The sequence below is a fragment of the Lentzea albida genome, assembly GCF_900111005.1.
GTDB classification, from domain to species: Bacteria; Actinomycetota; Actinomycetes; order Mycobacteriales; family Pseudonocardiaceae; genus Lentzea; species Lentzea albida.
Window position 1 is genome coordinate 1 of the sequence record NZ_FOFV01000018.1, and the last position, 115343, is coordinate 115343.

General features: G+C 68.4%; 105 protein-coding genes and 1 tRNA gene (1 of these 106 running past the window's edge). 43 read left to right on the forward strand and 63 right to left on the reverse strand.

What is annotated here, in order from left to right:
- On the reverse strand, nt 1-1517 hold a 1517-nt coding region (locus tag BMY74_RS34260; protein WP_089922872.1), incomplete at its 3' end, for a WXG100-like domain-containing protein.
- 195 nt (nt 1518-1712) lie between these two features.
- Nucleotides 1713-3950, reverse strand: a complete 2238-nt coding sequence (locus BMY74_RS34265; RefSeq protein ID WP_177230064.1) for an ATP-binding protein — start codon at nt 3948-3950, stop codon at nt 1713-1715.
- 211 nt (nt 3951-4161) lie between these two features.
- Here BMY74_RS34265 and BMY74_RS34270 point away from each other — a divergent pair, with 211 nt between their 5' ends.
- From BMY74_RS34270 to BMY74_RS34290, 5 genes are all read left to right on the forward strand, one after another.
- Nucleotides 4162-4878, forward strand: a complete 717-nt coding sequence (locus tag BMY74_RS34270; protein WP_177230065.1) for a DUF2625 family protein — start codon at nt 4162-4164, stop codon at nt 4876-4878.
- Between the two features lie 120 nt (nt 4879-4998).
- Entirely contained in the window at nt 4999-6999 is a 2001-nt protein-coding gene (locus BMY74_RS34275; RefSeq protein ID WP_089922879.1) for a helix-turn-helix domain-containing protein, read from the forward strand.
- 64 nt (nt 7000-7063) lie between these two features.
- Nucleotides 7064-9322, forward strand: a complete 2259-nt coding sequence (locus tag BMY74_RS34280) for an ATP-binding protein (protein WP_089922882.1) — start codon at nt 7064-7066, stop codon at nt 9320-9322.
- Nucleotides 9319-9708, forward strand: a complete 390-nt coding sequence (locus BMY74_RS45830; RefSeq protein ID WP_281245026.1) for a tyrosine-type recombinase/integrase — start codon at nt 9319-9321, stop codon at nt 9706-9708. The genes BMY74_RS34280 and BMY74_RS45830 overlap by 4 nt, the downstream gene beginning before the upstream one ends.
- 399 nt (nt 9709-10107) lie before the next feature.
- Nucleotides 10108-11142: a helix-turn-helix domain-containing protein gene (locus BMY74_RS34290; RefSeq protein ID WP_143091806.1), complete on the forward strand. Its 1035-nt coding sequence runs from the start codon at nt 10108-10110 to the stop codon at nt 11140-11142.
- Between the two features lie 430 nt (nt 11143-11572).
- On the opposite strand, the gene BMY74_RS34295 is transcribed toward BMY74_RS34290, so the two are convergent.
- Together BMY74_RS34295 and BMY74_RS34300 are read right to left on the reverse strand one after the other, a co-directional pair.
- Nucleotides 11573-14173, reverse strand: coding sequence for a phospholipase D-like domain-containing protein (locus BMY74_RS34295; RefSeq protein ID WP_089922890.1), 2601 nt, complete (start codon nt 14171-14173; stop codon nt 11573-11575).
- The gene (locus BMY74_RS34300) at nt 14170-15579 is read right to left on the reverse strand and encodes a hypothetical protein (RefSeq protein WP_143091807.1); all 1410 of its coding nucleotides are present in this window, start codon (nt 15577-15579) and stop codon (nt 14170-14172) included. The genes BMY74_RS34295 and BMY74_RS34300 overlap by 4 nt, the downstream gene beginning before the upstream one ends.
- A 300-nt stretch (nt 15580-15879) precedes the next feature.
- Between BMY74_RS34300 and BMY74_RS44415 the strand changes: the two genes are divergently transcribed.
- Both BMY74_RS44415 and BMY74_RS34305 read left to right on the forward strand, forming a co-directional pair.
- Nucleotides 15880-16089 (forward strand): hypothetical protein, encoded by a 210-nt coding sequence (locus tag BMY74_RS44415; RefSeq protein ID WP_143091808.1) that lies wholly within the window; start codon nt 15880-15882, stop codon nt 16087-16089.
- A gap of 265 nt (nt 16090-16354) precedes the next feature.
- Nucleotides 16355-16984: a hypothetical protein gene (locus BMY74_RS34305; RefSeq protein WP_143091809.1), complete on the forward strand. Its 630-nt coding sequence runs from the start codon at nt 16355-16357 to the stop codon at nt 16982-16984.
- Here BMY74_RS34305 and BMY74_RS34310 read toward each other — a convergent pair.
- From BMY74_RS34310 to BMY74_RS34325, 4 genes are all read right to left on the reverse strand, one after another.
- Nucleotides 16975-18249, reverse strand: a complete 1275-nt coding sequence (locus BMY74_RS34310) for a hypothetical protein (protein ID WP_143091810.1) — start codon at nt 18247-18249, stop codon at nt 16975-16977. The two genes, BMY74_RS34305 and BMY74_RS34310, sit on opposite strands and share 10 nt — an antisense overlap.
- The gene (locus BMY74_RS34315) at nt 18155-19249 is read right to left on the reverse strand and encodes a helix-turn-helix domain-containing protein (protein ID WP_089922898.1); all 1095 of its coding nucleotides are present in this window, start codon (nt 19247-19249) and stop codon (nt 18155-18157) included. The genes BMY74_RS34310 and BMY74_RS34315 overlap by 95 nt, the downstream gene beginning before the upstream one ends.
- A gap of 191 nt (nt 19250-19440) precedes the next feature.
- Entirely contained in the window at nt 19441-21210 is a 1770-nt protein-coding gene (locus tag BMY74_RS34320; RefSeq protein WP_089922900.1) for an ATP-dependent helicase, read from the reverse strand.
- A complete protein-coding gene (locus tag BMY74_RS34325; protein ID WP_281245022.1) occupies nt 21207-22913 on the reverse strand; it encodes an ATP-dependent nuclease in 1707 nt (568 codons plus the stop codon). Before BMY74_RS34325 ends, BMY74_RS34320 begins: the two co-directional genes overlap by 4 nt.
- 378 nt (nt 22914-23291) lie before the next feature.
- Between BMY74_RS34325 and BMY74_RS44420 the strand changes: the two genes are divergently transcribed.
- The 3 genes from BMY74_RS44420 to BMY74_RS34335 all read left to right on the forward strand — a co-directional run bounded on the left by BMY74_RS44420 (nt 23292) and on the right by BMY74_RS34335 (nt 27115).
- Entirely contained in the window at nt 23292-23720 is a 429-nt protein-coding gene (locus BMY74_RS44420; RefSeq protein WP_143091811.1) for a hypothetical protein, read from the forward strand.
- Between the two features lie 345 nt (nt 23721-24065).
- Nucleotides 24066-24893, forward strand: coding sequence for a hypothetical protein (locus tag BMY74_RS34330; RefSeq protein WP_089922902.1), 828 nt, complete (start codon nt 24066-24068; stop codon nt 24891-24893).
- Nucleotides 24890-27115 (forward strand): UvrD-helicase domain-containing protein, encoded by a 2226-nt coding sequence (locus BMY74_RS34335; RefSeq protein ID WP_143091812.1) that lies wholly within the window; start codon nt 24890-24892, stop codon nt 27113-27115. Before BMY74_RS34330 ends, BMY74_RS34335 begins: the two co-directional genes overlap by 4 nt.
- Nucleotides 27116-27209: 94 nt before the next feature.
- Here the strand turns inward: BMY74_RS34335 and BMY74_RS34340 are convergent, their stop codons facing one another.
- On the reverse strand, nt 27210-29039 hold the full coding sequence (locus BMY74_RS34340; protein WP_245786508.1) for a recombinase family protein: 1830 nt from the start codon (nt 29037-29039) through the stop codon (nt 27210-27212).
- Between the two features lie 556 nt (nt 29040-29595).
- Nucleotides 29596-30054: a hypothetical protein gene (locus BMY74_RS34350; protein ID WP_218159839.1), complete on the reverse strand. Its 459-nt coding sequence runs from the start codon at nt 30052-30054 to the stop codon at nt 29596-29598.
- A 117-nt stretch (nt 30055-30171) separates the two neighbouring features.
- Here BMY74_RS34350 and BMY74_RS34355 point away from each other — a divergent pair, with 117 nt between their 5' ends.
- The 3 genes from BMY74_RS34355 to BMY74_RS34365 are packed head-to-tail and all read left to right on the forward strand — an operon-like array spanning nt 30172 to nt 35214.
- On the forward strand, nt 30172-30834 hold the full coding sequence (locus BMY74_RS34355; protein ID WP_089922910.1) for a DNA methyltransferase family protein: 663 nt from the start codon (nt 30172-30174) through the stop codon (nt 30832-30834).
- Nucleotides 30827-34162: a DEAD/DEAH box helicase gene (locus BMY74_RS34360; RefSeq protein WP_089922911.1), complete on the forward strand. Its 3336-nt coding sequence runs from the start codon at nt 30827-30829 to the stop codon at nt 34160-34162. The genes BMY74_RS34355 and BMY74_RS34360 overlap by 8 nt, the downstream gene beginning before the upstream one ends.
- The gene (locus BMY74_RS34365; RefSeq protein WP_089922914.1) at nt 34159-35214 is read left to right on the forward strand and encodes an Eco57I restriction-modification methylase domain-containing protein; all 1056 of its coding nucleotides are present in this window, start codon (nt 34159-34161) and stop codon (nt 35212-35214) included. The genes BMY74_RS34360 and BMY74_RS34365 overlap by 4 nt, the downstream gene beginning before the upstream one ends.
- Nucleotides 35215-36067: 853 nt before the next feature.
- Here BMY74_RS34365 and BMY74_RS34370 read toward each other — a convergent pair.
- From BMY74_RS34370 to cmk, 7 genes are all read right to left on the reverse strand, one after another.
- A complete protein-coding gene (locus BMY74_RS34370) occupies nt 36068-36499 on the reverse strand; it encodes a hypothetical protein (RefSeq protein WP_143091813.1) in 432 nt (143 codons plus the stop codon).
- 510 nt (nt 36500-37009) lie between these two features.
- Nucleotides 37010-37083 (reverse strand) — tRNA-Pro (locus tag BMY74_RS34375).
- A gap of 173 nt (nt 37084-37256) precedes the next feature.
- Nucleotides 37257-38165 (reverse strand): sensor histidine kinase, encoded by a 909-nt coding sequence (locus BMY74_RS34380; RefSeq protein ID WP_245786509.1) that lies wholly within the window; start codon nt 38163-38165, stop codon nt 37257-37259.
- Between the two features lie 200 nt (nt 38166-38365).
- Complete coding sequence (locus BMY74_RS34385; protein ID WP_245786510.1) at nt 38366-38998, reverse strand: response regulator; 633 nt, start codon at nt 38996-38998, stop codon at nt 38366-38368.
- 84 nt (nt 38999-39082) lie between these two features.
- Nucleotides 39083-40504 carry a ribosome biogenesis GTPase Der gene (gene der / locus BMY74_RS34390; RefSeq protein ID WP_089922922.1) on the reverse strand — a complete coding sequence of 474 codons (1422 nt, stop codon included), beginning with the start codon at nt 40502-40504 and terminating at the stop codon, nt 39083-39085.
- Nucleotides 40501-41133, reverse strand: a complete 633-nt coding sequence (locus BMY74_RS34395; protein WP_089922924.1) for a lysophospholipid acyltransferase family protein — start codon at nt 41131-41133, stop codon at nt 40501-40503. Before BMY74_RS34395 ends, der begins: the two co-directional genes overlap by 4 nt.
- A complete protein-coding gene (gene cmk / locus BMY74_RS34400) occupies nt 41130-41816 on the reverse strand; it encodes a (d)CMP kinase (protein ID WP_245786531.1) in 687 nt (228 codons plus the stop codon). The genes BMY74_RS34395 and cmk overlap by 4 nt, the downstream gene beginning before the upstream one ends.
- Nucleotides 41817-41881: 65 nt before the next feature.
- On the opposite strand from cmk, the gene BMY74_RS34405 reads away from it, so the two are divergent.
- Entirely contained in the window at nt 41882-43963 is a 2082-nt protein-coding gene (locus BMY74_RS34405; RefSeq protein WP_143091814.1) for a hypothetical protein, read from the forward strand.
- Between the two features lie 86 nt (nt 43964-44049).
- Nucleotides 44050-44490 (forward strand): pyridoxamine 5'-phosphate oxidase family protein, encoded by a 441-nt coding sequence (locus BMY74_RS34410; RefSeq protein WP_245786511.1) that lies wholly within the window; start codon nt 44050-44052, stop codon nt 44488-44490.
- On the opposite strand, the gene BMY74_RS34415 is transcribed toward BMY74_RS34410, so the two are convergent.
- Entirely contained in the window at nt 44480-45517 is a 1038-nt protein-coding gene (locus BMY74_RS34415) for a hypothetical protein (RefSeq protein ID WP_089922932.1), read from the reverse strand. The two genes, BMY74_RS34410 and BMY74_RS34415, sit on opposite strands and share 11 nt — an antisense overlap.
- Nucleotides 45518-45605: 88 nt before the next feature.
- Here BMY74_RS34415 and BMY74_RS34420 point away from each other — a divergent pair, with 88 nt between their 5' ends.
- On the forward strand, nt 45606-46343 hold the full coding sequence (locus tag BMY74_RS34420; protein ID WP_089922934.1) for a homocysteine S-methyltransferase family protein: 738 nt from the start codon (nt 45606-45608) through the stop codon (nt 46341-46343).
- Here the strand turns inward: BMY74_RS34420 and aroH are convergent.
- The 5 genes from aroH to BMY74_RS34445 all read right to left on the reverse strand — a co-directional run bounded on the left by aroH (nt 46333) and on the right by BMY74_RS34445 (nt 49912).
- A complete protein-coding gene (gene aroH / locus BMY74_RS34425; protein WP_089922935.1) occupies nt 46333-46695 on the reverse strand; it encodes a chorismate mutase in 363 nt (120 codons plus the stop codon). The genes BMY74_RS34420 and aroH overlap by 11 nt on opposite strands.
- Nucleotides 46696-46726: 31 nt before the next feature.
- Nucleotides 46727-47056 (reverse strand): STAS domain-containing protein, encoded by a 330-nt coding sequence (locus BMY74_RS45410; RefSeq protein ID WP_177230066.1) that lies wholly within the window; start codon nt 47054-47056, stop codon nt 46727-46729.
- A 10-nt stretch (nt 47057-47066) separates the two neighbouring features.
- Nucleotides 47067-47807: an ATP-binding protein gene (locus BMY74_RS34435; RefSeq protein ID WP_089922939.1), complete on the reverse strand. Its 741-nt coding sequence runs from the start codon at nt 47805-47807 to the stop codon at nt 47067-47069.
- Nucleotides 47804-48748, reverse strand: a complete 945-nt coding sequence (locus BMY74_RS34440) for an NsdA family TPR-like regulatory protein (protein ID WP_089922941.1) — start codon at nt 48746-48748, stop codon at nt 47804-47806. The genes BMY74_RS34435 and BMY74_RS34440 overlap by 4 nt, the downstream gene beginning before the upstream one ends.
- 63 nt (nt 48749-48811) lie before the next feature.
- A complete protein-coding gene (locus BMY74_RS34445) occupies nt 48812-49912 on the reverse strand; it encodes a DUF1015 family protein (RefSeq protein ID WP_089922943.1) in 1101 nt (366 codons plus the stop codon).
- Nucleotides 49913-49930: 18 nt separating this feature from the next.
- Here BMY74_RS34445 and BMY74_RS34450 point away from each other — a divergent pair, with 18 nt between their 5' ends.
- From BMY74_RS34450 to BMY74_RS34470, 5 genes are all read left to right on the forward strand, one after another.
- Nucleotides 49931-50404 carry a cation:proton antiporter regulatory subunit gene (locus BMY74_RS34450; protein WP_089923279.1) on the forward strand — a complete coding sequence of 158 codons (474 nt, stop codon included), beginning with the start codon at nt 49931-49933 and terminating at the stop codon, nt 50402-50404.
- 26 nt (nt 50405-50430) lie between these two features.
- The gene (locus tag BMY74_RS34455; RefSeq protein ID WP_425434885.1) at nt 50431-51582 is read left to right on the forward strand and encodes a cation:proton antiporter; all 1152 of its coding nucleotides are present in this window, start codon (nt 50431-50433) and stop codon (nt 51580-51582) included.
- 63 nt (nt 51583-51645) lie between these two features.
- Nucleotides 51646-52809 carry a S8 family peptidase gene (locus BMY74_RS34460; RefSeq protein ID WP_089922947.1) on the forward strand — a complete coding sequence of 388 codons (1164 nt, stop codon included), beginning with the start codon at nt 51646-51648 and terminating at the stop codon, nt 52807-52809.
- Nucleotides 52806-53027, forward strand: coding sequence for a hypothetical protein (locus BMY74_RS34465; RefSeq protein WP_089922949.1), 222 nt, complete (start codon nt 52806-52808; stop codon nt 53025-53027). The genes BMY74_RS34460 and BMY74_RS34465 overlap by 4 nt, the downstream gene beginning before the upstream one ends.
- A 93-nt stretch (nt 53028-53120) precedes the next feature.
- Nucleotides 53121-53573: a DUF6319 family protein gene (locus tag BMY74_RS34470; RefSeq protein WP_245786512.1), complete on the forward strand. Its 453-nt coding sequence runs from the start codon at nt 53121-53123 to the stop codon at nt 53571-53573.
- Nucleotides 53574-53664: 91 nt separating this feature from the next.
- On the opposite strand, the gene BMY74_RS34475 is transcribed toward BMY74_RS34470, so the two are convergent.
- Both BMY74_RS34475 and BMY74_RS34480 read right to left on the reverse strand, forming a co-directional pair.
- Nucleotides 53665-54636 carry a quinone oxidoreductase family protein gene (locus tag BMY74_RS34475; protein WP_089922953.1) on the reverse strand — a complete coding sequence of 324 codons (972 nt, stop codon included), beginning with the start codon at nt 54634-54636 and terminating at the stop codon, nt 53665-53667.
- Between the two features lie 2 nt (nt 54637-54638).
- A complete protein-coding gene (locus BMY74_RS34480) occupies nt 54639-55439 on the reverse strand; it encodes an SDR family NAD(P)-dependent oxidoreductase (RefSeq protein ID WP_089922955.1) in 801 nt (266 codons plus the stop codon).
- 128 nt (nt 55440-55567) lie between these two features.
- On the opposite strand from BMY74_RS34480, the gene BMY74_RS34485 reads away from it, so the two are divergent.
- Entirely contained in the window at nt 55568-56320 is a 753-nt protein-coding gene (locus BMY74_RS34485; RefSeq protein WP_089922957.1) for an SDR family oxidoreductase, read from the forward strand.
- A 5-nt stretch (nt 56321-56325) separates the two neighbouring features.
- Nucleotides 56326-56778: a MaoC family dehydratase gene (locus tag BMY74_RS34490; RefSeq protein ID WP_177230067.1), complete on the forward strand. Its 453-nt coding sequence runs from the start codon at nt 56326-56328 to the stop codon at nt 56776-56778.
- Here BMY74_RS34490 and BMY74_RS34495 read toward each other — a convergent pair whose 3' ends face one another.
- Entirely contained in the window at nt 56779-57345 is a 567-nt protein-coding gene (locus BMY74_RS34495; RefSeq protein ID WP_245786513.1) for a TetR/AcrR family transcriptional regulator, read from the reverse strand.
- A gap of 38 nt (nt 57346-57383) precedes the next feature.
- Here BMY74_RS34495 and BMY74_RS34500 point away from each other — a divergent pair, with 38 nt between their 5' ends.
- A complete protein-coding gene (locus BMY74_RS34500) occupies nt 57384-58439 on the forward strand; it encodes a DUF2855 family protein (RefSeq protein WP_089922964.1) in 1056 nt (351 codons plus the stop codon).
- Here BMY74_RS34500 and BMY74_RS34505 read toward each other — a convergent pair.
- Nucleotides 58429-58611, reverse strand: a complete 183-nt coding sequence (locus BMY74_RS34505) for a DUF397 domain-containing protein (RefSeq protein WP_143091815.1) — start codon at nt 58609-58611, stop codon at nt 58429-58431. The genes BMY74_RS34500 and BMY74_RS34505 overlap by 11 nt on opposite strands.
- 8 nt (nt 58612-58619) lie before the next feature.
- Nucleotides 58620-59402: a helix-turn-helix domain-containing protein gene (locus tag BMY74_RS34510; protein ID WP_177230068.1), complete on the reverse strand. Its 783-nt coding sequence runs from the start codon at nt 59400-59402 to the stop codon at nt 58620-58622.
- Nucleotides 59403-59499: 97 nt separating this feature from the next.
- On the opposite strand from BMY74_RS34510, the gene BMY74_RS34515 reads away from it, so the two are divergent.
- On the forward strand, nt 59500-59757 hold the full coding sequence (locus BMY74_RS34515; RefSeq protein WP_089922971.1) for a hypothetical protein: 258 nt from the start codon (nt 59500-59502) through the stop codon (nt 59755-59757).
- 2 nt (nt 59758-59759) lie between these two features.
- On the opposite strand, the gene BMY74_RS34520 is transcribed toward BMY74_RS34515, so the two are convergent.
- The 7 genes from BMY74_RS34520 to BMY74_RS34545 are packed head-to-tail and all read right to left on the reverse strand — an operon-like array spanning nt 59760 to nt 66674.
- A complete protein-coding gene (locus BMY74_RS34520) occupies nt 59760-60302 on the reverse strand; it encodes a 3'-5' exonuclease (protein WP_245786514.1) in 543 nt (180 codons plus the stop codon).
- Between the two features lie 23 nt (nt 60303-60325).
- A complete protein-coding gene (locus BMY74_RS46385; RefSeq protein WP_245786515.1) occupies nt 60326-61030 on the reverse strand; it encodes a hypothetical protein in 705 nt (234 codons plus the stop codon).
- On the reverse strand, nt 61017-62435 hold the full coding sequence (locus BMY74_RS34525; protein ID WP_089922976.1) for a vWA domain-containing protein: 1419 nt from the start codon (nt 62433-62435) through the stop codon (nt 61017-61019). The genes BMY74_RS46385 and BMY74_RS34525 overlap by 14 nt, the downstream gene beginning before the upstream one ends.
- Nucleotides 62432-63547, reverse strand: a complete 1116-nt coding sequence (locus tag BMY74_RS34530) for a hypothetical protein (RefSeq protein ID WP_089922978.1) — start codon at nt 63545-63547, stop codon at nt 62432-62434. The genes BMY74_RS34525 and BMY74_RS34530 overlap by 4 nt, the downstream gene beginning before the upstream one ends.
- Nucleotides 63548-63561: 14 nt before the next feature.
- Nucleotides 63562-64320: an SDR family NAD(P)-dependent oxidoreductase gene (locus tag BMY74_RS34535; RefSeq protein WP_089922980.1), complete on the reverse strand. Its 759-nt coding sequence runs from the start codon at nt 64318-64320 to the stop codon at nt 63562-63564.
- Nucleotides 64320-65516 (reverse strand): acetyl-CoA C-acetyltransferase, encoded by a 1197-nt coding sequence (locus tag BMY74_RS34540; RefSeq protein ID WP_089922984.1) that lies wholly within the window; start codon nt 65514-65516, stop codon nt 64320-64322. The genes BMY74_RS34535 and BMY74_RS34540 overlap by 1 nt, the downstream gene beginning before the upstream one ends.
- Nucleotides 65517-65528: 12 nt before the next feature.
- A complete protein-coding gene (locus BMY74_RS34545; RefSeq protein WP_089923283.1) occupies nt 65529-66674 on the reverse strand; it encodes an acyl-CoA dehydrogenase family protein in 1146 nt (381 codons plus the stop codon).
- A 93-nt stretch (nt 66675-66767) separates the two neighbouring features.
- On the opposite strand from BMY74_RS34545, the gene BMY74_RS34550 reads away from it, so the two are divergent.
- Entirely contained in the window at nt 66768-67391 is a 624-nt protein-coding gene (locus tag BMY74_RS34550; RefSeq protein WP_089922986.1) for a TetR/AcrR family transcriptional regulator, read from the forward strand.
- On the opposite strand, the gene BMY74_RS34555 is transcribed toward BMY74_RS34550, so the two are convergent.
- Both BMY74_RS34555 and BMY74_RS34560 read right to left on the reverse strand, forming a co-directional pair.
- On the reverse strand, nt 67384-67656 hold the full coding sequence (locus BMY74_RS34555; protein WP_089922988.1) for a GlsB/YeaQ/YmgE family stress response membrane protein: 273 nt from the start codon (nt 67654-67656) through the stop codon (nt 67384-67386). The genes BMY74_RS34550 and BMY74_RS34555 overlap by 8 nt on opposite strands.
- Before the next feature lie 96 nt (nt 67657-67752).
- Nucleotides 67753-68532: a sporulation protein gene (locus BMY74_RS34560; protein WP_089922990.1), complete on the reverse strand. Its 780-nt coding sequence runs from the start codon at nt 68530-68532 to the stop codon at nt 67753-67755.
- A 181-nt stretch (nt 68533-68713) separates the two neighbouring features.
- Between BMY74_RS34560 and BMY74_RS34565 the strand changes: the two genes are divergently transcribed.
- The 3 genes from BMY74_RS34565 (at nt 68714) to secA2 (ending at nt 75331) form a co-directional block, all read left to right on the forward strand.
- Nucleotides 68714-71638: a carboxyl transferase domain-containing protein gene (locus tag BMY74_RS34565; protein ID WP_089922993.1), complete on the forward strand. Its 2925-nt coding sequence runs from the start codon at nt 68714-68716 to the stop codon at nt 71636-71638.
- A gap of 10 nt (nt 71639-71648) precedes the next feature.
- Entirely contained in the window at nt 71649-72950 is a 1302-nt protein-coding gene (locus BMY74_RS34570) for an MFS transporter (RefSeq protein ID WP_245786516.1), read from the forward strand.
- Nucleotides 72951-73045: 95 nt separating this feature from the next.
- Complete coding sequence (secA2, locus tag BMY74_RS34575) at nt 73046-75331, forward strand: accessory Sec system translocase SecA2 (protein ID WP_218159840.1); 2286 nt, start codon at nt 73046-73048, stop codon at nt 75329-75331.
- A gap of 3 nt (nt 75332-75334) precedes the next feature.
- On the opposite strand, the gene BMY74_RS34580 is transcribed toward secA2, so the two are convergent.
- From BMY74_RS34580 to BMY74_RS34595, 4 genes are read right to left on the reverse strand one after another with little or no spacing between them, the layout of a single operon-like run.
- Nucleotides 75335-75607: a hypothetical protein gene (locus BMY74_RS34580; RefSeq protein ID WP_245786532.1), complete on the reverse strand. Its 273-nt coding sequence runs from the start codon at nt 75605-75607 to the stop codon at nt 75335-75337.
- A 43-nt stretch (nt 75608-75650) separates the two neighbouring features.
- Complete coding sequence (locus tag BMY74_RS34585) at nt 75651-76763, reverse strand: aromatic ring-hydroxylating oxygenase subunit alpha (RefSeq protein ID WP_089922999.1); 1113 nt, start codon at nt 76761-76763, stop codon at nt 75651-75653.
- Nucleotides 76760-77857, reverse strand: coding sequence for an N-methyl-L-tryptophan oxidase (gene solA / locus BMY74_RS34590; RefSeq protein WP_089923004.1), 1098 nt, complete (start codon nt 77855-77857; stop codon nt 76760-76762). Before solA ends, BMY74_RS34585 begins: the two co-directional genes overlap by 4 nt.
- Entirely contained in the window at nt 77854-80220 is a 2367-nt protein-coding gene (locus BMY74_RS34595; protein ID WP_089923006.1) for a GcvT family protein, read from the reverse strand. Before BMY74_RS34595 ends, solA begins: the two co-directional genes overlap by 4 nt.
- A gap of 138 nt (nt 80221-80358) precedes the next feature.
- Between BMY74_RS34595 and BMY74_RS34600 the strand changes: the two genes are divergently transcribed.
- A complete protein-coding gene (locus BMY74_RS34600; protein ID WP_089923008.1) occupies nt 80359-81183 on the forward strand; it encodes a hypothetical protein in 825 nt (274 codons plus the stop codon).
- Here BMY74_RS34600 and BMY74_RS34605 read toward each other — a convergent pair.
- On the reverse strand, nt 81168-81938 hold the full coding sequence (locus tag BMY74_RS34605) for an IclR family transcriptional regulator (protein WP_177230069.1): 771 nt from the start codon (nt 81936-81938) through the stop codon (nt 81168-81170). The genes BMY74_RS34600 and BMY74_RS34605 overlap by 16 nt on opposite strands.
- A gap of 119 nt (nt 81939-82057) precedes the next feature.
- Here BMY74_RS34605 and BMY74_RS34610 point away from each other — a divergent pair, with 119 nt between their 5' ends.
- From BMY74_RS34610 to BMY74_RS34630, 5 genes are all read left to right on the forward strand, one after another.
- Entirely contained in the window at nt 82058-82378 is a 321-nt protein-coding gene (locus BMY74_RS34610) for a bifunctional 3-phenylpropionate/cinnamic acid dioxygenase ferredoxin subunit (protein WP_089923010.1), read from the forward strand.
- Nucleotides 82375-83478 (forward strand): NAD(P)/FAD-dependent oxidoreductase, encoded by a 1104-nt coding sequence (locus BMY74_RS34615; protein ID WP_089923013.1) that lies wholly within the window; start codon nt 82375-82377, stop codon nt 83476-83478. Before BMY74_RS34610 ends, BMY74_RS34615 begins: the two co-directional genes overlap by 4 nt.
- A gap of 81 nt (nt 83479-83559) precedes the next feature.
- Nucleotides 83560-84999: an aldehyde dehydrogenase family protein gene (locus tag BMY74_RS34620; RefSeq protein WP_089923014.1), complete on the forward strand. Its 1440-nt coding sequence runs from the start codon at nt 83560-83562 to the stop codon at nt 84997-84999.
- Nucleotides 84996-86465 carry a GMC family oxidoreductase gene (locus BMY74_RS34625; RefSeq protein WP_245786517.1) on the forward strand — a complete coding sequence of 490 codons (1470 nt, stop codon included), beginning with the start codon at nt 84996-84998 and terminating at the stop codon, nt 86463-86465. Before BMY74_RS34620 ends, BMY74_RS34625 begins: the two co-directional genes overlap by 4 nt.
- Nucleotides 86465-87940, forward strand: coding sequence for an APC family permease (locus tag BMY74_RS34630; RefSeq protein WP_089923016.1), 1476 nt, complete (start codon nt 86465-86467; stop codon nt 87938-87940). Before BMY74_RS34625 ends, BMY74_RS34630 begins: the two co-directional genes overlap by 1 nt.
- Here BMY74_RS34630 and BMY74_RS34635 read toward each other — a convergent pair.
- The 11 genes from BMY74_RS34635 to BMY74_RS34685 form a co-directional block, all read right to left on the reverse strand.
- Nucleotides 87917-89467, reverse strand: a complete 1551-nt coding sequence (locus BMY74_RS34635) for a helix-turn-helix domain-containing protein (protein WP_245786518.1) — start codon at nt 89465-89467, stop codon at nt 87917-87919. The two genes, BMY74_RS34630 and BMY74_RS34635, sit on opposite strands and share 24 nt — an antisense overlap.
- Nucleotides 89464-90756 carry an MFS transporter gene (locus tag BMY74_RS34640; RefSeq protein ID WP_089923019.1) on the reverse strand — a complete coding sequence of 431 codons (1293 nt, stop codon included), beginning with the start codon at nt 90754-90756 and terminating at the stop codon, nt 89464-89466. The genes BMY74_RS34635 and BMY74_RS34640 overlap by 4 nt, the downstream gene beginning before the upstream one ends.
- Before the next feature lie 10 nt (nt 90757-90766).
- Entirely contained in the window at nt 90767-91498 is a 732-nt protein-coding gene (locus BMY74_RS34645) for an SDR family oxidoreductase (protein ID WP_089923022.1), read from the reverse strand.
- 293 nt (nt 91499-91791) lie between these two features.
- Complete coding sequence (locus tag BMY74_RS34650; RefSeq protein ID WP_089923023.1) at nt 91792-92811, reverse strand: LCP family protein; 1020 nt, start codon at nt 92809-92811, stop codon at nt 91792-91794.
- 76 nt (nt 92812-92887) lie between these two features.
- A complete protein-coding gene (locus BMY74_RS34655) occupies nt 92888-93274 on the reverse strand; it encodes a DUF3037 domain-containing protein (protein WP_089923025.1) in 387 nt (128 codons plus the stop codon).
- Nucleotides 93258-94016 (reverse strand): HipA family kinase, encoded by a 759-nt coding sequence (locus BMY74_RS34660; RefSeq protein WP_245786519.1) that lies wholly within the window; start codon nt 94014-94016, stop codon nt 93258-93260. Before BMY74_RS34660 ends, BMY74_RS34655 begins: the two co-directional genes overlap by 17 nt.
- 31 nt (nt 94017-94047) lie before the next feature.
- Nucleotides 94048-94503 (reverse strand): SRPBCC family protein, encoded by a 456-nt coding sequence (locus tag BMY74_RS34665; protein ID WP_089923028.1) that lies wholly within the window; start codon nt 94501-94503, stop codon nt 94048-94050.
- The gene (locus BMY74_RS34670; RefSeq protein ID WP_089923030.1) at nt 94500-94802 is read right to left on the reverse strand and encodes an ArsR/SmtB family transcription factor; all 303 of its coding nucleotides are present in this window, start codon (nt 94800-94802) and stop codon (nt 94500-94502) included. Before BMY74_RS34670 ends, BMY74_RS34665 begins: the two co-directional genes overlap by 4 nt.
- Nucleotides 94803-94819: 17 nt before the next feature.
- The gene (locus tag BMY74_RS34675) at nt 94820-95551 is read right to left on the reverse strand and encodes an SGNH/GDSL hydrolase family protein (protein WP_089923295.1); all 732 of its coding nucleotides are present in this window, start codon (nt 95549-95551) and stop codon (nt 94820-94822) included.
- A gap of 49 nt (nt 95552-95600) precedes the next feature.
- A complete protein-coding gene (locus BMY74_RS34680) occupies nt 95601-96656 on the reverse strand; it encodes a lactonase family protein (RefSeq protein WP_245786520.1) in 1056 nt (351 codons plus the stop codon).
- 150 nt (nt 96657-96806) lie between these two features.
- The gene (locus BMY74_RS34685) at nt 96807-97637 is read right to left on the reverse strand and encodes a PPK2 family polyphosphate kinase (protein WP_089923300.1); all 831 of its coding nucleotides are present in this window, start codon (nt 97635-97637) and stop codon (nt 96807-96809) included.
- Nucleotides 97638-97777: 140 nt separating this feature from the next.
- Between BMY74_RS34685 and rocD the strand changes: the two genes are divergently transcribed.
- From rocD to BMY74_RS34700, 3 genes are all read left to right on the forward strand, one after another.
- Nucleotides 97778-99007, forward strand: coding sequence for an ornithine--oxo-acid transaminase (gene rocD, locus BMY74_RS34690; protein ID WP_089923032.1), 1230 nt, complete (start codon nt 97778-97780; stop codon nt 99005-99007).
- 79 nt (nt 99008-99086) lie between these two features.
- Nucleotides 99087-100472, forward strand: a complete 1386-nt coding sequence (locus BMY74_RS34695) for a DUF2252 domain-containing protein (RefSeq protein ID WP_089923035.1) — start codon at nt 99087-99089, stop codon at nt 100470-100472.
- A 239-nt stretch (nt 100473-100711) separates the two neighbouring features.
- Nucleotides 100712-101116 carry a GNAT family N-acetyltransferase gene (locus BMY74_RS34700; RefSeq protein ID WP_089923037.1) on the forward strand — a complete coding sequence of 135 codons (405 nt, stop codon included), beginning with the start codon at nt 100712-100714 and terminating at the stop codon, nt 101114-101116.
- Nucleotides 101117-101122: 6 nt separating this feature from the next.
- Here the strand turns inward: BMY74_RS34700 and BMY74_RS34705 are convergent, their stop codons facing one another.
- The 3 genes from BMY74_RS34705 to zapE all read right to left on the reverse strand — a co-directional run bounded on the left by BMY74_RS34705 (nt 101123) and on the right by zapE (nt 104121).
- Nucleotides 101123-102718 (reverse strand): ABC-F family ATP-binding cassette domain-containing protein, encoded by a 1596-nt coding sequence (locus tag BMY74_RS34705; protein ID WP_089923040.1) that lies wholly within the window; start codon nt 102716-102718, stop codon nt 101123-101125.
- Nucleotides 102719-102764: 46 nt separating this feature from the next.
- Nucleotides 102765-103010 (reverse strand): DUF3040 domain-containing protein, encoded by a 246-nt coding sequence (locus tag BMY74_RS34710; RefSeq protein WP_177230072.1) that lies wholly within the window; start codon nt 103008-103010, stop codon nt 102765-102767.
- A 121-nt stretch (nt 103011-103131) separates the two neighbouring features.
- Nucleotides 103132-104121, reverse strand: a complete 990-nt coding sequence (gene zapE, locus BMY74_RS34715; RefSeq protein WP_089923044.1) for a cell division protein ZapE — start codon at nt 104119-104121, stop codon at nt 103132-103134.
- 67 nt (nt 104122-104188) lie between these two features.
- Here zapE and BMY74_RS34720 point away from each other — a divergent pair, with 67 nt between their 5' ends.
- Both BMY74_RS34720 and BMY74_RS34725 read left to right on the forward strand, forming a co-directional pair.
- A complete protein-coding gene (locus BMY74_RS34720) occupies nt 104189-104842 on the forward strand; it encodes a dihydrofolate reductase family protein (protein ID WP_245786521.1) in 654 nt (217 codons plus the stop codon).
- A gap of 17 nt (nt 104843-104859) precedes the next feature.
- Entirely contained in the window at nt 104860-105924 is a 1065-nt protein-coding gene (locus BMY74_RS34725; protein ID WP_089923050.1) for an ATP-dependent DNA ligase, read from the forward strand.
- Here the strand turns inward: BMY74_RS34725 and BMY74_RS34730 are convergent.
- Complete coding sequence (locus tag BMY74_RS34730) at nt 105921-106790, reverse strand: EamA family transporter (protein WP_089923051.1); 870 nt, start codon at nt 106788-106790, stop codon at nt 105921-105923. The two genes, BMY74_RS34725 and BMY74_RS34730, sit on opposite strands and share 4 nt — an antisense overlap.
- An 82-nt stretch (nt 106791-106872) precedes the next feature.
- On the opposite strand from BMY74_RS34730, the gene BMY74_RS34735 reads away from it, so the two are divergent.
- Nucleotides 106873-108405 carry an alpha/beta hydrolase gene (locus BMY74_RS34735; RefSeq protein ID WP_245786522.1) on the forward strand — a complete coding sequence of 511 codons (1533 nt, stop codon included), beginning with the start codon at nt 106873-106875 and terminating at the stop codon, nt 108403-108405.
- Between the two features lie 316 nt (nt 108406-108721).
- Here BMY74_RS34735 and BMY74_RS34740 read toward each other — a convergent pair whose 3' ends face one another.
- The 3 genes from BMY74_RS34740 to BMY74_RS34755 form a co-directional block, all read right to left on the reverse strand.
- Nucleotides 108722-109411, reverse strand: coding sequence for a DUF6319 family protein (locus BMY74_RS34740; protein WP_089923052.1), 690 nt, complete (start codon nt 109409-109411; stop codon nt 108722-108724).
- A 736-nt stretch (nt 109412-110147) separates the two neighbouring features.
- The gene (locus BMY74_RS34750; RefSeq protein WP_089923058.1) at nt 110148-110345 is read right to left on the reverse strand and encodes a DUF397 domain-containing protein; all 198 of its coding nucleotides are present in this window, start codon (nt 110343-110345) and stop codon (nt 110148-110150) included.
- 20 nt (nt 110346-110365) lie between these two features.
- The gene (locus BMY74_RS34755) at nt 110366-111214 is read right to left on the reverse strand and encodes a helix-turn-helix domain-containing protein (RefSeq protein ID WP_089923059.1); all 849 of its coding nucleotides are present in this window, start codon (nt 111212-111214) and stop codon (nt 110366-110368) included.
- Between the two features lie 630 nt (nt 111215-111844).
- On the opposite strand from BMY74_RS34755, the gene BMY74_RS34760 reads away from it, so the two are divergent.
- Both BMY74_RS34760 and BMY74_RS34765 read left to right on the forward strand, forming a co-directional pair.
- Nucleotides 111845-112075, forward strand: coding sequence for a hypothetical protein (locus BMY74_RS34760; protein ID WP_089923061.1), 231 nt, complete (start codon nt 111845-111847; stop codon nt 112073-112075).
- Between the two features lie 169 nt (nt 112076-112244).
- Complete coding sequence (locus BMY74_RS34765) at nt 112245-112631, forward strand: hypothetical protein (RefSeq protein ID WP_143091816.1); 387 nt, start codon at nt 112245-112247, stop codon at nt 112629-112631.
- A 99-nt stretch (nt 112632-112730) separates the two neighbouring features.
- On the opposite strand, the gene BMY74_RS34770 is transcribed toward BMY74_RS34765, so the two are convergent.
- The 3 genes in view from BMY74_RS34770 to BMY74_RS45415 are tightly spaced (at most 2 nt apart) and all read right to left on the reverse strand, a layout consistent with a single transcriptional unit that may run on beyond the window.
- Complete coding sequence (locus tag BMY74_RS34770; RefSeq protein WP_089923065.1) at nt 112731-113090, reverse strand: hypothetical protein; 360 nt, start codon at nt 113088-113090, stop codon at nt 112731-112733.
- Entirely contained in the window at nt 113090-114694 is a 1605-nt protein-coding gene (locus BMY74_RS34775) for a glycoside hydrolase family 25 protein (protein WP_177230074.1), read from the reverse strand. Before BMY74_RS34775 ends, BMY74_RS34770 begins: the two co-directional genes overlap by 1 nt.
- A gap of 2 nt (nt 114695-114696) precedes the next feature.
- Nucleotides 114697-115343 carry the 3' portion of a hypothetical protein gene (locus BMY74_RS45415; protein ID WP_177230075.1) on the reverse strand. Its footprint extends 133 nt past the window's final position, so only the last 647 of its 780 coding nucleotides appear in the window; its start codon lies off the right edge, out of view — the gene reads right to left on this strand; the stop codon is at nt 114697-114699.

A 115343-nucleotide genomic window follows, 5' to 3' on the forward strand; every position in this document is an offset into this window, starting at 1 on the left:
CCCGGCGACTGCCCACCCGGCGACTGCCCACCCGGCGACTGCCCACCCGGCGACTGCCCACCCGAGTCAGGGCGCGTGGCCGCGCCCGTTGCCGGGGGTGCTCCGACTACGGGTGGTGCGGAAGGCGTCGGCTGGCCACCTGGAACTTGCTGGCCACCCGGCCCGTCGGCGTTTCCGGTCGAACCGCCACCCGGCACCGCGCCGGAAACGGCACCGCCGGGCACACCGCCGCCCGTTTGCGGCCGTCCGCCCGTGCCCTGGCCGGGGTTCGCGCCTTGACCGGGGTTCGCTCCGCCGCCGACAACGCCCACACCCGACGGCGGACCAGCCGTGCCCCCTGCCTGCGGCCCCACGGCGTCCTTCTGACCGCCGGAATCGGCACCTTCTCGACCGGTACCACTCTCACGAGCACCAGGCACGCCACCACCGGGCACCCCGGCACCAGGCACACCACCGCCGGGCACCCCAGCGCCAGGCACCCCACCACCAGGCACATCGGCTCCCTGCACACCACCGCCCCCAGCGGCACCACCCAGCCCATCGCCCCCAGCCGAGCCCCCCTCAGCCCCAGACCCGTTCCCACCAGAACCACCCGCCCCACCACCGGGAACATCCGGCGCACCCGGCCGCCCGATCTCCCCGATCGGAGGCGACTTGATGTACCCGGTCTCCCTGAGGTGGTCCTCGATGGCCTCCCCCGCGTCGTCGGCCTTCTTCTGCGTCCCACCGCTGAACATGCCACCGACCGCACCGGTCCACAGGTCGTCCATGCTGCCGCCGAGGATCCCAGCGGTGGCGGCGCCGACCACGACGTCGGCGGTGGCCTCGCTGGTGCCGTGGAACAGCACGTTGTCCTCGGCCTTGGGCTTCCACGCTCGCATGCCGGTGTGCATGCCGCCCGCGATGATGCCGGCGCCGGCTCCGGCGAGGCCGCCGATGATGGTGCTCTGGACGTCCCACTCAAAACGGTTGCCCTCCGCGAACTGCGCGATCTGGGCGATGGCGTCCTGGAAGATCTCGTCGACGCCCTCCTCGATGCCTTCCACGATCAGGCGGATCGCCCAGTGCAGCTGCGCGCTGATCTGCTGGATGGCGGTCCTGGCCGCGGTGATGAAGGCGGGCACCAAGGGGGCGGTGAACGGGCTCGCCAGCGCCCACAGGATCGAGGCCGCGAAGAACGCGATTTCGATGAGCATCGTGTAGACGGAGTGTTCGACGCTCAGCGCGAGCTTCAGCAGGCTGGTCGACTGATTGTTGGCGAGCTGGACGATGCTCGGGACCGAGTTGACGACGCTCGTCACGCGGTCGCGGAACGCGCGGCCCACGCGGCCGCCGATGGCGTTCTCGACGTTGCTGACCAGGTCGAGGACGCCGTTCGCCATCTCGCCGAGGGTGCGGCCGCTCTCGACCCAGTTCTGCGCGAGGGCGCGGGTGGCCTGCACGTCGATCCTCGGGGCCTTCTGTCCGGCTACGAGGATCCACAGCCAGTCGAACGTCGGATCGAACTTGATGTCCATTCAGTCCACTCCGAACTGCCGCTCAGCTCGCCCGCCGCGACGGCTCCTCCCTGGTCAACGAGTACGCGGAACGGACTCGATCGGACCGCGATCGTTCCGCAATCCAGCCACTCCGCCGGTGCAGGATCAACACGATCGGCCCAACCGGGAACCACAAAGGAAGTGTTTCCTGCCTCAACGCACCCTGGGACCGGGTCAGCGCACGGGGATGCGGGCGAGCTCGACCTCGACCTCGGCCCGCTGCTCCGGCAGCGACAGCTCGTCGAAGGTGGCCAGAGCGCACCGGAACAGGGAGTCCGCGACCTGGTGCTCACCCGAGTCGAGGCGGCAGCGGCCCTCCCGGAACGCGGCCCGCGCCTCGTGCACGGAGGCACCCACCTTCTCGTAAAAGCCACGCGCCTCGGCGAACATCGACGCCGCCCGGCAGCACTGCCCCACCGCGTGCAGGCACCGGGCCACGCCCTCGATGCACATCGCCAGCAACCTCATGCGGGACAACGCCAGCTCGCCGTTCTGGTTGTGCCGCAGCGCGTCCTGCAGCAGCTCCTCCAGCACCGCGAGCGCTTCGCGCGGCCTGTCGTCGAGCAACAGCAGCACGCCGAACTGGTAGCGCACCGTCATCCGCACCGTCCAGAACCCGAACGGGGCGGACAGCTCGACGGCCTGCCGCGCGTGCTCCAGGCTGTTCTGGCGGTCGCCCAGCATGAACTCCTGCGCGGTCACGTGCGCCAGCGCCCACACCCGCTCCAACCGGTCACCGGCCTCGTCGGCGCAACGCAGGGCGATCTTGTGCTGCTCCACCGCGCCCGCGCAGTCCTGTGCCATCACCAGGGCCCACCCGAGCAGGTTGCGCTGCTGTGCCTCCGCGGTCACGTCGCGCAGCGTGCGCGCCGCGTCGACACCGGCGCCGAAGACCTCGACCCAGTCGACGCCGTGCCGGTCGTCGTCGGCGTACCAGTGCATCGCCCGTGCAAGTTCCACGACTTCACGGTGCCGCCCGGTGCGCACCGCCTCCCGGAACGCGGCCAGCCAGCTGGACCGCTCCTGCTCCAGCCACGACCGCGCCTCGTCCAGCGAACCGAACACCTCGTTCGCCGGCTCCTCCGGCGAGAACCTCTCCCCCGCCGCCGTCGCCATGCCCAGCAGGTGCTCCAGCACCGCCTCCGTCGTCAGCAAGCGGTCGGCCTCGTCGTCCTCGGCCTCCCAGCGCTCACGCGCGAACAACCGCAACAGGTCGTGGAACCGGAACCGGCCCTCCGCCGGGCCCGCCTGCACCATGCTCGCGTCCACCAGCTCGTCGAGCTGGCCGAACGCCTCCGACTCCGTCACACCCCCGGCCACCTGCGCCAGCTGCACGCCGAAGTCCGCGCCCGGCACCGCCGCCAGCCGCCGGAACAGCATCCGGCCCTGCGGCGACAACCCCCGGTACGACACCTCGAACGCCGACCGCACCTGCAAATCCCCAGCGGACAACGACGTCAGCCTCGTCCGCTCGTCCCGCAGCTGGTCCACCAGGTACCGCAACGACCAGTGCGGCCTGCTCGCCAGCCGGTTGCCCGCGATCCGCAACGCCAGCGGCAGGTTTCCGCACAGCTCGATCAGACCGGCCACCGCGTCCGGCTCGGCCCGCACCCGGCCCTCACCGACGACGGCCTGCAGCAACGCCTCCGCGTCCCCGTCGTCGAACGGGTCGAGGTGCACCCACCGCACCCCCTCCAGGCCGGCCAGCATGCGGCGGCACGTCACGAGCGTCCGGCAGCCGGGAGAGGTCGTGAGGAACGGCCGGACCTGCGCCTCCGAGGCCGCGTTGTCCAGCAGCACCAGCACCTTCCGCTGCTGCAGCACCGCCCGGTACTGGCCGGACTGCTCGGTCACGGCCGTCGGCACGTCGCTCGTCGACACGCCCAGCGCCCGCAACAACCGGTCGAACACGACCTGCACGGGAAGCGGTTGCTCGTCGACACCGCGCAGGTCGACCGCCAGACAACCGTCCGGGAACTCGTCGCGCATCCAGTGCGCCGCCGACGCCGCCAGCACCGTCTTGCCGACGCCGGGCTGACCGACCATCGCCACCGACGGACTCGTGCGGATGCACTCCTGCAACCGGGACAGCTCCCGCCCTCTCCCCACCCGGTCCACGGGCAGGGGCGGCAGCTCGGCGACACCGGCGACCGACGCGGAAGACCGCCGCCTGCGCCCCTGCTCCGCGACCCGCAGGAACTCCTCACGCTCCTCGGCGCCCAGCCCGAAAGCGTCCGCCAGCACCTCGGCCGACCGGCGCTGCGCCGCACGGGCCCGCCCCTGCTCCAGCTCCCGCAACGCCCGCACGCTGATGCCCGACCGCTCCGCCAAACCCAGCTGGCTCAGCCCAGCGGCACGCCGGTACCCCAGCAACAGCTCACCAAAAGTCGACCAGCGCTCCGACTCGTCCACATAGACCAATGTAACTGCTAATACGTATTAGCAGGCGCCGTGAAAAAATAACGGAACGCGGCCGTACCAGGCCCGGGATGCTCCGGTGCGAACGAGCAGGATGCGCAGCGCGACAGGGCAGACTCCGTTGTCGCGCTTGCACCGCCACCAGCCGGACACTAGGCCGGAAAGCGCACCGCCGCCCCGCCGCAGCCGAGAACGGGAAGAACCAGTGACGAACACCGATGAGCTCGTCGACGCGCAGGACGCCGTGTGGGAGTGGCTGGCCGCCGACCTGAACTGCAGCCTGACCCGGTCCACGATGTTACGGCCCGAGCCGAGCGCGATCCTCCTCAACACCGGCGGCATCCTCCTGCACGACAACTGGGTGCGGGTCTACGGCGGGTCGGGCGGAGGACCGGACGGCATCCCCTGCATCGCCGAGGTGAACGGCTTCCACCAACCGGCCGGTGCGGACCGGCGGCCGCCGGCGGGACTGGTGGTCGCGCACGACGTGCTGGGTGGCGTGTTCGCGCGCAACGGTCCCGAGCCCCGGTCGCACGGCAGGCCGGGCCGCCCGGACGAGGTGATCTACTTCTGCCCCGCCACCCTCGCGTGGCAGACCACGGGACTGGACCACGACCGCTGGCTGGACTGGCTCGTGAACGGCGGCGCGGCCGGGCACTACCGCGAGGTGCTGTGGCCGACGTGGCGCAGCGACACCGCCGAGCTGGGTCCGCGCCAGGGGATGTCCGTGCACCCGGCGCCCTGGTCGGCGGAGGCCGAGGACGGCTTCGCCCTGCCGGTCCGCAGGCCGGTGCCCCTGCAGGAGGTCCTCGACGGGCACGTGGCGTCCTGCGTCCGGCTCAGCCGTCCCCACTCCGGCGCGCTGGGGACCGTCGAAGCGCGAGCGGCGCACACGCTTCCCGCTGTCCGATCCGGACGGTGAGGCGAGCGCACCCGCGGCGTTTCCGGCACGAAGTGCCGTGATTTCCTCCCACTGAACACGTTATCGGTACAGACGGACACATCACCCTGCCTCTTCGTACCTTGCGTGCCTCGGGGTTGAATGATCGACGTGACAGAGCTGCGCGATGAACCACCCGGTCCGTCCTTCAGCCACTGTCTGCTGAGGTACCGGGCCTCGGCAGGACTGTCACAGAGGGAGCTGGCGCTCGCCTCCGGGTTGCGCGTGCGCGCGTTGCGCGAGCTGGGGCACGGACGGGCGGCAGCCGCTCAGGAGAAGTCCACCGAGCTGCTGGCGACCGCGCTGGGGCTGACCGGCGACGAGCACGAGTCGTTCCTCCTGCTGGCCAGGGAGGGCAGGCGCAGGTCCAGCACGTCCGGCACCAGGACGATGCTGTACGGCCTGCCCGCCGTGCCCGCGCTGATCGGCAGGGACGACGAGGTCGGCCGGCACACCTGCGCCGCGCGGGCAGGGTGCACCGCGGTCGTGGTCAGGCCTCCCGGCGTCGGCAAGACCTCGCTCGCCGTCGTTGCCGCGGACCGCCTGAAAGGACACTTCCCGGACGGCTGCCTTGCGATCGACCTGCGCGGTGTGGACGACCAGCCCGTCCAGCCGACGCTCGCGCCGGAGCGGACACTCACCGCCCTCGGCGTGCCCGCCGGTCGCATCCCGCCGGGCGAGGCCGCGCGGAGCTCGCTCTTCCGCACGCTGATGCGTGACCGCCGCACCCTGGTCCTGCTGGACAACGCCGCGGACCAGGCGCAGGCGCTGCCGTTGCCGGCCGCTGCCGACCACAGCTTCACGATCATCACGTGCCGGCGTTCGCTCCCGGACCTGGACCTCGCGGCCCTGGGACCAGTGCGGCGCCTGGTGCTCGACGTGCGGCCCGAACAGAGCGCCGTCGACCTCCTGACCACGATCGTCGGCGACGATGTCGCGCTGGCCGATCCCGGTGCCGCCAAGGAGGTGGTGGACCTGTGCGGCAACCTCCCGCCGGCCGTGCGGATCGTCGGCAACCGGCTGGCGACCCGCCGCCACTGGTCGCTGTCCTACCTGGCCGGACAGCTCCGCGACGAACACCGGCGGCTCGACTCGCTCGCGGCGGGCGACCTGCGGCTCAGGTCCGCCTTCGAGCTGTCGCTGCGCAGGCTCAGCCCCGCGGCGCAGGAGGTGTTCCGCAGGCTCGCCCTCATCCCGGGAGCCCACTTGAGCGAGGAGCTCGCGGCGGTCGGCACCGGGGTGTCCGCGGAGGAGGAACCGGAGGACGTCAGGGCCCGGCTCCGGGACGACCTCCTCACTCACGTGCTGCGCAGGACCACCGACGCCTCGAAGCTGTTCCTCGCCAAGGTGACCGGCGTGCTGCGGGACAGCCCGTTCAGCTCCCAGGACGAGGCGAAGGAGTGGCTGGAGCAGGAGTCCACCAACTGGCTGCCGGTGGTGCGCCTGGCGACGGAGGCCGGCCGGTACCGCGAGGTGGTCGACTGCACCTGGGCGCTGTACGACTACGCGCACGGGCGTGAGCCAATGTACCCCTGGACCGAGGTGTTCGGCTGCGGCGTGCACGCCGCGAGAGCGCTGAAAGACCGGACGGCAGAGGTCAACCTGCTCTCCCAGCACGGGATGTCCTTCCATTCGAGCCTGGGCGACAGCGAACGGGCGCGGAGCGTCCTGCTGGGAGCGGTGGCCCTCGCCGAGGAGATCGGCCACCACTGGGGCGCCATGATCGCGCACTCGGCGGTGCGTGGCCGCTGGTGTTACTCGGGGAGCCCGAGGAGGCGCTGCGGCACGCCGACCTCGCGTTGGATGAACATCGCCGACTGCCTCGCCGGCCTCGGCCGCCGGTATGAGGCCGCAGAGCAGTACCACGAGGTCATCAGGCTGTTCGGGACGGATCGGCCGACCTACCGCAGCCGGGTGGAGCTGCTCGTGTGCGAAGGCACGGCGTGGCGCCAGACGGGCGACTTCGAGCGCGCACGCGAGTGCCTCATGCTCGCGCTCGAGCTCTGCGACACCACCAACGACCCGGCCGGCCGCGGTGATCGCGCGCCGGTGGAGGCGGAGCCGGCCCTGCTGCCGGCGCAGAAGACCACCACGATCGGATGACGTTCTCCCGAACGTCATCTCCGCTCCACATCAGTTCGCCCTTCAAGGCAGGGAGAGTGAGGGCATGAGCGCCACCCGCACCTCGGCATCCGAGTCGTCGTTCGGCGAGGTCCTGCTGGGCCTCCGCACGGCGGCAGGGCTGTCGCAGGCAGGCCTGGCCCTCGCCTCCGGGATGAGTGTCCGGGCGTTGCGCGAGCTGGAACGCGGCCGGGCGAGTGCACCGCAGGAACGTTCGACGGAGCTGCTCGCCGACGCGCTGGCGCTTGCGGGAGAAGCCAGGGAGTCCTTCCTCTCCCTGGCGAGGCAGGGGCGGCGCCGCTCGACCCGGACCGCGAAAGGCGCGGCGTTGCGCGGCCTGCCGGCCGTGTCCGGTCTCGTCGGACGGCAGCAGGAGCTCCAGCAGCTCTCCCTCGAAGCCGAGGCCGGTGGTGCCGTCGTGATCGCGGGACCGCCGGGGATCGGGAAGACGTCGCTGGCGGTGGCGGCGGCGAACGAGCTGCTTTCCTCCTTCCCGGACGGCTGCCTTGCGCTGGACCTGCGCGGTGTCGACGACCGCCCGCTCAGCCCCGCCGCGGCGCTGGAACAGATGTTGGCCTCACTGGACGTCTCGCCGGGGCGGATGCCCGTGACGCTCGAGGAGCGCAGTTCGTTGTTCCGCAAGGTGTTGCGCGATCGACGGGTGCTCGTGCTGCTGGACAACGCCTTCAACGAGGGCCAGGTCAGGCCGTTGCTGACGATGAGCGAGGGGTGCCTGACGGTCGTGACCTGTCGGCGCGTGCTCGCGGGGCTGGAGTCGGCGCGCTGGGTGCTGCTGGACACGCTGACGCAGGACGGTGCCGTGGAGCTGGTTGCGGCCGTCGCCGGCGAGCAGGTGGTGCGCGAGGAACCCGAGGCCGTGCGGGAGCTGGTGGCGCTGTGCGGGAACCTGCCGTTGGCGGTGCGGATGGTGTGCACCCGTCTCGCTGTGGGGCGCGACAGGCGATCGGTCGCCGCGCTGGTGGGTGAGCTGCGGGACGAGCGGAGGCTGCTGGACTCGCTTTCGATGGGCGACGAGGACCTGCGGACGGCGTTCTCGACGTCGTACCAGGCGTTGTCGCCGCGGGCCCGGTCGGTGTTCCGCCGGCTGGCCGTCGTTCCCGGCGTCCACTTCGACGACGATCTCGCCGCTGTGGCGACCGGTGTGCCGATGGCCGAGGTCGGTCTGGTGCTGGACGAGCTCGTCGAGATGTCCCTGCTGACCATCACGACCGAGTCGGTGCGCTTCCAGTTCCACGACCTGATCCGCATCTTCGCGCGCGAACGCCGGCTTGAGGAAGAACCGCGGGAAGTGCGCGACCAGCTGCGCGACGCCTTCACCACGCACGTCCTGGACCAAGCGTCCGCGGCGGGCGGGCTGTTCTTCCCGGACGTGCGGGAGGTGCCGCGGGACTGCCCGTTCCGCTCGTACGAGGAGGCGGCCGAGTGGCTCGACCGGGAGGCCTCGAACTGGTTGGCGGCGCAGCGGGAGGCCGCGGAACTCGGCCGGCACCGCCAGGTGCTCGACTTCGCAGTCGCGATCCACTGCTACGCCATCGGTCGCGAGCAGAAGCACCGCTGGAACGAGGTCTTCGAGCTCGGCCTGCAGGCCGCCAGGGCACTCCGCGACCGGCGCGGTGAGGCCGAGATGCTGAACCTGCTCGGCGCGACGCAGCACCGCTGCACCGACGAGCAGGAGCTCGCGCTCACAACGCTGCGGGAAGCGGTGGCGGTGGCGGAGGAGATCGGACACCGCCGGATCGTCATGTCCGCCAAATCGTCCATCGGCCTGGTCCTCTCACACCTCGGCAAGCACGCGGAAGCACTCGAACACATCACCTTCGCCTATGAGAGGTCCGGGGAGTTCGGCTACTTCCAGCACCGGGTCTGGACGTCCCTCGGCTTGGGCGTCTGCCTGCTGGCAGCAGGCAGGTTCGCCGACGCGTTGGAGCAGTTCGCGTCCACACTCGACCAGACGAAGCAGAACCGCGACCAGACCAACCAGGAGACGCTGCACCGGATGATGGCGTTGCTGCTGACGCTCATGGGCGACTGCCTGTCGGCGTTGGGCCGCTGGGAGGAAGCGGCGGACAGCTACCTCGGTGCGCGGACGACGATCGGTGCGCTCCAGATGAGCTACCGCACCGAAGCCGAGCTGGCTTTCAGCGAAGGTGTCGCGCGGCGGCACATCGGCGAGGTCGAGCAGGCGCGGGCCTGCCTGGTGTTCGCCCTCGGGAAGCTCGACGCCCTCGGCAACCGCGGACAGCGGGAGATGGCGGAAGCGGAGCTCGCGCTGCTGCCCAGCTGACGTCCGGTCCAGATCAGGAGTCGAGGCCGAACGCGACTTCCACGCACGCGTCTTGGACCAAAGCATGTGGCTGCGCAACAAGATCGCCTGGCCGACTGGTGTTCACCCGGCGCGGAGGACAACCACACCGTCCGGAGTACGTCCTGCATCAGTTCCACAAGCTCACCGAGCAGGCGGGACTGCCCAGGATCCGCGTGCACGACCTGTGTCACTTCGCCGCGACCACGATGCTCAGCTCGCAAGTCCCGCTGGCCATGGCATCGAAGACGCTGCGCCATTCGACCTTGTCGACAACCACGGAGATCTACGGTCACCTGCTCCGGCATGTCACACTCGATGCGGTCAAGGCGATCGAAACGGCCCTGAACGAAGCTGGAGCGGCGTAGCGCGACCACTCTGCGACCACAGTCGGGCGAAAACAACACCAGCGGGTTTACCTCGAAAGGTAAACCCGCTGGTCATTGGCCGTCGGGACGACAGGATTTGAACCTGCGACCCCTTGACCCCCAGATACGAGTTCACAGGCCGCTGACCTGCAAAAACAGGCGCGTTGGACGAAGTTCGGCGCACTTGACCGCGATTCAAGCGGGTTCGCGAATGTTGTAAGGCCTCCGAAGATCGACTCCTTCACCGATTCACACGTCGACACCCTCAGCCACAGCATGCGCCCATCCGGACAGCATGCACACGGAGCCACATCCAACCTTCGCCGACAGTTAGCGCTCAATGAGTGCTAATATCGAAAGTGCTCATCGAGTGCTCATGAAGAAGGCAGGGCTGACAAGATGGCGAACAACCCGGTGAAGCAACGTCGCACCGAGCTGAATCTCACCCAGCAGGAGGCAGCGCGGCGCGCTGACGTCTCGCTCGCGACCTGGCGACGCTTCGAGAACACTGTCGGCGAAGCCAGCGCACTGGACGGGTTCAGGGCAGACAACCTGCAGGGGTTTGCTCGGGCACTGAAGCTGGGCGTCCCAGCGCTGCGGCGATTAGCTCGCGCGAAGTCCGGGGACGACACAGACCCGCAGAGCGAGGAGCCGGTCTACACCGACCGGCAGACCCTCGATGTCGTGCGCCTGTTCAACAGCTCGTTCACCGGCGAGCCGCTCACCCCGGCCGACGCTATGACGCTGGCGAACACCGTCGACTTCTCCGACTTCGCACCCACCCAGGACGGCAAAGTGCACCTGAACAACTCGTTCACCTTCGAGTTCGCCTCATACCTCAAGGGCGAAGCGACAATCCGGGACGTCGACTTGCTGCGCGACCTTCCCGAGCTCGCACTCACACAAGTGAACAACCACTGGCTTGTACGCATGGGCGAACGCATCATGCGGGTCGGCAGCGAACTGGGAGAAGGGCGAGTTCCCCGACCGCAATGCCTCGCCGATGAGTACGCGCTCTGGATTGTCATCAAGAATACCGAACCGCCCCAGTTCAGCGACGTCCACCACACGTTTCCCGGCCTGCGGAGTGCCGAAGACGTATTCGGCTACGACCCCGACGTGGACGACCCTGACGACGAGGCTGCGATCCGGGAGGAGTGGATGAACCGCATCGCCGGCGGGCTCCTGCCACCCGATGACAGCCACGACCACCGCTGGTACGACCTCAGCATCATGGAAGCGCTTGGGCAAGGCATCTACGACCCGGCCGACCCTCGCCACCCCATCCGCTGGTTCGACCGGGACGACATGCGCGACAGGTGCCAATCAGAGCTGGCCTTCGTCAGACTGCCGAAAGAGGAACAGGAAGCCCAGACCGCCGAAGCGCTCAAACGGATGTCCGCGCTCTTCTCCCCTGGAACGACCAACGCTTGACCACCGCGTCCAACTCCGCCGCACTCTGGCGGCTGAAGCCACAGTGGTATCAGGCATCTTGGCGGCTACCGTATCGCCTCGCACATTGACCACCGCCGGGCCCGAAACTTCACTCCAGATCCCAGTCGACCGGTCCCACAACGCGAGAGATGGGTTTGGCAGAGTTGTGGAACCGCAGTCGACATGGACCTTCGATACCGGCAGCGGCGAGGTCAACGACCCATTCCAACTCGTCGTGACCGAGCTGATCCGGCTCCGCGAGATCAGCGACAAAGCGCTCCCAGCCCAGTTCGTCGTAAGGCGTGGGGAGGTTGCACCTCCGGCGACAGCACCATCGAAGATGGCGCGGCACCCCGCCGTCCAGCGGCCCTGCCCCACCATCGCGACGTGTAGCAACACCGGGGAGACACCTCGGCCCGTACGTCGTCGATCACCGAGTTCGAACAGCGGCGATGAGCTCGGCCAGATTGACTTCGGCGTCCTCCGCCAGCTCAAGAACCTTTGGTGGCACCGGCTCAAGCGGGTACTGCGTTCCGCTGCTGGGAAGTCCTTCCATACCACCGAGCAGGGAAAGCGGCGTACTCAGTGTCGGCAGTTGGTAGATCCGCCAGCGCGGGGCGACCGACTCCGTGATCGCCATGGTTGCACCGTGGCGGACAAGCGCGGTGGCCTTGGTGGCACTGCGGGCGAGCACCACGCACCGGGCACCCGCCATGGTCGCCACCTGCGCCGCGATGCGACGAGGGTTTCGAAAGTCGCCGTCGACGACCCACACACCACGAATCTTCCTCGCTGGCAGACCTTCACGCTCGAAAGCGTCGCGGAGTTCGGCGTCAGGATCGTCAACCACAGCCGTGGCTAGATCGATCACCGCGGTCACCTCGGCCGCGCTCGCCACCTGCGCGTAGGGCTGATCGGGCATGTAGAGGTATTCCTCGACGAGTTCCGGTTCCGCGTAGGCGGCCCAGTCTCCGGCGGCGTCCCAAGCGGATCTGGCGATCACGTCATGTTCGCTGCCGCCGTGCAGGCTGGCGTCCTGCAACAGCAACGCCAAACACACGGCGATCATCGATGATTGGTAGCCGAGCAGCTGGCCGGGCGATTCACGTTCCTCATCGTCGCTGGGGACGAGGGCACGCACCAGATCTCGCAGTTCAGCGCGCCAGCTCTCGTCGGTTCCCCACACGCCCGCAGCGAGCATCGTCAGATGGACGCGGGCCACAGCCATGCGCAGTGCCGGCCACAGCCGCGGGGGTGCGGCCATGGCTTTGACCCAGCGCCGTGCCCAGGTTCGACACCTTTGCCGTTGCGTCGGGGACATGGGCACACGGGCGGTAGCGGTGAGCAACGACTCGGCGACTTCATCGTCCTCATCGTCGGTGAGCGCCGACTCGTCTATCTCGCCGCTCACCGACCAGCCGCTCGGGCCACTCCCAGGCAGGGCGAGTGCACCGGGGAAGGTCAGGCCGGTCAAGGATGGCCCAAGGGCACCTTCCACCTCCCGCAGCCATGCACCCCAGCGATCGCCCGACGACACGGCGTCCACAGTGGAATTGCTGATGCGCAACGGCGTCGCACGCGCAGCTTGATGTTCGCGAACCTCGCTCAGCAGCCGGAGGAAGTCGGCGTGGAACCGTGCGGCCAACGTGGCATCGGTGAACACGTCGTCCAGCTCGTAGTCACGCACCAGACGAGGGCGATCCGCCACTTCATCGTTCCTGGGAAGGCAACGGACCGTGTCGGTGAGGAACACCTCCCGCGAAATGATCGGCTCGCCGTCAATCTCAACCCTCGCGCGGACGGCCCCGCCGACCTGTTCGGGAACCCGAAACTGGAGCGTCGAGCGCAGATCGGTGTCGGCGGTCCACATCAAGCCGGTCATCCAAGTTCCTGGCGTGCCGTCAGGTGAGGTCTCGATGGCGATCGGCACGCGGATGTTCGTGACCAGTTCAACCACGATCACGTCGTCACGGCGACGTGCGCCCAGCAGGTCCAGGGATTCCGGGCGCCGCAGTCCGTCGTCCTTCGGGATGGTGTTCTGAGTCTGGATCACATAGTGCGCGGCCGACTCCTCCCTGGGCAACAGGCTGTCGGCCACGGGATAAGAGGCGACCAGCTCGCAGTTCCCGCCGCCCGTGGTGGAGTTGAGCAGAGCCGCCGCGCTGAGGTTCGCACTTCCGACCAACGCCGTGGTGCTGCCGTCGAGAGTCCACTCGACGAGCTTTCCGTGGCTCGTGCGTACCTCGCCGAGATGCCAGAACTCCACGTGCGGCACAGTCGACGTAACGTCGGTCAACGACTCGCCGTCGTACTGCGAAAGCGTTGGCTGCACAGCGATGTCAACCCGATCGGGAACGAGCCTGGCGATCAGGTTCCGCACCGCTCGCGACTTGGCGTCGAAGAACGGCGCCGTGAGCCCCAACGCCTCTACCGGCCCCTCGGTGAGCTGCCCCAGGATCGGTTGCCGAAGATTGCCGAAGATCCGCAAGGCCCCGAACGAGTGGTCGATCTCGGCGGGAGTGATCGAAGCAGCGATGTGGGCGGTTGTCTCGGCGATCCACGACGGCATCGCCACCACGGTCGGCAGGTCGACCAGCCACGCTGCGAGATCGTGCAGCGCTGCCGGACCGACCTGGCGAGTCGACCGCACCACCAGCCACAGTTCGCGGTTGTACCCCCACCCCGACATCGTCGGGTTGCCGGAGCCGATCGCGATCCAGATGTCCTCGTCTCCCACCAGAATCACTAGTTTCGGATGGAACGCGCCCGCACAGACCGCATGGCCGTGCTGGTAGGCGCGGCCCGCGTGCCGCACGTCAACCGGCTCGTGCACGCTTTGACCCGCGTCACCGAGCACGGTGACCCGCGCGCCCAACGCACGCGCCGTCGACACGCAGTGCCGCTCGAAGAACACCAGATCCAGCGTGTATCCGGTCACAAGGAACTCTCGCAGGCGCGCACCGTCGCCGCGATCACGCCATTCGTACAGCAGCGTCAACGGGGAGTGGAACGCATGCGTCACGTCGCTCATGCAGGCAGCTCCAGCAACGCGGCACCCAGTGCGGTGACGCCGGAGCTCGGCGTGTCACCGCCGAACAAGCCCAGCTGGTGCGACATGGTCCCCAGCTGCGCGACCCGCAGGCCCACGTCCCCCGCTCCCTCGGGCACATCAGCGAAGTAGCGGCCGTTCCGTTCGTGCAGCTTCGTGAACAGCGTCATGCTCCCACGCTCGTCCACCTGCAGCTTGCGCAGTGAAACGCGGCGAGACTGCGCGAGCATGTCGTCAACGAGCGCACGGGCCAGTTCTCCCAACGGGCGATCCTCGTGTTCGCGCTGGCGATGCCCTACCCAGCTGGGATCGAGAAACTGTCCGCGGCCGTGTGACCGGCGACCCAGGAACGCCGACAGGCTCTTGCCAGTCAACTGGTCCAACCGTCGCGCACCGAGCAGCAACACCGCCAGATCGATCTCGACCCCGTTTGTCCGCTCCTGTTCAACATGTTCCTCCGCGGACAGCGGATGGCCATATCCGTCCATTGTGGATGGACATTCACGCAGGAAGTCGCGCACCGTCATCGACGGCACCTCACCACTGATCCAGTCGTGCAGGTCAGCGCGGGTAGCCGAACCAGCCGCGCCTATCACGACGTCGACCAGCTCAGCCCACAAGCGGCGCCACGCACCCACCGAAAATCGCCTGAGCAACACACCACGCCAAGCGAGCGCACGCTCCTCATTACGCAGCACCGGATCCGTTTCGACAGTGGACCCGTAAGCGACGCATGTCCTCATCGCACTCGTCCAGTCCGGGGCGTCAGGATGGAGTTGGACGGACCTCGCCAGTACCCGCAGCGTGGATCGGCGGGTGCGGTCGTCCCCGTTCCATTCGTCCCGTTCCCCAGCTCCATGGCGCATCGCCGCGAATAGCTCGCTCAGTGGCGCGAGATCCGCCGTGGCAGGTGCGTCCAGTGCCAGCGCGCTGAACTCGGGGATGTCGCTCACGGTAAACGTTCGCCGAGAGACGAGGTCGAACAACGGCTGGTACATCCGCCGCACCGGTTCGGGACAGATGTGCCTGCCGGCACTCAACGCTCCGCCGTTGAGCCGAACCGTTCCGATCGTGGCGCTCGGCCCACCATACTGCGACCAGAACCCCCACGGTCGCGGCGAGTACGAACCCCTGCCGACCTCCGCCATCGCCTCAACTCTGCCCTTGTCCCACAAGGACTTGACTCGATCCGCACCGTGAGCGAGAGGCGGTTGATCGTGCACCAGCGACACCCACGCCAGCCCGACCTCGGCCCGGCGCAGCACTGTTCGGCATTCGGTGGCGTCGAGCCCGCGCTCATTAGTATGTGCCGCCAGCGCCCAGTACAGCGAGTAGAACCGCACCAGCCGGGTCAGGGTCGAAACGCCAGGCACCAGCGTGTCCACCATCGCCATCACCGGCGCTTCGACTGCGAGCGGGTACCGGCCACTCCGCGACTCGAGTCCGGGTTCGCACCACGCAGGTTCGGTGACTTCGACTCGAAGTGCCGTCACCGGTTCATTCCTCGGCAGTGTTCAAACATGGCCACATGATGATCTCGCGCGTGAGCGCCCTTTCGTTTCAGACGCCAGTAACGCTCTGCCGGCATCAACGCGATCGAACGTCTGCAAGAAGCGTGACTGTGCACGACGACATGGCTGAGCCACGACGAACGCGATCTCCGTCTACGAAAGCAGCAGGTAAGGATCATGAGCCACCTCATGAACGACATCCGCAGCGCTGCCCGACGCGGCGACCTGCCCGCACGATTCCGGCCCGCAGACGTCCGCGCAGCTTGCCCCGGCTGGGCTGAGCAAACCTACGGGGTGTTCCTGCCGAAGCACCTTCGAGGCAATCCCGGCGGATACACCGCGCACTTCGAACGCAATGAGGACGGCACCTACAGCCTCATCAACTAGCTACGCCCAGCAGGTCGTTGCGCTGACGGCGGTCACCCAAGCCGAGCCCAGGCTCCGAACGGCGCCGTGGGAGCGTCCGGGCGATCTGGTTGCGACCGGCATCTGGAGAGTGCGCCTGACGACGTATTGCAACTCTAGTCGAACGGGTGTTCGATTACTGTGTGCGGCCCAGGTCATGGAGTATTCCGTCCCCTGAGCGGGCGAGGCCGGAGCCGATAGGGAAGGATCACGCCGTGCGAACCGCCCCCCACCTCACCCTCGCTGCATGGAGCCTGTCGCGATGACCTCTCCGCTGGCGAACACGGTGCAGGTGAAATCGGGCACGGCGCTCAACCTGCAGGACGCGCATTCGGCGCGGGTGCGGATCTTCAGAACGACCGCGACCATCGTCCATCGCCGTGACGAGGTCGAGCACGAGCGGCGGTGCCGCGCCGGCTTGGCAGACATCAACTCGATGGAGCTGCTCGACGTACTGCTAGACCTCCCCCATGAGATCGCGGTACCCAGGTCGTCGCTGACCCCGGCAGTTCTTCGCGTGCTTCAGCGAGCCCCTGCCAACGTCGTGCAGATCGACAGTGCCTCGGTCACCCGCCTGGCTTCGCCAGCCGTCACACCGGTTCTCGCGGTGGTGTACGCGTCGAAATGGCGTGACGGTCTGGAACGCGCTTCAGAGTTCGCGTCCTACATCCCGCGGATGTTCGTCGTGCCGGAAGCGCCCTCGAACTCGGAGGAAGTGCTGGCCGAGGCGTCCTGGTATGGCGTCGGCGTGGCGGTTGGTCCGCGGGCAGCACCGACGATGGTGCTCGAACCGGAGCCCCTGGCTGACTGGCAACCTACGACCGGGTGGTGGTGGTTCTGCGAGCAGGTCTACCGACACACGGTCGATCAGGTCTGATCGGTCAGCCACAACGGCAGGTTCGCCCACACCTTGAGCGGCTCCTGAGGTTTGATCGGCTTCGCCCGCCGGAGCTGCTTGGTGAACATCTCGTGGTAGCCGACCGCGTTGCGGCAGATGTTCTGCCAGTACTGCGCGCGCAGGCGCATTGTTGGCGCGTCGAGCATGTCGGCGGCGTACTGCGACCACGTGGCCACCGCATGCGCCATCGCCTCGTTCGAGTCGGTCCTCCGCTGGAAGCGGGACAACCGTCGCCCGCCGCACACCGCGCAGGGACACATCGGCACGAGGTTCTGCCGGGCACCGAAGATCTTCATGAGCTTGCTGCCCTTCCACCAGCACATCAGCTCCGGGATCAGCGCGCTCGGCGAGGGATCGAGCACGATCGCCTTCGACGGATTCGGCGGCTCGACAGTGTGGCGAACCGCGCCGCCAGTGCCGATCGCCCCCGCGAACGCCCCGTGCGCCACAAGATCGAACGCGTTGAAGTCGGTCCGCATGGGAAAGAGCTCGACCGAGGCCGCGAGCATCCGCAGGTTCTGGATGATCCGGTTCGCCGCCTGCTTCAGTGGGTCCAGCTGCTTGCCCAGCACCAGACCGATCGGGCACCCCACGTCGGCGAGAATCGTCGTCACCTGGCGGATGTGCCTGCGGTCGAGTAACGAGACATCAAGCGGTGCCGCGAAAATGACGTCGTTGCGCCCCAGTTCTTTCACCTGGCGGGCTGCCGCCTTCAGCGAGTCGGTGTCACCCGCCCGCACGAACTTGGTCGGCGTGATCGCCGCGCTGGCCCCGGCCATCAGCTGCTGGTTGAGCATGTCTTCCAGCGTCATGGGCAGGAGCTGGTCCTCAGGTGACCAGAACGGCGCGTCGGGAGTGGCGAGGTACTTCTCGTAGGCGGCCGGGTCCACGAGCACAATGCCGTTGTAGCCCGAGTCTTCGAGCAACCTCATGCGGCCGTTCGTGTTCGCGCCCGCGAGGACGAATCCGCTGCGGGCCAAGCTCACGTGCGGCTCGATGTTCGGCACCTGGTTCGGGCGCGCGTAGACCAACATGCGGTTGTGCAGGACGCCGACGCTGCCGGCTGGGCGTTGTGGCGCGGGACGGTCAGCGAGTTGCGCCAGCGCTCCCCGCGCGTCATCGCTCGGCGAGGTGCTGATGCCTTCCAGGTCAGTCATCGAGAACCCCCAGAAGCTGATCGCCCAGCATCGCGCGCAACTTGACGACCGTCGTACCAGCCAGGGCCGCGGCGGCCTCGACTCCACCTGCGGCGTCGACCGCAGCCCTCAGCAAGGTGGGTACAGCCGTCGCGGCCTCGTGCGGAAGCGGCTCGGGTTCTGCCGTCTTCCAGCCCAAGGCGGACATCTGCGTGTTGAGCGTGCGGTAGCGCGAGTCCGTGACCACGCCGAGGTCGAGAGCCCTCCGCAATAGTGCCGCAGCGGAGATCCGCCACCGTGCCTTGAGCTGCAGGAGCCGTGCCGGGGTGATCGGAGCCGCCTGGAGGTCGGGTCGCACCTGTGCGACGGGAGCGAGGAACTCGCTCGCGAAGGCCTGCGCCATCTCCTCGGCGTCGAGATCGAGCGCGGGCGCACACGCGATGTGTCCCAGCTCGTGCGCCTGCGTGAACCGCTGGCGGTCGGCCGGAGCATCCGTGTTGATCACGAACACCGGGGCCTCGCCGGGTGGGTGCAGGCTGGTCGCGTCCACCTCTCGCCCTCCCAGCGACATCGGCACCACCAGCGCGCCGACCCGTTCCGCCACCTCGGTCACGGATTCGATCGGCCCCTCGGGGAGTTCGAGCTCACGACGGAGCGCTCGGGCCGCATCCTCAGGGCCATCCAGACCCCCGACCTGCATCGGCACAAGATTGAACTCCCGCAAGGTCACGGTAGAGCCAGCCGCAAGCCTGCGCAGGAAAAGACGTAGGAGGTTGACCTGCGCGTGCAGCGCGCGCAGGGTCGAGGCCTTCGTCGACTTGCGGTTGCGGTGGTAGACGCACCCGTCGCCGAGTGACCACAGCTTCCCCTCGCCGGCCAGGAAGTCCGGGGTCACCTCCAGCGCCGCGCTGAACAGCTCGAGACGGTCGCCGGAGACCGACAGCGAGCCCTTTTCCACTCTGGAGACGTAGCCTTGGCTGATCTCGGGATCAGCTTTGGACAGGAGTGTCAGCTGTTCGGCGAGCTGTTTCTGGGTCCATCCGAGTGCTTCACGCGCGGCGACCAGGAGTTCGGGGTTGCCGTCTCCGGTCACGAGGTGAGCCGTCATGCCGGAAAAGATACGCAGAAATATTCCGCCTGTCCACAGGCGGTTACGAGCGGATAGTGGCCACGGCACGCCGAAGCATCGAACACGCGGCGGCTCAGTACCGCGGCACCTCACCCTCGTGTAGCGGCGCTGCACATCACAAACGACACTTGCCGCCCGCTCGAACGACGCCGCGTTTCACGACCATGCCGTTAGCGGTGCAGCAGGCCGATCTCGTAGAGGAACCGGCTCGGCTCAGCGGGCTTTGCCCGCCCGGCGGAGGTGGCCACCGAACGCGAGTAGAAAATCTTCACGGTGCTGCGCGCACGCGTGACCGAGACGTAGAACTTCCTGCGATCCTCTTCAAGCTTGGCCGGATCGTTGGCCGAACTCCAGTAGGGCATCAGCCCCTCGTCCGCACCGAGGAGCAATACGACCTCGAACTCCAGCCCCTTGCTGGACGACATGGTCGTGACGTTCACCCGGTCGCGCCTCATAGCCCGGCTGGCCAGATCCACGACAGTCGCGTCCGCCAACGCTCCGAGTTCCACCGCGTGCTGCATCCGGTCCAGCGCATTGGCGTTGTCGGACTGGGCGGGGCGTGCCATGGCTCGACGTAGCCCCATGCCGAGGAGGTCCGCGAGCATCCTGCGGGCGTAGGTGACGGGTTTGTCGCGGTAACCGACCAACAGCTCGGTCAACCGCACGTCCGTGTCGCGTGTCCACGTCGGACCGAGCAACCTCCGCCATCGCCGGTGGATGGCGCCGAGCCGGTGGCCACTCTGCTCACGCCCGAGCATCGCCCACGCCGCACACGACTCGACGAACAACGTGACCGGAGCACGCGGGTACTCGACTCCTGGCACGGCAACGGCCAGGCCGGCACCGCGGAGCACCTCCGCGACCTCGCGGCACTGAGCGTTCATCGAACAGATCACCGCGATCTCGTGCAGCGGCACCCCGCGCCTGTGCGCTAGTCCGACCGCAGCAGCGGCTTGGTGGCACTGCTCGGTGAAACCCGCAGGGCAGAAGACAGCCAGCACCTCGCCGCCACCGCGGACGGCCGTGACCTTCCGCCCGACGCGCTCGACCCGCGTCGACGCTCGGATGATCTCCTCGCCGCACCGGTAGTTGTGCTCCAGGTGCACGGTGCTCACACCGGGAAGCGAGCTCAGTTCGCTGATCAGCTCCGGCCGCGCGCCGTTCCAGCTGAAGATCGCCTGCCCTGGATCCCCAACGGCTAGTAGCTCGACGTCCGAGTCGGGCCGAAGACAGAGGGCTCGCACCAGTCGATCGAGCCCCGGCGCGAGGTCCTGATACTCGTCAACGTACAGGCGACGATATCGCGCCGAGAGCACCCGCCGCACAACCTCGTGCTGTTCGACGAGATCCACGGCGGCAGCCACCGCCCCCTCGAAGTCAATCAGCCCGTCACCGCGCAGCAACGACTCGTAGCTCGAGCAGGCCTCCAGAAGTCCTTCTCCGCCGCGGTTCCATTCCTCCACAGTGGACAGGCGACGCCGGTGGAACTCGATCTGCTTGCGCTTCTCCTTCCAGTTGCACGACGATCCGAACCGCGAGCCAACCGCGAGCCGGTAGGCCTCCTCCTGCTGCTCGTCGCTCGCGATCGACGCCTTGACCAGCTCGGGCTTGCCGAGCAGGGCGGCAAAGGGGCCGATGATCCGGTTGATGGCGAAGCTGTGCACCGTTCCCACGAAGAGCGACGGCCGCGCGGAGACCCCCAATGACGCCAAGCGCCTGCGCAACTCCTCGGCCGCGGCCGTGGTGTAGGTGATGCATGCCGCGCCATGAGGTTCGGGAATCCTGTTGAACAGGTCGTAGGCAAGACAGGTGACCAGCAACTTGGTCTTGCCGCTGCCCGGCGGGGCATGGACGACGCAATGGCCTTGTCGGTTCAGCACTTGCCACTGGCGTTCGTTCGCCGACAGCTCCCTGATCGACTGGGTAAGCGGGCCCATCATCCCGCCAGGTACCTCAAGGCACTGTGGACATAGTCCGGCGGCCAGATCTGTTGTGACGCAAGACGCTGAGCGAACCGTCCCTTGCCACCCGCCTTGTCGATCGTGGTCAGGTATGTGCCGATCTCGGGCCACTGCGAAACCCATGTCTCCATGGTGGCCCGCGCCCGATCGGCACTCAGCTCCCAGAGGGTGCCGAAACAAGGTTTGACGTTGCTGGGGTGCGCGTACAGCAGGTCGTACTCGAACGTGGACGTTCCGACGAAGATGCCGTGCTCCCCCGGATCTCCGTTCAAGGACAGCGCGGCGAGCAAGCGGCCAGCACGTGCCGGTCCCGCGTCGCCGTCGCCATCCGTGATCACCGCCCACCGGATACCGAGTGCCTCGCAGAACCGGGCATACGACGTGAAGTGGGTGCCGTGCACGACGCACACGGTGATGCCGAGCTTGTCGAGGTCCATTCCCACGGCCGCGGCCATCGATGGCAGCAAGGCTTGCTCGGCATACCCCTCGACGAGCAGAACACGACGCGCGAACACCAGTTCCGCTCTGGTGGCGTCGAGGTATCGCGCGATGTCGTCCCACTCGGCGTCGGTCAGTGCCGCGTCGCTAGCCGCAGCCGCTTCAGTTCTCCCGCCCGCGTCACGAAGCACCACCAGGCTGCGAGGGGAAGCAACGCTGGCGATGTGAGGTGAATGCGTAGTCACGAGAATCGAACGGTTCGTGCGGTGATCAGCCAGCAGTCGCCGGAACGCGAGCCTCTGCATGTGGGGATGCAGATGTGCTTCCGGCTCCTCGATCGTCATCACCACGTGCGCGATGTCCTGCTCCGCAAGGCGTTCCTCCAGCCCGAGCTCGAGCAGCGCGAGGTACAGCACGTTCAGGGTGCCGAGGCTCGTCGTGCTCAGATGCCGGCGCGCGGCGCCATCGACGAACAGCTTCATGGTGCGGATCAATCTCAGCGGATCCTCCGCCGCCACAGCCAGTTCGGTCTCCAGCGCCTGGTTCGCACCGAGGATCTCCATCATGCGGTCGCTGATGCTCGTGCCGACCCGTTTGATCTCCGCCAGATCGTTGAGCTGCGCGTTCGCCTCTCTCATCGCCGAGCGTACGCGGCTGAGATCGTCGTCGCCGATAGCTTTGGCCGCAGCCGTCAGCAGAACTCGCAACGGGGAGCGCCGCCACGTGGAGAGGTCCGCGTCCACGTCGCGCAGCGCACCGAGAAACGCGAAGTACAGGTAGCCGCGCAGATCGGCGTCGATCTGGTTCCCTTCGTCCTCGCCTCCGAAGATGGTCCATCTGTATTTGACCTTCGCTCCCGGCCCGGCGACACCGGTATCCAGCGGTGCGAACCGGTAGGTCAGTCGCGCGCGGAGGGGATCCGACTGCACCAACGCATCGCTCAATGTGCTCAACACGGTGTTGTCGTCCTCGAAGTCGGCCAGATCCACGGAGATCTCGATGACCTCGCGCGCATCCATGGGATCCCAGTCGTCGCTGCCGTCCGACAGACCGTCCCAGAAGTCCTCTCGCCCGAGGTGTCGGTCAGACGGTGACAGTGTGGGATCCAGAACGAGCCGCAACGCGTACAGCAGATTGCTCTTGCCCGCGCGGTTCTCACCAACGATGACAGTGCCCGGCTGGATCGCCACGCACAGGTCCGCGAGGTTCCGGAAGTTGGTCACCCGGATGCACTCGATACGCACCGACTTGCTCCAAACACTATGAGCCGCAAAGAGACAGCACCGTATGTTCTTGGCGCGCTTTCACGCCGCGCCTCGTGGAATTTCTCGCCGTTCAGCCAGCCAGTGTTACAGCCAACCGAGGCTGAACTCCACTCCTCACGACGAAATTGGTCCAGACAATCAACCTCCCCAATCTCACGCCGAACAACGGCACCGCCCCTTCGACGTCGAACGACTTCCGCTCACCAAGGGGGAGCACCCACACCTGTTACCCCAGGTCGAATCGCAGAGCTGAACCTGAAGTCGATCTTGCTCAATACCCTCGCGGCCTCACAGTCCACCCATTGTCCAGTTATTGACATGTTTTTAGCCGCCTTTCCCTGTTATCTTTCAGATCCCTTGGACGAAGATCCCCAGCGGCCCCAATTGACCTCGAGAAACAAGAAGCAATCCGTGTACGAGAACTACCTCCCCTTGCTCGGCGGCCTGGCGGGAAGGACCCCGCTCGCCCTCAACGGTGTTCCCGAGGGACTGAGAGTCGTCACCGTTCCAGTGCGCAGGCAAGGCGAAACCCGCGTACCCCGAGACACCCGGCGACGGACCCGTACCTCGCAGGCAGACGTGCACACGACCGCGAGGACCTCGCTCTTCGCGCCACCGGACGGAATGTCCACAAGAGACCTGACCTGGGTGCTTGACCGGCCGAAGCGCCGATGGTCCACGGTGGTCAGGAAGTTCGGCTCGTGCAGGGAGTACCTCACCGACGAACTGATCCGCGCTGGCGGCGTGGTGCTGAGGTGCGAAGTCGACGAGGACCGGATGAAGTAGGGGCAGCCCAGGGAGTGGCGCCTGTCCAGCGCGTGGCCGAAGCAGGCGCCTGACGTCCTCGCCGAGCTGCGTCCACGCCGGGAACCGATGTAGTGCGCCGAAGGCGAGGCCCCGGCTGAACTCGAGCCGGTGCAGCGAAACACCATGAACAACAACGCATGAACGACCCGTCAGCTTCTCGGCGATGTCCTGGGAGGCTCGCCGCTCGCGCTGTAGCCCTGCGTAACGGTCAGCCACCCTCAAACGAAATGGGCGATGTGCCGAATACGGACCAGCAAGCGACGCCGTGCCGCCCAAGCTGACACCACGATCAGCGGCCGGCATCTCCGACCGCCGGAGGACCAGATGACCGTCTCGTTCGCGGAGTACCAGGACACCAGCGTCGTCGACCCGCTCAGGCAGGGTGACGTGCTCGAAGCCGCCGATCCCGCGGCATCGCTCTGGCAAAGGCACCTTGTCGTGCTCACAGCCGACTGTGACCTGGCGCGGGCGAAGCATCACGGGCGCGTGACGTGCGTTCCAGTGCTCACCGAGCACGAGTACCTGCTGGAGATGCAGATCCCCGGTCTTCGCGACAAGGCCATGAACAAGTTCGTCGACGAACTGCGAAAGGCGCTACCGCCTGCGGCCCCGAAGATAACCGACGAGCGGCTCAGAGCATGGCCCTGCGAAGAAGAACCCAATGAGATCGTCGCGGCGCTCGGGCTGAGCGGCCGGCGCGCAGACGACGCCAAGGCTGCTTGCGAGTCCATCCGCCTGCTCAGCCGGAAGCCGGAGACGCTGGACGACGCAGTCAAGCTCCTGATCGATTCGCAAATCGGTGCCCCCAACCCACAGAAGCGGGACAAGATCGTCGACGGGATCGTCAACAAGTTCAGAAACGCCTACTCGAACCCTCCGGGGGACGCGTTGTTCCTCTCGTCGATCGCTCCCCGCAACAGCCTCGGATACTTCGCCTACCTACGTCACCTGGAACAGGTTCCGGAGGCCGAGATCGCGCTCGGCCCGGACAGGAGCGCGTCAAGGTATCGGCGCATCTCCCGCCTCCAGGACCGGTACACCCACGCGTTGGTGGAGCGGTTCGCGCACGTGTTCATGTCGATCGGTCTCCCCTCGGCGTACGAGGACGTGCGGGACCTCCACTCCGAGTACCTGGGGGCGACGTACAAGTGAAGCCGCTCGTCACAACGGTAGAAGCGCTCAAGGAACTGGCCACGGGGCTGTCACCTGAGGCCATTCCTTCGTCTCCGCGGATGTTCGAGCATTCCGGGGACGCTGCCGATGTCCTGCTGAGCGTGGACGACAAGTCCGACGAGCAGCGGATCATCGTGCTGCGGAGTTCGGCCACAAGAGACCGCATCACGCCTGACAGGATCACGGATCTGACGACCGACGTGCTCAGCCGAGCGGCGTCGTTCGCCGAGCGCGCTCGCACCACAGGGTCGCTGACACTGCCCCGCAGTTGGCACCAGTACAAGCACAAGAACCTGGTCGCCTTCTTCACAACCCCGCGTGACAACCCCGAAGCACGGCGGTGGATCGCAGAACTGCTGCCAGGCGAGCCCCCTGATATCGTCCTATGGGGCATGACGTCGTCCGACCGAACAACGACGCTGGAGCAATTCGAGTCGGGCAAGCCCACCCTTCCCCTTGACTGGGAAAAGGATTGGGACGCGGCTGTCGCAGCTTGCGCCGTACGGGTCGAGCAAACTAAGCGCATGCGGCCGGCCGATGTCGAGATCGAGCTGACGCCCCTGGAACAGTCAACGACGAAAGGCTGGTCGTACGACCAGTGGATGGGGAAGATCTCCGACGATCAACGCTCCTTCGTGGAAGCTCCAGCTACCAAGTCGATCCGGCTACGTGGACCGGCGGGTTCCGGCAAGACGCTGGCTCTCACGCTCAAGGCGATGAGAGAAGTGCTGAGCGCAAGGGAAGTAGGTCGCGAGCCGCGTGTTCTGATGGTGACCCACAGCTGGTCGCTGGCGACAGAGATCGCCGACTCGCTCGACTCCATGGGTATGGGGCCGCTGCAGGAGATCGACGTGTTCCCGTTGCTCGAGATCGCGACCACCATCTCGCCGCAATACGCCAAGGACGACTCCGGATTCAGCCTGGCTGGCGACGACAGCTTCAGCGGCAAGAGGGCTCAGCTGGACGAGATCCTGGAGGTGTTGAGAGACTTCGTCGCCGGTGACTGGATCACCTACCGCGCAGGCGTCACGGAAAGCCTGCGCGCCAGGTTCGACTCTTCGGACGACGACGATCGCAACGCGTTGGCCTGGGATCTTCTTGTGGAGTTCGGATCCGTCATCGGCGCCGCCGCGATCTTCCCCGGCGCCGGCGCGGAGTCGAAGTACTTCCAGCAGGCGAGGGCGACGTGGATGCTTCCGTTGCAGAGCCGGAACGATATGCGAGTCGTCTTCGCCGTCTACACCAAGTACATGGAGAGCCTCGAAGCTCGGTCGACGCTGACGTCAGACCAGGTGCTGGCAGACCTGTTGAGCCACCTGGAGACACACGCGTGGAACCGAGCCCGCAAGACCCAAGGCTACGACCTGATCTTCGTGGACGAGTTCCACATGTTCAGCCCACTGGAACGGCAGGTGCTCCACTACCTGTCGCGAGACGTCAGCGTCTACCCGCGGGTGTTCATGGCGGTCGATCCTCGCCAGTCTCCGTCCGAGGCGTTCATTGGCTTCGCGGCCGATGACACCCGATCGTCCTTGTCCTCGTTCGAGGACGAGATCGGCGACGTCACCAACCTCGAATTGACCACCGTGCACCGGTTCACGCCCCAGATCCTGGAATTGATCAAGCACGTCCACCACGAGTTCCCTACGCTGGACCTCGGCAAGGACTGGCAGATCAACATCAGCGCGGTGGAGTCCGCGCGGGAGCCAGGACCTCTCCCTCTCCTCAGCGTCGCCGCCACACGTGCCGCCGAGGAGAACGACATCGTCAAGGCGATGCATAGCCTGTACTCCCGCGGCCGCATCGCACTCGCCGTCGTGGACAACCGGCAGTGGAGCCGCTTCAGCGAGCTCGCGTCCCGTCTCAGCACGTCGGGGAGGTTCCACGTCTCGACGATCACCGGTAGGTCTGACGTCGAAGGGTTCCGCTACCGCAAGCGGGGCCTCGTCGTCGGCCCCGCCGAGTACCTGGCGGGCCTTCAGTTCGACGCCGTCCTGGTCGCGGGCGTCCCGGACATGGAGCCCACCAGAACCACCCCGAGCGAGCGCACCCGGCTCCTCTCCCTGTTGTACCTCGCCCTCAGCCGCGCCGAACTGGAGGCGCGCGTCTATGTGAACGAGGACGACGGCGGAATCGCCGAGGTGCTGAGCAGAGCAGTCACCAATGGTCTCATGAAGCAGGAGCGCGGCAGCCTGGCATGACAGGTGCGTCAGGGCGTTGTTCCGGCCAGCACAGCGCTCTGCCCCGGCCCTCAACCTGCGGCCGAACGGCGGTCACAGACGAACCAGACGTCGGTCAGGTGAGGTTCGGAGTCCGCATGCTGATCGTCACTTGACCGCTGTAGTCATGCAAACGAACGGTGAGCTGGACGGCCTCGAACAGCCAGCTAAGCAGCGGCACTGGTGCACGCTCGAGGCAGTCACGAAGCCCCGCCAGACGATCCGCCAGCACCACAGCGTCCTGCGCCTGTATGGGTTCCTGGCTGGCGGTGGACTCAAAGCTCGCGATCTCGGCGACTGCGACGGCCTTCTGGGACTCCAGGTCGTTGTAGCTGGTGCGCACCGCCGTCGTGAAAGGATCATCGGGCGCGCAGTTGTGGGCTTGATGAAGGAGGTTCTGCTGCTGCCGCTCGATTGTGGCCAGCCGACGACGCCACCACTCATGCTGTGTCACGACGCCGCCCGAGGTGTTCTGATCACTGCCCTCACTGGTGGTCTGCAGGATCGTAACGAGCTCAGGGACGAATACCTGCTCGGCAAGCAACGACGCAGCCGCTCGCAAGATCGCCTCTTCCCGGATGTACACCGCGTCGACCCCAGGCGGGTGCAGACCCTTCTTCCCACGATTGTTGTTGCGGGGCCAGCACATGTAGTAGACGAGACTGCGTCTCTGGTTGCCGAACATCCTCCGACCGCAATTGCAGAACACCATGCCTCGCAAGGCATAGGCGCGTTTGGTCTGTGGGTGAGAGCTGAGCGAGCTTCCTGACCGTGAGCCGCGGAGGGACTTGCTGGACGAGGTGATCTCGTCGAACATCCACTTTGGAATGAGAGGCTCGTGCGCGGGTTCGTGAGACCACACCCAGTGGCTCGGCGGGTTGACCTTTCCCCGCTTGGAACGCGAAGCGCGCCGGTTGAACACCTGGAACCCGGTGTACTTCGGGTTGCGCAGCACCTCGAAGACGCTGGACTTGCTCCACATACCGCGAGTACGAACCTTGCCTGGCGGTTCCGGCGGTGGATAGCTAGCCAGGTCCACGTTGAGCCGTTCCGCGATGGCCCCGTAGCCGAGCCCCTCGTAGTACCGCCACGACGCGATCTGGGTGACCGTCGCCGCCTGCGCGCCGTCCGGCTCGAGCCTGGTCTTGGTGAGACCTTTCTCCGCCTTGGCCGGGTTGGGATGGCGATACGTCTTGCCCGTGTAGCCGTACGGCGGCTTGCCGATGTTCGAGCCCTCACGGACATGCGTACACAGCCCGCCCCAGGACAGCTCCAGGGTGTTGAGCACCTCGTACTCGGCCACTGCCTGGTTGATCCGACGCTGCAGAATCTGCTGGGCCCGGCTGCCGTCGAGTTTGATCGGCTCGTTCCACGCGAACAGCGGCACGCCGCCCTTGTCCAGCACGCGTTCGACGGACAGGCCCTCGTACATGCGCCGCGCCACGCGGGAGGTGGACTCGCAGATCACCACATCGAAACGCCTGCTGGAGTGTTGTGTCTCGTCGAGCAGATCGGCCATGCTGCCGTCGCGCGCGATCGGGATGTCGAAGCGGTCGTAGCCGGTGCCGTGTCCTCGCTGGCCGAGCTCCATGCGGCCGGACTCGACGTCGTAGAAGTGGCAGACGATCACCCATGCAGCCGGCACCGCCCCACGGCAGCGGTCGAGCTGCCGGATCAGCGACTGCCGCGGATCTTGCCGTTCATTGGTGGACGTCCTGCCCAGCCATGCGACTCGAACCTCACCGAACAACAGGGAGGATGGCATCCCGAACGGCGACACCGCCAAGTCCGACAAGCCGGTCGCGCCGGAGCAAGCGGGTGCCGAGCCAGCTCGGCTCGGCCGGAGTTCTGGCATCCGCGCAGCCTTGCCGATCGGCTCGTCGGCCGACTCGAGCGACCTTGTCATGCCCGCCGATCCGTGGCCTCGTCGACGCGTGGCTGTTGTCCCGCCCAGTGGAGCAGCTCGCGTACGGCAGCGGTCAATTCCAGACGCCGGCGCTCACCGTCGGCACCACCGACCCTGCTGACCTGGCTGGCAAAGAGGAAGCGGCCACCGTTGCGGGCGCCCTCCCACTCGTAGGACTAACCTTTCCCACGTTTCTCGGCGCCAACACGTTCTTCGTGACCGCATCCCCCGACGCCGTCGTAGATCAACTCCAGCTGGGGAGGTGAGTACTCATCCATGTGCATCCGGTAGGTCCAGGCTCGCAACTTCACCGGATGCCAACAGATCGAACAAGATCTCCGACGCACAGCGAAACTGACAGAGCGACACTCGCAACGATCTTGTCGACAGAAGCGACTGTCATAAAGGTCGTCCGACTTGCAGTCCCGATTGACGGCGGACGCGACAGCAGGGCGCGAACCCTACCCGAGAAACCCGCTCGTCCCAGCGAACCCAAAGCTTTGCCACTCGATCGAGGAAGTCCGGCAATCCACGGCGGGCAAGTCCCCAGGAGAACTCAAGCGCACCCCTTTCGGCGTCGCGGCAGAACTCCGCGACGAAACCACCGGACCGTGAGCCAGATCAGGTCGAACTCTAGCGTTGGCGCCGGACCGGACGCTGCCGAAATCAACAGGGCCGTCAGCGGCCAACTGAGTACTTGTCCGTGCCGGCCGCAGTAGATCGCTACCCTGTCGCACCGGAATGTATCGAACCGATCGAGCAGTACATAGCCGAGCAGTTGCCGCAGCCACGCGGCGACGTCCTTCTGAGAGGGTTCGACGGCGAGCTTGACGTCGACCAACGTGCGACCGACAACCAAGTCAGCTACGCCGTATCCGATCGCCATTTCCGGCGCAACGATCACTCTGTCCCCCAACGAGAGCAAGCCTGGGCGGCCGCGGTCCAGGTAGGCAGCCCAACACTGGTGCAGCGCGTCGAGGATCCCGGAATTGACTTCGAGTTCCTCTTCCTGCATCACAGCGGTGGCAAACAGCGCGGCGCAGGCGGTGTGCCAAGAGCTGTCCAGGTGTCCAGCGCTGTAGCCTGACGGCACCGCGGTGGAGCGCCTGCCGGGGTAGTACAGGAGACCTGAGTGACGCAGACGACCGCCGAGGAGTTGCTGGTAAAGTCGCGGCTCCGAGTCAAAGCTCACGGCGAGGTGTTCACCCCGCGCCGGATGGTCGACCAGATGCTCGACCTGGTCCGCGATGACCTGGAAGTCGGCGCCGGTTTCGTCGACAAGACGTTCCTCGAACCAGCGGCGGGTGATGGCAACTTTCTCGTTGCGATCCTCCATCGGAAGCTCCAGGCAATTGAGAGGCAGTATCAGCCGGACCGCTGGGCTCACGAGTCCCTGTTTGCCCTTGCCTCGATCTACGGAATCGAGTTGCTGGAGGACAATCACCAGGACGCCAAGGCTGCGATGCTCCAGGAGTTCCTGCACTTCCACACGAGCCGCGGCATCACATGTGACCCTCACACAGATCTAATGCGCGCTGCAATCTTCCTGATCAACACCAACATCGTCCGTGGGGACACCCTGACCGGCCTTGACTGGTTGCGTGAGGAGATCAGGTTCTCATGGTGGCACCGCGACGACGTGGGCCCGAGTGTGGTTATCCGCGAGCCGTTCACGTTCAACTCCTTGCGTGCCAACGCGCCGGCCCCGAACCTGTTCGACTCCCTGATTGAGCCTGACCGCTACGCACCCTGTCGTATCGATCGCGTCCACGAAGAAGTGAGAGACGGTGACTAGCCCGAACATCAGCACGTTCCGCGAGGTAGTCCCATATATCTACTCGTGGACGACTCCCGACATCCCCAAGTACGACGGGTGGGAGAAGATCGGGTACACCGAGCAGGACTCGGCCGACAAGCGCATCAGCCAGCAGGCGTCCCAGCTCAACATCACGAAGATCAAGGTCTGGGCGTATAGGGCCACGTTTATCACCGAAGACGGTGGGACATTTCGCGACAGCGATTTCCATGAGTTCCTGCGCCAGCAAGGCATCGAACGCGAGTTCGACCCCACCAGCACCCCGCGTCGCACCGAGTGGCACAAGTTCGCCGGTGCCCCGAAGACATCACGGGCGTACTTTCTCGACTTCGCCTCGAAGACCTTTACTGCATCGCTCGAGGAATCGCAGGACGACTACACGCTGCGGCTCGAGCAGCAGCTGGCCGTCAGTCAGGCTATGACAGCGTTCGGCACCGACGGGGTGGGCGAAGTGCTGTGGAACGCCAAGCCGCGGTTCGGCAAGACCCTGACGACGTACGACCTGATGCGGAAGCTGGACGTCCGACGCGCCCTGATCGTCACCAACCGACCGGCCGTCGCCAACTCCTGGTTCGACGACTACCAGCGGTTCATCGGCCACCAGACCACCTACCAGTTCGTGTCCGACTCCCCATCGCTCGCCCAGCGGAATCCGATGACGCGTGAGCAGTGGAGGGCGTATTCACGGCAGAACGTCGACAGGGATCCGCGCATCATCGAGTTCGTGTCCCTACAGGACCTCAAGGGGTCGCAATACTTCGGCGGCTCCTTCAACAAGCTCAAGCACATCAGCGACGCCCAGTGGGACCTCCTAGTCATCGACGAAGCACACGAAGGCGTCGACACGACGAAGACCGACGTCGCGTTCAACCAGATCAAACGTCGCCATACATTGCATCTGTCGGGCACCCCGTTTAAGGCGCTAGCGTCGGGGCGTTTCGGCGAGGACCAGATCTTCAACTGGACCTACGAGGACGAGCAGGATGCCAAGGCGTCATGGTCGGACGACTCAAGCGACAATCCGTACGACCAGCTCCCGACCCTCAACCTCCTGACGTACCAGCTCTCCCGCATGGTCACCGACCGGCTCGCTGAGGGCGTCGCACTCGATGAAGAAAAGGGGAACGTCGACTACACGTTTGACCTCGCGGAGTTCTTCTCTACCAAGGACAACGGCTTCTTCGTGTATGAGGCCGACGTGCTGCGGTTCCTTGACGCGCTGACGACGAACGAGAAGTACCCGTTTTCCACCCCCGAGCTCCGTGACGAGATCCGGCACTCGTTCTGGCTGCTCAACCGGGTCGCGTCCGCCAAGGCGCTCGAGAAGCTTCTCAAGAAGCACCCGGTATTCAAGGACTACACCGTGATCCTGGCTGCCGGCGACGGTCGCCCTCACTCGGATGACGGTGATGGGCTGGACGAGGACGCCGATGACTCGGTGACCGTCGGCAAGTCGTTCGACAAGGTCCGCGCCGCCATCGCGAAGGCGGAGGTCGACGGCGGTAAGACGATCACGCTGTCGGTGGGTCAGCTCACGACGGGTGTGACCGTGCCTGAGTGGACGGCGGTCATCATGCTGTCCAGCCTGTCCTCGCCTGCCCTCTACATGCAGGCGGCGTTTCGATCGCAGAATCCGTGCACGTTCACGCGGGGCAACAAGGTGTTCCAGAAGAAGAACGCCTACATCTTCGACTTCGCTCCGGAACGCACGCTGACGATCTTCGACGCGTTCGCGAACAACCTCGCCCCGCATCCGCCGATCGATGGCGGGCAGCGTCGGGAGAACATCAGGCGGCTGCTCAACTTCTTCCCCATCTTGGGTGAGGACACCGAGGGCCGCATGATCGAGCTCGACGCCGAGCAGGTGCTGACGTTCCCGCAGGTGTTCAAGGCTCGTGAGGTCGTGCGGCGCGGCTTCCTGTCGAACCTGTTGTTCGCGAACGTTGGAGGGATCTTCCGGGCGGTGGATCACTTCAAGGACATCCTCGACCAGTTGCCGGTCGCCAAGGAGAACAAGGCAGAGAAGGGCAAGCCCATTGAGGTGCCTGTGCCGCCACCAACCACGGATGGCGACGGGAACGTCTCTGTCGATCTCAAAACGGTCATCAATCCGAAGGTTGAGCAGCTCGGTAAGCCGGTCTACTCAGACGAGGACGTGCCGCCACTAGACCCGGCGACGACGAACGCGTCCGAGGCGGCAAAGAAGCTCGCAGCGGTCGTGACGGAGAAGGCACACGAGGCCCGCACCAAGGTGGCCGCCGAGTACGGCATGACAGCCAAGCAGGTCGAAAATGACGAGAAGGCCACCGAGGCGCAGGTCAAGGTCAAGGTAGAGCGCGCATACGTCGACCACCAGATCGCTTTGAACCACATCCACGAAGAAGCCAAGGAAGCCGCCACCGAGGCCGAGTTCGAAGCCGTTGAAGCCAAGCGGGTCGAGGCCAAACAACAGCTCGACGCCCAGGTGCTTGCGATCTTCCATGACGCGCTCGACCACGTGACGGAGACAGTCGTCAAGCGCGAGGAGACGAAAAAGGTTCAGAAAGAATCCGACAAGGTGATGGACGCCGCCCGCGACCGCCTGCGCGGGTTCGCCCGGACCATCCCGATGCTCCTCATGGCATATGGCGACCGTGACATTCGCCTGTCGAACTTCGACGACTACACGCCCGAGGACGTGTTCGCAGAGATCACTGGGATCACCGAAGAAGACTTTCGCAAGCTCCGCGACGGTCGTGACGTGATCGATCCCGAGACCAGCAAGACCACTCACATTCCGGGGCTCTTCGACGAGGCTGTCTTCGACCAGTCCATCCAGGAGTTTATGAACAAGAAGGCCGAGCTCGCGGACTACTTCGACCCGGAGCTTTCCGAGGACATCTTCGCCTACATCCCTCAGCAGAAGACCTCACTCGTGTTCACCCCGAAGCGGGTCGTCACGCTGATGTGCGACATTGTTGAAGAGCAAAACCCGGGCATCTTCTCCGATCCCGACAAGACGTTCGCGGACCTGTTCTCCACCGCCGGCCTGTTCTGCATGGAACTCGTGCGCCGGCTCGACAAGGGTCTCGCCGAAGCGATCCCCCATCCCAATGAGCGGCTCCGGCACATCATGACGCGACAGATCTTCGAGATGAGCCACAACGAGATCCTGCACAGAATCACCATCGAAGCAGTCTCCGGCGGAGTGCCCGAACGCAAGGCGTGGATCGAAAACTCTGGTCACTACCGGATCGGCAACCTGGCCAGAATGACCCCTGAAGAACGCGAGAAGGCAGTAAACAAAATGCTGGGAGAACTGACATGACCAAGAAGTTCGATGTCGTGATCGGCAACCCTCCCTACCAGGAGGAGGCTCAGGGCGAGGGCACTCGCGACACTCCCGTCTACCATCAGTTCATGGACGCGGCTTACGAGGTCGGCACCAAGGCTGTGCTCATCACACCAGCTCGATTCCTGTTCAACGCCGGCTTCACACCTAAGGCGTGGAACGAGAAGATCCTGGTGGACGAACACCTGACGGTGGCATATTTCGAGTCCGACTCAAACCGTCTGTTTCCGAGCCTTAGAGACCCCATCAAGGGCGGCATCGCCGTCACATACCGCGATTCGGAGCGAAAGCTCGGCCCCATCGGTTTCTTCATCAGGCATCCCGAGCTAAAAACGATCTTGCATAAGGTCCGCGAGTCCGGTGCTAGGTCGTTGGATCAGGTTGGGATCACAAGTTCGCGCTCGTACCGATACACGGAGAAGCTCTACGAGGACCACCCGGAGGCGCGCGCGCTGCGCCCGGAAGGCAATGCAGCATTAGTCAACACGAACACGTTCGAACAATTCTCGTTCCTGTACCACGCCGAGAGACCAAGCGACGGAAATGAGTATGTGCAGGTGCTCGGCGTGATCAAGAACAAGCGGCATCGCCGGTGGATTCGCAGCGAGCACATCACCGGCCCCGACAGCCTCGCCAAGCACAAGGTCGCGGTCCCAGCGGCGAACGGGTCCGGGTCGACAACTGACTTTTTTGGCGTCGCGTTGAACAACCCGACTGTGCTTGGGCCAGGGATCGCGGTCACGCAGACCTTCATCACCATCGGATCGTTCCAGTCCGAAGCCGAGGCGCAGGCGTGCCTGAAGTACATCAAGTCCAAGTTCGCACGAACGATGCTAGGCATCAGGAAGATCACGCAGCACAACCCGGCGAAGGTATGGAAGTACGTCCCGGCGCAAGACTTCTCGAACGCATCCGACATCGACTGGACCAAGACGATCCCGGAGATCGACGCCCAGCTCTGCACCAAGTACGGCCTCGACGCCGATGAGATCTCCTTCATCGAGAACGAGATCGTTCCAATGGCGTAGGAAGCACCTCACGGCTAGCCTCACGCGACCCTCGACAACAACGCGGCTGTTGGGCGCGCTGCGCGGCCGACCTGACCGTCCAAACAGGACCGTCGCCAGCACGCCCGTGAGGAGAAGCATGCCCCCGCGGCGGTCACGGACCTGCCCGCCGGTCCGTGACCGCCGGTCAACCCCGGCGTGGGCAGCAACCCCAAGGATGGGCAACCGGATGCGCAGGTGATCCCGTTCCACTGGCCCGGCCGGGCCCGCCAGGGTGAGGAGGCCGTGGATTGGACGCGGAACGCCGCCGACGCCGCCAGCAGGCGGTCAATGACACACGCGCTGTGCCGCCTCGCCTGGGTGCGGGCCTGGCCCGATTGGGACTGCTGCTGCCACCCGACGACGAACTCACCGGAGGCGAGGCCGGGTGAGCGCCAACCCGCCGGTGCTCCGTCGTGCTGCCTGGACCGGCTCTGGCCCGCGACACCGCCGCCGGGTGGGCCAGTGGCGCACCTCGCGCCACCGGTTCGTCGCCGTGCTGCCGATGGATGCTGCCGGGGTACGCCCGACTCAGCCCGCGCCGGCGGATGCTGCACGACCTGCACCGGGCTGCCACGCACGTGCCCAACCCCCAACTATGCGCCCAGTCACACACAGTTGTGCCGTTCACGGCGAGCTACTAAGTCCGCTCGCGACTTGACATCCGCGGCGGATGGAGCGTTCATCGAGTGGCGGCAGCCGATCGCACAAGAGCCCGGAACTCAGGCGAATGTTCCTGCCCGTAGCGGTCGAGACGACCATTGCGCTGTTCGAACCGGATCAACGACATTAATTGTCGCAGCGCTCAGTTGCACTGACGCCCGCGTGGTGATACCTAAACGTCTCGGCAGATGCTTGCAGCTCCACACTCGCCTCTTGCAGCCGCCTGATCTCCGAACGCATGCAGCGCCCGCCCGACACGGTGGGCGGCTTCCTCGACGAGGACGTAGGACTGAACGAGAGATCCTTGTTCGTCCGGCAGATGGGGATTACTCACGTGGTCGAGCACCTCGACGAACGCGTCCCGCTCTCCCTGCCTACGCCAGCCTTCGGTATTCGGCTCCACGCTCTCTGCAGCCGTCGCCGGGTGGGTGTAGGTCCGCCACACCCACCGCGACAAAGTCGTCAGACTGGCCGAGAGCCGCAACACTGCTTCCTGCTCCGGCGCTGGCGGCACCACCGCGACCGTACGAGCCAACTGCCCATCACCGGCCTCCCACACAGCCATCAGCGCACGGCGAGTGTCATCGAAGGCGTACTGCGTCATGCCTCCATCTTCGCGGACCGGCAGCATTCGCTCACAGCGCGCACGCACAAGCCATCCTAGCCCAGCAGACAACCCGAAATCGTGTCCTCGAGGCTCGGCTCCGCCACGACGAGACACTGCGTGCCGGCCAGGCCGAGTCCAAATCCCACTGAAGCGCACTCCCGCAGGATCACCGCACCACGGGTCAATCAGGAGCGGTTCGAGCACGTTCGCGACATCAACGTGATCGACTCCTTCGCCCACAGACGCGCGGCCACTCACAGCCCGTTGGCCGCAAGGTGATGTCAAATCGGTTCGGCTGACGCCCGTTCAGGCACGTTCAGCAAGTTCACCCGTTCGTGGCGACCACATTTGGCGTTAGTCAAAACGAAGGAGCCAGCGCCTCCTTCTTGGCTCCCTTCATCGGCCTGTTGATCATGAAATTGATGATCAAGCGAAGATCGTTTCGAACGCACGAAAAAGCCCGCTGAACTGGGCTTTCACCCAGAATCAGCGGGCTGATTCAGACCGTCGGGACGACAGGATTTGAACCTGCGACCCCTTGACCCCCAGTCAAGTGCGCTACCAAACTGCGCCACGTCCCGGCCACACTCCCGGTTCCCCGGCATGCATGAGAAATCCTACAACACCGCGGACAGAGATCAAAAACGACCCCCTCCACAGGCTGCTAGCTGCGGAAATACGGCGGGGACCCGAAGTTCGGGTCCCCGCGTCCCTCGGTCCGACCGATCCCCCGATCCTCGACCGACACCCTGAACTATGCGGTCGCGGCGGCGGAGGCGCCACCTCCGAAAGTCGAGTCTTGGCCGTCGACCTTCGGCTTACCCGGTGGTAGGACGGCGCTGACGCTGAAGCCGCCGTCTGCCCGGAAAGAGGTGGTCAGGGTGCCGCCGGCCAGGCGGACCCGCTCGGACAAGCCGTGCAGACCCGCGCCTCCCCCATCGCCCAACGACGGCAGGTCTCCTGGGCCGTTCACCACGCTCACCCGCACTGGTGATGATCTGTCCACCGTCACCGTCACGGAGGCGCCTGGGGCGTGTTTCGTCACGTTGGTGAGGGCTTCCTGGACCACCCTGAAGAGGGCTCTGGAGACTGCTGGGGACAAGGGTGCGTCGCCGGATTCCGAGAGGGTGACCGAGACGCCGGCCACTCGGGCTCGGTCCACCAGTTCTTGGAGGGACGGGTAGGTGGTGTCGGAGTTCAGCAGGCCGAGGGCTGCTCGCATCTCGGCGAGCGATTCCTTTGCCAGGGCTCGTAGACGTAGTGCTGTGTCCCGCACTGTGTCGTCCGGGGCGGTGGCTGCCAGGGCTGCCGACTCCACTGCGATGAGGGTGGCGTGGTGGCCTACTGCGTCGTGGATCTCGCGGGCTATTCGGGCTCGTTCTGCTGCTCGCGCTGAGGTTTCCTGGGCCTCTAGTTCGGCGGCTCTCGCTCTGCGGGTTTCGTAGAGGGACTGGGTCAGTTCCTTGCGGGTGGTGACCAGGGCACCGAGGGCTGTGGGGGCTGCTGCGAGGCCGAACGCGAAGGCGAAGGCCAGCAGGAGCGTGCCCACGGGGATGGTTTCCAGGAGGAGGACCGGGGCTATCGCCGCCGTGGTGAGGAGTAGGACCCAGAAGAGTTGGAGCGGGAGGGACTTTTCCTTGCGGCCCAGGCGGAACTGGGCCACCAGGGCTGGTGCCCAGCCCAGGCCCCCCGCCACTGCCGGTACGCACAGGAGGGTGGCCAGCCAGGGCCAGCGGAGGCGGGTCGGGAGCAGCAGGGATGCGGCTACCGCGGTCCAGAGGGACCACGGGAAAGGGCGGTCCTGGGTCAGGAGGACTACTCCTGTGGTGAGGCCTGCGGTCAGAATTTCGCGCAGGACCGTCTTCACCAGACACCCACCTGGTGGGCCACCAGGGCTGCCTGCACCCGGTTCTCCACGCCCAGTTTGGTGAGGACGGTGGAGACGTAGCTCTTCACCGTGGCCTCGGACAGGCAGAGTTCTTCGGCTATCGAGTGGTTCGAGCGGCCGGCTGCCACGAGTTCTAGGACCTGGCGTTCGCGGGCCGACAACGAGTCCAGCTGCCGGTTGGCCCGGAAGCCTCGCAGGCGTGGGAGGAGGCGGGCGGTGATGCGCGGGTCCAGGACCGCCCCGCCTGCTGCCAGGTCCACCACGGCGCGGACCAGGGCTTCTGGTTCCGCGTCCTTGAGGAGGAAGCCCTGGGCGCCCAGGTCCAGGGCTGTCGCCACGTAGTCGTCCAGGTCGAACGTGGTCAGCACCGCTATCGCCGGTGGGGTGGCCCACGTCCTGAGTCGGCGGACGGCTTCCAGGCCGTCTACGCCGGGCATCTGGACGTCCACCAGCACCACGTCGGGGAGGTGGGCCAGGACTGCCTCGATCAGTTCGGCGCCGTCGGCCGCCTCGCCGACGACGTCGACTCTGCCGTCGGCTTCGAGGAGGACTTTCAGGCCCCGCCGCAGCAGGGCCTCGTCGTCGGCTAGCACCACTCGTACGGCCACGAACCCAACCAACCGCACCCCATGGCAAAGGGCAACCAGCCGGTTGGGTCGTCACCCGTGAAAACTACGGAGACCGCGGAGGAGCTACTTCTTGCCGGCGCCGGCCTTCTTCTTCTCGCGCACGCGCACGGAGATGCGGACCGGGCTGCCCTCGAAGCCGAACTCCTCGCGCAGCCTGCGCTCGATGAACCGGCGGTACGAGGCCTCGAGGAAGCCCGTCGTGAACAGCACGAACGTCGGCGGCCGGGTCGAGGCCTGGGTCGCGAACAGGACCTTCGGCTGCTTGCCGCCGCGCACGGGCGGCGGGGTCGCGGCGATCAGTTCGGTCAGCCACTGGTTCAGGCGGCCGGTCGGGACTCGGGTGTCCCACGAGTTCAGGGCGGTCCTCAACGCCGGCGCGAGCTTGTGCACGGCGCGGCCGGTCAGGGCCGAGATGTTGACCTTGTCCGCCCACGGGACGCGCACGAGGCCGCGTTCGAGTTCGCGGACCATCTCGGTGCGGCGGTCCTCGTCGACGAGGTCCCACTTGTTGAACGCCAGCACGCACGCGCGGCCCGACTCGACGACCATCGTCAGCACCCGGAGGTCCTGCTCCGCCAACGGCTCGTGCGCGTCCAGGAGCACGACGGCGACCTCGGCGGTCTCGATCGCGGACTTGGTGCGCAGCGACGCGTAGTACTCGGCGCCACCGGAGAACTTGACCCGCTTGCGCAGGCCGGCGGTGTCCACGAAACGCCAGATCTCGCCGTCGAGCTCCACCAGCGAGTCGACCGGGTCGACGGTGGTGCCCGCGACCGAGTCGACGACCGAGCGGTTCTCGCCGGTCAGGCGGTTGAGCAGCGACGACTTGCCGACGTTCGGCTTGCCGACGAGCGCCACGCGGCGGGGACCGCCACCGCGGCCGCCGAAGTCGTCGCGCGGGGTCTCGGGCAGCCGGTCGAGGATGACGTCGAGCAGGTCGCCGGAGCCGCGGCCGTGCAGGCCGGAGACCGGGTAGGGCTCGCCGAGGCCGAGCGACCACAGCGACGCGATGTCGGCCATCAGCCTGTCGTCGTCGACCTTGGACGCGCACAGGATCACGGGCTTCTTGGAGCGGCGCAGGACCTTCGCGACGGCCTCCTCGGTGGCCGTCGCGCCCACCGACCCGTCCACGACCAGCAGGATCACGTCCGCGGTCGCCATCGCGAGCTCGGCCTGCGCGGCCACGGAGGCCTGCAGCCCGACCGCGTCCGGCTCCCAGCCGCCCGTGTCGACCACGGTGAACTTGCGGCCGTTCCACAGCGCGTCGTAGGCGACGCGGTCGCGCGTCACGCCGGGCACGTCCTGCACCACGGCCTCGCGGCGGCCGATGATGCGGTTGACCAATGTGGACTTGCCGACGTTCGGCCGTCCGACCACCGCGAGCACCGGCTGGGGCGGCGCCGCTTCCTCGCCGTCACCACCGTCGAGGTCGTCGAAGGCTGACCAGTCGGCCTCGTCCTCCCAGGTGCCGTCCAGGTCCGTCATCGTCTTCCCTCACTCTTGCGATGTCCATCGAGTTCGGCGACCAGTGTCGCCAGGCGGTCACGCACCTGCTCGGTGGCAACGCCCAGGGCCGCCCGCCCCTTCCCTTCCGGGAGGTGGAACGGCTCACCGATCAGCACGTCGACCTCGGGGCGCCAGCCCTTGGCCTGGTAGGTCCCGCGGCAGGCGACCGGGAGCACCACCGCGCCGGAGGTCTTGGCGAGCCACGCGGCGCCGTTCTGCGCGCTCGCCACGTCGCCCTCGCCGCGCGTGCCCTCGGGGAAGACCCCGATCACACCACCGGCTTTGAGCACGGACAACGCGCTGGTCAGCGCCGTGCGGTCGGCTTCTCCCCGTTTGACGGGGATCTGCCCGATCTTGCGCAGGAGGTCGCCCACGACACCTTTGAACATCTCCTGCTTGATCAGGAACGTCACGCGCCGGGGAAGCACACCGAAGAGGATCGGCCCGTCCGCCGCCGAGCTGTGGTTGGCGACGACGACCACGCCGCCACTCAAGGGTACGCGGTCGCGGCCGTGCGTCCGAATCCGGAACTGCCAGGCGTAGGGAACCCGCGCGATCCAGCGGCCGAGGTCGAACAGCCAGGGCTGCGTGCCCCCGGGAACGCTCACCCGGTCACCCGCAGCCCACGCCGTTCGACGAGCTCCAGCAGAGCGGTGATCGTGCCCGCGAGGTCGAGGTCGGTGTTGTCGAGCTCCACCGCGTCGTCGGCCGGCTTCATCGGCGACACGGCGCGCGTGGAGTCGTACTTGTCACGACGCTGCACGTCCGCCAGCGCGGCGTCCACAGTGGACTCGCGGCCGGCGGCGCTGTCCTGCTTGGTCCTGCGCGCGGCCCGCGCCTCGGCCGAGGCCGTCAGGTACACCTTCAGCGGGGCGTCGGGCGTCACGACGGTGCCGATGTCGCGCCCCTCGACGACGATCCCGCCCACGTGGTCGACGGCGTCCGCGATGATCGCGCGCTGCTGGGCGACGAGGAGCTCCCGCACGTTCCCGGTCGCGGACACCGGTGACACGGCGAGCGAGACCTCGGGCGCGCGGACGGCGGACGACACGTCGTCGCCGTCGAGCGTGATGCCGGGCAGCCGGGGGTCCGTGCCGACGACGAGCACCGCCTTCTCGGCGACCGCGACGACCTTGGCCTCGTCGGCCGGGTCGACGCCCGCGCGCAGCACGGCGAGCGCGATCGCCCGGTACATCGAGCCGGTGTCGAGGTAGCGCGCGTCCAGCGCCATCGCGAGGCGCTTGGCCACGGTGGACTTGCCGGTGCCGGCCGGTCCGTCGAGAGCGACCACACCGCGCAACTGACCCTGGCCCACAGCAGCTCCCTCCGAGACACCCACGGTCCACATTGTGCCTGGTGCGGACGCTCACACCGGCACCGGGACGGTCCAGGGCGGAGGCGGTGCCGATCATCGGGAATCATGTCGCGGTGAACTCGGGCAGGTGGCGGCTCGCCGTCGTGGCGTTCGCCGTGTCGGTCATCGGTGTCCTGACTTGGCTGGCCACGTCGGAAGACGCGCTGGACGTGGGGGACAAGCTCGCCAGCGTGACGGGCGCGGTGCTCGCGCTCGCGGGCCTGGTGGTCGGCTTGCTGACCCTGCGCGCCGGCGCCGCGGCGGACACCTCGGGGGATCCTGCCCAGGCGCTCGAGGACCTCGCCGGCCTCGTCCTCCGGCAGTGGGAACGGGAGGCCGGTGCGCGCGGCCTCACCCGCCAGGACCCGCTGGACGTCCGCTGGGCGTCGACCCGACGACCGGTCGCCCCGAGCGCGAAGGACGTCATCGGTCCCGGCGTCGTGGCGGGCGAGCCCCTCCGGCTGAAGCTGCACGGTGGTGTGGGCCGGCTCGCGGACGCGCTGTTCGAACTGCCCGGCCACCAGCTCGTGCTGCTGGGCGAACCCGGCTCCGGCAAGACGAGTGCCGCGATGCTGCTGGTGCTGCACCTGCTCGCCCGGCGCGAGCCGGGCGACCTGGTCCCGGTCCTGCTGCCGCTCGCCTCCTGGGACCCGGCCGAACAGGACCTGGACGCGTGGATGGCGCAGCGGATCTCCGCGGACCACCCGGACTTCCGCGCACGCGGCGTCCACGGGCCCGGCCTCGCGCGCGCACTGGTCGAGAAGCGGCTGGTCCTGCCGGTGCTGGACGCGCTGGACGAGGTCGGTTCGAAGGTCGACGCGGTGCGGGGCATCGCCCGCGTGGTCGGCAGGAACTCGCCCTTCGTGCTGACCTGCCGCGCGGACGACTACGAGGAGATCATCCGCGAGACCGGTGTCCCGGTCGGCCGGGCGGCGGTCGTCGAGCTGACACCGGTCGGGGCGCGGGAGGCGGCCCGGTACCTGGAGGCGGGTGTGCTGGAGGGCGACCGGAGGTGGCGGCCGGTCACCGAGGCGCTCCTGCGGGAACCGGACGGGGTGCTCGCACGGGCGCTCTCGACCCCGCTAGCCGTCTACCTCGCGAGGACGGCGTTCACCCCGCTTACGAGCGATCCCGCGGACCTGCTGGAACTGCCGACGTCGTCCGCCGTCGAGAAGCACCTCTTGGAGGCCTACCTCCCGGCGCTCTACCCCTGCCCGGAGAACCCGAGGAGGTGGCTCGCGTTCCTCGCTCGACGGCTCGCGGCGAGGCCACAAGCGCGGAACCTGGGGTGGTGGCGCCTGTTCCTGATGCTGCCCGGACCTCGCACGGTCGTCGGCGCGAGCCGGGGTCTGCTCACCGGCGCCGTGTTCGCCACGACGATCCTGCTCCACGGCCGGCTCAGCGACCAGCCGGTCTTCGCGGTGTGGTGGCTCGTCGTCCTGGCGGTGGGAGCCGTCGCGGGCGCCGTGGCCGGTGCTCTCGCGGGAACGGTGGTGGGCGCGGTGCGCTCCCCTGACGCCGCCCGGTTGCCGTCGTACCTGGTGGCGTCCTGGGGCCGGGCCGCCGGCGGCCTGCTGGCCGGCGGGCTGGCGGGGATCGGGGCGTCCGCGCTCGCCGACCAGCTCGCCTCCGCCAGGACCCCGCTGGGCGTCGTGGTGACCACCGGCTCGATCATCGGCATCGGCTGGAGCAGCCAGGCGCTGGCGAAGCCGATCTCGGTCAACGCGCCGGTCGACCCCCGCGGCGGGCTGGCGGGCGACCGCAAGGCCACGATCTTCGTGACCGCGCTGGCCACGACCACGATCACCGTCGGGCTGTCGATGTGGACGTGGGTGGAGGGCGGACTGGACGTGCCCGCGCTCGTGGCCATGGCTGGGCTGGGGCTGACCGTCTCCTGCGTCTGGCCCCTGTCCGGCGCCTGGGTCGACTTCACCATCGCGCGGACCTGGTTCGCCCTGTGCGGCAGGCTTCCCTGGCGTCTCCTGGGCTTCCTGGAGGAGGCGCACGAACGCGGCGTCCTCCGGCAGGTGGGTGCCGCCTACGAGTTCCGCCACCAGCGCCTGCAGCAGCACTTCAGCCGGTAGGCGGTATCGATCGGTGGAATTCGCACAAGGCGCGCGCGGCCCGCGCCGATCTGGTGGGCGCACCACCGAGATCGATGGAGGACCCAGTGACCACCACTGAACAGCACAGCGCCGTCGAGGAGCTGCTGCACCGCACGCTGGCCACGCACAAGTCGATGTTCCTGGCCACGGCCGGTTCGGACGGCTCGTGGGTGAGCGGCGTCTACTTCGCCGAGGACGGGCCGCACACGCTGGTGCTCGTGCTGGAGGAGCGCGGCCGCACGCTCAAGGCGATCAGGGAGAACCCCGAGGTGGCGCTGGTCGTGTCGACCGGGTCGCCGATGGAGCCGTTCCTGCAGGCGCGGGGCACGGCCGTGGTGGTCGAGGGTGCCGAGGACGAGGCCGTGCGGCAGCACCTCGTCGCCAAGGTGCCCGAGGTGGCGCCGTTCCTCGCCACGCCGATCCGCACCGTCAAGGTGTCCGTTCCGTCCTGGCGCGTCACGGACATCCCCAACGGGTGGCTGCCCGGCAAGGACTTCAGCGCCTGAGGTCGCCGGCGCCCCGTGCCGGTCGGGGACGGGGCGCCGTCAGCAGGCCGAACTCCTCGTCGGAGATCGGCAGGAGGCCGTGCAGCACGGGCGGCTCGGTCGGTCGCCAGCCGTCCGACGTCCACCGCTCGTACGTCGACCCCTCGTGGCGGCCGTAGTAGGGGTTGAAGAAGCGCCGCACCACGAACAGCACCTTGCTGAAGTCGTAGACGTCGTCCTCGTCGGGGAAGACCGCGAAGTAGTCGTCGGGGCGGTCGCGGAACCTGTCCGCCCTCGCGCGGGTCGTGGCGAATCGCCGGGCACCGGCGAAGCCGCGTTCGCTGTACTCCCTCACCCACCAGCCCGGCTCCACGTTCCGGAGGACGTCGGCGGACCGCCAGCCGAGGTCGTCGGAGATCTGGTCGCCCGACGCCGTGTGGCACACGAGGACGTTGCTGTCCGCGCCACTGGGCCGCACCTCGAAGTACCTGGTCGCCGTGGCCTCCCTAGCCCGGATGACCTGCTCGGCGTTCTCGCGCCCCACCGGCAGCGCGGTGTCGGGCAGCGGTCCCCTGCCCCGCGTCCACACCCCTTCGCGCACGTAGGCCTCCCAGGCCCCGCGGCCTGTGGCGGAGCAGCGGACCAGGGCGTGTGCCCTGGTCAGGTCCACCACGTCGGCCAGGCTGTCGAACTCGGCGAAGTAGTAGTGGCCGTCCACCGGTTCGGCCCGCCTGCGCGCCTCGAGCAGTTCGAGAGCACCGGGTTTCTCCTGCGGTGGTGACGCCGGCGCAGGCCGCTCGGCGTCGATGCGCCGCCTGAGCCGGTCGGTCTCGGCCGGGGTCACCTCGCGGTAGGCGTACCGGGAGTCGTGTTCGCGGGCCTCCGAGAGGTCGTCGCTCCACTCCCACCCGCCGTGGCCGCGGTACTGCGCCTCGTCGAACCCCCCGAGGGAGCGGTAGAGGCCTTTCGCGTCGACGACGTCCTTCATGGAGCCGTCCTCGAGGAACAACGCGTAGTAGCGGTACTCCGCCAGATAGGGCTGGAACACGCGATCACCCCCCAGTGATCACCTGATCCTAGCGGGCACGACCGGTGCACGGGACGCACACCGGGCCCTCCGACCTGGAGGCACCCCGATGACGCAGCTGCCCCAGCTCCACGCCGACCTCTTCCTCGCCGACGGCGGCGCCGAGACGACCCTGATCTTCGACGACGGCATCGACCTGCCCTACTTCGCCGCGTTCCCGCTGCTCGACGACCCCGACGGCAGGGCGGCGCTCACCCGGTACTTCGAGCGCTACGCGGGCATCGCCGAACGGGACGGCACCGGCATCGTGCTCGAGACCGCCACCTGGCGCGCCAACCCCGACTGGGCGGCGCGGCGGGGTTACGACGGGAACCGCCTCGACCGGGTCAACCGGGCCGCCGTCGACATGCTGCTGGACGTGCGCGCGAAGTTCGCGGCCACCGTCGTCATCAGCGGGTGCGTCGGGCCGCGCGGGGACGCGTACAGACCTGAGACGATCATGAGCCGGGACGAGGCGCGCGAGTACCACTCCACCCAGATCCGCACGCTCGCCGACACCGAGGCCGACCTGGTCACCGCGATGACGCTGACGAACGTGCCCGAGGCCACCGGCATCGCCGACGCCGCCCGCGAGGCCGGCGCGCAGGTGGTCATCTCGTTCACCGTCGAGACCGACGGCAGGCTGCCAAGAGGGGACGCGCTGGGGGACGCCGTCCGCGCGGTCGACGAGGACACGAACGGCTACCGGAAGCTGCGAGAACGCTTTCCGAGGCTGACCGTGCTGGGCGGCTGCTGCGGCACGGACCACCGGCACGTCGACGCGATCAGCCGCGCGTTCAGTGGTTGAGGTCGGTCCGCAACGCCGCCGCGCCGCGCAGGTAGACGTGCTTGATCGACGACCGCGGCAGGTCCGTCTCGACGTGGGCCAGCAACCGGATCACCCGCGGCATCGAGCCCGGCACCGCGATCTCGGTGGCGGACAGCAGCGGCACGTCCTGCAGGCCCGCGAGGCGCGCGGCGTAGGCCGGGAACTCCGACACGAGGTCGGGGGTGGCGGTGAGCACCACGCTGATCAGGTCTTCCGACGTCAACGCGTTGCACGACAACACCTCCCGCACCAGCTCGGCCGTCGCCTCCAGCAGCAGGTCCCGCGAATCCGCGTCGATCTGCGTGGCACCCCTGATCGCTCGCACCGCCATGCGACCGACCCTACAGCGTCCTCAGTGGACATCACCCGACGTCTTGTTCCACAACGATGTTCGGGAACTTCACGGTGAGCCCGAGCAGGTTCACGACGTAGGCGGCCCACCCGCCGCCGAGCAGCACGAGCCGCCGGTCCCCCAGCACGCCGGCGGTCTCGATCAGCACGTGCAGGCCGCTGGAACCGATGAACGTCAGCCCGGCGAAGTCGACCACGACGTCACCCAGGCCGTCCCCGGACGAACAGGCGAGCGCGAGCTCGGCGCGCAGCAGGTCGCTGGTGTTCATGTCGACCTCACCGGTCAACGTCACCACCGCGCCGTCGCGGCGCACCTCCAGCTGGCCTGGATGGGGTCTCATCGTCGGTGCCTCACGGGTCGGGAGACAACAGGTCGCGCACCGCCGCGAGCACGCGGAGCGGGTGCGCCGGTTTCGCCAGGTAGGCATCGGCGACGTGCGCGGCCGGCTCCATCGCCGAGAGGGCCACCACCGGCACACCGGAGGTCCGCGCCGCCGCCGCGAACCTCGTTCCCTCCCCATGAGACGTCAGCAGGTCCACCACCGCCAGAGCCGGTCGACTCTGAATGGCCTCCTGTGCGGCCGCCACCGTCGTCACGAGCGACACCTCGTAGCCCTCGGCGTGCAGGAAGACGGCCAGGGCCTGGCCGGAGAGCCGGTCACCGTCCACCAGCAGCACCTTCGAGCGCTGTGCGGGCAGGTCCAGGGCGCCCGGCCGCGACCAGACCCGCACGAGCGCCCGCACGACCGTGCCGGGCCACGTCGGCTTGCCCGGCCGCACCCGCACCTCGTCGGCGACGCCGAACAGCAGCCGCAGCCCCAGCGGCCTGACGTCACCGGCGTCGTGGTCGAACACGCCGTCGTCCTCGATGGTGAGCAGCACGGCGTGGTCGCGCGGCTCCCACGTCACCCCGACGACGGACGCCCCGGCGCGCCGCACCGCGTTGTCCGCCGCCTCGGACACCGCCAGCACCACGTCCCGCGCGTCGTCACCGCGCAACCCGGACTGCCCGGCGAGCTCCCGCACGAAGTCCCGGATCTCCGGCAACGACCCCGACGCGGCCGGGAACCACCGGCTCCGCTCGGTCATCATGCGGCGTGCGACGGAGCCACCAGCAACGGCGTGATGAGCTCCCGCAGCGTGGTCGCGCGGCGCCGGTCCGCCTCGGCGTGCAGCGGTTCGAGCTTCTTGCGCGCGCGGGCCGACATCACGTCCCCCGCCTGCGCGACGGCCAGGACCCCCGCGGCCGCCGCCTCGTCCGCGTCCCCCAGCAGGAGGTGGTTGAGCGACAACGAGATCAGCGCGAACGTCCGGCTGCGCGCCATCTCGTCGCGGTAGCCGGACACCGCCTGGAGCAACGCCGTGATGGCCGGCTTGGCGTAACTCGCGTCGACCGTGCGCGCGAGAGAGGTGTAAATGGCCCCGGTCATGCCGGCGAGGTCGTGCACGTCGAAGAACGCGGCCCACGGCGGTGCGCCGTCCACATCCGCCCGTGCGAACTCGTCGTGCGCACGTCCCAGCAACGCGAGCGCGGACACCCGCTGCCCCATCTCGGCGTAGCACCACGCCTGGTTCGCGGCCAGGATCGCGTTCGTGTGGTGGCTCTTCGCGACGATCCCCGCGAGCCGGAACATGCCGAGCGCCTCGGCGGGCCCACCGTGGTGCAGGTGGACCCGCCCCATCCGGTACCGGATGTTCGCCACCAGGTCCTCGTCCTGGGCGAAGTCCAGGGCGAGCAGGAAGTGGCGGTGCGCTGATCCTCCGAGGCCCGCGTCGAAGGCCGTCCACCCCGCGAGGGCGTGCAGCTCCGCGATGGCGTCCCGGAAGTCACGGCGCACGGCGGCGCTGGCCGAGTGCGCGTAAGCCTTGTCGCACCACGACAACAGCGCCTGCACCTGCGTGCGGCACGATCCGCCGCCGTAGCGGTAGTCGACCGCGCGCAACGCCGACGTCATGACCCTCAGGTGCCTGACGTGCAGCAGTCCGATCCGGGAATGGGGCGACGGCAGTGAAGGTGAGGCGTCGTAGTGCATCGCTCGATTTTCAACGCGCGTCCGACGACCGAACAGGGTCGAACGATCCGGCCGGGCAGGGCCCTACGGTGACAGGTCGGCCAGCAGAAGGCCGCTGCGCGGCTTGGGCGTGAAATAGGTGCTCTTGCGCGGCATCTTGGTGCCCTCCAGCACTTCCCGCAGCGGCACGGGCGCGATCAGCAGCACCGCCTCGGCCTCGACCGACGGGTCCACGACCGCCCTCACACAGGGGCTCTCGGGGTCGAGGCCGAGAGCCTCGTGCAGCAGCAACGACTCCACGACCGCGTGGTCGATCCCCCGTCCCGCGGGCAGTTCGACCCGCAGCACCTCGTCCGGGCACCGCACCACGACCACTCCCGGTTCGGGATCGACGACGTAGGGCAGGGACGACACCGCCAGTCCTGCCCGTTCCCACGCCGCCACCAGGTCGGACGCGGTGAGCCCGCTGCCCGAGATCGCGCGGTGGATCGGCCCGACCCGCAGCCCCGGCCCGGACGTGACGAGCGCCAGCAGCCCGGCCAGCCCCGCTTCGCGCGCCGCCGCGACCCGGTGGTTGCCGTCCGCGACGAGCAACGGGTGCGCGCCGGCGGCGTCGAGGAACGCGTCCTGCTCCTCCCCCGGCCCGACCAGCCACACCCAGTGCCGCCGCCCGCCCGAGTCCACGAGCGACACGGCCGGCTCCCCCGTCATGCCGAGCACGAGCTCCGTGAGGGCGTCGTGCGGGGTGACCGGGACGAGCATGGCGGCGCTCGTCGCGATGCCCAGCGAGGCCAGCACCCGGCCGCGTTCGGCGACGACGTCCGGGTAGACGTCCTCGGTGTGCGCGATGCCGTCCGGGTCGACCAGGCACAGCACACCGCACGCCGTGCCGTCCGGCCCGTCCACCCGGTAGGGCGCGACGACGTCGGTGACCTCGACGTACGCGCGCCTGATCAGCGCCGCGAGCTCGATGCGGGCGTGCGGCAGGGCGTCGAGCAGCCCGACGCCCGCCGCCAGCGCCGCCGGGGTGCGGTGGGGGTGCTGGACGGCCAGCAGCGTGCCGTGCGGCGCTCTGGCCAGCGCCCCGATCACCTGACCGGGTTCGGCGAACTCGTCGACGTCGGGTCCGGGCACGCGATCGCGTACCACCCAACCGCGACGCACGGGGCGTACTCGAAGTGACATCCCCGTATCATGATCTGTGTGAACGTAGAGATCACGCCCCTGCCGGGCATCGGGACGCGTCAGGACTTCACCATCCGCGCCGGGCGGCGTGTCGGCGTGATCACCTACCGGGACGGCAAGTTCGAGCTCATCGTCTCCAAGGCGAACGACCCGGACTCCTGCTCGGCCTCCATACCCCTCTCACCGGAAGAGGCGAACACGCTCGCGGGCCTGCTCGGCGCGCCGCAGCTCGTCGCCCACCTGCGCGAGGAGACCCGCGACATCGCGGGCATCACCACGCGTCAGCTGCCGGTCACCGCCTTCGCGAACCGCACCCTCGGCGAGACCGCCCTGCGCACCAGGACCAGTGTGTCCATCGTGGCCGTCGTCCGCGCGGGCAACGCGCATCCGTCGCCCGGGCCCGACTTCCTCTTCGAAAACGGTGACCTCGCGGTCGTCGTCGGCACCGCGGAGGGCCTCGACGCCGCCGCTGAGATCCTCCACGGCGGTTAAGCACAGTGCACGAGACAACAATCGCCATGATCCAGCTCGGCGCGGTCTTCTTCGGCCTCGGCTTACTGGGTCGTGTGGCTCGGCGTGCCGGCATCTCCCCGATCCCGCTGTACCTGATCGGCGGGCTCGCGTTCGGCCAGGGCGGGTTCGTCCCGCTGCACGGCATCGAGGAGTTCACGCACCTGGCCAGCGAGATCGGCGTGGTGCTGCTGCTCCTGCTGCTCGGACTCGAGTACTCGGCGTCCGAGCTCACCACCGGGCTCAAGAAGTCGTGGATGGCCGGTGTGCTCGACCTGGTGCTGAACTCGGCACCAGGTGCGATCGCGGCCTACCTGCTCGGCTGGGGCACCGTCGGCGCGCTGGCGATGGCGGGCGTCACGTACATCTCGTCGTCGGGCATCGTCGCGAAGGTGCTCGGAGACCTCGGCAGGTTGGGTAACCGCGAGACGCCGGTCGTGCTGTCCGTGCTCGTGTTCGAGGACCTGGCGATGGCCGTCTACCTGCCGGTGCTCACGGCGGTGCTGGCGGGCGTGAGCTTCCTCGGCGGACTGACGTCGGTGGGCATCTCGCTGCTCGCGATCACCGTGGTCCTGGTGGTGGCGTTGAAGTACGGCCGGTTCATCTCGGCCATTGTGGACAGTCCCGACCACGAGGTGTTCCTGCTCAAGCTGCTCGGCTCGGCGTTGCTCGTCGCGGGCATCGCCTCGCAGCTGCAGGTGTCCGCCGCGGTCGGCGCGTTCCTGCTCGGCATCGCGATCTCCGGGTCGACGGCCGAGAACGCGACGCGGTTGCTGGAGCCGCTGCGGGACCTGTTCGCGGCGATGTTCTTCGTGGTGTTCGGGCTCAACACCGACCCGCGGTCGATTCCACCCGTTCTCGGAATCGCGGTGGCGCTGGCGGTGGTCACGACGGCGACGAAGGTGTTCACCGGCTGGTGGGCGGCGCGCCGGCAGGGCATCGGCAAGATGGGCCGCATGCGTGCGGGCGCGGCGCTGGTGGCGCGGGGTGAGTTCTCCATCGTCATCGCCGGGCTGGCCGTGGCGTCCGGGCAGGTGGCCGCCGACCTCGCGGCGCTCGCGACCGCGTACGTGCTGTTGATGGCGATCCTGGGGCCGATCGCGGCCAAGTACGTTGAGCCGATCGGTGAATTCTTTCAGCGCAGAAGGCAGATGGCCTGAAACGGGAGCCCCGATGTGACGACTCTCTAGTGAGGGCAAGTCGGAGAGTAGGGGCGAAACGTCATGACCGAACCCGCTGAAGTGGAGACCACCGGGCGTTTCCTGGTGTTGCTGCAGGAAGACGCGATCGAGGAGGGGGTGGCCGAGCTCGGTGCTATCGCCGGGTTCGACCCCAACAGCGGCGATCTGGACCCGGAGGCCGTGCAGGTCTTCCCCGAACTCGGGGTCGCGGTCGTGTCCGCGGACCCGAACCTGCTGGCCGAGCTGAACGGCGCCGCCGAGCGTCCCGGGCCGGTCCAGATCGTCGAACCGGAGCGCGTCGTGCACGCGTTCCAGGACGACGCCGCGCCCGTCGAGGAGGCGCAGGCGCAGGCCGTCGACGAGTCCGTGCTGACCTGGGGGCTGCAGGCGGTCGGCGCGGACGTCAGCACGGCCACCGGCAAGGGCGTCAAGATCGCCGTGCTCGACACGGGCTGGGAGCAGAACCACCCGGACTTCGCGGGTCGCGCGATCACCACGAAGTCGTTCATCGCCGGCGAGGACGTGCAGGACGGCCACGGCCACGGCACGCACTGCATCGGCACGTCCGCGGGCCCGCGCAAGCCCGCCACGGCGCCCGGCTACGGCGTGGCGTACGAGGCGGAGATCTTCGCGGGCAAGGTGCTGTCCAACGCGGGTTCCGGCTCCGACGGGGGCATCCTCGCGGGCATCGACTGGGCGATCTCGAACGGCTGCGCGGTCATCTCGATGTCACTGGGCGCCGACGTGCCGGCGGGCACGCCGTACTCGCAGATCTACGAGACCGTGGCGCAGCGCGCGCTGGCCAAAGGCACGCTGATCATCGCCGCGGCGGGCAACGCCTCCTCGCGTCCCGGCCGCATCGCGCCGGTCGGCCACCCGGCACGCTGCCCGAGCATCATCGCGGTGGCGGCGATCGACGTGAACCGCGCGATCGCGTCGTTCTCGTCGGGCTCGGCGGACAAGATCGGCCAGATCGACGTCTGCGCCCCCGGCGTCGACGTGTACTCCTCCTTCAAGCTGCCGGAGAAGTACCGCCGCCTGCGCGGCACGTCGATGGCGACCCCGCACGTGGCGGGCGTGGCCGTCCTGATCGCGGAGAAGACGGGCGCACGCGCGTACGAACTGTGGGCACGCCTGGCCGGCACGGCCCTGCGCGTGCCGCTGCCGTCCACCGACATCGGCACCGGGCTCGTCCAGGCGCCATGACCGCTCCGGTCGACCAGGTGATGGTCTCCGTGACCGACGGCAGCCTCCCGCAGGTCCTCGACGACCTGCGGGAGGCGGGTCTGGTGGTCGACACCGTCCTGGAAGCGCTGGGCGTGGTCACCGGCACGGCCGAGGTGAAGGCGATCCCGGCGTTGCAGGCGGTACCCGGCGTCCTCGACGTCGAACGGCAGTGGCGCGTGCAGCTCCCGCCGTACTGACTAGGCTCTCTGCTGACCCCATCCACGGCTGATCGAACACGTGTTCTATGCTGTGCGCGGGGTCACGTCGTTGCGCAGAGAGGAAACCTGATCGTGTCGGACACGCTCACCGAGGTTCAGGCAGTCGAGGAGACCGTCGTGGAGGAGACTCCGGCGAAGGCCGCCCCCGAGGCCGAGGCCCCGAAGCCCGTCGAGGCTCCCAAGCCCGCCGAGGCACCGGCGCCCCCGAAGGCTGAGAAGCCGAAGGCCGGCCGCCCGAAGAGCACGGCCAAGAAGACTCGCACCGTCGAGCTCACGCTCACGGTCACCGGCACCGCCGAGGGCGAGTGGCAGGCCGACCTGGTCCACGGCACGCAGCGCGTCGTGTCGGGCCTGGTCATCCCGGCGATCTCGGTCGCCAAGGCGGCCAAGGAGCTGCACGAGGACATCGCCGAGGGCATCGAGTCGGTGCTCGAGGCGGCGCGCGACCAGCACCGCACCCGCATGGAGGAGCTGGAGGCCGAGCTGGCCAAGGTGAAGGCCCAGCTGGCGGAGCTCTCCGAGTAGGTCCGGAGTCAGCACGAGAGGGCGGCCCGCTCAGGCGGGCCGCCCTCTCGGCGCTTCAGGCGACTGTTACTCGCAGGGTTACTGGTTCGCGTCAGCGAGCCGGGTCGAGCAGCAGCTTGCCCGCCGTCTTGCGCGACCGCAGGTCTTCGTGGGCCTGCCGGATCTCGCCCATCCCGTACTCGCCACCGGGAACGGCCTTCAGCTTGCCGTCCACCACGAGCTGGAACAGCTCGGCCATGGCCCGATGGGCGAGAGTCCCGTGCTCGGCGTCGCGAACCTTCAACGCGTGGGGCAGCCACATACCCGCAACGGCCGTGGAGTGCACCAGCAGTGCCCCGAGGTCGACCGGCTTCGGCCTTTCCCGCGAGGCCATGCCATAAAACGCAAGGCGCCCGAACGGAGCCAGCGCCACGAGCGACTGGTCAGTGATTGCTCCTCCGGTCATGTCCAGCACGACGTCGACCCGCCGGCCGCCGTTGGCTTCCTTCAGCGCGGCCGTCATGTCCGACGCACGTGAGTCAACGGCAACGTCGGCACCCAGGTCCAGTGCGAGCTTGCGCTTCTCCTCAGACGAAGCGGTGGCGATCACGCGGCCGGCGCCCCACAACTTGGCCAGCTGCACGGCGATCGTCCCCACACCGCCGGCGGCAGCGTGCACGACGACCGACTCACCGGGCTCCATGTGAGTCGACTTCCGCAGCAGCAACCAAGCCGTGGCGCCCTGCACGATCAACGACAACGCCGTCAGGTCGTCCACACCGTCGGGAACGTCGAAAGTCGTCAAAGCAGGCGCGACAGCCTTCTCCGCATACCCACCGGAGTTCTTCGTCAGAGCGACGACCCGACGCCCGTCGGAAGTGGTCCCGACGACCTCGCCGCCGGGCACCAGGGGCAGTTCCATCTTGGCCAGGTAGGAGTTCTCCGCCTGGTGCGTGTCGGCGTAGTTCAGACCGGCCCGCGAGACGTTGATCAGCACCTCGCCCTCACCCGCGACGGGGTCGGGCAGCTCCACCTGCTGCAACACCTCGGGTCCACCGAACTCGGTGATCTGGATGGCACGCACGGTCAGTTCTCCTTGAGCGCGATGGTGACGGGGTCCTTCTGGGCGGCCTGGATGCGCGAGCCGTCCGCGGCGCGGGGGCCGGGCGGGTTGCGGAAGCCGAACGGCTCCGGGGCACGGCCTGCCTGGACGAACCAGGCCTCGCCGGTGCCCGAACCCTCCACAATGGACATGAAGGCGTCCACCACGGCGGGCACCGGGATGATCGGCATGCCGATCTCCTCCAGCGTCGAGCGCAGCGGCACGATGATGTTGGTGTCGGCGAAGCCGGGGCAAAGGGCGTTCACGCGCACGTCCGGGTGTGCGCCGCCGAGAGAGCGCACGAGACCGACGACGGCGGCCTTGTTGGCGCCGTAGACCGGGTCGCCGGGCATCGGCATGAGGCCGGCCATCGACGCCGTGGCGATGATCTGGCCGCCGCGCTTGCGCACCTCGGGCAACGCGTAGTGGGCGCCGTAGACGACACCGTCGAGGTTGATCGCCATCGCGCGGCGGTACGTCTCGACGTCGAAGTCGTCGCCCAGCGAGCAGCCGGTGCCGATGCCGGCGTTCAGGAAGGCGATGTCGAGCCCGCCGAACTCGCGGACGGCGAGCGCAACGGCCTCCGCCGAGTCCGAAGGGACCGTGACGTCGCAGCGCACGAAGACGCCGCCGACCTCGTCGGCAACGGCTTTGCCCTGGTCAGCGTCCACGTCCGCCACGACGACGCGAGCGCCGTGCGACGCCAGCCGCCGGGCGGACGCGGCGCCGATGCCGTTGGCTCCGCCGGTGATGAGCGCGACCTTGCCGGTGAGTTCCACGGGCACCTGCCTCCTCGTAGTGCGACATTCCGACCAGTCGGTATGGTCGTCCGCACAGGCCTGGACGTCAAGCTGACTGATAGGTACGTTACTAAGCGCTTGCTTAGCTCACCACCGAAACCGAAGGAGGACCCGTGGCCGACAGGGTTGCGATCGTCACCGGCGCGGCTCGTGGCATCGGTGCCGCGGTCGCGCAGCGCCTCGCCGCGGACGGCCTGGCCGTCGCGTTGCTCGACCTCGACGAGCAGGGTGTGCGCGACGGCGCCGACAAGATCGTCGCGGGCGGTGGGCGCGCCATCGGCCTCAAGGTCGACGTCGCCGACGAGGAGCAGGTCAACGCCGCGGTCGCGAAGGTCGCCGAGCAGCTCGGTGCGCCGACCGTGCTCATCAACAACGCGGGCGTGCTGCGCGACAACCTGCTGTTCAAGATGTCCGCGAGCGACTGGGACACGGTCATGAACGTGCACCTGCGCGGCGCGTTCCTGATGAGCAAGGCCGTGCAGGCGTTCCAGACGAAGGAAGGCTTCGGCCGCATCGTCAACCTGTCGAGCACCAGCGCGCTCGGCAACCGCGGCCAGGCCAACTACGCCGCCGCCAAGGCCGGTCTCCAGGGCTTCACGAAGACCCTCGCGATCGAGCTCGGCAAGTTCGGCGTCACGGTCAACGCGATCGCGCCCGGTTTCATCGTCACCGAGATGACCAAGGCGACGGCCGAGCGCATGAAGATCTCGTTCGAGGACCTGGTCAACGGCTCCGCGGCCGCCATCCCGGTCGCCCGCGTCGGGCAGCCGGAGGACATCGCGCACACCGCGTCGTTCCTCGTCAGCGAGGGTGCCGGGTTCGTGTCCGGCCAGGTCATCTACGTCGCCGGCGGACCGAAGGACTGAGGCGGATGCGCGCGTTCGAGAACATCGACGAGCTGGTCGCCGCGAAGGGCCAGCACCTCGGTTTCGGCGAGTGGCACGAGATCACGCAGGAGCAGGTCAACCTGTTCGCCGACGCGACCCTCGACCACCAGTGGATCCACATCGACGTCGAGAAGGCCGCCAAGGGCCCGTTCGGCGGACCGGTCGCGCACGGCTACCTGACGCTGTCGCTGGTGCCCTACCTGGTGCGGGACGTCTACACGGTCAAGAACATCAAGATGGGCGTCAACTACGGCAGCAACAAGGTGCGCTTCCCGCAGCCGGTGCTCGTCGGCGCCAGGGTGCGCGGCGGCGTCGAGCTGCTGGACGTCACCGACATCGCGCTGGGCAAGCAGCTCGTGACCAAGGTCGTCATCGAGATCGAGGGCAGCGAGAAGCCCGCGTGCGTCGCCGAGATCGTCAGCGTGATCGTGCCCTGATCAGGCCTTGAGACTGTGGATCAGCAGGTCCGCGTAGTGCTGCGCCAGCTGCCCGGGCGGGATGTCCCCGTCCGGGCGGTACCAGGTGCCGAGCTGGTGCAGCGACCCGAAGAAGTAGTACGTGGCCACGTCCGCGGGCACGTCGGCGCGGAACGTCCCGTCCCGCTGGCCCTCCTCGACCAGCCCGCGGAACTTCTCGTGGTAGCGCCGCCGCTCGGCCCGCACCTCCCGCTGCTTCTCCTCGGAGAGGTGGTTCATCGACCGGAAGAACACCTTGGCGGCGTCGAAGTCGTCGACGCTGGTGACGATCACGTCGATCGCGGCCTCGCGCAGCCGTTCGGTGACCGGCCCGGTGCTCGACGCGATCTTCTCGAGGTGTTCGGTCTGCAACCGCAGCAGCCGCCCGTAGATCTCGTGCAGCAGGTCGTCCTTCGACCCGAAGTAGTGGTACATGGCGCCCTTGGTGACGCCGGCGCTCTCCACGATCTCCTGCACGGCGACCCGCTCGTAGCCCTTGTCCGCGAAGAGGCGGGTGGCGGCGTCGATCAGTCTTTCAGGCACGGTCACGACCGGAGAATACCTCCGACCAAGGAGAAGCGAAGGCAATGATCAGTCGCTGGACCGTCGTCGTCGACCGCGGCAACCTCGCCGAAACCGAAGTGCTGCACGACGAACTGCCCTCCGGGTCCGATCTGTCCGACTGCGAGGTCCTGCTGCGCGTCAGCCGTGTCGGACTCACCGCCAACAACGTCACCTACGGCGTGATCGGTGACGTCCTCGGCTACTGGAACTTCTTCCCGGCGGGCGGCTCTGGTCAGGGCGTGGTGCCGGTGTGGGGCTTCGCCGACGTCGTCGACTCCACAGTGGACGCCCTGCCCACCGGTACCCGCGTCTACGGCTACCTGCCGATGGCGAGCCACTTCGTCGCGCGGGCACGCCTGACCTCGTCCGGTTTCGTCGACACCGCCGACCACCGGGCCGAACTGCCCGCCGTCTACAACAGCTACCTGGTGACGTCGTCCGACCCGGCCTACGACGCGAACTCGGAAGACCTCCAAGTGCTGTACCGGCCGCTGTTCCTCACGTCCTTCCTGCTCGCCGACCAGCTGGTGGACAACGACTTCCACGGCGCCCGCACCGTCGTGATCTCGTCCGCGTCCAGCAAGACGGCGTTCGGCACGGCCCAGTGCCTGCGCGGGCAGGGCGTCCGGCTCGTGGGTCTGACATCGCCGCGCAACGTGGAATTCACCAAGGGTCTCGGCCTCTACGACACCGTGCTCCCCTACGACGCCGCCGTGGACGTCGAGCCTTCGGTGTACCTGGACTTCAGCGGGTCGGCCGACGTGCGGTCGGCGCTGCACTCACGGCTGGGCGCCGAGCTGAAGAAGGACGTGTCGATCGGGCTGACCCACAAGACGCCGTCGCAGGACTCGCGGTCGGAGTTCTTCTTCGCGCCGGACCAGCTGCGCAAGCGCACCGCGGACTGGGGCTCGGACGGGTTGGCTCAGCGGTTCGGCGAGGCGTGGCGCGGGTTCACCGCCCAGGCCGCTGGCTGGGTCGCGGTCGTTCAGCACCACGGGCCGGACGAGCTGGTCGAGGTGTGGCAGGCGGTGCTGGCGGGCAAGGCGAACCCGGACACGGCCGACGTGATCAGCTTCTGACCTGGTCCTTGACCATCGCGAGGAACGCAGCCCAGGCGGGCGCCGCGACCGTGGCGTCCTCCTGGCCTTTCGAGTCGCGGATGCGGGCACCGGAGCCGTCCAGGGCGATCTCCACGCAGTCGCTGTCCTCCGCGCCATTGCTACGGCTGCTCTTGCGCCACACGGCAGACACCTCGATCCCTACCTCTCTGCAGCCAGCCTCCCGATCCACTCAGCGGACTCGTCCGGCGCCAGCGCCAGCTTCGAGAGGTGCTTGAAGACCAGCCTACTGGCCTTCACCTGTTCAACGTCCTCGACGTGCGCGGCACCGGCGGGGTGCTCGACGTAGAGCACGGTCATGTCACCGGGGTAGGCGAAGTCAAGCAGGAGAAACGACCCGTTGAAACCGTCGTTCAGACCTGCGGCGTTGGGCAACACCTGCACCGACACGTTGGCCCGCTGGCCCGCGTCGTTGATGTGCAGCAATTGCTCGCGGTCGGCCTGGGGAAAGGCCGCTTCGGCGATGATCGCGTGGTACTGAAGCCCACTGGCGAGCCGTTCTTGCCGTCGAACGCGCACCGCGACCTGGTTCTCGATCCACTTCCGTGATCGCTGAACTTGCCAGCCCTGGAAGACCGCCCGCATGTAGCTCTCGGTCTGCAACAAGCCGGGAATGTATCCCAACGAGAACGCGCTCACTCGGACGGCGTCGTGCTCCAGGCTGATGTAGCCGTGGTTCTCGATGCCGTACGGGTGCCACCAGCCCTTCTCGCTGGCGCGCTCCCACATCTCGATGTACGGCGCCTCCTCCGACACGAGCACGCCGTACAGATCTAGCATCGCGCGCATGCCGTGGTACTCCGGCAACTGGCCGTTCTCGATGCGGCTCAGCTTCTGGTAGTTGTACCGCAGCCGGTACGCCGCCTCACGCTGGCTCAGCCCGGCGCGCTCACGCAGCCTCTTCAACGCCTCGCCGAGGCGCACCTGCCGGAACGTGGGGTCGGACATGACCCAAACGTTACGGACGAGGTCTGACATTCGTGAATCACGCTGGCGGGGTCTGATGAGGACCGTCCACTGCATGGAGTACGTCCACAGCATCCAGTACCACCGCCGCAGCCGGAACGGTCGCCTGACCCTCTCCTACGTCGAGTCCGTGACGGATCATGGTTGGTACATAAAGAAAGAAGCCGACTGGAAGTCGCGCTACACGATCGCCTGCGCCACCGAATACCTCGCCAGGGTCTCAGCCGAGGCAGGCACCTTCGCCATCACCGTCTGGCGGGAGTCCGAACGGGTCTGCACGGTCGGCATCGACTGGAATCCTCCGAACAGGTGATCTCACCGGCGGATCAACCCGGCCAGCAACCCGGCGATGTTGAACGCGTCGTCGTGGCCGCGGTGGTGCGTGCCGTCGATCCTGCGCCCGGTGAGCCGCACCGCCTCGGCCATGCCGACCTCGCGCGGCAACGCGTGAGCGAGCGCGAACAACGTCTTGACGTTGACGTGCCGCGGCCCGAACGGGTAGCGGACGCCGAAGTCGGCGCACTGCCGTTCGAACATCTTCCGGTCGTAGTCGCCGTACGAGGCCCAGACGCGGCGGTCCGAGCGGAACTCCTTGCGCAGCAGGGAACACGCCTCGGCGAACGACACGCCGGAGGAGACCTGCTCGGTGGTCAGGGTCGTCAGCGAGGTACAAAAAGGACTGACGGACGACCGGGAAGGCCGCACCAGCACCGAACGGCGCTCGCCGCGCTTCCCCGAAGCGACCTCGAGCGGGCAGATCCCGATCTCGATGATCTCCGACACCTCACCGGGAGGCGGCGAGCCCTCCCAGCACGTCGACTCCACGTCGACCACCAACACCTCGTCCAATGCGATCACGCCGTTGATCGTCCCCCACGCGTCTACTGGAATACGACGACCGGGAGCACGACGATCTCGCCGGTGGCGGCGTTCCAGGACTGCACCTTGCCGAGGCAGCGGGCGTTGAACTGGCCCGGTGGGAGGGTGTCGCGGAGGCTCGCCCGGTCGCATTCGACGCGGACCGTGCCGCCGCCGACCGGGGAGTGCAGGACGGCCGGGTCGTCGCCGTCCCCCACCTCGAAGCGGCCGTGCAGGGAGACGTAGTCGCGGATGTCGTTGAGGCGCATGGTCCTGCCTCCGTGCCGGGAGTCGGCTCGGATGGTCTGCGCGGTCAGGTCGACGTCCACCACGCCGTGGGCGGCGCGGAGGCCCGCCAGGACGACGCCGATGACGTCGATCTCGGTGGCGGGTTTCTCGTAGGTGTCGGTGTTCTGCTCCACGACCGAGCCGTCCACGCCTATGCCGAACTCGCTGGGGCCCACCTGGAGCTTGCCGTTCTTGGTGACGGTGATCTGCTTGACGAACTGACGGGTCACGGCGTCGTCGTAGCGGCCCACCTTGCACAGGTTGATCATGCGCTGGGCGTGGACGTAGAACAGGATGCCGGGGACCTCGGGTTCCACCTCGCGGCGGCGGATCCGGTGCCAGACAAGCGCGAGCACCGCTATCAGCGCGAGCACGGTCGCCGTCCAGACGAGGATCCAGCCCCACGAGACCGACCACCAGAGCGCTCTATCGACAGCCACGGATCTCCCTCACCGCTTCCAGCAACGGCTTCGCGCCGGCCTCGACGAGACGGCCACCGCTCGCCTGGGCCACCCGGTCCAACTCGGCCGTGGAAGCCTCGCCGAACCTGATCGGGTACACGGGCACTTCGCCGCGGCCCACCCGCAGGAACTCGTCGACCGACGGGCCCGCGTTGTTCTCGCCGTCGGTCATCAGCACGACCGCCGTCTCCCCTCGCGCCAGCTGCAACCCGCGTTCCAGCGCGGCCCAGATCGCGGTGTTGTCCCGCAGGTCCTCGGACGCGACGACGGCGAGCAGCGCGTCGAGGTCCTCGCGACCGCGCACGGTGATCGAACGCTCTTCCAGCACCGTGCCCGCGAACCGGATGATCGTCACGGTCTCCCCGACGTAGAAGCGGTCGAACCCGTTGAGCGACGCGAACGCCTCGCGCAGGCCGGCGAGGCGCGGGCCGCGCATGGACGTCGAGTAGTCCAGCACGAAGACCACCTGGCGGCCGTCGCCCGCGCGGTCGTGGAACAGCAGCAGCCGGTCGATCACCTCGGAGCTGTCCGGGAAGTAGAGCGCGGTGCCGAGGTCGGCGCGCAACTTCTCGTTGCGCCGCACGGACGGCTCGACCGGGCGGCGCCAGGTGCGGTCGGCGATCATCTGCTGGGCGGCAGGCGCTCGAAGCCACTCCACCACGCGGTCGTACACCGCCCGGTGCTCGGGTTTGAGCAGCATCAGCGGGTAGTCCGACAGGACGATGCCGTCACGCGGGTAGACGATCTCCAGCGGTTCCGGCAGGGAAGCGTTGAGGGACAACAACTCCGACTCGTGGGCGACCAGCCCGTCCACATCGGACCGCCGGGTGAACTCGCCCACCGGGTCCGGCACGTCGAACGCCCGTCCCGCGAGGAAACCCTGCAACCGGTCGCAGCTCACGTCCTCGGGCCTCAGGGGCGCGCCGGTCCCCGCGGCCGCCGTGGCGACCCCGATCAACGCCGCCATCCCACCACCGGACACGCGCGGATCCGCCATGCCGTAGCGGAACTGGCCCAGCGCGGCCCGGTCCGCGACGTCCGCCCACGTCGGCCGCTCCCCGAGCACGGCTCGCTTCGACCGCTTCACCCCGAGCACCACCGGGGAGGTCATGACGCTCGTCGCCAGCTCGGGTTCGGCGCCGCGCAGCCGCAGGAACCTGGTGGTGGACAACCAGGCCAGGTCGAAGCCGTCGAGCGACCTGCTCGCCTCGACCGTGCCGCGGTGCTCCACGGCCAGCTCGATCCCGGTGGCCTTCTTCAGCTCCGCGAGCACCGGTCCGAGGTCGGCCAGCTCCGTGCTCGCCAGCACCGTCAACCGGACCGGCGGCGTGCTGGACGTGCACGCGGTCAGCAGGAGCAGCAGGACCGCCGCCAGCACCCTCACTTGCACTCGCCGACGACGTCGAGCATGCGCTCGAAGAGCTCCGCCCTGGGCAGCTCCACCCTGCCCTTCGCCCCGGCAGGCGGTTCCGGCAGTCCGCGGGACGCGATGTAGGTCCCGAAGTCGGCGCCGGTCTCCCCGTTCCACCCCAGCGAGTGGAAGCCCAGTTCGACCGCGCGGCGGCGCAGGTCCGGGTCGTTCATCATCAGTTCGCCGATCCGGTCGCCCTCCGGCGTGAACGAGATCAGCTCGGGCGTGCTCTGGTGCTGCTTCTCCGGGTAGAGCAGCACCCGTTCGGTGTCGACGCTCTTCTGCCGCAACTGGTAGGCGATGTACTGGTGTTCGTAGATCACCGCGATGACGGCGTGGGTGCGCCCCTCCGGCACGAAGTACTTCGGGGCCATGTCGTCACCGGCCTGGCCCTGGGCGTCGACGTACGGCTTGACCTCCCGCGCCAGCTTCTCCGCCGCCTCGACGGTCTGCGGCGGCTCGTCACCGAAAGCGGTGGCGAAGAACCCGACCAGCGTCGCGCCCGAATAGGCCTTGCAGGGGTCCGGCGACTGCACGGTGATCCGGTTCTCGTTGGCCAGGCCGTAGTCCCGCCACCGCTTGCGGTCGTCGGAGAGTTTCTTGAACTCGTCCATCTTGAGGTCGTAGTAGAGGTCGCCGTTGCGGGTGGCTGCGCCGGCCTTCACCAGCGCCTCGGCGTACTCGCGGAACGTGGCGAGCACGACCGGCGTGAAGAACGGCCGGTACGGCACCACGTGCTTGCCCGCCCGGCGCGACTTCACCTGCTCGTTCGCCACGTGCCCGGACGGGAACACGAAGTGGTACGAGTCGAGGTCGGGCTTGTTCGCCAGGTCGCGGGACCCGACCGGCGTCACGTGCACCTGGTAGCCGCGGGCCATCAGGATCCGCTTGACCTGCTCGTCCTGGAAGAAGTCGCGCTTGGAGGCGAACAGCGCCCGCACGACCGTCACAGACCGGAACGGGCCGGTGACGTGCCCCGACACGAGCAACACCACCAGCCCGGACACGAACACCGCCAGCGGCGGCACGAACCACAGCAGGAACCGTCTTCGCGGGTCGACCACCTTGAACTCGGGCTCCCGCACGGCTCCCCCTGGAGTCAGACGATCACGGCACCACCGTCGACGACGAGCGTCTCGCCGGTAACGTAACCGCCCGCGGGCGAGGCGAGGAACAGAACGGCCGCGGCTAGTTCTTCCGGGTCGCCGATTCGCCCGGATGGCAGAGAGGCCTGCATCTTCTCGAGGTACCCGGGCGGGTACTGGTCGGTCATCTCCGAGGCGAAGAACCCGGGACAGATCGCGTTGACGCGGATGCCCTTGCGACCCGTCCACTGCTGCGCCAGGTCCCGCGTCAGGCCGAGCAGCCCGGCCTTCGACGCCGAGTACGCGGCCTGGGGGATGCCGCCGGTGACGAGCCCGAGCACGCTGGAGATGTTGATGATCGAGCCGCCGGACTTCATGACCGAGGCCACGGCCTGCGCCATCCAGTAGGCACCGTTGAGGTTGACGTCCACGACGCCGCGGAACTCCTCCGGCGTCTCCCGCGAAGCCGGCACGGCCGACGCGACACCCGCGTTGTTCACCAGCACGGCGACGGTGCCGAACTCGGCCGCCGCACGGGCGACCTCGCGGCAGTCCTCCGGCTTCGAGACGTCGGCCTGCACGACCAGGGCGCGCTGCCCGGCGGACTCGACCAGTGCGGCCGTGTCCTTCAGCTTGTCCGCACGACGGGCCGCGAGCACGACGTCCGCACCGGCTTCGGCGAGGCCCTTGGCGAACGCGACGCCGAGCCCCGAGGACGCGCCGGTGACGATCGCGACCTTCCCGTCCAGGCGGAACTTGTCCAGGATTCCCACTACGAAAGCCTTTCCAGGATGATCGCCATGCCCTGGCCGCCGCCGACGCACATGGTCTCGAGGCCGAACTGGGCGTCGCGGGCCTGCATGCCGTTGATCAGCGTCGTCATGATCCGGGCGCCGGTCGAGCCGAACGGGTGCCCGAGCGCGATCGCGCCGCCGTGCACGTTCAGCCTGTCGATGTCGATGCCCAGCGCGCGCTGGGAGCCGAGCACCTGCACGGCGAACGCCTCGTTGATCTCCACCAGGTCGATGTCCGAGATGGACAGACCGGCGTGGCCCAGGGCCTGCTTCGTCGCGTCGACCGGGCCGAGACCCATGATCTCCGGCGAGAGGCCGGAGACGCCCGTGGACACGATGCGCGCCAACGGGGTCAGGCCGAGCTCGCGGGCCCGCACGTCGCTCATGACCACGACCGCGGCCGCGCCGTCGTTCAACGGGCAGCAGTTGCCCGCGGTGACCGTGCCCTCGGGGCGGAAGACGGTCTTCAGCTGGGAGACCGCCTCGTAGGTCACGCCGGCGCGCGGGCCGTCGTCCGTGGAGACCACGGTGCCGTCGGCCAGGGTGATCGGCGTGATCTCGCGGGCGAAGAACCCGTCCGCGATCGCCTTCTCCGCGAGGTTCTGCGACCGCACGCCGAACTCGTCCTGGTCGTGCCGCGAGATCCCGAGCTGCGTCGCGACGTTCTCGGCCGTCTGGCCCATCGCGATGTAGTAGTCGGGCAGCTTGCCGTCCAGGCGCGGGTCGGTCCACGGCGCGTTGGAGGCCGCCGTGTCCAGGGTCCGTTGCTGCGCCTCGTCGAACAGCGGGTTGAACGACGGCGTGCCGGAGTGCATGTACCGCGACACGCACTCCACACCGGCCGAGATGAACGCGTTGCCCTCCCCCGCTTTGATGGCGTGGAAGGCCATCCGCGCGGTCTGCACCGACGAGGCGCAGAACCTGTTCACGGTCGTGCCGGGCAGGCCGTCGTGGCCGAGCTGCACGGCGACGCGGCGCGCGATGTTCTGGCCGTGCTCGTCCTGCGGCTCCGCGCACCCGAGGTGCAGGTCGGTGATCTCGGACGCCGGGATGTCGCCCAGCGCGGCCGAGATCACCTGCGCGGCCAGGTCGTCCGGCCGCATCGACGCGAGAGAACCCTTGCGGGCACGGCCGATCGGCGACCGGGCGGTGGAGACGATGACTGCTTCCGGCATGTCGTTCTCCTCCTACAGGCCCAGGTCGCGGCCGATGAGTTCCTTCATGATCTCGTTGGAGCCCGCCCAGATCTTCGTGACGCGGGCGTCCATCCACGCGCGGGCGACGCGGTACTCGGTCATGTAGCCGTAGCCGCCGTGCAGCTGCACGCAGGCGTCGATGACCTCGTTCTCGATGTCGGCGCTCCAGTACTTCGCCTGTGCCGCCTCGACCGGGCTCAGCTCGCCGCGGACGTGCTGCATCGTCAGCGTGTCGACGAACGCCTGCGTGACGTCGAGCTTGGTGCGCAGCTCCGACAGCAGGAACTTGTTGTGCTGGAACTTGCCGATCGACTGCCCGAACGCCTTGCGCTCCTTCACGTACTCGAGCGTCTCGTCGAAGATGCCCTGCGCGTGCGCGAGGTTCGAGATGGCGGCGCCGATCCGTTCCTGCGGCAGGCGCTCCATCATGTAGATGAAGCCCTGGCCCTCCTCGCCGATCAGGTTCGCGGCGGGCAGGCGCACGTCGGAGAAGAACAGCTCCGCGGTGTCGGACGGGTGCTGGCCGACCTTGTCGAGCTTGCGGCCGCGCTCGAAGCCCGCCATGCCGGTCTCGACGGCGAACAGCGAGATGCCGCGGGAGCCCTTCGACGGGTCGGTGCGGGCCGCGACGACGATCATGTCGGCGGTGTAGCCGTTGGTGATGAACGTCTTGGAGCCGTTGAGGATCCAGTCGTCACCGTCGCGCACGGCGTTGGTCTTCAGCGCCGCGAGGTCGGAGCCGCCGGACGGCTCGGTCATCGCGATGCCGGTCTTGATCTCGCCGGTGCACATGCCGGGCAGCCAGCGCTGCTTCTGCTCCTCGGTGCACAGGTCGACGAGGTAGGGCGCCACGACGTCGCCGTGGATGCCGATCGAGGACGCCACCGCGGCGTTGACCCGGCACAGCTCCTCGGCGAAGACGGTGTTGAAGCGGTAGTCGTTCGCGCCGCTGCCGCCGTACTCCTCCGGGATCTCCAGACCCAGCAGGCCTTGGCGACCGGCCTCGAGCCACACGTCGCGGTCGATCACCCGCTGCTCGATGAACTTCTCGATGTTCGGGGTGATCGTGCGCTCGACGAACGCCTTCGCCGACTCCCGGAACGCGGCGTGATCCTCGTTGAACAGCGTCCGCTGCACCACTGACCTCCATACTAAGCGGTTGCTTAGAGCTAAGCGCACGCTTAGCGTGCAGTACGATCCATCACCTGTCAACACGCTAGGAGCCGCCCGATGACGACGACCGGACTGGACGGGTTCGCGCTGCTCGACGAGACGTGGCGCACGGTCACCCCCGAGGCCGCCCGCCGGATGCTCATCGCGGCCGTCCAGGCGTTCGCGGACAAGGGGTACCACGCCACGACCACGCGGGACATCGCCTCACGGGCCGGGATGTCGCCCGCGGCCGTGTACATCCACTACAGGTCCAAAGAGGAGCTTCTGTTCAACATCTCGCTCGTCGGCCACGAGACGTCGCTCGCGCTGCTGTCGAGCATCGAGGGGCAGGACGCGGTGGAGCGGCTGAAGAACGCCGTGGCGGCGTTCGCGGGATGGCACGCGGAGTTCCACACGACGGCGCGGGTGGTGCAGTACGAACTCGGCGCCCTCTCGCCCGAACACCACGAGCAGGTGGCGGGGCTGCGCCGGCAGATCGAGCAGCGGATGCGCTCCTACATCGCGGACGGCGTGCGCGAGGGCGTGTTCGACGTCCCCGACCTGAAGGGCGCGACCCTGGCCGTGCTGTCGCTCTGCATCGACGTCGCGCGCTGGTACCAGCCGGAGGGCAAGCGCACCCCGGACGAGATCGGCGCGATGTACGCCGACCTCGTCCTGAGGATGGTCCGTCCGGCTAGCTGACCGACTTGCGGCCGTACACGCCGGCCACGACCGACACGCCGACCGCGGCGACCACGACCTGGACGATCAGCTCGATCCAGTCGATGCCCGGCGTGTCCTCCACGCCGAGCAGCCGCGCGATCCACGTGCCGATGAACGCGGCCACGATGCCGACGATGATCGTCAGCCAGATCGGGATGCTCTGCTTGCCCGGCGCGAACAGCCGGCCGAGCACGCCCAGGATCAGGCCGATGACGAGCGCACCGATGATGCTGCCGATGCCCATGCCGCCTCCTCCGCGATGATTTCGGATCTTGGCCGAGATCATCCCTTCAGCGGACAGAACACGCAGCACGAGGCCTAACGCCATCGACCGTTCGGGTTACCAGCGGCTGCCGGAGACCTGCGCCATCCACTGGTTGATCGTCGCGGTCCAGTCCGTACCGACGGCCTGCTGGTGCGAGACGGCGAAGCGGCCGTAGGCGTCACCACCGGCGCGGAGCAGGCCGGCGCGCTTGTCGGCCTCGAGGATCACGTGCAGCTCGTGCGGCGTCGTGACGAACGTCAGCTCGACCTGCTTGAGGCGGCCGGAGAACTGCGGCGGCGGGTAGAACTCGATCTCCTGGTAGAACGGCAGCTGCTGCGGGACGCCGTAGATGCGGCCCTTCTCGTTGTCCGCCTTGGTGAAGCGGAAACCCATCTGCCCGAACGCCTGGAGCACGGCGTCCTGCGACGGCAGCGGGTGCACCCAGATCGGGTCGAGGTCGCCGGGGTCGACGGCGCCGCGGACCTCGAGCTCGGTGCGCAGGCCGAGCCGCATGCCGTGCAGCTGCCCGCCGCCCACGACGTTGATCGGGCACTCGAAGGGCACCGGGACCTGGAACGGCAGCGAGATGTTCTGGTGCGGCTGGGCGAGGATCCGCTGGCCCACGGAGAACTTGTGGAACTCCATGTTGGTGTTGTACTCGTTGTCGCCGCTCTCGACCTCGACGCGGGTGAGCAGCGCGAGCGTGACGTGGTCGATCTCGGCCGGGTGGTCGCCGCCCGCGATGCGCACCTCGCCGGACAGCACCTCGCCGGGCCGGACGTTCGGGTTCGTCAGCACCGTGTCGACCGTCGGCCCGCCGACACCGAACGCGCGCATCATCCTCTTGAACACCACTGCGGCCTCCTGAAAGCCCTTCGCATGTTTGCGGGGAGTCTGCCAACTGGATCGCCCATTCGCGGCGAAGTGTTCCGTTGACGCCTCAGCACCACGATCGGTTCCGTATGGACTTCCGTTCACTTCAGATGGCAACATGCGACCGCCGTCACATACTAAGCGGTCGCTCAGGAGGTAACCCGTGCTGCTCGTCGCCAACCGGGGTGAGGTCGCCGTCCGCGTGCTGCGCGCGGCCGCTGACCTGGGGATTCGCACCGTGGCGGTGTACGCGGAGGACGACGCCTCGTCGCTGCACGTGACCCTGGCGGACCGGGCCGTGGCGCTGCGCGGGCCCTCTCCATACCTCGACGTGGACCAGCTGCTGGATGCCGCCGAGGGGTGCGTCGCGGTGCATCCGGGGTGGGGGTTCCTGTCGGAGAACGCGGCTTTCGCCCGGGCGTGTTCCGACCGCGGACTGACGTTCGTCGGGCCGTCCGCTGACGTTCTGGAACTGCTCGGTGACAAGCGGCGAGCACGGGAACTGGCGGCGTCACTGGGGATTCCGGTGCTGGACGCCCCACCCGGCACGTTCCCGGTAATGGTGAAGGCGGTCTCCGGCGGTGGCGGCAAGGGCATGCGGGCGGTGTTCGAGCCCTCCGAACTCGACGGCGCCGTCGCCGCGTGCCGGGCGGAGGCGCTGGCGGCCTTCGGGAACGACGACGTCTACTTCGAACGGCTGATGCCCTCCGCCCGGCACGTCGAGGTGCAGCTGGTCGGCACCTCGGTGATCGGCGACCGCGACTGCTCGGTGCAGCTGCGGCACCAGAAGCTCGTGGAGATCGCGCCCGCTCCCCTGCTGGACCCGGTGCTGCGCAAGGCGTTGCACTCCGCAGCGGTGTCGATCGCCTCGGCCGTCGGGTTCACCGGGGTCGGCACGGTCGAGTTCCTGGTGTCCGGGGACTCGTTCGCGTTCCTCGAGGTGAACCCCCGGCTGCAGGTCGAGCACACGGTGACCGAGATGGTGTCCGGAGTGGACCTCGTGCGCACCCAGCTGCTGCTCGCCTGGGGCGGTGACGTGGACTTCACGCCCCACGACCGCGGTGCGGCCGTGCAGGTGCGGGTCAACCAGACCTCCGGTGGCGTTCTGGGGGCGTTCGCGCTGCCGTCCGGCCCTGGCGTGCGGGTCGACACGCACGGGTACGTCGGCTACCGGGTCGGGACGCGGTACGACGGGCTGCTCGCGAAGCTCGTGGTGCACGGCGAGGACCTGGACGTCGCCCTGAACCGGGTGCGGCGGGCGTTGGGCGAGTTCCGGATCGAGGGCGTTCAAACGAACCTGGAGTTCCTGCGGGGACTTCTGGCGCGGGACGTCGTCGGCACGACGACCGACTTCGTGGTCGAGGAGCCCGTCACGGGCATGCGGGCGCCGCTGGCCGGCACGGTGGTCGAGGTGTCCGCGGACGCCGTGGTGCTGGAAGCGATGAAGATGCAGCACGTCGTCCGGGTGTCCGGCGAGGTGCTGGTGTCCGTCGGTGACACCGTGTCCGAGGGCCAGGTGCTGGCTTCCGGCGTCGGTGATTCCACTGAGGACGTTGCCGAGATCGATCCCTCTTTCGTGCGCCCGGACCTCGACGAGGTGCTGGCGCGGCACGACTTCTCCCGCCCGGAAGCCGAAGCGAAACGGCACGCACGGGGTGGACGGACCGCGCGGGAGAACATCGCCGACCTGTGTTCGGAGTTCGTCGAGTACGGCGGCCTCGCGATCGCCGCGCAACGGCAGCGCAGGTCGCTTCCGGACCTGATCGAGCGCACGCCCGCGGACGGGCTGGTGGCCGGCATCGGCGTGGTCAACGGTTCACGGGTCGTGGCGATGTCCTACGACTACGCCGTGCTCGCGGGCACCCAGGGCATGCGCAACCACCAGAAGAAGGACCGGCTCTTCGCGTTGGCGCAGCAGGAGAACCTGCCGGTGGTGCTGTTCGCCGAGGGCGGCGGCGGACGTCCCGGCGACACCGACCACAGCATGGTCAGCGGCCTCGACTGCGGCTCGTTCCACGCGTTCGCCCAGCTCAGCGGGCAGGTGCCGTTGATCGGCGTGGTCGCCGGACGGTGCTTCGCGGGCAACGCGGTACTGCTCGGCACGTGCGATGTGATCATCGCGGTGGAGGGCGCGAACATCGGCATGGGCGGCCCGGCGATGATCGAGGGCGGCGGGCTCGGCGTGTTCCGGCCGGAGGAGATCGGGCCGCTGGACGTGCAGGTGCCCAACGGCGTCGTGGACGTCGTGGTCGGGTCCGAAGAAGAAGCGGTGACCGTCGCGAAGAAGTACCTCTCGTACTTCCAAGGCACTTCGGCTGAATGGGCTTGTGACGACCAGCGCCTGCTCCGCCACGCCGTCCCCGAGAACCGCCTCCGCGCCTACGACGTCCGCGCCGTCGTCGACACCCTCGCCGACACCGGCAGCGTGCTCGAACTCCGTGCGGGCTTCGGCAAGGCGATCATCACCGCGCTCGTCCGCGTCGAGGGCCGTCCCATCGCGATCATCGCCAACGACCCGATGGTGAACGGCGGCGCCATCGACGCCGACGCCGCCGACAAGTGCGCCCGCTTCCTCCAGCTCGCCGACGCGTTCGACCTGCCGGTCGTCTCCCTGACCGACACCCCGGGGTTCATGGTCGGCCCGGACGCCGAACGCACCGCCACCGTCCGCCACCTCACCCGCATGGTCGTGACGGGCGCCAACCTGACCGTCCCCTTCGGACTCGTCGTGCTCCGCAAGGCCTACGGCCTCGGCGCCCAGGCCATGGCGGGCGGCAGCCTCAAGGTGCCGCGGTTCGCGATCTCCTGGCCCACCGGGGAGTTCGGTCCGATGGGGCTCGAAGGCGCCATCAAACTCGGCTTCAGGAAAGAACTCGACGCCATCGAGGACCCGGACGAGCGGAAGACGCGGTACGACCAGATGGTCGCGATGGCCTACGAGCACGGCAAAGCCCTCAACGTCGCCTCGGTCTTCGAGATCGACGACGTGATCGACCCGGCCGACACGCGCCGCTGGATCGCCACGGCGCTGGCCCCCGCAACTTCCCGTCCCCAAGGGAAGAAACGCCCGTTCATCGACACGTGGTGAAGGAGAATCCGTGGTCAGCGTCGCCCCTGCGGAACAGAAGACCTTACGCCGGCTGATGGCAGCCGGACTCGTCGGTTCGAGTCTTGAGTGGTACGACTTCTTCATTTACGCGACTGCCGCGGCACTGGTGTTCCCCAAGCTGTTCTTCCCCGAGGCCACACCGATCGTGGCCCTGCTCCTGTCCTTCAGCACGTTCTGGGCGGGCTTCATCGCGCGCCCGCTCGGCGGCCTGGTGTTCGGGCACGTCGGTGACAGGGTCGGCCGCAAACCGGCCCTCGTCATCTGCCTCGCGCTGATGGCCGGGGCCACGTTCCTCATCGGCCTGCTGCCCACGACGGCGTCCATCGGCGTCGGTGCTCCCCTGCTGCTGGTCCTGCTGCGCTTCCTGCAGGGCATCGCGGTCGGCGGGCAGTGGGGCGGCGTGGTCCTGCTGCTGACCGAGTCGGCGGGCCCGCGCAAACGCGGTTTCGCGGGCACGTTCGGCCAGGCCGGCGTTCCGATCGGCGTGCTGCTGGGCAACGTCGCCTTCATCAGTGCCACGACGTCTCTCTCACCGGAGGCCTTCGCGTCGTGGGGCTGGCGCGTGCCGTTCCTCGCTTCGGCGCTCCTCTTCCCCGTGGTGCTGTTCATCCAGCTGAAGGTCGAGGACAGCCCGGTCTTCAAGGAACTGCAGGAGCGCCGTGCGAACGCTCCGGCCGTGAAGCACGCACCGCTGAAGGAGGCCCTCCGCACGCACCGCAAGCCGATCCTGCTCGGCGCGGGCCTGATGTTCGCCTCGAACGCGATCTTCTACGTGTCGATCGCCGGCGTGCTGTCCTACGCGACGACCACGCTCGGCCTCTCTCGCGAGTCCGTGCTGGTCGTGAGCCTGCTGTCCTCTCTCGTGAGCGTCCCGGTGATCCTCTACGCCGGTGCGCTGAGCGACCGGATGGGACGGCGGCCGCTGATCATCGCGGGCACGGTCGGCCTGATCGTGTGGGCGTTCCCGTACTTCCTGCTCGTGGACACGGGCTCGCTGCTGTTGCTGTTCGTCGCGAACACGGTCGGAGGCGTCGCGTCCTCTCTCGTGTACGGGCCGATCGCCGCGTACCTGGGTGAACTGTTCGCGCCGCACGTCCGGTACTCGGGCGCCTCTCTCGCCTACCAGCTGGCGTCGATCCTGGTCAGCGGCGGCACGCCGTTCGTGATGACCGCACTGCTGGGCGCGACCGGGACGTCGATGTCCGTGTCGGCGTTCCTGCTGGTCATGGGCTTGTGCACGCTGGTGTCGGTGCTGAAGCTGCCGGAGACGCACCAGCCGGAACGGGCCTGATCAGGGACTGTGAAGGCCCGACATAACGACCAAATCGGGCCTTCACAGTCAAGACCTCTGCGGAACCTGGAGCCGATGCCGTACGTTGGCGCGTCGTGACCACTCTCATGGCGCGCTTCAAGCAGCGGATGCGCAGGTTCGCGCAGAAACCGGGCTCGGTCGACCTCGCCCCGTTCCAGGCAATGCTCAAGGACGTGGAGAAACACGCTGACGCGTTCAAGGCGTTCAGCGACGAGGAGCTGACCGCCCACGCGAAGAAGCTGCGCGAGGAGAGCACGGACACCGAGCTCGTCGCGCTCACGCGGGAGGCCGCGGAGCGCGCGATCGGGCAGCGGCCGTTCGACGTGCAGGTGCTGGGCGCCCTGGGCATGCTGAGCGGCCTCGTGGTCGAGATGGCGACCGGTGAGGGCAAGACGCTCGCCGGCGCGATGGCCGCGGCCGGGTTCGCGATCAAGGGCAAGCGCGTCCACGTGGTCAGCGTCAACGACTACCTGGCCCAGCGCGACGCGGAGTGGATGGGGCCGCTGTACCGGCTGCTCGGGGTCGAGGTGGGCTGGATCAACGGCTCGTCGAAGGCCGAGGAGCGCCGCGAGGCCTACCAGCGCGAGGTCACGTACGCGCCGGTCAGCGAGATCGGGTTCGACATCCTGCGCGACCGGATCGTCACGAGCCCCGACGACATCATCGTGCCCGAGCCCGAGGTGGCGCTGATCGACGAGGCCGACTCGGTGCTCGTCGACGAGGCGCGCGTGCCGCTCGTGCTCGCCGGCTCGACCAGCGCGGAGGCGGCCGACCCCGTCATCGCCGACCTGGTCAAGCGGCTGCGGCAGGAACTGCACTACGAGATCGACGACGAGGAGCGCAACGTCTTCCTCACGGGTGCGGGGTCGGAGGCCGTCGAGCGGGCGCTCGGCGAGATCGACCTGTACTCGCAGGAGCACGTGACGTCCACGCTGTCCAAGGTCAACGTGGCGCTGCACGCGCAGGTGCTGCTGCACCGCGACGTCGACTACATCGTGCGTGACGGCAAGGTGCACCTGATCAACGACACGCGCGGCCGCGTTGCGAAGCTCCAGCGGTGGCCGGACGGCCTGCAGGCCGCGGTCGAGGCCAAGGAGAACGTCCAGACGACCGAGTCGGGCGAGATCCTGGACTCGATGACGGTGCAGGCGCTGCTCTCGCGCTACCCGACGCGCTGCGGCATGACCGGTACCGCCGTCGCCGTCGCGGAGACGCTGCGGGAGTTCTACGAGCTCGAGGTGCTCGTGATCCCGCCGAACAAGGAGAACATCCGCGAGGACGAGCACTTCCGCCTCTACGCGACGCTGGAGCAGAAGGAAGACGCGATCGTCGAGGAGATCAAGAAGGTCCACGAGACGGGCCGCCCGATCCTCGTCGGCACGCTCGACGTCGCCGAGTCCGAGCGGATCTCCTCGAAGCTGCGCGCCGCGGACATCGAGTGCGTGGTGCTCAACGCGAAGAACGACGCCGAGGAGGCGTCGATCATCGCCGACGCCGGCTCGTACCGGCGCATCACGGTCTCCACGCAGATGGCCGGTCGCGGTACGGACATCCGCCTCGGTGGTCACGAGGGCGAGGACCACGACCGGATCGCCGAGCTGGGCGGCCTGTACGTGATCGGCTCCGGCCGCCACTCGTCCTCACGCCTGGACGACCAGCTGCGCGGCCGCGCGGGCCGTCAGGGCGACCCCGGCGGCTCGGTGTTCTTCTCGTCCATGCAGGACGACCTGATCACCCAGTACGCGCCGGACGCCGAGGACCCGTCCGAAGTGGACAACGACGGACGGGTGCACGACAAGGGCCTGCTGCACACCTTCGAGCACGCCCAGCGCGTGGCGGAGGGCGTGAACCTGGAGATCCACCGCAACACGTGGCGTTACAACAAGCTGATCGAGCACCAGCGCGAGATCCTGCTCAAGCACCGCGACGTCGTGCTGCGCACGAACGCCGCGTTCGAGAAGGTCGGCGAGAAGGAGGGCGCTCCCGACGAGGTGGCCGCCGACGCCGCCCGCAAGATCACGCTGTTCTTCCTCGACGACCTGTGGACGCACCACCTGACGTTCCTGTCGGACCTGCGCGAGGGCATCCACCTGCGTGCGCTGGCCCGGCAGAACCCGCTCGACGAGTTCCACCGCGAGGCCATCCCGGCGTTCAACAAGATCGTGCCGGAGTCGTGGGAGCTCACCAGGGAGAAGTACGAGGCGGCCAAGATCACCGACGAGGGCTACGACCTCGCCGATGCCGGGGTGAAGCGCCCCAGCTCGACGTGGACGTACCTCGTGCACGACAACCCGTTCGGCTCCGGCTTGGAGGAGACGATGAAGGGTCTCGTGAAGATGGTCCGCGGCCAGCGGCGCTGACGGTCAGATCTTCCCGGGGACGACGAGGTCGTCCGCCGGTCTGGCGGGCCGGGGCAGCGTCTCGGCCCGTCTGGCGTTCCCGGTCACCGCCGCCGCGGTCATCTCGTCGGTCAGCTTCCTGATCTCCGCGAGTATGTCCAGGTGCTCCTGCGACGGCGGCGGTCCCACGAAGTTGGACCTGTTGTGCGCCGTCCGTTCCGCCCGCTCGGCCAGCAGCCTGATGCGGCGGAGGAGATCGGGCTCCCCTTGGGGGAGCAAGAAGTTGGTCTGCTCCATCACCCGTGCCAGCTTTCGCGTGCACGGGTGACGAGTCGATCCCCTAGTCGGCTGATTCCAGTTTGCGGACCAGCCACGCGTGGAATCCGCCGATGTGGTGCTCCGAGGGCACCAGCACCCCTCCCTGCGCGTAGGCGCGGGACGCCATGGCGGGCTGGCATCGCTCGCAGGCTTCGAAGTCCTGTTCGTTCACCCGGTGGAACAGCTCGACCGAGCGAGAGACGTCACGCCCGGTGTCCACGACTTCCTTGGCGTAGAGCCAATCGCACTCGACGACCGTCCGGTCCGCGGCCAGCGGGTACATGCGGTGGATGATCACGTGGTCCGGTACGAGGTTGATGAACACCTGCGGTTTGACCGTGATCGCGTAGTACTTCCTGTCGCGTTCCTCTTCCAGGGCGGAGAGCTTCTCGAATCCCTCGCTGCCGTCGACGGTGAAGCCCTTGATCTCGTCACCGAACTCCGCGCCGTGCCCGACGTAGTACTGCGCCGCGTAGCCGTCGGCGAACTCCGGCAGCACCTCGGTGAGCTCGGGGTGGATGGTCGCGCAGTGGTAGCACTCCATGAAGTTCTCGATGATGAGCTTCCAGTTGGCCTTGACGTCGTAGACGATCCGTTTGCCCACGGACAACTGGTCGATCTCGTAGCCGTCGAGGGCGTCGAGCGTTCCCAAACGTTCGGTGACGGCGCTCAGCACGTCGTCCTCGAAGGTCGGAGGTTCGTCGGCGAGGTTCACCCACACGTAGCCGAGCCATTCGCGCAAGTGCACCTTCGTCAGTCCGTACGCAACGCGATCAACGTCCGGCATCGAGGTGAGGTTGGGTGCGGCGATCAGGTTTCCGTCCAACGCGTACGTCCAGGCGTGGTAAGGGCACTGGAACGCCCGTTTGACGCTGCCGGCCTCGTCGACGCAGATGCGCGCGCCGCGGTGCCGGCACACGTTCAGGAACGCGTTGAGGGCGCCCTTGCGGTCACGGGCGATGAGCACGCTCTCCCTCCCGACCTGCACCGTGCGGAAGTCGCCGGCGTTGGGGAGGTCGCCCGAACGGACCGCGCAGAACCACATCTTCTCGAAGATGCTCGCCTGTTCCTGCGCGAAGATCGCGGGATCGGTGTAGTAGCGGCCCTCAAGGGTGGAGATCAGGCTGCCGGTCATGCTCCGCCTCTCAGACGAGCAGGGTCGAACAGGGCGATCGGGTGCCGCGTGGCCCCGTCGATCGTGAGGTCGGCGAGGATCTCGCCGACGACGGGCACGAACTTGAAGCCGTGCCCCGAGAAGCCGCACGCCACGGTCACGCCGCCCTCGCGCGCGATGACGAAGTGCCGGTCCGCGGTGTTGGTGTAGAGGCAGGTCGCGGCGCGCTGGAACGTTCCCGCCACACCGGGCATCGGTGGCCCGGTGGCGTTCGCCATCGTCTCGACCTCGTGGGCGTGCACCGTGCGGTCGATGGTGTCGGGCGTGCAGGGCTGACCGCCGTGGTGGAACGCGACCTTCACGGCGCCGTCGATCTCGGGGAAGCCGTAGAACCGCGTGCCGTCCGCTCGGTCCCAGATGTAGACCGGGTGGTCGCGGAAGTCCTCGCGCGGGGTGAAGTAGAACTGGACGGCACGTTCGATCTCAAACGGGATTCCCAGGTGTCCCAGCAACTCCGGCGCCCACGGCCCTGGGCACACGACGACGTGCCCGGCCTCGTAGGTTCCGCGGGACGTCGTGACCCTGCCCGGCTCCCAGTGCGTCACCGGTTCCTCGAAGTGCAGTTCGGCGCCTACCCGCTCGGCGAGCGCGAGATGCGCCCGCACGGCGTTCTCCGGCACCACGTACCCCGCGCCCTCCTCGTGGAGCGCGATCTCGTCCGGCACGGGGTTCAGCCGCGGGAAGCGGGCGCGGATCTCGTTCGCGTCCAGCAGTTCGTGCCGGATTCCCCACTGCTCGGCGCTGGCCCGGCTGCCCCTGATCGCCGCGGAGTCCGGCGCGCCGACGATGATGCCGCCGACGCGGTGGAAGATCCGTTCGCCGCTGTCCCGCTCGACCTGGTCCCACATCTCGTGCGCCCGGAGCAGCAACGGCACGTACGCCGGGTCCTCGAAGTAGGCCTGCCGAGTGATGCGCGATCCGCCGTGGCTCGACCCCCGCGCGTGCACGGGCGTGAACTTCTCGAGCCCCAGCACGCGCAGACCGCGCTGGGCGAGCCGGTAGGCGGCGGCGCTGCCCATTCCGCCGAGCCCGATCACGATGACGTCGTGGGTCATCCGCGGAGTCGCTTCATCTCGGGGTCGAAGAGCGGCTCCGGTGCCGGGCGCGCGGTGACCTTCCGCCCGAAGTACTCGATCTCCACCTCGTCGTCGATCTCGCTGGGCAGCCAGGCGTACGCGATGTTGAGGCCCGTGGTGTACCCGTAGGCCGCGCTCGTCACGTACCCGACCGGTTCGCCTTGGTGGAACACGGGTTCACTGCCCAGCACGACGCTGTGCGGGTCGTCGATCGTCAGGCAGGTGAGCTTCTTGGTCGAGGTGAGGTTGTGCAGCGACCCCTTGCCGAGGAACTCCTTGTCCTGCCGCACCGCGAACCCCAGGCCCGCCTCGAACGGGTCGTGCTCCGTGGTCATGTCCGTGCCCCACGACCGGTAGCCCTTCTCCAGGCGCAGGCTGGTGAACGCGCCGCGCCCGGCCGCGATGACGCCGTGCCGCTGTCCGGCCTCCCACAGCGTGTCCCACAGCTTCGCGCCCAGGTCCGCGGTGGTGTAGAGCTCCCAGCCGAGTTCGCCCACATAGGACAGTCGCAGCGCGGTCACCGGGACGTTCTTGATGAACGCCCGTTGCGCGGTGAAGTACCCCTTCTGCGTGTCCATGGTGTGCGGGAGGTCGTTGATCAGGTCGCGGGCGAGAGGACCCCACAGGCCGATGCAGCACGTGCCGGCCGTGATGTCCTTGATGAACACGTCGGCGGGAGCGTGCCGGGTGAGCCAGTCGAGGTCGAGGTTGCCGTTCGCGCCGACCTGGAACGTCGTGGCGTCGAGGCGCGCGACCGTGAGGTCGCTGCGCACCCCGCCCTGCTCGTCGAGCAGCAGCGTGTAGACGACCGCTCCCGGCTTGCGCTGGAGGTTGTTCGTCGTCATGTGCTGCAGGAACTCCAGCGCGCCCGGTCCGCTGACCTCCAGCCGCTTCAACGGGGTCATGTCGAACAACGCGACCCGCTTGCGCGTCACGAGCGCCTCGGCCCCGCAGATGGGCGACCAGTAGCGGCTCGCCCACTCGTCGCGGTGCGGGACCTCGGCGACCTCGGGCAGCCCGGCGTTGGCCTCGTACCAGTGCGGCCGCTCCCAGCCGGACGCCTCCAGGAAGAACGCGCCGAGCTCCTGCTGCCTGCTGTAGAACGGGCTCGTGCGGAGCGGCCGCGGGCTTTCCATGGGCTGCAACGGGTGCAGCAGGTCGTAGACCTCGACGAAGTTCTGGCAGCTGCGTTCCAGCACGTAGTCCGGCGCGAGCTGCACCTGCTCGAACCGGTTGAGGTCGCTCGAGTGCAGGTCCAGCTCCGGCTGCCCGTCGACGATCCACTCGGCCACCGACCGCGCCACGCCCGCGGAGTGCGTGATCCACACGGCCTCCGCGACCCAGAACCCGCGCAGGCCCGGGTGCTCGCCCAGCAACGGCATCCCGTCGCTGGTGAACGAGAACAGCCCGTTGAACCCGCTCGCGACCCCGGCCTCCGCGAGCGCCGGGACCAGCTCGACCGCCGACTGCCAGGACGACTTGAAGTCCTCCTCGGTGAACGGCAGCTCCGAGCCGGTGATGTCCTTTGCCGCGATCGGCATGGGCTTGTGCCCGTACGCGCCGATGCCGAGCGCCTGGCCGTGCGAGCGGAAGTACAGGTCGGCTTCCTGATGCCGCAGAATCGGCCGGCGTGCCAACGCGTCCGCGTCAACGTCCAGGTCACCGCTGAACGCGTACTGGTGCGCCATGGGCACGAGCGGCACGGTCAGCCCGACCATCTCGCCCAGCACCGGCCCCCACATCCCGGCGCACGACACGACGACGTCGGCCGCGAACACGTCCGTCCCGGTCCGCACCCCGGTCACGCGGTCACCACTCGTCTCGACCGCGACGACCTTCTGCCCGAACACGAACCGCGCGCCGCGTTCGGCCGCCCGCCGCGCCTGGACCTCGGCCGCCAGCACCGGTTTCGCGAGCCCGTCACTCGGAATGAGGAACCCGCCGAGCAGCTGCTCCCGGTCCAGCAACGGGTGCAGGCGCGCGACCTCGTCCGCGTCGACCAACCGGCTCTGCACGCCCCACGACGTGGCCCAGCCGTGCCGGCGGGAGAGGTCCGCGAGCCTTTCGGGGGTGGTCGCGATCTCGAGGCCGCCGACCTGGTCGAAGCAGCCGAGCGCCGTGTACTTCTCGACGGTGTAGCGGGCGAACTGCGTCATGCTGCGGCACGGGTTCGTCTGGAAGACCAGGCCGGGGGCGTGCGAGCTGGATCCCCCGACCGCGAGACCGGCGGCCTGGTCGAGGACCGTGACGTCGGTGAAGCCCCGTTCGGTGAGCTCGTCGGCCAGCGCGCACCCGACGATCCCCGCCCCCACGAGCACCACGCGAGGCACTGCACCAGGCATCAGGACACCCTTCGCCGCAGTTGCGAGTAACAGAACTCGTTCCGCTATCAGCAACAAAATCCGGCTAGAGGGTCCGGCTGTCAATACCGCCGTTCGCGCGATCAGCGGGGAAACCGGGCGAACGCGTAGGTTCCGCGCATGGAGCCGATCACCCTGCACACGATGGCGCGCAGGTACCTGATGAGCCGCGACGGGAAGTTGCGGGCCGAGTACGCCGCGCTGCCGGACGACGGGCGCAGGAGCTTCGGCTACACCGACGAGGCCAAGCGGATCTTCCCCAGGTACGACGTGGTGGCCGCGATGCTGCTGGAGGTCGAGCGCCTCGACCCCGACGACCTGCCGCCCGTCGACAGGCTCGCCACCGCTCTCGCCACCGCCGCGTCGTCGGCGCGATCGGTCCTCACCACCGATCTCGGCGCGGTCGAGGCCGAGGCGACGGCCGCCGAACGCGAGCTGTTCCGCAGGGGGATCAGGAGCTGGGTGACGGCGGAGGACCTCGTCGTCGAACCGCTGCCCTACCGGCGCGTCTTCGGCGACGAGGAGGTGCAGGACTGGCGCTGGCGGCTCGAGCGGCGGTGGGGGTTCGCGAGGGACCAGACACTGTGGCACCCGTTGATCGCCGAGACCGTGCCGGAGGACGTGCTGGTGGTCAGCGCCGACGCGATGTGGGACGCGGGCGGGTTCGAGCGGGTGCACGAGGCCCTGGCGGCCACGGGGCTGCGCCGGGTGGTCGAGATCCGGGAGCACGGCGATCCGAGCTGCCTGCTCGACCTCGACGAGTTCGCGCCGAGCTACACCGGGGCGGAGGGGATCTGGACCGACGACACGCTCGACTGGATCGCGTACGCCTCGCACGAGTCGTCGGTGGCGTTCGGCGGCACGCTCGCCGAACACCTCCGCACGTCCTGGGCGGACCTCGCCGACTGGGGCTGGGTCGCGATCTGGGATCAGCCCGCGAAGTAGCCGAGCTGCGCCGAGAGGTCCGCGGCCGCCGACGACATCGCCGGCACGATCTCCCGCACCCGCTCCCGGGACAGCCGGTACGACGGCCCGGACGCGCTCATCGCCGCCACGACCTCACCGCGGTGCCCGCGCACCGGCACGGCCACCGCGTGCAACCCGAGTTCGAGCTCCTCGAAGCACGCCGCGTACCCCTTCGACGCGACCTCCTCCAGCTCCGACAGCAGTCGTGCGGACTCCACGACCGTGTTCTCGGTGTAGGCGTCGAGCGGCATCGAGACGAGTCGCGCGCGCTCGTCCTGCGGCAGGTACGCGAGCAGGACCTTGCCGGACGACGTGGCGTGCAGGGGTGTGCGCTGGCCGATCCAGTTCACGGCGGAGACGGCCGCCGAGCCGCGGGCCTGGGTGATGTTGATGGCGACGCCGGCGTCGTGCACGGCGATGTTCACGGTCTCGCCGAACGAGTCCGCGAGGGTCTGGCAGACGGGCTGGCCGAGCTTCGTGAGGTCCATGCGGCCGGTGGCGGCGCCGGCGAGGCGGACGACCCCGAAGCCGATGGCGTACTTGCCCCTCTCGCCGAGCTGCTCCACCAGGCCGCGCGACTCCAGGACGGAGACGAGTCTGGACACCGTGGACTTGTGCACGCCCAGCTCACCGGCGATCTCGGTGATGCCCGCCTCGCCCTGGGCGAGGAGTTCGAGCACGCTGATGGCCCTGTCGACGGACTGCACCTGAGCTGCCGAGTCGGAGTTGCTCATCGCGCAACAGTAATCGACAGGCAAAACAGGCTGTCGGACTCTTGACGGCGGGTCGTCCGGGCCTCACATTGTGTTGCGTCATTCGGAACGTGTGCCGTGTTACGCAACGGAGGCCGACGATGATCCGCGCCTGCGCTCTCGTGGACCTGCCCCCAGGGGAGGCGGTGCGCGTCGTCGGTCCTCACGCGCCGATAGCGGTCTTCAACGCCGACGGCGCCCTTTACGCCATCGACGACACCTGCACCCACCAGGACGCCTCGCTCAGCGAGGGCTGGCTGGAGGGCTGCTTCGTCGAGTGCCCGCTGCACGCCGCGAGCTTCGACCTTCGCACCGGCGAGCCGACCTGTCTGCCCGCCAAACGATCGGTGAGGACCTACCCGGTTTTTGTTAAAGATGGAGAGGTCTATGTCGATGTCGAAGTGAACGAGGACGTGGCGTGAGGACGATCGCGATCATCGGCGCATCACTGGCCGGTCTGAGGTCGGCGCAGGCACTGCGCCAGCAGGGGTTCGACGGACGGCTCGTCGTGGTCGGCGACGAGGTCCATCTCCCCTATGACAGGCCTCCTCTCTCGAAGGACTTCCTGCTCGGCAAGGTCGAGGCGGTGCCGCTCGCCGACCAGGAGGACCTCGACGCGCTCGACGCCGAGTGGCGCCTCGGGGTGCGGGCCACAGGTCTGCTCTCCACCGGCGAGGTCTCGCTCAGCGACGACTCGACCATCGAGGCCGACGGCATCGTCATCGCTACCGGTGGCCTGCCGCGCACGATCCCCGGCACGCACGTCCTGCGCACGCTGGACGACGCGGTCAAGTTGCGCGAGGCGTTCGGCACCGCGCAGCACGTCGGTGTCATCGGCGCCGGGTTCATCGGCGCCGAGATCGCCTCCAGTGCGCGCGCTCTCGGCAAGGACGTCACCGTCGTCGAGGCGCTTCCCACGCCTCTCACGCGTGTTCTCGGCGCCGAGATGGGTGCTGCATGTGGACATCTGCACGGTGACCACGGATCAACGTTGATTACCGGAATCAACGTTGATTCAGTCAACGTTGACGGCGGAATCAACCTCGCGGACGGTCGTCAAGTCAACGCTGACGTCGTCGTCGCGGGCATCGGCACGCGTCCGGCGACGGACTGGCTCGCCGGCGGACCGGTCCGCCTCGACAACGGCGTGCTGTGCGACGCGGGCGGCGTCACGAACGTGAAGAACGTCGTCGCGGTGGGCGACGTCGCGAACTGCGCGGGACACCGCGCCGAGCACTGGACGAGCGCGACCGAACAGGCACAGGTCGCCACCCGCAACCTGCTCGCGGGCGAGACCGTCGCCACGCACACCAACGGCGGTTACGTCTGGTCGGACCAGTACGGCGTGCGAATCCAGTTCATCGGGCGAGCGACGCGTGACGTTCGCGTCGAAGATGGGTCCATCGAGGACAGGAAGTTCGTGGCGACCTATCGAGACGACGAGAACCCGGAGGACGTCGTCGGCATCATCGCCATGAGCAACGCACGACTATTCACCAGGCTCCGCAGGAACCTGAAGTAGGAGACGGTCGTCACGGTTTACCGCCACCGGCGACCGGCTACACCCCGATGTCCTTCGTGGACAGACGAACAGGGAGGCCCAGTGTCGCCGGTGCGGCAGATCATCAACCCCTATGACCAGAGTGTTCTCACCGAGGTCGAGGACCAAACCCGCGACCAGGCGATCGCCGCGATCGGGAAGGCCAGGAACGCCTTCGACCACGGTGACTGGCCGCACGCCGGTCCCGAACACCGCGCCGCCGTGCTGCACCGCGTCGCGGACCTGCTGGAGCGCGACAAGGAGGACATCGCCCGCACCGAGACGCTCGACACCGGCAAGACGCTGGTCGAGAGCCGCATCGACGTGGACGACGTCGCCGCCGTGTTCCGCTACTACGGCAACCTCGCCGGGCTGCTGCACCCCAAGGTCGTCCCAGGGGTGCCGGAAGACGTCATCAGCCGCATCGACTACGAACCCGTCGGCGTCTGCGGCCTGATCGCCCCCTGGAACTACCCGCTGCTGCAGATCTCCTGGAAGATCGCGCCGGCCCTGCTCGCGGGCAACACGCTGGTCGCCAAGCCCAGTGAGATCACGCCGCTCACGACGATCAAGCTGTTCGAGCTGTTGCAGGAGGCCGGGGTCCCGGACGGGGTCGCGAACCTCGTCCTCGGCACCGGCGCCGAGGTCGGCGCGCCGCTGTCCGAGCACCCCGACGTCGACCTGGTCTCGTTCACCGGCAGCCTCGCGACCGGTCAGCGGATCATGGCGTCGGCCGCGAAGACCGTGAAGAAGGTCGCCCTCGAACTCGGCGGCAAGAACCCGAACATCGTCTTCGCGGACGCCGACCTCGACGTGGCCGTCGACTACGCGCTCACCGCCGCGTTCTTCCACGCGGGCCAGGTCTGCTCGTCCGGCACGCGTCTCATCGTGCACAGCAGCGTCTACGACGACTTCGTGGGCGAGGTCGCGCGGCGGGCCGATCTCATCAAGCTGGGCAACGGTTTCGACGAAGACACCGAGTCGGGTCCCTTGGTGAGCGCGGAGCACCGCGCGAAGGTCGAGAGTTACGTCGAGATCGCGAAGCAGGAGGGCGCGACCCTCAAGGCCGGCGGCAGGCGGCCCGACGAACCCGAGCTGCAGAACGGTTTCTTCTTCCGCCCCACCGTCTACGCGGACTGCACCAGGGACATGAAGCTGGTGCAGGACGAGACGTTCGGACCGATCATCACCGCCGAGCGCTTCGAGACCGAGGACGAGGCGATCAGGCTCGGCAACGACACCGAGTACGGCCTCGCGGGCGGTGTCTGGAGCCAGGACCTCGAGAAGGCGCAGCGGGTGGCGAAGAAACTGCGCCACGGCACGGTCTGGGTCAACGAGTTCGGCCCGTACCTGCCGCAGGCGGAGTGGGGCGGGTTCAAGCGCTCCGGTGTCGGCCGCGAGCTCGGCACCGCCGGTCTGCTGGAGTACACCGAGCCCAAGCACGTGTACCAGAACCTCAAGCCACAAGCCCAGAACTGGTTCGCGCGAAAGGACTCCCAGTGACCGCGTACGACTACGTCATCGTCGGCGGCGGCACCGCGGGCTGCGTCCTCGCCGCGCGGTTGACCGAGGACCCCTCGACCACGGTCGCGGTCATCGAGGGCGGGCCGTCCGACGTCGGTGACGAGAAGATCCTGAACCTGCGCAACTGGATCAACCTGCTCGAGACCGAGTACGACTACGACTACCCGACGGTCGAGCAGCCGCGCGGCAACTCGCACATCCGGCACAGCCGCGCGAAGGTGCTCGGCGGGTGTTCCAGCCACAACACGCTGATCTGCTTCCAGCCGCTGCCGCAGGACCTCGACGACTGGGGTCACGGCTGGACGTGGGACGCGGTCGGGCCGTACTTCGACAAGGTCCAGCTCAACATCATCCCGGTGGTGGAGAAGGACAGGAACCCGATCGCCAAGGACTTCGTCGCCGCCGCGCGCAAGGCCGTCGACGTCCCCGAGGTCGAGAACTTCAACGCCGCTCCGTTCGAGGACGGCGTGGGTTTCTTCTCCATCGCCTACCACCCGGAGAAGAACAACCAGCGTTCCAGCGCCAGCACCGCCTACGTGCACCCGATCCTGGAGCGCAGGAACCTGACCCTGCTGCTCAACACGTGGGCCGGGAAGATCGAGTTCGACGGCGACCGCGCGATCGGCGTGCACACCGACAAGGGGTATGTCGAGGCCAACAAGGAGGTTCTGCTCTGCGCGGGCGCGATCGACACGCCCCGGCTGCTGATGCTCTCGGGCGTCGGCGACGCGGAGCACCTCAACAGCATCGGCATCGTGCCGAAGCACGACCTGCCCGGTGTCGGCGAGAACCTGCTCGACCACCCGGAGTCGGTGATCATCTGGGAGACCACGAAGCCGTTGCCGGAGAACTCGGTGATGGACTCCGACGCCGGTCTCTTCATCCGGCGGGACTCCTCCGACCCGAGGCCGGACCTGATGTTCCACTTCTACCAGATCCCCTTCACCACCAACACCGAACGCCTCGGCTACCCGGCGGTGGAGCACGGGGTCTGCATGACGCCGAACATCCCGCGCCCGCACAGCAAGGGCAGGCTGTGGCTGAAGTCCAGCGACCCGGCCGAGAAGCCCGCGCTCGACTTCGGGTACTTCACGAACCCGGACGGTTACGACGAGCAGACCCTCGTCGACGGCTTCCGGATCGCCCGCAAGATCGCCGAGGAGGAGCCGCTGAAGTCGTGGCTCAAGCGGGAGATCGCGCCGGGCCCGGACGTCACGAGCGACGAGGCCCTGTCGGAGTACGGCCGGCGCGCGGCCCACACCGTCTACCACCCGGCCGGCACGTGCGCCATCGGGTCTGTTGTGGACGGTGACCTGAAGGTCATCGGGCTCGAGGGCCTCCGGGTCGTCGACGCGTCCGTGTTCCCCACCATGCCCACCGTGAACCCGATGGTCACGGTGCTCATGATCGGAGAACGCGCCGCCGACCTGATCAAGGGGTCCTGATGACGGCCACCGCCGAGGATCGGCTCAAGGACCTCGGGTACACGTCGGAGTTCAAGCGGGACATGAGTCCCTGGGCGAACTTCTCGCTCGGCTTCACGTACCTCTCCCCCGTCGTCAGCACCTACACGCTGTTCGGCGTCGCCCTCGCCCTGGGCGGCCCGCCGATGATCTGGAGCTTCGTCGTCGCGGGCGTCGGCCAGTTCCTGGTCGCGCTCGTCTTCGGCGAGCTCGTGGCGCAGTACCCGGTCGCGGGCGGCGTGTACCCCTGGGCGCGCCGCCTGTGGGGCACGCGGTGGGCGTGGATGACCGGCTGGGTCTACATGATCGCGTTGCTGGTCACCATCGCGTCCGTCAGCTACGGCGCGGGCCCTTATCTGGCCACTCTTCTCGGCTACACAGCCAACGTCGGCAACACGGTGCTGTGCGCGGTCGCGATCATCGCGGTCTCGACGCTGATCAACTACGCGGGAACGAAGGTCCTGTCCTGGGCCGCGATCTTCGGGTTCGCCGCCGAGATCGTCGGAGCGCTGGTGGTCGGCATCTGGCTGCTGGTCGACAACCGCGTGCACGGGCTGGGCGTGCTGTTCGACAGCTTCGGCGCGGAGGGCTCGGGCAGCTACCTTCCGGCGTTCTTCGCGGCGGGCATCATCGGCCTCTACCAGTACTACGGCTTCGAGGCGTGCGGGGACACCGCGGAAGAGGTCAAGGACCCCGGCCGCGTCATCCCGAAGGCCATGCGCCGCACCATCTACATCGGCGGCGCGGCGGCCACGTTCGCGTGCCTGTCGCTGCTGCTGGCGGTGCCGGACTTCGGCAAGGTCATCTCCGGCGAGGACGCCGACCCGGTCACGAACATCCTCACCAACGCGTTCGGCCCGGTCGGCTACAAGATCGTGATCGGTGTCGTGCTGATCTCGTTCCTGTCCTGCACGATGTCGTTGCAGGCGGCGGCCTCCCGGCTGACGTACTCCTACGCTCGCGACAAGATGCTGTTCGGGCACAAGGCTCTCGCGACGTTCAACAAGAAGCGCCACATCCCGCCGTACGCGCTCGCACTCGCCGGTGTGATCCCGGCGGTCATCGTGGTCGCGTCGATGTTGTCCACGAACGCGCTGGACAAGATCGTGTCGTTCGCGACGCTCGGCATCTACCTGGGCTTCCAGATGGTCGTGTTCGCGGCGCTGCGGGCGCGGCTCAAGGGCTGGACGCCGTCGGGTGAGTTCACGCTCGGCCGGTGGGGACTGGTCGTCAACGTGCTGGCGCTCGCGTACGGCGTCGCGGCGATGGTGAACATGGTGTGGCCGCGCACTCCGGACGCGCCCTGGTACGACAACTACATCGTCATCCTGAGCGGTGTCCTGGTAGTCGGTATCGGCCTGGTGTACATGGTGGTCGCCAAGCCGTTCGGCAACTCCGACGCGGCGGCCGGGGACGCGGTGCCCGTCGGACAGTCACGGCCCCTGCAACCGCAGTAGGCGCAGGGCGAGCTGCACCTCCAGCACGCGGTCGGGCGACTGCCAGTCGCCCAGCAGCGACGTGACCCGGTCGAGTCGTTGCGTGACCGTGTTGACGTGGAGGTGCAGCTCCGCCTTGGCACGGCTGAGGTTCGCGCCGCAGCGGAAGTAGACCTCCAGCGTGTGCACCAGTTCCGTGCCGCGCTCGGCGTCGTAGTCGAGCACCGGCCCGAGCACCGACCGCACGTACCCGGACACGTTCGCCCGGTCTCCCAGCAGCACGCCGACGAACCCGAGGTCGGCCATCGTCGCGGCGTCCTTCTCCCGGCCCAGCTGCCGCAACGCCTTCAGGCACCGCCGCGCCTCCTCGTAGGCCTCGGCGATCGCCGCCGGTCCCTCGACCGGACCGCACGCGCCGACCGTGGCGTCCAGTGCCTTGGCCACCTCCCGCGCGACCTGGGTGGACGCCGAGGGCAACGCCAGCACGACGTCCCGGCCGCGCGACCCGGCCAGTCCCCTGTGGACGGACGCGTAGTGCGTCGCCCCGGAGAGGTTCCCGTCCGCCACCAGCACCACGTGCGGGTCCGACAGCTCCACGCCCACCCGGCGCGCCCGCGCCAGCAGCCCGGCCGCGTCCCGCCCGTCCAGGATGTCGGTGATCAGCTCGCCGCGGACCTTGTTCTCCGCCTCGGCCACGGTCCGGCGCAGCAGCAACAGCAACGCCGTCACCGCCGCCGACCGCTCGAACACGCGCCGGTCCGCGTCGGTCAGGTCGGGACGCCCGGACAACGCGATCCCACCCAGCAGCTCCGACCCGGCCAGCACCGCGCACACCCACACGTCGCCGAGCAGCACGGCACGCCCGTTGGCCCGCACGGCCAGCGAGGGCACGGTCTCCAGCACCTCGACCGGACCACCGAGCAGCTCCCCCACCGCGGCGGCGACCTCGGCCGAGGAACCGCCGCGCAGCACCAGGTCCGTGAGCCGGTCGTGCGCCTCCTCGGCCCGTTTCATGGCCTCGTTGTGCGACTGGATCGTCGCGAACAACGACGCCGTGTCGATCGCGATCGCCGCGTGGTCGGCCAGCGACTGCAGCAGCGCGACCTCCTCGGGCGGGAAATCCCGCGAGGTCCGGTCGGCCGCGTACAGCACACCGATGACCTTCGAGTCGAGCTTCAGCGGCACGCCCAGGATCGCCGCCAGGCCCTCGTCCCGCACCGCCGAGTCGATCGGCCGCGTGTGGTTGAAGCGGGCGTCCGCGAAGTAGTCGGGGGTCGCGTACGGCCGGGCGGTCTGCGCGACCAGTCCGCCGAGGCCCTCGCCGAGTCCCAGCCGGACCTTCTGGAACAACGGCGAGAACGACCCGTCCGTCACCCTCATGTAGGTGCCGGCCGGGTCGTTCATCGACAGGTACGAGACGTCCGTCCCGAGCAGCGTCCGCGCTCTGCGCACGATCGAGCGGAGGACCGCGTCCAGCTCGCGCATGCCCGCGAGCTCGGACGCGGTCTCGAACAACGCCGCCAGTTCGGCCTCACGCCGTCGTGTCACACCCCAACCCTGTCACGATCCTCCAGATCCGCACCACGGGTCTCCTTGGCGAGCAGGATCGCGATGACCGTGATCACGCAGGTGATCACGACGTAGATCGAGATGGGGAACGACGTCCCGTAGGCCTTCAGCAGGGCCGTCGCGATCAACGGGGCCAGCGCGCCCGCCGCGATCGACGCCAGCTGGTAGCCGACCGACGCCCCGGAGTACCGCACCCGCGTGCCGAACAGCTCCGAGAAGAACGCCGCCTGCGGCCCGTACATCGCGCCGTGCAGGACGAGGCCGACCGTCGCCGCGACGGTGATCAGCACCGGGTCCTTCGTGTCCAGCATCGGGAAGAACACGAAGATCCACACGCCGATGCCGACCGCGCCGATCAGGTAGATCGCCCGCCTCCCGAACCTGTCCGAGAGGTGGCCCCAGACCGGGATCGTGACGAGGTGCACCGCCGAGGCGATCAGCACGGCGTTGAGCCCCACCGACTTCGACAGCCCGAGCCCGGTCGTCAGGTACACCAGGATGAACGCGGTGATCACGTAGTACGACACGTTCTCGGCGAACCGCGCGCCCATCGCGATCAGCACCTCGCGCCAGTTGTGCTTCAGCAGTTCGAGGACGGGTGCCTTCTCCTGCACGGGCTCCTTCGCGCGCTTCTCCTGCGCCGCCAGGAAGACCGGCGACTCGGACACCGTCAGCCGGATCCAGAGACCGATCACCACGAGCACACCGGACAGCAGGAACGGGATGCGCCAGCCCCACGCGAGGAAGTCCGCCTCCGACTGCACCGCGGCGAGCACGGCCAGCACCGCCGTCGCGAGCAGGTTCCCGCACGGCACACCGGCCTGCGGCCACGAGGCCCAGTACCCGCGCCGTTTCGCGTCACCGTGCTCGGAGACGATCAGCACCGCGCCGCCCCACTCGCCGCCGAGCGCGAAGCCCTGCACCAGGCGCAGGAACGTCAGCAGCAGTGGCGCCGCGACGCCCACCGACGCGTACGTCGGCAGCACGCCCATGAGCATCGTCGCGCCACCCATCAGCAGCAACGACAGCACCAGCAACTTCTTGCGCCCCAAGCGGTCTCCGTAGTGGCCGAAGACCACACCGCCGAGCGGCCGGGCGAGGAAGCCGATCGCGTACGTCGTGAAGGCGAGCAACGTGCCCGTCAGCGGGTCCGCCGTCGGGAAGAACAGCTTGTTGAACACCAGGGCGGCTGCCGAGCCGTAGAGGAAGAAGTCGTACCACTCGACAGTTGTTCCGATGAGCGAAGCGCCTACCACTTTTTTGATCATCGACAACTCCTCATTGAGCTGACCAGCCGCCATCGACGGCCAACGACGTACCGGTGACAAAACTGTTGTCGCACAACCACAGCACCGCGGAGGCCACCTCGGAAGGCTCCATCATCCGTTTGACTGCGCTGCGCTGGAGGAAGATGCGCTCCGGGACCTCCGCCTCGGGGATCCCGTGCACCTTCGCCTGGTCCGCGATCTGCTTCTCCACCAACGGGGTGCGCACGTAACCGGGCGCCACGCAGTTCGACGTGACGCCGTGCGGCGCGCCTTCCAGCGCGGCGACCTTGGAGAACCCCTCCAGGCCGTGCTTCGCGGCGGTGTAGGCGGACTTGAACGCGGACGCGCGGATGCCGTGCACGCTGGTGATGTGCACCAGCCGGCCCCAGCCGCGCTCGTACATGTGCGGCAGGACGTGCCGGGTGAGGCGGAACGCGGCCCCCACCATCAGGTCGAGCATCAGCGAGAAGCGCTCGACCGGGAACTCGTGGATGGGCGCGACGTGCTGCACGCCGGCGTTGTTGACGAGGACGTCGATCCCGGTGGGGAGCGAGTCGACCGGACCGGTCAGGTCGAGGACGTGACCGACGCCGCCGAGCTCCTCGGCGAGCGAGTGGACCTTGGGGTCGAGATCGACCAGATGGACCTCGGCGCCCTCATCGGCCAGCGCGCGAGCGCAGGCCAGGCCTATGCCGCTCGCGGCTCCGGTGACCAGCGCGGTGTGACCCGTGACACTCGACATGCCCAGAACGGTAGGCGTCCCGGAGCGGACGTGACATGTGGCTCACCCACATAACGCCTGGTCAACAGGTGGCTTTAGCCACCATTTAGCAAGAAGAGGGCATATGTGCCAGAAGACTGGGTACAGAGGCGTAAGCTCCCGTCACCTGAACGGGGGAAGATCTTTACGAGGGGGAAACACCCATGTCCGCCACACCCATTTACGACGATCTCCTGCGCGAGCTCGAAGGCATCGCGCAGGAGGCCGGTCTGACCGACTCGGAGCCCACTCCCGAGCCCGTCAAGTCGTAAGCGCTACTTCGGAGGGGCGATCAGCTCGGCGGGCACCGGCTGGTCCTTGCTGATCAGGTCGAACAGCGTGGACGCCTTCTCCCTGTCCCACTGCACGACCGAGCCCGCACCGGGCACCGTCGGCGTGGATCCGACCGGCACCGTTCCGCTCGTCGCGTCGCTCATGTTCAGCGCGACGCTCGCCAGGTGCCACACGTGGTCGTCCTCGTTGACCGACACCGCTCCGGACGCCGCGTTCATCAGCGGGATGACGCGGAACGGGTTCGCGAGCGTCGCCGGGCTCTTCACCTTCTCGAAGAGCGCCGACAGGAACTTGCGCTGGTTCTGCACGCGCTGCAGGTCGGCCGTCGCGAACGCGCGGGTCCGCACGAACCCGAGCGCCTGCGGCCCGTCGAGCTCCTGGCAGCCCGCGGCCAGGTCGATGCCGGCCAGCGGATCCTTGATCGGCTCGTCGAGGCAGATGTCGACACCGCCGACCGCGTCGACCATGTCGGAGAACCCGCCGAAGCCGATCTCCATGTAGTGGTCGATCCGCACGCCGGTCGCACCCTCGACGGTCTGCACGAGCATCTGCGGACCACCGAACGCGTACGCCGCGTTGACCTTGTTGCGCCCGTTCTCCGGGATGGAGACGTAGGAGTCGCGCGGGATCGACAGCAGCACCGGCTTGGCCGCGCTGTTGTCCGGCAGGTGCAACATCATGATGGTGTCGGTCCGCCTCCCGGCGGCGTCACCGGTGGCGAGCGCGTCCTTCTGCTCCTGCGTCAGGCCTTCCCGCGCGTCCGATCCGACGAGCAGCCAGGTGGTGCCCGGCGTCTCGGCGGGACGGCCCTCGTAGTCCGGCAGCGCGTTGATCCGCGTGAGCGTCGAGTCGACGTAGAACCCGAACCCGACGGCACCCAGAACCAGGACGAGCAGCAGCACCAGGATGACGCGTCCCGGACGCCTCTTCTTCCTCATCGGCCGCTGCGGCGGCATGGGACGCCGCGGCTGCTGGTAGCCGTGGTGATACCCAGCGCTCATGTGTCGCCAACCCCGATCGCTTCAGTTCCGCTTTGCAACTAGGGACGCCGTTCGTCCCCTTAGGTTGCGAGGAAACCTACCGGGGTGGCAGCACCAACGCCTCGAAAAGTCTGGTGACCTCGGCGGACGGGTCGTCGGTCCAGCCCGTGTGGGCCGGGGACGTCTGCACGATCGTGCTGCGGGGCGCGGTCAGCCAGCGGAACCGCTGCCCGATCGTCGTCCGGCTGACCGGGCCTGCCGCGGCCGCGCCGTCGCACGAGTTCACGAGGTGCTCGAGGCTGCTCTCGAGCACCTCCACGTCGAGGTGCGGGTCCAGCACCCGCAGCCGGTCACCGTCCACATGGGTCTTGGCGCACAGGAAGTCCAGCGGCGCGCAGTAGACGAGGACGCCGACGTTCATGAACTCACCGCGCTCCTGCCGCGGAACGGCCCGCAGCAGCGCGTACTCAAACACGTGCGGCACGCGCGGCCTCCAGCGAGTCGACCCAGCCGCGGTTCTGCAAGCGGTAGGTGAAGAAGTCCTTGTAGCGCTGACGGAGTTCCGCCGGATCGCCTTCCAGCCACTCGTCGGGGACGAGCGCGAGCACCTCGTCGAGCACCTCCGGCGTGACCAGTGCCGCCATCTCCGCGTCCACTTCGGACACCGAGGCCGCGTTGGGCAGCATCGCGTGGTCCGAGGCGTCGTAGCGGTAGTCCTTGGTGGCCGGGCGTTCCTCGCTCCACGAGTAGTGGAAGTACAGCGAGGCACCGTGGTCGATGAGCCACGGTTCGCGGTGCCACAGCAGCATGTTCGGGTTGCGCCAGCTGCGGTCCACGTTCAGGACCAGCGCGTCGAACCACAACAGCTTCGTGGCGAGCCCGGTGCCGGGATCGCGCACGACCGGGTTGAAGTCGAACGAGCCGGGCAGGTAGTCGAGCCCGAGGTTGAGGCCGCCGCTGGCCCGCAGCAGCTCCTGGACCTCCTGGTCGGGTTCGGCGCGCGCCAGCTCGGGGTCGAGGTGCACCAGGACGATCTCCGGTATGCGGAAGCCCAGCCTGCGCGCGAGCTCGCCGACGACGACCTCGGCGACCAGCACCTTCACGCCCTGCCCGGCACCGCGGAACTTCACCACGTACATGCCCAGGTCGTCGGCCTCGACCAGTCCCGGCATCGACCCGCCCTCGCGGAACGGGGTGACGTACCGGGTGGCCGTGACCTCCCGCAAAGAACTCCCTGCCACATTCACCGGCGCATGATCACACGAAGGCACGCTGGAAGCCGAGCAGGATTCCGCCCCAGCCGCCGTCGCCGCTGACGCCCTCGCGGAGCCGGTCCGGCTTGACGAAGTGCCGTTCGAAACCGCGATGCACCAGCTCAACGCGGGTGCCGGTCCCCTCGGCGGTGAAGGTGATCTCGACTTCGGAGGCCCTCGCCGGGTCCGGGTCGTAATCCCAGTCACCGTCGAGGTGCCAGGCCAGCAGCAGCCGCGACGGCGGCTCCCACGCCGTGACCGAACCCCAGTCGCACTCGGTGCCGTCCACGCCGACCTCGTACCAGCGGCCGCCCGGGCGCGGTTCGACGACGACGTCGCGCAGGTCCGCCTCGCCGATGTGGTGCGCCGGCGGCCACCACGTCACGAACTTCTCGGTGAACACCTTGAACGCGTGGTCCGCCGAGGCGTTGACCAGCACGGACCGCCGTACCTCAATCATGACTCCTCCACCGCCGCAGCGAAGTTCGCGAGCGCCTGACCCCAGGCTTCGTCGAGGTAGTCGCGCAACGCGGCCACCCCCACGTGGTCGACCGAGTACCGCCGCCGGGTCCCCTCGGCCTCGACGCGGACCAGCCGCGCCTCCTTGAGCACCTTGAGGTGCTGGGACACGGCCGGTCGCGACACGGGCAGCTCGGCTGCGATCTCCCCCACCGCCCGCGGCCCGGCCACGAGCAGCGTGAAGATCTCGCGGCGGGTCGGGTCGCCGAGCGCCGCGAACGCCGTTTGGTAAGTCTCCACGAACGGTAAGTCTGAACTTACCTACTGGCGGAAGTCAACGCCTGGAAGTACGCGGCCTGCCCCGTCTTGTTCGGGTGGTAGGAGTCCTCTGCCGGGTGGACCAGGGCGTTGATCCACGGCTTGGGCGAGCACACCCCGTGGTGCGCAAACGCTTCCCTGACATCCACGTACCGCGCGCCGGCACGTCCGGCCGCCTGCGCGATCTCACCGGAGAGCTGGTCGGCGGCGTCGTTGAGCGCCGCGCGCTTGACGGCCGACAGCGTGCGGCAGCCGTCGTCCGGCGTGAACAGCCGCGGGTAACCGAGCACGACGAGCGTGGCGTTCGGCGCCGCCGCCCTGATCGTGGAGTAGGTGGTGTCGAGCCGCCCGGGCAGTTGTGAGTGGAGGAAGTCGACCGCCGTGGCGACCCGTTTCGAGCAGGCCTCGTCACCTTTGAGCGTGCACGTGGTCAGGACGTCGGTGAACCCGAGGTCGTTGCCGCCGACGGTGATCGTGACGAGCGTGGTGCTCGGCGTGAGCGCCCGCATCTGCGGCTTGAGCGACTGGGTGGTCGCGCCGCTGCACGCCATGAACTCGAACGACGGGAACTCCGCACCCCGCAACGCCGGGTAGGCGTTCGAGCTGCGACGGCACGAGCCCTCCACATAGGAGCCGGCGCCCGCACCGGACGCGTAGGAGTCGCCGAGTGCGACGTACTCCGGTGCGGTCGGTGCGGGCGCCAGCAGTGCGACAGCGAGAACTCCAGCCATGAAACCCATGAACCCGGACTACCACTGTGGACGATCGACTTGTAGGGCGTTAACCCAGACGTGTGGGCAGCACGCAGACCGGGATGGCGGTCTGAAGCGGCGTGCCGGACGGAGTCAGCTTCCCGGTCGCCTTGTCCACCTTGAACGACGTGACGTTGTTCGAGTTCTGGTTGGCGGCGAACAACAACGTCCCGGACGGGTCGAACGTGATGTGCCGCGGGTACTTGCCGCCCACCGGGGTGGTGCCGACGAGCGTGAGCCCGGCGCCGCCGACGGCGAAATGCGCGACGCTGTCGTGCCCGCGGTTCGACAGGTAGACGTGCTTGCCGTCACCCGAGACCAGCACCTCGGCCGGGTAGTTCTTCACCCCGCCGACCGGCGCGGTCGGCAGCACCTGGCCCGGCGTCAGCTTCCCGTCGGCGTAGGCGCAGGTCACGATGGTCGAGTCCAGCTCGTTCGCGACGTACGCCGTCTTGCCGTCCGGGTGGAATGCGATGTGGCGCGGTCCGGCACCCGGCTTGACCTCGGCCTGCGAGACCTGCGTCAGCCGCCCGCCGGTGAACGAGTAGAAGAACACCGAGTCGGCGCCGAGGTCGACCGCGGCCGCGTACCGGCCGGCCTGGTCGAACACGACGTGGTGCGCGTGCGGGCCCTCCTGGCGGTCGGGGTCCGGGCCCGATCCCTTGTGCTGCACCTTCTGCGTGCGCGCACCGAGGCTGCCGTCCGCGTTGACCGGGAAGACGCTGAGCGAGCCGGACGAGTAGTCGGCCGTGATCAGGAACTTCCCGGACGGGTCGAGCGTCAGGTGGCACGGGTCGGCGCCACCGGTCGGCTGCTTGTTGATCACCTTCAGCGTGACGGCGTTAATCGCGGTGACCTCGCCGGTGGTGTTCTCGTTGACGGCGTAGAGGAACCTGCCGTCCTTCGACTCGATCACGAACGACGGGTTGACCACGCCCGTGATCACGCCGGTCGTCTTCAGCTGCCCGGTGACGGTGTCGTAGGTGCCGGTGCCGATGCCCTTGGCGCCCCCGCTCCACGTCGTGTAGGCGCCGAAGAACACTCTCCGCGTGGCGGCAGCCGCCTCAGCGGTCCCTCCGGTCATCAGCAGTCCCGCTCCTACGCCCATGGCTCCGAGAAAACGTCGCCGGTCCACACCCACGTCCGCACCTCCGGGATACTCTCTTCGGCGGCGGCGCACTCCACACTGGCCCAGACCACTGCGGGCAGGCAATAGGCGCAATCAAGATTGCAGCTAGCGCAACGGGTCGTTGTTGACCAAGCGGGCCTTCTCGGCCTCGAGGTCGTAGGCGGGCGGCGGGAACTTCGGATCCATCTCGCGCAGGGTCTCGAGCAGCAACCGGCTGATCGCCCAGTTCCGGTACCACTTGCGGTCCGACGGGACGGCGTACCAGGGCGTGTCCCGGCAGTTCTTCAGGGCCTGCGTGTAGGCGTCCTGGTACTTCGACCACTTGGACCGGACGTCGATGTCGGCCGGGTTGTACTTCCAGTTCTTCTTCGGGTCGTCCAGGCGCGCGAGCAGCCGTTCCTTCTGGACCTCGGGCGAGATGTGCAGGAAGCACTTCACGAGCGTGATGCCCGAGTCCGCGAGCTCCTGCTCGAACGCGTTGATCTCCTTGTAACGCCCCCGCACCTCGGCCGCCGTGATGAGGCGCTCTACTTTGGGCACGAGGACGTCCTCGTAGTGCGAGCGGTCGAACGCGCCGATGTGGCCCTTGTCGGGCAGGGCCTTGCGGATGCGCCAGAGGTAGTGGTGCCGCAGTTCCGCGGCCGTCGGCTTCTTGAACGACGCGATGCGCACGCCCTGCGGGTTCACCAGGCCCATGACGTGCCGGACCACGCCGCCCTTGCCGGAGGTGTCCATGCCCTGCAGCACCAGCAGCACCGCGCGGGTGTCCTCCGCGTACAGCGCCTCCTGGAGGTCTTCCAGCTCGGCCCCGGTGGCGACCAGGTCCTCGGCCGCCTCCTTCTTGTTCCTGGGGCCGATCGGCCGACCGGCCGGGTCGAGGGTGGAGAGGTCCACCTCGTCGAGCCGCAGGGCGTCGCGCACCGACTTCTTCGCCATCATCAGACCGTAGCGATTCACCGCGCCGTCCGCCTGCTGAGCAAGACATCACCACGGATTGGTGAATCTACGCAACGAACTGAGGCCGTGCGCAATGCTTGGCGGCTGAAATCGCTTGTTCCGGCCCCTAGCCTTGGAGGATGACCGCCATCGCTGAGCACAACACCACCACCAGCGCGGACTACGTCGCACTCGACGAGGAGTGGAGCACGCACAACTACCACCCGCTGCCGGTGGTCATCTCGCACGGCGAGGGGTCCTGGGTCACCGACGTCGAGGGCCGCCGCTACCTGGACTTCCTGTCCGGTTACTCGTCGCTCAACTTCGGGCACCGCCACCCCGCCCTGGTGGCCGCCGCCGTCGAGCAGCTCGGCCGCGTGACGCTGACCAGCCGCGCGTTCCACCACGACCAGTTCGGCCTGTTCTGCCGGGAGCTCGCCCACCTCACCGGCACCGAGATGGTCCTCGCGATGAACTCCGGCGCCGAGGCCGTCGAGTCCGCGATCAAGGTCGCCCGCAAGTGGGCCTACCAGGTCAAGGGCGTGCCGGAGGGCACCGCCGAGATCATCGTCGCCGGTTCCAACTTCCACGGCCGCACGACGACGATCGTGTCGTTCTCGACCGACGAGACGGCGCGCAACGACTTCGGCCCGTTCACGCCCGGCTTCAAGGTCGTGAAGTACGGCGCCCTGGACGAGATCGAGTCCGCGATCTCCCCTCGCACGGCGGCCGTGCTGCTGGAGCCGATCCAGGGCGAGGCCGGCGTCGTCGTGCCGCCCGCCGGGTACCTGGCCGGGATCCGCCGCCTGTGCGACGAGCACGGCGTGCTGATGATCGCCGACGAGATCCAGTCCGGGCTCGGCCGCACCGGCGAGCTGTTCGCGCTCGACCACGAGGGCGTGCGCGCGGACCTCTACACGCTGGGCAAGGCCCTGGGCGGCGGCATCCTGCCGGTGTCCGCCGTGGTCGGGTCGCGCGCGGTGCTGGGCGTGCTGAAGCCGGGCGAGCACGGGTCGACGTTCGGCGGCAACCCGCTCGCCTGCGCCGTCGGCCGCGCGGTCGTGCGGCTGCTGGCCACGGGCGAGTTCCAGGAACGCTCGCGCACGATGGGCGCGTACCTGCACGCCGAGCTGGGCAAGCTGGTCGGGCACGGCGTGGCCGAGGTGCGCGGGCGCGGGCTGTGGGCCGGTGTCGAGATCGCGCCGGGCGGCCCGGTCGGCCGTGCCGCGTCCGAGGCGCTGGCGACGCGCGGGGTGCTGTGCAAGGAGACGCACGCGTCGACGTTGCGCGTCGCGCCACCGTTGGTGATCACGCGGGACGAGATCGACCTGGGCGTGCGGGCGATCGCTGAGGTCGTTCGTCCTGTTTAGGGGGAATTTGGTCCTCACCTAGGTCACAAATGCGGCGGACGGGTCACGTTGCCCGTCCGCTGCGGGCATCATGACTCGTATGGGTGAACGGGTGCGCGCGCAGGCCGCTGCCGCTCTGGGCAGATGGGTTGAGCCGGAAGAGGTCTACGCCGAGGGACGCGCGCTGCGGTCCTCAGTGGACTTCAAGGCGCACCGCGCGATGTCGCTGGCCCCGTCCCGCCCGTCCGTGCTGGAGTTCCTGCGCGCCAGCAACGAGGGCCGGCTGGAGCACCTGATCCCGTTGCGGGTCGGGCGGATGCTCGAGAACCCGTTCGCGTTCTTCCGCGGATCGGCGGGACTGCAGGCGGGCGACCTCGCCGCCGGGTGCGCGACCGGCCTTCACGCTCAGTTGTGCGGTGATGCACACGCAGCGAACTTCGGCCTCTACGGCACGCCCGAGGGCCAGATCGTCATGGACATCAACGACTTCGACGAGACGCTGCCCGGCCCGTGGGAGTGGGACCTCAAGCGGCTCGTCGCCTCGCTGGTGCTGGCGGGCCGCGTCGGCGGCGTGTCGGACAAGGGGTGCCGCGACGCCGCCGAGGACGCGGTGAGCGCCTACCGGGCGGTGATCAAGCGCCTCGCGGAGATGCCGTTCATGGACTCGTGGACCGCGCTGGGCGACCAGTCCACGCTGTCGAAGGTGAAGGCCGACGACCTGATCAACGACTTCTCCAAGGCCGCCGAGAAGTCGCGCAAGAACACCAGCGCGAGGTTCGCCGCGAAGTGGACCGCGCACGACGGCGAGAAGTGGCGGTTCGTCACCAACCCGCCGACCTTCACCGAGGCCACTCCCCCGACCAAGGCGGCCGTGATCGCCGCGCTGCCGTCCTACGTGGACACCCTGCGCGAGTCGCGGACCAACCTGATCATGCGCTACGGCGTGTCGGACGTGGCGTTCCGCGTCGTCGGCACCGGCAGCGTCGGCCTGCGCAACTACCTGGTCCTGTTGCACGGCAACGGCTCCGAGGCGCTGGTCCTGCAGGCCAAGGAGGCGCGTCCGTCGGCGCTGCAGCCGTTCCTCGACGTCGAACCCGCCAAGCACGAGGGCAAGCGGATCGTGCACGGCGCCCGCCTCGTCCAGGCGGAGACCGACATCCTGCTGGGCTGGACGACGATCGAGGGCCGGCACTTCATCGTGCGGCAGTTCCGCAACCGCAAGGGCGAGATCGACGCGACCACCCTCAAGCGCGACGACCTCGACGACTACGGCCGCTTCGCGGGCGCGCTGCTGGCCCGCGCGCACACCAGGTCGCTCGACCCGCGACTGCTGGCCGGGTACTTCCAGAACGGCGGCGGCAACGACCTCGACGAGGCCTTCGCGAAGTACGCGTTCGACTACGCCGACCAGACCGAGGCGGACCACGAGGAGCTGACGAGGCTCGTCAAGAACGGGAAGCTGCCCGCGCTCGTCGAGGACCGCTGACGCGGGACGACCTGGGCGGCCGGGCGGGACGGCGTCCGGGGGTCGCGAGCGGCGCTGTCGCTCGTGACCTCGGTACCTGGGGTCCGCCGAACGCCGGGAGCGGCTCACCCCGCTCGACCCGGCCCGCCGGGCGGCTCGCCCCACCTGCCCGCACCGAGGGCGTTCGCTGCGGGCGTCGACCGACACGCCAGCGCCTCCACCGCACGGAGATCAACGCCGAGCATGCTTAACCTGGCGGTATGAAGATCCGCCGCGCCGCCTCCGCCGACGACGTGTTCGCCGCCGCGCACCTGTTCGACGCGCCGCCGCGGCCCGACGCGACCGCCCGGTTCCTGGCGCAGGACCACAGCCACCTGCTGATCGCGTACGTGGGCGACCAGCCGGCCGGGTTCGTGTCCGGGGTGGAGACCACGCACCCGGACAAGGGCACCGAGATGTTCCTCTACGAGCTGGGAGTGGACGACGCGTTCCTGCGGCGCGGCATCGGCACCGCGCTGGTCGAGGCGTTGAAAACCCTTGCGGTGGAACGGGGTTGCTACGCGATGTGGACCGGCACCGCCGCGGGCGACGCGGCGGCGCAGGCCACCTACAAGAAGGCGGGCGGGTCGGTCGACGACGGCGCCTTCGTCTCCTGGGAGCTCTAGGGCGCCCTAGGTCCAGACCGGTTCGTCCACTTCGGACACCTTGCCGTCGGCGCGGAAGTGCAGGAACCGGTCGAACGACTTGGCGAACCACCTGTCGTGCGTGACGGCGACGACCGTGCCCTCGAAGTCGTTCAGGGCGTTCTGCAACGCCTCGGCGGAGGCCAGGTCGAGGTTGTCGGTCGGCTCGTCGAGCAGCAGCAACGTCGCCCCGGACAGTTCCAGCAGCAGGATCTGGAACCGCGCCTGCTGGCCGCCGGAGAGGTTCTCGAAGCGCTGGTCGCCGGCGTGGTGCAGGCCGTAGCGCTGCAACACCGACATGGCGGCACCGCGGTCCTTGCCGGCGCGCCGGCCCTCGCCGTGCCAGAGGATGTCGACGAGCGTGCGGCCGAGCCACTCCGGGTGCTCGTGCGTCTGCGCGAACAGGCCGGGCACGACGCGCGCGCCGAGCTTCCACGCACCCGAGGTGCGTACCTCGTCGCCGCCGAGCAGGCGCAGGAAGTGGCTCTTGCCGGAGCCGTTCGAGCCCAGGACCGCCACCCGGTCGCCGAAGAAGATCTCCTGTGAGAACGGTTTCATCAGGCCGGTCAGCTCCAGCTGCTCGCACGTGATCGCGCGAACGCCCGTGCGGCCGCCCTTCAGGCGTGGGTGGACCTTCTCGTCCGTGGGGATCTCCGGTGGTGGGCCGGCGTCCTCGTACCGTTGGAGGCGCGCGCTCATCACGCGGTACTTCTGCGCCATCGCCTCCGAGAACTTGGCCTGTTGTTGGAGGGTGCGCACGAGTTCCTTCAGGCGCTCGTGCTCCTCGTTCCAGCGGCGATGGTCTTCCAGCAGCTTCTCGATGCGTTTGGCGCGGGCGGCGTGCCAGGTGCCGAACGAGCCGGCGTGCGTCCACGCGGAGTGCGCCTCGACCGTGACGACGTGCGTGGCGGCGTTGGACAGCAGCTCGCGGTCGTGGCTGACGACGAGCACGGCCTTGTCGGTGGCTTTGAGCCGTTCCTCCAGCCAGCGCTTGCCGGGCACGTCGAGGTAGTTGTCGGGCTCGTCGAGCAGCAGGACCTGCTCGTGGCCGCGCAGCAACGTCTCGAGGACCAGCCGCTTCTGCTCACCACCCGAAAGGGTGCGCACCTCGCGGAACCGGGCGCGGTCGTAGGGCAGGCCCAGAGCCGCGACGGTGACGGTGTCCCAGAGGACCTCGACGTCGTACCCGCCCGCCTCGCCATAGCTGGTCAGCGCGGTGGCGTAGCGCATCTGGGCGGCTTCGTCGTCGGTGTCCATCAACGCGAGCTCGGAGTCGTCGAGCTCCTCCGCCGCCTTCCGCAACGCGGCGGGAGCGACGGAGAGCAGCAGGTCGCGCACGAGGCTGTCGTCGCGGACCGAGCCGATGAACTGCGGCATCACCGCGAGGCCGCCCTGCACGTGCACGCTGCCCTGCTTCGGGGTGAGCTCCCCCGACAGGATCCGTTGCAGCGTCGTCTTGCCGACACCGTTCGCGCCGACGAGCGCGACCACGGTCCCGCCGCTCACCTTGAACGAGACGTCGCGGAACAGCTCCCTGCCGTCCGGCAGGGCGTACGCGAGCCCGTTCGCTTCCAGGTATCCCACGCCGGAGATGGTCGAGGGCTCCGGCCGGGAAAGCCAGCGAGTTTCGCTACCGGATGCGCAGCGGGTACCTGCGGAACACCAGCACCGCGGCAGTGACCAGCAGGCACTGGAAGGCGGGGCCGAACGCGCCGATCACCGTCAGCAGCACCGTGAGGCCGCCGAAGACGAGCAGCAGTCCGTAGAACAGCCAGGGACGGACCCCTCGGCTCATCGTGCGGGCGAGTCTCGGCTCGTCCGCCAGCAACCGCTGCTCGATCTCCTGGAGCGAGCGGCGTTCGGCTTCACTCAGCATCAGTGCCTCCGGAGGGCGTCGGGACGTCAGCATTCCCGCCCGCATCCAGTGGATACTCGAACACCGGGGGTGTCAAACTCGCCTCAGCCGGATCTCACGCCATTGGATCCGGTGATGATGTTCAACGGCTCAGCGCGACGAGCCTCGACACCGCCCGCAGGTACTTCTTGCGGTAGCCGCCGCGCAGCATCTCGTCGGTGAACAGCTCCGACAGCGGCTGCCCCGACACCGCCACCGGGATGTCGCGGTCGTAGAGCCTGTCGCCGAACGCCACGAGCCGCAGGCCGACGTTCTGGTCGGGCGCCGGCTTGACGTCCTTGAGGTGCACCGCGCTGACGCCGTCGAGCAGCCTGCCGTACTTCGACGGGTGGATGCGGGCGAGCGCCACGCACAGTTCGTCGAAGTCGTCGAGCGTCGACCCGTCGGTGTTAGAGGCTCTAACGACCAGTTCACCGTCTGACATCGGTGAGGGGGCGTCCGGCAGGCCGCGGTGGCGGTAGTCCGGGCCGTCGACGCGCACGACGTCGAACTTCGACGACATCGACTGGATCTCGCGCAGGAAGTCGGCGGCGGCGAAGCGGCCCTCGCCGAGCTTGTCCGGCAGGGTGTTCGAGGTGGCGGCGATGTGGACGCCCGCCGCCATCAGCTCCTTGATCAGGCGCGTCACGAGCATGGTGTCGCCGGGGTCGTCGAGCTCGAACTCGTCGATCGCGAGCAGCTTGTGGCCCGAGAGCCGCTTCACGGCCTCCGGGAAGGTGAGGACGCCGACCATGTTCGTCAGCTCCACGAACGTGCCGTAGGCCTTCGGGCCGGGGACGGCGTGCCAGAGCGAGGCGAGCAGGTGGGTCTTGCCGACGCCGAAGCCGCCGTCGAGGTAGAGGCCGAGCTTGCCCGGCTCGTCGTCGCGCGAGCCGAAGAGCGACCACTTCCTGCGGCGGGCGCCGACCCGCGCGGCGAACAGGCGGCCGGCCTCGACCGCGGCGGCCTGGGACGGCTCGTCCGGGTTGGGGATGTAGGTGTCGAAGCTGACCGTGTCGAACCTCGGTGGCGGCACCAGGTTCTCGATCAGCTCGTCTGGACTGATCTGGGGATCCCGGTCGGACAAGCGCATGCCGGGGAGCTTATCCGCGTGGTGGGATGGCCCAGTGGAGATGTTGTGGCCCTCACCGGGCGTTGAGATGACCGACACAGCACTCGAGTCGCTCTACGCCTACCCGCCGGGCCGCACGTGGGTGACCGCGAACTTCGTGTCCAGCGTGGACGGTGCGGTGTCGGTCGACGGGCGGTCGGCCGGGCTCGGCTCCCCCGCGGACAGGAAGATCTACCTGCTCGGGCGCGAACTCGCGGACGTGGTGCTGGTGGGTGCGGGGACCGTGCTGGCCGAGGGGTACCGAGGTGCCAGGCGCGCGAGGCCCTTGCCGATCGCGGTGGTCACGGCGAGCGGATCCCTCACGCCGGACCTGCCGCTGTTCACCGACACGGCGGTGCCGCCGATCGTGATCACGACCGGGGCGGCCCGGATGCCCGCGCTGCCCGCGGACGTGGTCGTCGCCGGGGAGACCGAGGTCGACCTGGAGGTGGCCGTCGCCGAGCTCGCGGCGCGCGGGCTGCACCGGATCGATCTCGAGGGCGGGCCCCGCCTGTTCGGGTCGATGGTGGCCGCGGGGCTGGTGGACGGGCTGAACCTGACCGTCGCGCCGGTGCTCGCGGCCGGGGACGCCTCGCGGATCGCGCACGGCCCGGTGGTCCCGCCCGTGGACCTTGCTCTGGCGTCGGTGCTGCGTGCGGACGACGTGCTCCTGCTGCGTTATCAGCGGCGGAATTCCAGCTGAAGAGGCAGGATGTGCGCGTGGACCTACCGCTGACGCCACCCCTGCAGCCGATGCTCGCCACGGCCGTGGACGGCATCCCGGACGACGCGAACCTGTTCTTCGAACCGAAGTGGGACGGGTTCCGGTGCGTGGTGTTCCGCTCCGGCGACGAGGTGCTGCTCCAGTCGCGCAGCGGCAAGCCGCTCAACCGCTACTTCCCCGAGGTCGCCGCGTCGATGCTCGACGTGCTGCCCGACCGCGTGGTCGTCGACGGGGAGCTGGTGGTCGCGAAGAACGAGGAGCTGGACTTCGACGCGTTGTCCGAGCGCATCCACCCGGCGGCCTCGCGGGTGGCGCTGCTGTCGGAGTCGACGCCGGCCACGTTCGTCGCGTTCGACCTGCTGGCGCTCGGGTCCGAGGTGCTGCTGGAGTCGCCGACGGTCGCGCGGCGCGAGGCGTTGCTGGAGCTGCCGGGGCTGAACGTGACGCCCGCGACGACGTCCGCCGAGACGGCGCGGCAGTGGTTCACGCTGTTCGAGGGCGCCGGGCTCGACGGGGTGATGGGCAAGCCGTCGGACGGCCCGTACACGCCGGGCAAGCGTTCGATGATCAAGGTGAAGCACGCCCGCACCGCCGACGTCGTGCTCGCGGGCCTGCGCTGGCACAAGGACACCGAGCCCGGCACGGCGGTCGGGTCGTTGCTGCTCGGCGTCTACGACTCGGACGACGTGCTGCACCACATCGGCGTCTGCGGGTCGTTCAAGGCCGCGGAACGGCGTGAGCTGGCCGAGGAGCTGGCGCCGCTGATCACCACGGCCGACGACCACCCGTGGGCGGGTCCCGTCTCCGGCCAGCGGATCCCCGGTGAGATCAACCGGTGGCGCGGCAAGCAGGCCGAGTACGTGGCGCTGCGGCCCGAGCGCGTGCTGGAGATCCACTACACCCAGACCGAGGGCGAGCACCCCGTGCGGCTGCGGCACAACGGCCAGTTCGCGCGGTGGCGGCCGGACCGCGAACCGCTGTCGTGCCGCTACGACCAGCTGGAGATCCCCGCCCGCTACGACGTGGCCTCGGTGCTGAAGGGCGAGCTCAAAGCCCGTTAGACGTCTGGCCTGGCCGACCTCGTCGCGCCGACCGACGCGATCACGACGCAGCCGACGGCGAGCCACTGGGCGGGTTTCAGCTGCTCACCGAGCAGCAGCAGACCGGCGACCGCGGCGACCGCCGGTTCCATCGACATCAGGATCCCGAACACGCGCGGCGGCATGCGGCGCAACGCCTCCAGCTCCAGCGAGTACGGCACCACCGACGACATCAGCGCGACCGCGAACCCGGCCGCGAGCACGAGCGGGTCGAGCATCGCCGTGCCGGCCGACGTGACACCGAACGGCACCGCGATCACCGCCCCGACCACCATCGCGAGCGCCAGGCCCCTGCCGTCCGTGGTCTGGCTGCCGAGCTTGGCCGTCACGAGGATGTACGCCGCCCAGCACGCGCCCGCGGCCAGCGCGAACAGCACACCCGTCCACAGCAGACCGCCCTGCACGCCGGTGAGCAGCACGACGCCGACGCCCGCGAGCAGCACCCACACGCCGTCGAGCCAGCGCCGGGAGCCCGCGATCGCCACCGCGAGCGGCCCGAGGAACTCGATCGTGACGGCCGCGCCGAGCGGGATGCGGGCGAGCGAGGCGTAGAAGCAGAGGTTCATCGCGGCGAGCACCGCGCCGTAGGTGAGGACGGTGATCAGCGTGCGGCGGTCGAGCCGCAGCGACGGGCGCCAGATCGCGACGAGGATCAACGCGGCCATGACCAGGCGCAACGTGACCGTGCCCGCCGAGCCCGCGACGGCGAACAGCTGTTTCGCGAACGCCGCGCCGACCTGCACGCTGACGATGCCGAGCAGCACGAGCGCCGTCGGCGGGACGCCGCCCAGGAGACGGGCCGCAGGCAGCCGATCAGCGTGGTCCATGCCCCCATCCTGTCTCACCTTCAATTCACCTGTGCCGTGCGAGGCTCAGGCTCCCGGAGTGTGGATGAGAGTGAGGAAATCTGTGCGTCGCGCTGCCTTGGCCCTGGTGGCGGTGAGCGTGCTGACGGCGTGCAGCGCGGGTCCCTCGAACCGGCCGGTGATCGCGGTCAGGGGTGAGGAGAACCAGCCCGTCGACCAGAGCGCGCTCGCAGGACCCCAGCCCGTGCCCCCGCTCGGCGAGTACAAGACGGACTCGCTGCAGTGGTCCCAGTGCGACGAGCAGATGAAGGACCGCTTCGGCGCGGACGCTCCCCAGGGCGACCTGAGGTACGAATGCGCGCGCATGACCGCCGTGCTCGACCCGCCGGGACGTCCCGGCCGCGGCCAGCTCGGCATCGCGCTGACCCGCGTCGGCACGGGCAAGAGCGCGCTGGTCGTCGTCAACGACCCCGGCGGCGAGCCCGGCACGCTGAAGGCCGCGCGGCTGGCGGCGGCGCTGCCCAAGGACGTCCTCAGCACGTACACGATCATCGGCATGGACCGGCGGGGCACGGGCCGTTCGGACGGCATGTCGTGCGTGCCGCCGGCGACGCGCGCGCTGCTCATGGAGTACGACCCGGCCGAGACCGAGCAGTCGAACCTCGTGGTCGCCGCCGGTGAGGCGTCGCAGGAGTGCGTGCTCGACCTCGAGGGCAGGCTGACCGCGTTCGACTCGTGGCGCGCGGCCGCCGACCTCGAACGGCTCCGCGAGTTCCTCGGCTCCGAGCGCCTCAACGCCATCGGTCTCGGCGAGGGCTCGCGCGTCATCACCACCTACGCGCAGCGCTACCCGAACCGCATCGGCCGCACCGTCCTCGACGGCGCCCCCGACCCGGCGCTCGACCAGGTCGGCGTCCTCGAGTCCCGTGCCGTGGCGGCCGAGGCGACGTTCGACGCGTTCGCCCGCGACTGCAAGACCCGCGGCTGCGCCCTGGCGAACCCGCGCGAGGACGTCGCCGCTCTCCTGACCCAGCTGCGGTCCGGACGCGTGCGCGGCGAGTACCTCGACCTCACCCCCGGCTCGGCGCTGAACGCGATCGTCGCGGGCCTCGCCGACCGCGCGAAGTGGCCGGCGCTGGCCGACTCCCTGGTCAAGGCCCGCGCCGGCGACAGCACGGGCCTGTTCGCCCTGCTCGACCCGCTGGTCAACGACCTGGACGAGAACCCGCCGCGCTTCGACGCGGGCCTGATCATCGGCTGCAACGACACCTCCACCCGCATCCCGCCGGACCGGGTCAAGGCCCTCACCGCGGACTGGCAGTCGAAGCACGCGATGTTCGGGGCCCTGTTCGCCCGCCAACTGCTGCACTGCAACCCGTTCGTGCCACCGAAGGCCGAGAAGGTCGAGCCGCTCAAGAGCGCGCCGCCGATCGTGGTCCTGAGCACGGCCAACGACGCTTCCACCCCCGCGCCCGGCACCGAGCACGCGGCGCAGCGGCTGCCGGGGTCGGCGTTGGTCGCGTGGCAGGGCAGCGGGCACGGCGCCCTGGGGTTGTCGGGATGTGCCACCACGGCGGTGCGGGACTACCTGGTGGACGCGAAGGTGCCGTCCAACGGCACCGTCTGCCCGCCCTGACCCAGGTCCGGGCAGGACGATTCACGGTCTCGCCCCGAGCCTTCGGACATGGCGCGGGGAGCCCTTCGCGTGACCTCGACGCGACGAGGGCTCCCCGCCCGAAACACCGTGTCAGCAGCTGGAACAGCAGCCGCAGCCGGGACCCGTGCACCCGGAACAGCACCCACACGTACCCATCAGGGCCTCCCCGTCCTCCAAGCCGGACCTGCCGCGGGACATCCGCGCACCCCACGGTCCGCCCCACCACCAGCCCTGGGAACCCCCCTCACCCGAACGCGTGGGGACTACCACCGGGGAGTCGCAGCGCGTGATACCGCTACGCGCCCAGGTCTTCCAGGGCCTTCTGGGCTGCCTCCAGTTCAGCGCGCAACTGCTCCACCCGGGCGAGCTGCTGGGCACGCGCCGCGTTCAGGACGCCCTCGACGATCTCGGCCACCTCGGGCGTGAGGAGCTTCGCCGCCTGGGCCACGGCGGCGGGCGGCACCGGGGTCGGCTTGACCGCCCTGCGGGTGCCCTGCAGCACCTCCACGGACCACTCGCCCTCGCCCGTCGTCACCAGCGTGACGGTGACCTCGGGGACGGCGGCGCTCTTCGCCGCGGGCTTGCGGGCGGGCTTCGGCGGCGCCTGCTCGACGGCAGCGGGCGCGGGTTTCGGCTTGGGGGCCGCGGGCTTCACCGGCGCCTCCGGGACGTAGGGGTGGATGATCTCAGTCTCGCGCGGCGGCTCCGGCGCCGCAGGGGGCGGGGTGGCCGGCTTCTTACGGGGCGGGGGCTTCTCCAGCGTCAGCTCGGCCAGGCCGAACGACATCTCGTCCTTCGAGCCCGTGGGCCGGACCTGGATGAAGTCGCCCTCGGGAGGATCGGTGACGGCCAGCAGCTTCGCCGACCTGCCCTCCTCCATGCCGACCGCGGCCGCCGTGAACCACACCATCGGCTGAGTGCCCTCGTCCAACTGCGCGCGCAGATCGGCGACGTCCTCCACCGACAGCCCGCTCTTCTTCGCCATCGCGCTGCCTCCCCAATCGAACACCTGTGCCCCAGCATGCCCTACACCCCCGACAATTCTGAGCACAGGGTCGGCAACAAGATCATCAACGGGTTGCGGATTTCGTGAGAGCGCTCTCACACTACGGAGATCAGGCCTCTTCCGCCTTCTCGACCTCTTCGGCGCGCAGCCGGTACTCGCACCCGTACTCGACCGCGTACGAGAGGTCGTAGACGTGCACGATCTTTGCCTCTCACGTCAGCTACCTGCAGCTATCCCTCACGGAACGGTGTTGATCAGGCATTTCCTGTTGAGCAGAGTTGGCTGTGATGAGTACCCGTTGGGTGCCTCACGGAACAGAGACGGAACAGCCATCGCGGATTAGGCCATCCGCGCCGGAGTCACATCCGACGTGGCGACGCACCCCGTGACTACCGTCAGCCGATGATCATTCGAGGGTGGGGCCGCCGGTGAAATCCAAGCGTCGAGTTGTCCGCGGCATCACGCCAGCAGGTGCCGACGTTCCCTTGGTCCTGGATGTCACGCCAGACCAGCTAATCGGGGTGTACGCCAGGACCGACGACACCGTCCTGTTCTCGCCGCGGCAGATCAGCCAGCTGATCGACCACCTGCGAGAGCTCCAAGCGCACGCACTGGAGGGCGTAGTCTGGCCCGAACCAGGCATCCCAGGTGCTCCTGAGATGTGAGGAAGGGGCGAGCCGAGTAGTCATCGGCTCACCCCTTCGTTCGTCTGCGGTCAGGCGTCGAACGTGCCCGCCTTCACCGCGGTCATGAACGCGGCGGCGGCACCCTCGCCAAGGCGGAGGGCACCCGCTGCCGGGTTCTTGCTGTCACGGACGGCACGGACGCCGGCGACGACCTCCACGCAGTTGCCGCCTTCTACTCCGCTGCGGCTCGACTTGCGCCACGCCGCTCCCGCAAGGTCCGGGGTCATCCCGTACCTCCTTCGCACTCTCACAGGTTGCGGGTCAATGAAACCAGGTGCGAGAGGCTGTCTTCAGGGCTGAGCGCCAGGCGCGTGATCTGCTCGAACTTGGCGCTGTAGCTGTCGAGGTCACTCTTTCGATCCAAATAGAGCGAGCCGCGACCGTTCTCCAGATAGACGGTGTTCATCCGAGGCTCCTCGTCGAAGCCGAGGAGAAGGAACGGTGCCGTCATGGCCGGGTGCGCACCAGCGGAGAACGGCAGGACCTGAATCGTGTGCTGCTCCGCAGCCTTGGCGAGAGCGCGAAGCTGGGCGGTCATCACATCCTTGCCGCCAACCAGACGCAGCAGAACGGCCTCGTTGAGCACCGCGTGGAACGACGGCGGATTCGCGTCGATCAACGTCTGCTGACGCAGCAAACGCAGCTCGATCTGATTCGCCAGCCACTCATCGGTGGCGGTCGGGTTGCCCGCCAGCAGAATGGCGCGGATGTAGTCGGGCGTCTGCAGCAGACCTGGCACCAACTCGGATTCGTACGCCTGAAGCGTGGACGCGTCGTGCTCGTATCCGAGGAACAGGCGGAACCAGTCGGGCACCAGCTTGGAATAGGTCACCCAGTAGCCCGGCTGATTCGCCTCGTGCGCCAAGCCCAGCAGTTCATCCCGCTTCTCGTCGGACAAGCCGTACCGCATCGCGAGAAGCTTCACGTACATCGGCTTGATCGATTGCCTGCCACCTTCGATCTTCGACAGCGTTCCGGCGGTCACTTCGATCTCGGCAGCCGCATCTTTAGCCGACACGCGGGCAGCGGCGCGGTGCTCGGCAAGTTCGTGACCGAGCTGCCATCTGCGGATCGTCGGGCCGGGCTTGCCGCTCATTCAGTCCTCCGTGGCGTCGATGTGCGTGACCATCCTGCACCCGCGCTCAACCGTGTTTCCTGCGGTTCACCCTTCTGCGGCAATGCCCGCAGGAAATTCCTGCGCTATGTTTCCTGAGCACCCGCCGGACGGCGGCGGGAGGCAGCCCGCCCCGCCGCACTCTCACAGGTCAACGGCGGGGCGGGCCCCGCTTCACGCACGTCGCCACTACTAGGTGAGCGGCGTACCCCTACGCGGGAGCGGGGTGCTTGCCCTACGCAGCAGACACCAGCCCGGTGAACACCTGCGTGGGGCAGGCCTCAGCGAACGGGAGGCGCACATGGTCGGGTGGTGGATCTCGATGGGCTGTCTGCTGGTTGCCGTTCTGGCCGTGACGCCCCGCTACAACCGCCACCGTGCGCGGAGGGTCCAGGTCGCTCGAGTCCGGGCGCGTCTCGCGGCTTGGCCCTCCGCCCCGCAGTCCCCGGTCGGCGGAATTCCCGCGCCTCGCAACGCACCGCCGACCGGGCCGAAGCAGCCGGTCAGAGCCCTGGACCTCCCCGACAGGGGCACTGGCCGGCGTCGTCCCAAGGTGGAGCTCGGTGACCCGAGTCTCCTGAGCTCCACCTTGGTTCCAGGTTGGAGGTTCAGGTGACTGCGCAGCTCACGGACGCGGCGAAGGCCGAGATCATCCATCACTGCGACACGGTGTGGCCGCTGATCTCCATACTCCCCCCGGACCCGATCGCTCTCGCTCGAGCGAACGTCTACCTCGACCAGCTCGAGGACCACGACGCCGCCATGTACGACGTGGTCATGCAGATGCTCGCCAAGGCCAAGGGGCTGAGCAGCGCGTGGCGGGCGATCCGGAACGGGCAGTGAGCGACACCCCGATAGCCGATCGGCTTGCGGCCGAACTCGGATCCCCGTGGCCGCTGAAGTGGCGGATCACAGGGTGGATCTTCGACTCAGCAGAGCACGTAACGCCGTCCGCTCCGGAAACGAGAGGTTCGCTGTGACCCGATTCGCCACCGCCTTGACGGTACTGGCCATGCTCGGACTCGCGGGGTGCGCCGGGCAACCTGCAGCCGATCCCGCCACCAGCACCGCGCCGGCCGCCGTGAACACGACGTCCGCACCCTCCGCTGCCTCCGCCGCGGGGATCCCGCCGAAGCCGGACGAAGCCACCGTGAAGGCCTACCTCGACGAGCTGCGGGCGATCGACCCCGCCATCGTGGACGAGGACAACCCCGACAAGGCCATCAACCGGGGCCGAGACCAGTGCTCGAGCGTGCAGTCCTTCCCCGCTGACCAGGCCAAGCTGATCGACCTGACGAACAAGCGCTTCACAGCGCCAGGCCAGAGCAACGGCTTCGGACCTGAGAAGGCGGAGCGCATCCTCGCAGCCGTGCGCAAGCACATCTGCCCCACGTTCTAGGAACAGCACAAACGCCCCTCGCTCGACCGGCCGTGGGGTAGGCCGGGGAACGAGGGGCGTTGTGTTGCCGCCACGGGGATGATGGCGGCAGACCGGGGGTCAGTCCGTCGTGAGGCTGTGGGAGCCCTCGATCACCACGGACTTCGGTTCCGGGCCGGGCGCGACGGCCACGCCCGCGGAGGTGAGGACCGCGACGAGCACGGTCATCCACTCCTGTGGGGTGACCCCGCCGGCGAGAACGGGTCCGAGGACGCCAGCGCCGACGACGAGGGCGAACACCCACGTCTTGATGGTCTTCAGTGCGGTGGTCGAAGGGACGAGCCACGCACCGAAAGACGCGAGGCCCGCAGCCGAGACGATCACGACGTCCTGCATGTCGATCGAGCCGTCGCCGAGCGCGGTTTGCAGCGCCAGCACGACGGTGCCGGCGAGCGCGGAGATCAGCTTCCAGTACCGCATCACAGGCCCACCGGCTTCTCCGGGACGGGCGCGCTGACGCGGTACTTCTCGCGCCGGTCAGCCTCGTCGTTGACGGCCTTGACCAGCTGGGCGAACTGCTGCTCGTCGATGCGGCCCAGCTGCGAGCCGAGGCCCTGCGCCAGCAGCTGCTTGGCCAGCTCTACCTCGTCGATGTCGCCGGCTTCACGCCCGAGCAGGGCGTCCAGCTTGGTGTTGACCGCCTCGACGAGATCGGCCGACTTCCACGCGGCGACGTTGGTCCACTTGAGCATCTCGCCCGCAGGCGCCTCGGTGCGAGGGTCGGCCTCGCTGGGCAGCTTCGGGATCGGGGTGTCCCACGACATGTCGTCTTCTCCTTGGGATCGCTTGAGAACTTCGTCGATGCGGAACTTGCCGGGGTCCCAGTGCCCGTCACCGGGGATGTGCTGGTGTCCGAGATGACCGGAGAACTCGCGCAGCTCCTCGAGGGAGATGCGGATCGGGCTGGACGGGGAGGCCAGCACGATGCCTTCACCCGCGCCACGGAAGCCGTGCCGGATGACGACCGGCGGCACGCCGATCAGTTCCTCGAGCGGGTCGACCAGGTCGTCCACGATGTTCTGCACATGCTCGTCGGACATGAGGTGCGCCTGCTCCGAGAAGCCGACCACCTCGATCTGGATGATGTACTCGTCGTCGGCTTCACCGTTGAAGAACGCGTAGCTGTGCCGGTCCAGCGGCACGTACTGCTCGAGCTCACGGGTCTTCGGGTCGTAGCCGATGTGTGGCGGGTACGCAGCGAACGCCGCACGTGCACCGGCGAGGGATGAGCCCTGCGTGAAGTGCCAGCACACCTTCGGCTTGCGCACGTCGTCGTACGGCCCGCCGGCCACGTTCGCGCCGAGGTTGACGCGCTTGGCCTTCGGCAGCCAGACCATGTTTCCTCCTTGGGCCTGCAGAGTGATGTCGGCCAGGCGCACGCCCGGCATCAGCGCGTCGAGGTCCACGTCCCCCTCGACACCGGGCAGCCGCCCGGTGTGGGAGTACTGGTGCATGACCGCGCGATCTGACTCGTGCGGTGTCTTGCCCGCCCACTCCTCGTCAGGCAGGCCGGGCGGGTCCGAGTACTTCGCCGTGTGGCCGACCCAGCAGCGCACCCACGGCGGCCAGTCCGCAGTGCCGCCGAGCAGCGACCGGAACCACGAGCCGGACGAGTAGATGATCAACGGCATCGCGGTGAGAGACCGCCACGCCGCGAAGAACGCGCGCGTCCACTCCGGCCAGTTGACCGCGTTGTCACCAGGTGTGTTGGTGAGCTCGATGTCCGCACACGGGATCAAGCGCCCTGGCTGATCGAGGCCGTACTGCCGGAGCAGGTCCACCATCCGGCGAGCTTCCTGCTCCGCCGTCCATCGGGTCGGATCGACTCGGTAGTAGCCGCCGATGGTCTTGCCGGCCTTGTCCGCCTCCGCGATGTTGCGGGCGAGAAAGCCGTCCACAACGGCGTTCTTCCAGTCCCACATGCCGAGGTAGGCGAAGTCCCGGTTCTTCGGGAGCTTCAGCCAGTCGATTAGCTTCTGGAAGCGCGAGACGTCGACTCCGCGCACTACGTCCAGGACGGCCACGGCTACCTCCTCGACGGCAGGAGCGACAGCCCGCCGGTGGTGGGAGACGGCGTCACCGTCTCGGTCGTGCACGCGTTGCCCGCGTCTTCGGTGGTGCCGTCCGTGTAGGTCACCTGCCACCTGCAGTCGACGACCTCCGCACGCTGGACCCCGCGCCCCGGCGCACCGGGCGGCCCCGCGGGCAAAGGCCCGGCGTCCTGGCGGGTGCCGTCGCTGAAGGTCACGGCCAACCTGCCGTCGACCGCCTCGACCGACGTGACGCCGCGACCGGGCGCGCCGTCGTCGCCATCGGTGCCGACGACCTGGCCGACGTCCTCGGTGGTGCTGTCCGAGTAGGACACGACCAGCCGACCACCGACAATCGCGGTGCCTACGACGCCACGACCGGGAGGGCCTGAGCTGCCCGGCTGGCCGACTACTGGGCCGACATCACGGCTGGTGCCGTCGTCGAACGCGATCAACAATCTGCCGCCGATCAGCGCGGTCCCGGCAATGCCGCGGCCTGCTGGTCCAGGTTCACCCTGGACGGGCTGCTGTGGCTGCGGCGGCTGAACAACTGGTACGCCGCCCAGCTTCTGCACCTGCTCGGCGAGCAGCTGGGCGGTTCTGGCATTGTCGGACGCTTGCTGGCCGAGATCATCGATCTTCC

What these genes read in the sequence shown, in the direction of transcription:
- BMY74_RS34595 (WP_089923006.1), bottom strand. Translation starts at nt 80,220, where the DNA reads ATGCCTGGTGCAGTGCCTCGCGTGGTGCTCGTGGGGGCGGGGATCGTC.
- BMY74_RS34460 (WP_089922947.1), top strand. Translation starts at nt 51,646, where the DNA reads ATGACCGAACCCGCTGAAGTGGAGACCACCGGGCGTTTCCTGGTGTTG.
- BMY74_RS34650 (WP_089923023.1), bottom strand. Translation starts at nt 92,811, where the DNA reads ATGAGCGCTGGGTATCACCACGGCTACCAGCAGCCGCGGCGTCCCATG.
- rocD (WP_089923032.1), top strand. Translation starts at nt 97,778, where the DNA reads ATGACCGCCATCGCTGAGCACAACACCACCACCAGCGCGGACTACGTC.
- solA (WP_089923004.1), bottom strand. Translation starts at nt 77,857, where the DNA reads ATGACCCACGACGTCATCGTGATCGGGCTCGGCGGAATGGGCAGCGCC.
- BMY74_RS34280 (WP_089922882.1), top strand. Translation starts at nt 7,064, where the DNA reads ATGAGCGCCACCCGCACCTCGGCATCCGAGTCGTCGTTCGGCGAGGTC.
- BMY74_RS34295 (WP_089922890.1), bottom strand. Translation starts at nt 14,173, where the DNA reads ATGAGCGACGTGACGCATGCGTTCCACTCCCCGTTGACGCTGCTGTAC.
- BMY74_RS34605 (WP_177230069.1), bottom strand. Translation starts at nt 81,938, where the DNA reads ATGAGCAACTCCGACTCGGCAGCTCAGGTGCAGTCCGTCGACAGGGCC.
- BMY74_RS34330 (WP_089922902.1), top strand. Translation starts at nt 24,066, where the DNA reads ATGACCGTCTCGTTCGCGGAGTACCAGGACACCAGCGTCGTCGACCCG.
- BMY74_RS34640 (WP_089923019.1), bottom strand. Translation starts at nt 90,756, where the DNA reads ATGATCAAAAAAGTGGTAGGCGCTTCGCTCATCGGAACAACTGTCGAG.
- BMY74_RS34730 (WP_089923051.1), bottom strand. Translation starts at nt 106,790, where the DNA reads ATGGACCACGCTGATCGGCTGCCTGCGGCCCGTCTCCTGGGCGGCGTC.
- BMY74_RS34555 (WP_089922988.1), bottom strand. Translation starts at nt 67,656, where the DNA reads ATGGGCATCGGCAGCATCATCGGTGCGCTCGTCATCGGCCTGATCCTG.
- BMY74_RS34765 (WP_143091816.1), top strand. Translation starts at nt 112,245, where the DNA reads ATGCTCGGACTCGCGGGGTGCGCCGGGCAACCTGCAGCCGATCCCGCC.
- BMY74_RS34770 (WP_089923065.1), bottom strand. Translation starts at nt 113,090, where the DNA reads ATGCGGTACTGGAAGCTGATCTCCGCGCTCGCCGGCACCGTCGTGCTG.
- BMY74_RS34365 (WP_089922914.1), top strand. Translation starts at nt 34,159, where the DNA reads ATGACCAAGAAGTTCGATGTCGTGATCGGCAACCCTCCCTACCAGGAG.
- BMY74_RS34710 (WP_177230072.1), bottom strand. Translation starts at nt 103,010, where the DNA reads ATGCTGAGTGAAGCCGAACGCCGCTCGCTCCAGGAGATCGAGCAGCGG.
- BMY74_RS34420 (WP_089922934.1), top strand. Translation starts at nt 45,606, where the DNA reads ATGACGCAGCTGCCCCAGCTCCACGCCGACCTCTTCCTCGCCGACGGC.
- BMY74_RS34580 (WP_245786532.1), bottom strand. Translation starts at nt 75,607, where the DNA reads ATGGAGCAGACCAACTTCTTGCTCCCCCAAGGGGAGCCCGATCTCCTC.
- BMY74_RS34600 (WP_089923008.1), top strand. Translation starts at nt 80,359, where the DNA reads ATGGAGCCGATCACCCTGCACACGATGGCGCGCAGGTACCTGATGAGC.
- BMY74_RS34645 (WP_089923022.1), bottom strand. Translation starts at nt 91,498, where the DNA reads ATGTCGAGTGTCACGGGTCACACCGCGCTGGTCACCGGAGCCGCGAGC.
- BMY74_RS34455 (WP_425434885.1), top strand. Translation starts at nt 50,431, where the DNA reads ATGATCCAGCTCGGCGCGGTCTTCTTCGGCCTCGGCTTACTGGGTCGT.
- BMY74_RS34465 (WP_089922949.1), top strand. Translation starts at nt 52,806, where the DNA reads ATGACCGCTCCGGTCGACCAGGTGATGGTCTCCGTGACCGACGGCAGC.
- BMY74_RS34445 (WP_089922943.1), bottom strand. Translation starts at nt 49,912, where the DNA reads ATGTCACTTCGAGTACGCCCCGTGCGTCGCGGTTGGGTGGTACGCGAT.
- BMY74_RS34665 (WP_089923028.1), bottom strand. Translation starts at nt 94,503, where the DNA reads ATGATTGAGGTACGGCGGTCCGTGCTGGTCAACGCCTCGGCGGACCAC.
- BMY74_RS34720 (WP_245786521.1), top strand. Translation starts at nt 104,189, where the DNA reads ATGACCGACACAGCACTCGAGTCGCTCTACGCCTACCCGCCGGGCCGC.
- BMY74_RS34435 (WP_089922939.1), bottom strand. Translation starts at nt 47,807, where the DNA reads ATGATGACCGAGCGGAGCCGGTGGTTCCCGGCCGCGTCGGGGTCGTTG.
- BMY74_RS45410 (WP_177230066.1), bottom strand. Translation starts at nt 47,056, where the DNA reads ATGAGACCCCATCCAGGCCAGCTGGAGGTGCGCCGCGACGGCGCGGTG.
- BMY74_RS44415 (WP_143091808.1), top strand. Translation starts at nt 15,880, where the DNA reads ATGAGCCACCTCATGAACGACATCCGCAGCGCTGCCCGACGCGGCGAC.
- zapE (WP_089923044.1), bottom strand. Translation starts at nt 104,121, where the DNA reads ATGCGCTTGTCCGACCGGGATCCCCAGATCAGTCCAGACGAGCTGATC.
- BMY74_RS34685 (WP_089923300.1), bottom strand. Translation starts at nt 97,637, where the DNA reads ATGGCGAAGAAGTCGGTGCGCGACGCCCTGCGGCTCGACGAGGTGGAC.
- BMY74_RS34290 (WP_143091806.1), top strand. Translation starts at nt 10,108, where the DNA reads ATGGCGAACAACCCGGTGAAGCAACGTCGCACCGAGCTGAATCTCACC.
- BMY74_RS34740 (WP_089923052.1), bottom strand. Translation starts at nt 109,411, where the DNA reads ATGGCGAAGAAGAGCGGGCTGTCGGTGGAGGACGTCGCCGATCTGCGC.
- BMY74_RS34675 (WP_089923295.1), bottom strand. Translation starts at nt 95,551, where the DNA reads ATGGCTGGAGTTCTCGCTGTCGCACTGCTGGCGCCCGCACCGACCGCA.
- BMY74_RS34320 (WP_089922900.1), bottom strand. Translation starts at nt 21,210, where the DNA reads ATGATGGGCCCGCTTACCCAGTCGATCAGGGAGCTGTCGGCGAACGAA.
- BMY74_RS34440 (WP_089922941.1), bottom strand. Translation starts at nt 48,748, where the DNA reads ATGCACTACGACGCCTCACCTTCACTGCCGTCGCCCCATTCCCGGATC.
- BMY74_RS34750 (WP_089923058.1), bottom strand. Translation starts at nt 110,345, where the DNA reads ATGACCCCGGACCTTGCGGGAGCGGCGTGGCGCAAGTCGAGCCGCAGC.
- BMY74_RS34300 (WP_143091807.1), bottom strand. Translation starts at nt 15,579, where the DNA reads ATGGTGGACACGCTGGTGCCTGGCGTTTCGACCCTGACCCGGCTGGTG.
- BMY74_RS34695 (WP_089923035.1), top strand. Translation starts at nt 99,087, where the DNA reads ATGGGTGAACGGGTGCGCGCGCAGGCCGCTGCCGCTCTGGGCAGATGG.
- BMY74_RS34700 (WP_089923037.1), top strand. Translation starts at nt 100,712, where the DNA reads ATGAAGATCCGCCGCGCCGCCTCCGCCGACGACGTGTTCGCCGCCGCG.
- aroH (WP_089922935.1), bottom strand. Translation starts at nt 46,695, where the DNA reads ATGGCGGTGCGAGCGATCAGGGGTGCCACGCAGATCGACGCGGATTCG.
- BMY74_RS34340 (WP_245786508.1), bottom strand. Translation starts at nt 29,039, where the DNA reads ATGACAAGGTCGCTCGAGTCGGCCGACGAGCCGATCGGCAAGGCTGCG.
- BMY74_RS34540 (WP_089922984.1), bottom strand. Translation starts at nt 65,516, where the DNA reads ATGCCGGAAGCAGTCATCGTCTCCACCGCCCGGTCGCCGATCGGCCGT.
- BMY74_RS34500 (WP_089922964.1), top strand. Translation starts at nt 57,384, where the DNA reads ATGATCAGTCGCTGGACCGTCGTCGTCGACCGCGGCAACCTCGCCGAA.
- BMY74_RS34350 (WP_218159839.1), bottom strand. Translation starts at nt 30,054, where the DNA reads ATGCAGGAAGAGGAACTCGAAGTCAATTCCGGGATCCTCGACGCGCTG.
- BMY74_RS34370 (WP_143091813.1), bottom strand. Translation starts at nt 36,499, where the DNA reads ATGACGCAGTACGCCTTCGATGACACTCGCCGTGCGCTGATGGCTGTG.
- BMY74_RS34550 (WP_089922986.1), top strand. Translation starts at nt 66,768, where the DNA reads ATGACGACGACCGGACTGGACGGGTTCGCGCTGCTCGACGAGACGTGG.
- BMY74_RS34515 (WP_089922971.1), top strand. Translation starts at nt 59,500, where the DNA reads ATGGAGTACGTCCACAGCATCCAGTACCACCGCCGCAGCCGGAACGGT.
- BMY74_RS34275 (WP_089922879.1), top strand. Translation starts at nt 4,999, where the DNA reads ATGATCGACGTGACAGAGCTGCGCGATGAACCACCCGGTCCGTCCTTC.
- BMY74_RS34490 (WP_177230067.1), top strand. Translation starts at nt 56,326, where the DNA reads ATGCGCGCGTTCGAGAACATCGACGAGCTGGTCGCCGCGAAGGGCCAG.
- BMY74_RS34630 (WP_089923016.1), top strand. Translation starts at nt 86,465, where the DNA reads ATGACGGCCACCGCCGAGGATCGGCTCAAGGACCTCGGGTACACGTCG.
- BMY74_RS34305 (WP_143091809.1), top strand. Translation starts at nt 16,355, where the DNA reads ATGGAGCCTGTCGCGATGACCTCTCCGCTGGCGAACACGGTGCAGGTG.
- der (WP_089922922.1), bottom strand. Translation starts at nt 40,504, where the DNA reads ATGACGGACCTGGACGGCACCTGGGAGGACGAGGCCGACTGGTCAGCC.
- BMY74_RS34610 (WP_089923010.1), top strand. Translation starts at nt 82,058, where the DNA reads ATGATCCGCGCCTGCGCTCTCGTGGACCTGCCCCCAGGGGAGGCGGTG.
- BMY74_RS34585 (WP_089922999.1), bottom strand. Translation starts at nt 76,763, where the DNA reads ATGACCGGCAGCCTGATCTCCACCCTTGAGGGCCGCTACTACACCGAT.
- BMY74_RS34755 (WP_089923059.1), bottom strand. Translation starts at nt 111,214, where the DNA reads ATGAGCGGCAAGCCCGGCCCGACGATCCGCAGATGGCAGCTCGGTCAC.
- BMY74_RS34315 (WP_089922898.1), bottom strand. Translation starts at nt 19,249, where the DNA reads ATGACGGCTCACCTCGTGACCGGAGACGGCAACCCCGAACTCCTGGTC.
- BMY74_RS34680 (WP_245786520.1), bottom strand. Translation starts at nt 96,656, where the DNA reads ATGACCGGAGGGACCGCTGAGGCGGCTGCCGCCACGCGGAGAGTGTTC.